Origin of the sequence: uncultured Microbacterium sp., assembly GCF_964244775.1 — a bacterium.
Taxonomy (GTDB): domain Bacteria; phylum Actinomycetota; class Actinomycetes; order Actinomycetales; family Microbacteriaceae; genus Microbacterium.
Window position 1 is genome coordinate 150,065 of record NZ_CAXTJR010000002.1, and the last position, 114,390, is coordinate 264,454.

Below are 114,390 nucleotides of genomic sequence, written 5' to 3' on the forward strand. Positions count from 1 at the left end.
CGCGCCGCGCACGATGGACGGGGCCGATGCCGGGCGGGCGCCTCGACGCCGTCGACCGAGAGCGCCTGCGCGCCGAGCTGGAGGCGCTGCACGATCGCACGCGTGCATCGCACCCCGGTGACATCGAAGGCTGGACGGGGCTCTGGCGCCGCATCGCGGGCCTCGCGCCGGGGTATGACGAGCGCAAGGTGCGCGGAGTCCTCCACACCGACGACGCCGGCGTCGTCCGGGGCGCTCTGGCGTATTCGATCACCCAGAACGATGACGACAACGCGGCCGCCACGCTCACCGTGCTGCACCTGGTCAGCGACGGAGGCGACGCGTATCGCGCGCTTTGGCGGTTCGCGCTCGAACACGATCTGGTCGCGACGGTCACCGCGCCCCTCCGATCCGTCGACGAGCCCCTGCGCTGGATGATCGCCGATCAGCGCGCGGCGCGCGTGACCACCCGCGAGCACCACTGGTTGCGCGTGCTCGATGTCCCGGCCGCGATCGCGGCCCGCACCTATTCGGCTCCGGCCGCGCTCGCGGTCGGGGTTTCGGACCACCTGGGCTTCGCGCACGGCGTCTGGCGCCTCGAACTCCACGACGAGGGCAACGGCACGGCCCAGCCGATCGATGCCGTGGCAGACCTGACCATGTCGGTCAACGAACTCGCCGCGATCCTCTTGGGTGGCGTGCGCGCGAGCACGCTGCACACGGCGGGCCGCATCGAGGGCAGTCGGGATGCTGTCGCCACCCTCGACCGCGCATTCGCGTCGCCCGATACCCCGTACCTGCGCATCTGGTATTGATGCAGCACAGCACTCGGCCGGACAGAGGAAGTCGGGACCGGCGACGAGCGCCGGCCCCGACCTGCAGATCTCTTCCCGGTTAGAGGGTCAGCGCCTTCTGCATGATCGCGGCGTGCTCGGCGGCATGCTTCTTGGGTGAACCGGTCGCGGGCGACGCGGCCGCTGCGCGCGACACCTGGCGGATCGTCCGGCCGTGCAGGTGCTTGACGACCTCGAGAGCGATGAAGGGCCACGCGCCCTGGTTCTCGGGCTCGTCCTGCACCCAGACGAGCTCCGCGTTCGGGTAGCTGTCGAGGACCGTGTTGAGCTCGGTGATCGGGGCCGGGTAGTACTGCTCCATGCGCACGAGCGCCACTTCGGGATTCGGCTTCTTCTCGAGCTCGGCCCGCAGGTCCCAGTGGATCTTGCCGGCATGCAGGAGAACCCGCTTGACCGCCGACTTGTCGAGCGAGCGGCTGTCGTCGAGCACGGGCTCGAACTTGCCCGTCGTGAAGTCCTCGACCGGGCTGGTCGCACCGCGCAGGCGCAGCATCGCCTTCGGCGTGAAGACGATGAGCGGCCGGCGCGGTCGCTGGTAGGCCTGACGACGCAAGAGATGGAAGTACGACGCGGGCGTGGACGGCCGGGCGACGGTCAGGTTGTCCTGCGCGCACATCTGCAGGTAGCGCTCGATGCGCGCCGACGAGTGGTCGGGGCCCTGTCCTTCGTAGCCGTGCGGGAGGAGCAGCACGACGCTCGACTGCTGGCCCCACTTCTGGTCGGCGGCCGAGATGTACTCGTCGATGACCGACTGCGCACCATTCGCGAAGTCTCCGAACTGCGCCTCCCACAGCACGAGGGCGTCGGGACGCTCGACCGAATAGCCGTACTCGAACGCCATCGCCGCGTACTCGCTCAGCAGCGAGTCGTAGACCCAGAACTTGCCCTGGTTCTCGCTGAGGTTGGTCAGCGGGATCCACTCCTGACCGTTAACCCGGTCGTGGAGCACCGAGTGGCGCTGCACGAACGTTCCGCGGCGGGAGTCCTGCCCGGCGAGGCGCACGTTGGTGCCTTCGAGCAGGAGCGATCCGAACGCGAGCAGCTCACCGAACGCCCAGTCGACGTTGCCGTTGCGACTCATGTCCAGGCGCTTCTCCAGCAGCTGCTGCAGCTTCGTGTGGACGGTGAAACCCTCGGGCTTGTTCGTGAAGGCGTCGCCGATCAGCTGGACGACCTCCCTGCCGACACCGGTGGTGTCGGGCTCGCCGGCAGCCGGCTCGACGAGATCCGCGTCGGCGGCCGACACGACCTGCGACGCGCCGGTCTCGGCGGCGTGCGTCTCGGCGAAGGCGATCTCGAGACGATCCTGGAAGTCGCGCTTGGCCTGCTCGTACTCCTCCTCAGTGATGTCACCGCGGCCGACGAGCGACTCGGTGTACAGCCGACGGACCGAGCGCTTGGCCTCGATCAGGTTTGTCATGAGCGGCTGCGTCATCGACGGGTCATCGCCCTCGTTGTGGCCGCGGCGGCGGTAGCACACAAGGTCGATCACGATGTCGCGGTGGAAGCGCTCGCGATACGCGAACGCCACCTGCGAGACGCGTACAACGGCCTCCGGGTCGTCGCCGTTCACGTGCAGGATCGGCGCCTGAATGGTCTTGGCGACATCCGTCGAGTACACGGAGGAGCGAGCATCCCCCGGCACCGTGGTGAACCCCACCTGGTTGTTGACGACGACGTGGATCGTGCCACCCGTGCGGTAGCCGCGCAGCTGCGACATCTGCAGCGTCTCGACGACGACGCCCTGGCCGGCGAAGGCCGCGTCGCCGTGGACGAGGATCGGCAGCCACGAGAAGCTGCCGACGGGGCGGCGGTCCTGCTTCGCGCGGACGATGCCCTCCAGCACGCCGTCGACGGTCTCGAGGTGCGAGGGGTTGGCCGCCAGGAGGATCGGCAGCTCTTCGCCGCGGTCGTCCACGAACGTGCCCTCGGTGCCGAGGTGGTATTTGACGTCGCCCGAGCCGCTCTTTGACCCGACGGCCACCGAGCCCTCGAACTCGCGGAACACCTGGCCGTAGGTCTTGCCGGCGATGTTGGTCAGCACGTTGAGGCGGCCGCGGTGGGCCATGCCGATCGCGGCGCCCTCGAGGCCTGCCTGCGCCGCGCCCTGGAGGATCTCGTCCAGGAGCGGGATCAGCGACTCGCCGCCCTCGAGGCTGAAGCGCTTCTGCCCGACGTACTTGGTCTGCAGGAACGTCTCGAAGGCCTCACCCTCGTTGAGCTTGCTCAGGATGCGCAGCTGCTCGTCGTGGCCGGGCTTCTGGTACTTCACCTCGATGTTGTCCTGGAACCAGCGGCGCTGCTCCGGGTCTTGGATGTGCATGTACTCGATGCCGATCGTGCGGCAGTACGAGTCGCGGAGCACGCCGATGACGTCGCGGAGCTTCATCTGGCGCTTGCCGCCGAAGCCGCCCGTCACGAACTCGCGATCGAGGTCCCAGAAGGTCAGCCCGTGCTCCTCGATCTCGAGGTCGGGGTGGGTGCGCTGCTGGTACTGCAGCGGATCGATGTCGGCCATCAGGTGGCCGCGCACGCGGAACGAGTTGATGAACTCCTGCACGCGAGCGGTCTTGTCCACGCGCTCGGCGAGGTCGACGTTGATGTCGGAGGCCCAGTGAATGGGCGCGTACGGGATGCGCAGCGCGGCGAAGATCGATTCATAGAAGCCGCGCTGCCCGATGAGCAGTTCGTGCACCTTCTTGAGGAATTCGCCGGAACCAGCACCCTGGATGACGCGGTGGTCGTAGGTGCTGGTGAGCGTGATCGTCTTGCCGATGGCCAGCTCGTTGAGCGTCTTCGCGCTCGCGCCCTGGAACTCGGCGGGGTACTCGAGGGCGCCTGCCCCGACGATGCAGCCCTGCCCCTTCATGAGGCGTGGAACGGAATGCACCGTGCCGATGCCGCCGGGGTTCGTGAGCGAGATCGTCGTGCCCTGGAAGTCGGCGGCGGTGAGCTTGTTGGTGCGCGCTCGGGTGACCAGATCTTCATACGAAACCAGGAACTCGCCGAACGTGAGGGTGTCGGCCCGCTTGATGCTCGGCACCATGAGCGCGCGCGTGCCGTCGGGCTTGGGCAGGTCGATCGCGATGCCGAGGTTGATGTGCGCGGGCGCGACGACTGACGGCTTGCCGTCGACCTCGGCGTAGAACACGTTCTGGCTCGGGAACTCCTTGAGCGCCTGGATGATCGCCCAGCCGATGAGGTGCGTGAAGCTGACCTTGCCGCCGCGCGTGCGCGACATGTGGTTGTTGATCACGATGCGGTTGTCGATCATGAGTTTCGCAGGCACCGTGCGAACGCTCGTGGCGGTCGGAACGGTCAGCGACTCGTCCATGTTGGCCGCGAGGGTCTTCGTCGTTCCGCGGAGCGGCGTGACGATGTCCTGTTCGCTGCTCGCTTCGCGGGCCGGCGCGTTCGCGGGCGCCTGAGCCGGGATCGGCGCGGGCGCGGCGGGCTTGGCTGTGGTCCGGGCGACCGGCTGCGACCCGATGACGGGGATCGGCGCGGTCACCGGGTGCGCGGGGGATGCCGGGGGCCTGGCCTGCGGCGGAGCGACCGGCGCTGGTGGGGCAGCGGGCGCGGGCGCTGCGACTGCCGCTGGCGCGGCGGGAGCGCCGGATGCCTCTTCCACGTCGACGGGGTGGTAAGCCTCGAGGATCGGCCACCAGGCCTTGTCCACGGAGTTCTTGTCGGACTTGAACTGTTCGTAGAGTTCATCGACGAGCCATTCATTGGCCCCGAACTCTCCCTCGCTCGAAGTCCCGATGCCCGTCAGCTGGCTCGACACGCCGGATCGCCTGCTTTCATCGATGATGATTCTGGAGAAGCACGCGGGGTGTGGGTGCGACCCACGCGCACAACTGTTAAGCCTAACCCCAGTGTGACAGGCCGTCCTCGCTCGCGCAGTCCGCCCCCGCCGTCGATGGCGAATGGTTACCTTAGAAATGTGGAGTTCTACGCAGACCAGCCGGCCCTCGACCTGACCTATTCCGACGTGTTCCTCGTGCCGAGGCGGTCGGCGGTCACGAGCAGGCTGGATGTCGACCTCTCGCCGAGCGACGGCACGACCGCCCGCATCCCGCTCGTCTCGGCCAACATGAACTCCGTCACCGGTCCTCGACTGGCGGCCACCCTGGCGCGCCGCGGCGGCCTCGGAGTGCTCCCGCAGGACATGCCGCTGCAGGAGCTGGACGCCGCGATCCGGTGGGTCAAGGACCAGCCCGTGCCGTGGGACACCCCCGTGATCCTTCCCCCCGAGGCGACCGTCGCCGAGGCGGCGCGCCTGCTGCCGGCCAGCGAAGGCCACGGCATCGTCATCGCGGAGGCCGGTGCCGGCCCGCTGTCGATCGACGACGTCCAGGGCATCGTGCCGGCCTCGCGCCTCGGCACCGCGCTGCCGGACGCGCGCCTGGGCGATCTGGCGCGAGGGCGCACGGCGTCGATCGACGCCGACGACGTCGAGAGCGCGCGGCACGCGTTCGACCTGATCGTGGGGGCAGAGGCCGACACGGTGTGCGTCCTGCACCACGGATTAGTGATCGGCACGCTCTCGCGACGCAGCGCCCTGCGCACCACGCTGTACCGCCCCGCGGTCGACGCGTCGGGTCGCCTGATCGTGGCCGCAGCGGTCGGCATCAACGGGGATGTGGAGGCCAAGGCCCGCGCGCTGGCCGCGGCGGGCGTCGACGTGCTGGTGCTCGACACCGCGCACGGACACCAGGAGGGGATGCTGCGCGCACTGCGCGCCGTCTCATCGCTGCAGCTCGGCATCCCCCTCGTGGCGGGCAACATCGTGACCGCCGAGGGTGTGCACGACCTCGTCTCGGCCGGAGCCGACATCCTCAAAGTCGGTGTCGGACCGGGCGCGATGTGCACCACCCGCATGATGACCGCCGTGGGGCGCCCGCAGTTCTCAGCGGTCCTGGAGACCGCTGAGGCTGCCAGGGTGATGGGGGCGCACGTCTGGGCGGACGGCGGTGTGCGCTATCCGCGCGACGTGGCGCTGGCGCTCGCGGCGGGCGCGGCATCCGTCATGATCGGATCCTGGTTCGCCGGCACGATCGAATCTCCCGGCGAACTGCAGGTCGATGCCGCCGGACGGCTCTACAAGGAGTCGTGGGGGATGGCCTCGACCAAGGCCGTTCACGCACGGTTCGGCCGGCTGGATCCCTACGAGCTCGCCCGCAAGGAGCTCTTCGCCGAGGGCATCTCGTCGTCGAAGATCTACCTCGACCCGCTCCGCCCCGGCCTGGAAGACCTCATCGACATGATCACGTCGGGTGTGCGCTCTTCGTTCACTTATGCCGGCGCGGCCACGGTCGCCGAGTTCCATGAACGGGCCCGCGTGGGGCTGCAGTCCGCCGCGGGCTACGAAGAGGGCAAGGCTCTGCCGGTCAGCTGGTGAGGTTCAGCGGCTGAGGTCGACGGCCGCCTCGAGCGCGAGCCACGCTGACAGCTGCACCGACAGGTCGCCCTCCGCGGTGGCCGATCCGCCCACCGCACCCGCGGTCTTCTCTCCGGGTCGAACGGCCACATCCGGCACGTGCGCCTCCAGCCGCCAGTCGGCCGCGAACACGGGGCGGCCGGCGCGCTCGGCACGTCCTGCCCACGCCGCTTCGGCGCCTCGGAGCACGAGCGAGCGGGCGGATGCTGCGGCCCGCCGCGCGTGCGCATCGGGGTGATCCTGCAACGCGCCGGCGGCCCACGCGAGGTAGCGGCAGGTGATGCCGGCGAACAGGCCGCCGTCGCCGCCGCCCGCCGCGGGGAGCACGCCGTCGCGGCCGGGCTCAGCGCACCAGGCGGCGATCGCGTCGATCAGCGCGACGCCGCGCGCGAGGAAGCGCTCTCCGTGGGGTGCGCGCAGGGCGACTTCCAGCTGTGCGGCCAGCGCCACCCCCTGGCAGTACGTGTACAGCTCGGTGCGCGTCGTCCACGACCCCGGCGCACCGATGATGCCGTCGCGGACGAGCCCGGTGACGGGATCGAGAAGTGTCTCGTCGATCCAGTCCGCGAGGGCGGCCGCGACGCCGACGCGGCCGGTGCGGGCCAGGAGGATCGCGGCAGGGCCGTTCGCGGGCGCATTGAACAGGTCGCTGCCCGTCCGCCAGGGGAGGGCGCCGACGGCAGGGTCGATCGCCGACTCCAGACGCCCGGCGATGCGCCGCACCCCGGCAGCGCCGCGGGTGAGCCGCTCGTCGCGCTGCAGCGCCAGCCCGAGCCACGCGATGTCGTCGTAGAACGGGTTGACCCAGCGTCCGAGGTTCCGCGCGCGCAGCCCTCTGGTCAGCACGGCGGGCCGGCGTCGCCGACCGGGGGTCGGGCGATGTTGGGCCGCATCGACGGCGGCGTCGATCAGGTGCGCCTGCCACCAGAAATGCCACCCGGATGCCTCGTCCCACGCTCCGCGGACACCCGGGCGTGCCGGGTGCGCGGCGCGCGACCACGCGAACGGCCCTGCCCGCCGCACGTACGCGCCGAGCACCGCGTACTCTGCGGCGGCCGCGCGAGCGTTCCAGGTCGCCCGATCCGCAGCATCCGTCATGCGATCATCTTCGCGCGCCCTCCGTTCGCGCGCTCGGTGCGTCCAGCATTCGGCGTAAACTCGTCGACACGATGGACGACCCTCCCAGTAGACGCTCGCCCCACTGCCGAACCTCCCGCGAAGGGAGCGATGCGTGATGGAGTACGTCATGCTCGCAGTGGGGCTCCTGCTCATCGTGGGTACCGGTCTGTTCGTGGCGAGCGAATTCGCGCTGGTCAACCTCGATCGCGCGGATCTGGAAGCGCGGCGCGACAAGGGTGAGACGCGTCTGGTGCTCACGATCGCCGCGCTGAAGATCACCTCGACGCACCTTTCCAGCGCCCAGCTCGGCATCACGCTGACGACGCTGCTCACCGGTTACACGATGGAGCCGGCGATCTCGAGTCTGCTTCGGCCGGTGTTCGTCGCCTGGTCGCTGCCGGAGGGGCTCGTTTCGCCCCTCGCGGTGTTCATCGGCATCACGATCGCGACAGTGCTCTCGATGATCCTCGGCGAGCTCGTGCCGAAGAACTTCGCGCTCGCGATGCCGCGGCAGGCGGCGAAAGTCGTCATGCCGTTCCAGGTCGGGTTCACCGCGGTGTTCCGCCCGGCGGTCACGGTCCTCAACGGCAGCGCGAACGGCATCCTCCGCCTCTTCGGCGTCGAGCCGAAGGAGGAGTTGTCCGGCGCCCGCACCGCCGAGGAGCTCTCGAGTCTGGTCCGGCGATCGGCCAGCGCCGGAGTGCTCGAAGAAGCCACCGCATCGCTGCTTGACCGCAGCCTCACCTTCTCGCGACTGAGCGCTGCCGACGTCATGACCCCGCGCCCGAGCGTGCACGCGCTCGCAGCCGACGACAACGCCGACGACGTGATCCAGCTCGCCCGGCGCACCGGCCACAGCAGGTTCCCGGTCTACGGCGACGACATGGACGACATCGTCGGCATCGTGCATCTGAAGGCCGCCGTGAGCGTCCCGCGTGAGCGTCGTGCCGAGGTCCCGGTGGCCGCGCTGGCGACCGAGCCGCTGCGCATGCCCGAAGCGGTGCACCTGGACACCCTGCTCGCAGAGCTGCGCGCCCGTGGCTACCAGATGGGCATCGTGGTCGACGAATACGGCGGCACCGCCGGTGTCGTGACGCTCGAAGACCTGGTCGAGGAGATCGTCGGCGAGGTGCTCGACGAGCACGACCGCCGCCGCGCCGGCATCGTCCGGGCCGGTGACTCGCTCACGATGCCTGGCGACCTCCGCCCCGACGAGATCCTCGACCGCACCGGCATCCGCGTGCCCGAGGGCGATGTCTACGACACCGTCGGCGGCTACCTGATGAGCGTGCTGGAGCGCATCCCGGCCGTGGGCGATGCCGTCGAGATCGCGGACGGCACCCTGACCGTGCAGCGGATGACGGGGCGCCGGGTCGAGCGCGTCATGTTCACGCCCGGCGTGCGCGATGCCGCGACCCTTGCGAGCAACCCCACCGCACCTGCGGCGGGCTCCTCCTCGACGCGGAAGGGAGCACGCGATGAATGACTGGGCGGGAATCGCCTGGCTGGTCGTGCTGCTGGCCTTCAACGCGTTCTTCGTCGGCGCCGAATTCGCCGTCATCTCCGCACGCCGATCGCAGATCGAGCCACTTGCCGAGAAGGGATCGCGGTCGGCCAAGACCGCGCTCTACGCGATGGAGCACGCGACCCGGATGCTCGCGACGAGCCAGCTCGGCATCACGATCTGCTCGCTGCTGATCCTGAATGTGTCCGAGCCGGCGATCCACCACCTTCTCGCAGGTCCGCTCGGCCTGACGGGGCTCGCCGAGACGACGGTCGATGTGATCGCGTTCGTCGTCGCGTTGCTGGTCGTCTCCTACCTCCACGTCGTGTTCGGCGAGATGGTGCCGAAGAACCTCGCGTTCTCGGTGCCCGATCGTGCCGTGCTGATGCTCGCGACGCCCCTCGTCTGGGTGTCGCGGGTGTTCCACCCGGTCATCGTCGCGTTGAACTGGACGGCCAACAGCATCCTGCGACTGTTCCGTGTCGAACCGAAGGATGAGGCGACGTCGACCTTCACGCTCGATGAGGTCGCGACGATCGTGAATCAGTCGCGTATGGAAGGCGTGCTCCACGACTCCGCCGGCACGGTGGTGGCCGCGGTCGAGTTCAGCGACAAGAAGGCGGGCGACATCGCGGTGCCGCTGGCCGAACTGGTCACACTGCCCGAGTCGACGACCCCCGACGAGATCGAGCGGGCGGTCGCGACACACGGGTTCTCGCGGTACGTGATCGTGGATGCCGCGGGTGACCCGGTCGGGTACGTCCACCTGAAGGACGTCCTCCGCTCTGCCGACAGCTCCCGTGCGCACGCGCATGTGGGGCGCCGGATCGCACCCAAGCGCATCCACCAGATGGTTCCCGTGCTCGACACCACCGATCTGGAGGATGCGCTGGCGCTCATGCGCCGCGCGGGTCGCCACCTCGCCCAGGTGCGCGACCACGAGGGCCAGACCATCGCCGTGCTGTTCCTCGAGGACATCATCGAGGAGCTCGTGGGCGAGGTGCAGGATGCGACCCGCCGGGGTCGCCGCTGAGTCCGGTGGCTTTCCTCAGGCGGTGCGGTGCCGGGCCCGCACGTACTGCTTCGGCCAGTACTCGATGTCGTCGCCGAGTTCGGCCGCCGCTCGGAGCGCGAAGTGAGGATCGCGGAGCCATTCGCGCCCAGCCATGATCGCATCGGCCTGGCCCGCCACGAGGATCTGCTCCGCCTGTGCGGCATTCGTGATCAGCCCGACCGCGCTCACCGGCATGCCCGCCTCGCGCACGTGCGCGGCCAGCGCCACCTGATAGCCGGGCCCCACCGTGACGCTCTGGTGGGCGACGAGTCCGCCGCTGGAGATGTCGAAGAAGTCCGCGCCCGCATCGCGTGCCCACCCTGCGACCGTCGCCACCTCTTCGACGGTCAGGCCGCCGTCGGCCCAGTCTGTGGCGGAGAACCGCACGAACAGCGCGGCGTCGGGCGCAGCATCCCGCACCGCCTCGACGATCCGGACGAGGAGCCGGGCGCGGCCACGGAGCGAACCGCCGTACTCGTCGGTGCGGAGATTGCTCAGGGGCGAGAGGAACTCGTGGAGGAGGTACCCGTGCGCGGCGTGGAGCTCGAGCACCTGGAAGCCTGCGGCGACCGCGCGCACGGAGGCGGCGGCGAAGTCGGCCACGACGGCGTCGATGCCGGCTGCATCCAGCGCGACCGGCTCGGCGTAGCCGTCGAACGCGATGGCCGACGGGGCCACCGCGCTCCATCCGCCGGCCTCGGCGGGCACCGAGCCGTGCGTGCCCGAGAACGGCGACCAGGTCGAGGCTTTTCGACCGGCGTGGGCGAGCTGCACGCCCGGCACCGCGCCGCGAGAGCGGATCGCCTCGACGATCGGCTGCCACGCGTCGCGTTGCTCGTCGTTCCAGATCCCGACGTCTTCGAGCGAGATCCGGCCTTCGGGAGACACCGCTGTCGCTTCGGCGATGACGATCCCCGCCCCGCCGGAGGCGAACTGCGCCAGATGCGTGTGGTGCCATTCCTGCGGCATTCCATCCACTGCGCTGTACTGGCACATCGGCGCCACCCACAGCCGGTTGCGCGCGGTGACCCCGCGCACGGTGAGGGGCGAGAAGAGGGTGCTCATGCAAGACTCCAGCGGGGGTTCGGGGTCACGGCCGCTATCGTGGGCCAGTGACCCGACGGTGGACAGCGCAGGACGCGGCTCGCGTCCTGCGTGAGCCAACGGCCGCCGACGACAAGTATTCCCGCGGCGTGGTCGGCATGCGCACCGGATCGCAGACCTACCCGGGGGCGGCGGTGCTCGGGGTCGAGGCCGCCTGGCGCGCGGGCGCCGGCATGGTGCGCTACATCGGCCCCGAGCGGCCGACCTCGCTCGTGCTGGCCCGTCGGCCCGAGACCGTCGCGGTCGATGGACGCGTGCAGGCCTGGGTGCTGGGCTCCGGCACTGATCCGACGGAGCGTACGGACGCCGAAACCGGGGCGCTGCGCGAAGTGCTGGCGGGCTCCGTCCCCGTGGTGGTGGACGCCGGCGCGCTCGAGCTCGCGGTGGGTGCGTCTGCGCCGCTCGTCGTCACACCGCACGGACGCGAGCACGACCGGCTGCGGGCCGCACTGGGGCTGGATGCGGTGCCTTCGGATGCGGACGACGCCGACCGCGAGGCATCCGCCCTCCAGAGCGCATCCGCACTCGGCGCGACCGTGCTCCTGAAGGGCGCCGTGACGATCGTCGCCGCCCCCGACGGCTGGTCGGCGCGCGTCGAGAACGGGACACCGTGGCTCTCGACCGCCGGGACCGGCGACGTGCTGGCCGGCGTGCTCGGAGCCGTGCTGGCCGCCGACGGGGGAGCGGGCGCGCCGCACCGGCTGGGCGAGATCGCCGCCACGGCCGCGTGGCTGCACGGCCGGGCGGGCACGCTCGCGGCGATCGCCGCCGGTCGCTCGGAGTACGAGACGGGCCCGATCACCGCCCTGGACGTCGCCGCTCATCTGCCGTTCGCCGTCGCGGAGGTGCTCGCGGCACGCTGATCCGCTGAGCGCCTTCACAGGCAACCGACACAGTAGCGGCATACGCCGCCCGGTAGAATCGGCGGGTGTCCAAGCGCGCCATCCTGTGGATCGCATTCCTCGTCGTTCATTTCGTCGTGGCAATGCTCGGCTGGTGGTGGCCGAACGCACCCATGGGCGACGTGTACCTCGTCTACGACCCCTGGTCGGCGGCGGCGGTCGCCGGCGGCATAGTAGACGGACACAACGTCGGCATCGTCGGTCTCACGGTGCCATGGGTGTATCCGCAGCTCGCACTGCTGCCCATGGTGCTCGCCAAGGCATTCGCGTGGATCAACGGATACATCGTCGGCTGGGCGATCCTCGTCGCGGTCGTCGATGCGCTCGCGTTCGCGATGCTCGTCGGCAAGGGGCGTTCGAACGGGCGCAACGTCGCCGCGGCGTTCTGGCTCGCGTTCATCCTGCTGCTGGGCCCCGTCCACCTCTACCGGCTCGACGGCTTCACGATGCCGATCGTGCTCGCGGGGTGCCTGTGGCTCGTCGGGCGCCCATGGCTGGGCGCGAGTCTCCTCGCGATCGCGACCTGGATCAAGGTGTGGCCTGCCGCGCTCATCGCCGCCGCGTTCATCGCCGTGCGCCGTCGCCTGGCCATCCTGGGCGGTGTCGTCGCCGTCTCGGCTGTCACCCTGGGCACGGTGATCATCGCCGGCGGCGGTGCCTACGCATTCGGCTTCATCAGCGACCAGACCGGTCGCGGCCTTCAGATCGAGGCGCCGATCAGCACGTTCTACATGTGGCGCGCGGCGCTCATGCTGCCCGACTCGGCCATCAACTACGACCCCGACATGCTCACCTTCCAGGTCACCGGCCCCGGTCTGAACGTCGTGATCGCAATCATGACGCCGCTGCTGGCGCTCGCCGTGCTGTCGGTCGCAGCGCTCGGCGCCTTCAAAGCCTGGCGTCGCGCATCGTTCGTATCGCTGTTCCCGGCCCTCGCCCTCGGCCTCGTGCTCGCGTTCATCGTCTTCAACAAGGTGGGTTCACCACAGTACATCTCGTGGATCGCCGCTCCGCTGGCCGTCGGTCTCGTGATCGACCGGAAGCGCTGGATGAAGCCGGCCTGGCTCGGACTGGGCATCGCGCTCATGACGCAGGCCATCTATCCCCTCGCGTACGGCGGTCTGATGTTGAAGTGGCCCGAGCCCTTCCCGGTGCTGCTGCTGACGATCCGCAACGGGCTGCTCGTCGTGCTCTTCGTCTGGGCCGTCATGCGACTGGTGCGGGTGCCCACACGCGTCCAGGCGATCGCGGCGGCGTCGACGGCGAGCACCGCGCCGGCGGGCATGCCCGTAGCGACGACCCCCGCTCCGGCGAGCGCGCTGGCCTCCGAGCGCGCGTTCGTGGAATCCTGATCGGGGCGCCGCTGTGCTGATCGCGTTCTCGGTCGCCCCGTCGGGCGCAGGTGAGGTCCCCCTCGGTCCGGATGGTTCGGTCCACGACGCCGTCGCGGCCGCCGTGCGCGTGGTCCGCGAATCCGGACTCCCCAATCGCACGACCTCGATGTTCACCGAGGTCGAGGGCGAATGGGACGAGGTCATGGATGTCGTGCGCCGCGCGACCGAGGCGGTCATGCCCTACGGCTCGCGGGTGTCGCTCGTACTCAAGGCCGACATCAGGCCGGGTTTCGCAGGAGAGATCGACGGCAAGATCGCGCGCCTCGAAGGTGCGCTCGGCGAGGCCGAGGAGAACACGCGAAACGGTTGATGCCGCACGCGCTCGCGATGACGGGGCGAACGTATTCAACTTACGTCGAATCGATTCGACAAGAGCGCTCGATCGGGCTATCGTGATCGCGTGACCTCCTCGACTCTCTCGAGGGGCGCGGCGACGTGGGCGCTCCTCTCTCTCGCGATCGGCAGCTTCGGCATCGGCATGACCGAGTTCGTGGTCATGGGTCTGCTGCCGAACATCGCGGGCGATCTGCTCCCCGCGACATTCGCCACGCGCCCCGAGGACGCGATCTCCCAGGCCGGATGGCTGATCAGCGCATACGCCCTCGGCGTGGTGGTCGGCGCGCCCACCATCGCGGCGCTCGTCGCACGGTATCCGCGCCACCGCGTCATGTTCATCCTGGCCCTCGCGCTCACGGTCTTCACCGCTCTCACGTTCCTCGCTCCGTCGTTCGGCTGGGTCGCCGCATCCCGATTCCTCGCGGGCCTTCCGCACGGCGCGTACTTCGGCATCGGCGCGCTCGTGGCCGCGGACGTGCTCGGGCCGGGCAATCGCGCCAAGGGCGTGGCGTTCGTACTCACCGGCCTCACCGTCGCCAACGTGATCGGAGTGCCGGTAGGCACCTTCCTCGGTCAGCAGTTCGGGTGGCGTGCAGCGTTCCTGGTGGTCACGGGCATCTTCGCGCTCGCCGCGGTGGCGATCGCATTCTTCGTTCCGCCGCATGCGGGCGATCCGCTGCGCACGCTCCGGGCGGAGCTCGGCGTCTTCCGGATCGGCCAGGTGTGGCTCACCCTCGGGATCGGGGCCATCGGCTTCGGCGGGTTCTTCGCCGTCTACAGCTACGTGGCGCCGTTGATCACCGAGGTGGCCGGTTCACCGGCGTGGGCTGTGCCGATCATCCTCGTCATCACGGGACTCGGGATGACGGTGGGCAACCTCGTCGGTGGGCATCTGGCCGATGTCGACCTGCGTCGCACCCTGACGTTCGGACTGTTCGTGCTCGCCGTGGTCCTCGCCGGCGTCGCCCTCACCGCGCAGTGGGTGTACGCCCTGGCCGTGCTCATCTTCGCGATCGGATTCGTCTCAGCCGGGATCAGCCCGGCGATCCAGACGCGGCTGATGGAGGTCGCCGGAGACAATCAGTCGATCGCCGCCGCGCTCAACCATTCGGCGTTGAACATGGGCAACAGCGCCGGCGCGTTCCTCGGCGGTGTCGTCATCGCGCTCGGCTGGGGCTTCGTCGCATCGCCGTGGGTCGGCGTCGTGCTCGCGCTGATCGGCGCAGCACTCGTCATCGTCAGCTACGCCGCGCAGGACCGCAGGCAGGCGGCGGCCCGGCTGAAGGTCTCGGTCTGATCCGGCCATGAGCCGGAGGCGCTCACGACTCGAGCAGCCGCCGCAGGTGCGCGCCGACCGCGTGCGTCTCGATGAGGAAGCCGTCGTGCCCGAAGTCGCTCGCGAGCACGACCGCACGGTCGCCGTCGAGGGTGTTCGGGATCGAACGGGCGATCCGGTGCTGCCCGTCGATCGGGAAGAGACGGTCGGTGTCGATCCCGAGCACCAGGGTCGTCGCCGTGACGCCGGCCAGAGCATCCTCCACGCCGCCCCTTCCGCGACCGACGTCGTGCGAGTTCATCGCCTCGACGAGCGTGATGTACGAATTGGCGTCGAAGCGGCGGGTGAACTTGTTGCCGTGGAAGTCGAGGTATGACGTCACGGCGAAGCGGCCGCCGTGCCCGAGGGGGCTGACCCCGGACTGCCAGGAGCGCTGGAAGCGCTGATTCAGCTCGGTGGGCGACCGGTAGTTCAGCAGCGCCATGCGCCGCGCGAGGGCGAGCCCGCGATGCGGGCCGCCGCCGTCGCCCGAATCGTAGTATTCGCCGCCGTGGAAGCGCGGGTCGATATGGATCGCCTCCAGCTGCACGGAATTCAGTGCGATCTGGTCGGCCGTGTTGACGGGAGGCGCCGAGAGCACGCCGACGCGCGCCACGCGATCAGGAGTGCCGATGGCCCACTCGAGGGCGTGCATGCCCCCCATCGAGCCGCCCACGACCGCAGCCCAGACGTCGATCCCGAGCGCGTCGGCCAGGCGGACCTGCGCGGCGACCTGATCGCGGATCGTCAGGTACGGAAAGCGCGAGGCCCACTCGTACCCGGTCGGACCGATGCTCGCCGGACCGGTCGAGCCCTGGCATCCGCCCAGCATGTTCGGCGCGACGACGAACCAGCGGTCGGTGTCGATCGGCGCGCCGGGCCCGACGATGTCGTCCCACCAGCCGGCGGTCGGATGCCCCGGCCCGGCCGGGCCGCGCACGTGACTGTCGCCGGTCAGGGCGTGCAGGATGAGCACCGCGTTGTCGCGCGCGGCGTTGAGCTCACCCCACGTCTCGTACGCGAGACGGTAGCCGGGTAGCTCGCGGCCGCCCTCGGTACGGAATGCGCCGAACCCCGCGAAGAACCGCTCGCCCACGGGATCGCCGTCGCGCCACGCGCCCGTGACGGGCGGCCGGCCCAACAGCAGACGGGCGTCGGCCTCGGTCACCGGTGCCGAGGGCACGGTGTCTTCGGAGGTCTGCCAGTCCATCCCCCCATTGTCGTGGGTCGGATGCTGTAGGCGGGGCGTGTTACGGGGTTCGGCCCGGGGCGCGGAACGGGAGCGTCTCGTAGAGGGCGCCGTGCTGGCCCGCGAAGGCGACCGCGCGTGCGTCGATCGTCTGCACGAAGCGGTGCGAAGCATCGGCATCGTGGGGCACCTGCGCGTCGATCTCGGGGAGGGTGCCCATCGTCTCGTTCGAAATCCAGACCACCCGCCGCCCGATCGCCGCGCCGAGACCGGTGACGAGGTCGGCGAAGCTTCTGCGCTGCCGATCGTCGAGGTAGAGCAGCACGGCGCTGTGGTACACGACGAGGGTCGCTCCGGCAGGAGCATCCGCTGCGACATCCGTCAGCCGTTCGAGCAGGTCGCCCGCGACGATCTCCGGCGGGTCGGCGGCGACGATCGCGGCTGCGCCCCGGAGCCGCGCGACGCGCGTCATGGTGGGGCCCCGGCCAGATGAGTGTCTCGAGCCACGCGATGACCTCGGGGTCGGCCGCGTCGAGCGGGTTCAGATCGATGCCTCGCCGCCACACGACCTCGGGCATTCGCGCAGGGGCCGATGCCGCAGCGTCGAGCGCGCACGCGAGGGTGAACGAGCTCGGGGCATCTTCGGGATCGGTGCGGTCGGGATCGATGCGGAAGGTGCCGGACGGCGTCGAGTACTCGACGCTGTAGCGGTCGGGATACAGGCACAGCCCCGCGGCGGTGCCGACTTCCAGCAGAGCGAGCGGCCCGTCGATCCGCGAGAGAGGGGGCAGCAGTGTCGCGCAGCGGTTCGGCTCGTTGGTCTGCGTCGTGCGACTCATCGCGGTCGCGAGCACCCGATCCCAGTGCGCGAGCAGCCAGTCGCGCCAGCGCGGGTACGGGGCGAGCGGACACCCCTCCCACCGAGCGGCGGCGAAGATCAGATTGGGCTGGTGCTTGGCTCGCGGAAGCGGGCGCAGCAGGTCGAGCACCTCGGCATCCGTGGCGATCCCGGTCGCCCACTCCTCGTAGAGGGGCGAGGTGTCATGCGCCCACCGGCGCCCGAAGTCGTCGTAGACGGCCGCGATCCGCTCTTCCACGGCACCACCCTAGGCCCGCTGGTCCCCGAGCCGGTGTCGGCGCCGAGTCGTACACTCCGGGAATGGACGTGATCGGCTATCTCCTCGACGGCGACCCGGCGATCGCCTGGCAGGTCATGCGCGACCTCACCGATGCCGAGCCCGACGAGATCGCTGCGGTGCGCGCCCGCGTGGCCACCGAAGGGTGGGGTGCGCAACTGCTGGACGCGCAGGCCGACGACGGCCTGTGGGACGGCGGCGTGTACCGCCCGGGGTGGGTGGATGAGGATCGTCCGTTCTACGACGCGTGGAGCGCGACGCATCCGACTCTCGAGATGCTCCGCATCTACGGCGTCGATCCCGCGAGCCCAGCGGTGAGCCGAGCCGTGGCGAGGGTGCGCGACAACGTGCGGTGGAGCAACGCCGGCGAGCCGTACTTCGAGGGCGAGGTCGAGCCGTGCATCAACGGCGGCGCGCTCGCGAACGCCGCGTACTTCGGGCAGGACGGGTCGAAGATCGTCGAGACCCTGCTGAAGACCCGCCTGTCGGACGGCGGGTGGAACTGCTGGGACGAAGACGGCACGAGCCCTTCCTCGTTCCATTCCACGCTCTGCGCCCTCGAAGGACTGTGGGCGTGGGAGAGCGCGACTGCCGAGGGAGCGGATGCTCTCGCCCAGGCACGCCACGCCGGTGAGGAGTACCTGCTCGCACGCCGCCTGATGTTCCGCGCGAGCGACGGCGGTCCCGTCGATCCGCGCTTCCTGCTCACCTCGTTCCCGTCGCGCTGGTACTACGACGTGCTGCGGGCGCTGGACTACTTCCGGCTCGCTCGTCCGGAGCGCGATCCCCGATGTGCGGATGCCGTCGAGCTCGTGCGCGGCAAGATGCTGCCGTTCGGGCTCTGGAAGCTCGAGAACACTCACCAGGGGTCGACCCTGTTCGAGATGGAGGCCGAGCACGAAGGCTTCCCGAGCCGGTGGATCACCCTCCGCGCGCTGCGCGTGCTCAGATGGTGGGACAACCCGAACAGTCTTCCCCCGGCCGGTTGACGGCAACCCTGCGGCGCTAGGGTCGGAGGATGACGACGCCGATCGATCCCACCACGACCCCCGCCTGGGCTGAGCTCGAGGCCCTGCACGCGACCTTCACCCCCGACCTGCGCGGGTGGTTCGACAAGGACTGGGGTCGCGTCGAGCAGCTCTCGTTCCCGCTCGCCGACCTCCACGTCGACCTCTCGAAGAATCTCGTCACCGCCGAGATCCTGAAGGCGCTGGTCGCACTCGCCGAGCAGACCGGGGTGGCCGAGCGCTACGCCGAGATGCTCTCCGGTGTGCATCTGAACACGACGGAGGATCGCGCGGTCCTCCACACCGCCCTGCGGCGGCCGCCCGGTGCCGCCCCCGAACTCGTCGTCGACGGCCAGCACATCGACACCGATGTGCAGGGGGTGCTCGATGCGCTCTCGGCCTTCGCCGACCGTGTCCGCTCCGGCGACTGGCTGGGGGTCACGGGCAAGAAGGTCACGCACGTCGTCGGCATCGGGATCGGGGGGTCCGATCTCGGCCCCGTGATGGTCTACGAGGCGCTCAAGCCGTACGCGAATGCCGGCATCCAGGCGCGCTTCGTCTCCAACATCGACCCGACCGACATCGCCGAGAAGACCGCCGACCTCGACCCCGAGACCACGCTGTTCATCGTCGCCTCCAAAACCTTCACGACCCTCGAGACCCTCACGAACGCGCGCTTGGCCCGCGATTGGCTGTGGGCGGGCTTGACCGCGGGCGGCGCGATCGACGGAACGGATGCCGCCAAGACCGACGCCGTCTCGCACCACTTCGTCGCGGTGTCCACGGCGCTCGACAAGGTCGAGGCATTCGGCATCGACCCCGCGAACGCATTCGGGTTCTGGGACTGGGTGGGCGGCCGATATTCGGTCGACTCGGCGATCGGGCTCTCGCTGGCGATCGCGTTCGGACCCGACGCCTTCCGCGACCTGCTCGCCGGTTTCCACGCTGTCGACGTCCATGTCGCCACGACCCCGCTCGCCCAGAACATGCCCGTGCTGATGGGGCTGCTGAACGTCTGGTACACGAACTTCCTCGGCGCGCAGACGCACGCCGTGCTGCCGTACGCGCAACAGCTCAGTCGCTTCCCGGCCTACCTGCAGCAGCTCACGATGGAATCCAACGGAAAGTCCGTGCGCTGGGACGGCTCGCCGGTCACGACCGACACGGGCGAGGTGTACTGGGGCGAACCGGGCACCAACGGTCAGCACGCGTTCTACCAGCTGATCCACCAGGGCACGCGCGTGATCCCGGCCGATTTCATCGCGTTCGCGAACCCCGCCTACCCGCTCGCCGACGACGGGCGTGACGTGCACGCGCTGTTCCTGGCGAACTTCCTCGCCCAGACCAAGGCGCTCGCGTTCGGCAAGACCGCGGAAGAGGTCGAGGCCGAGGGCACCACCGGAGCGCTGGTGGCTGCGCGCACCTTCTCGGGCAACCGCCCCACGACGTCGATCATCGCCCCGGCGCTGACCCCGTCTGTCCTCGGTCAGCTGATCGCGCTCTACGAGCACATCGTGTTCACGCAGGGCACGATCTGGGGCATCAACTCCTTCGACCAGTGGGGCGTCGAGCTCGGCAAGCAGCTCGCGCTGCAGATCGCGCCGGCGATCGAGGGCGACGGTGCCGGTGATGACGCTCGTGATGCTCTCGTGAAGCAGGATGCCTCGACCCAGGCGCTGATCCAGTACTACCGCGCACACCGCAACGTCTGACCCTTCGCGCGTCATCCACGCCCGCTCACCGGACGCGAGACGCCCTTCGTGTCGTGCACGAAGGGCGTCTCGGGTCAGGCGGGCAATGCGGGTTGCGTCAGGCGCGCGCGGCCTCCGCAACGCGACGGGCGGCGTCCAGCGCCTGCTCGAGGTCGGCCTCGAGGTCGTCGATGTTCTCGAGTCCGACCGAGAGACGCACGAGCCCGGGCGTGACCCCCGAGGTCAGCTGCTGCTCAGGGGTGAGCTGCGAGTGGGTCGTCGAGGCCGGGTGGATCACGAGCGAGCGCACGTCGCCGATGTTGGCGAGGTGGCTGAAGAGGGTCAGGCTGTTGACGAACTCGCGCCCGGCCTCCACTCCGCCCTTCAGCTCGAACGACAGGACGGCGCCGACGCCCTTGGGCGCGTACTGGTTGGCAGTCGCGTACCACGGCGAGGTCGGCAGGCCGGAGTAGTTCACCGACGCGACGTCATCGCGATTCTCGAGCCATTCGGCGATCTCCTGTGCATTCTGCACGTGCCGCTCGATGCGCAGCGACAGGGTCTCGATGCCCTGGATGAGCAGCCATGCGCTGATCGGGGCGATCGCGGCACCGAGGTCGCGCAGCAGCTGCACGCGCGCCTTGATGATGTACGCGAGACCATCGCCGACGGCTGCCGTGTAGCTGGCGCCGTGGTACGACGGGTCGGGGACGGTGAGGCCCGGGAACTTGTCGACGTTCTTCGACCACTCGAACGTGCCGCCGTCGACGATGATGCCGCCGATCGTCGTGCCGTGGCCGCCGAGGAACTTCGTGGCCGAGTGCACGACGATGTCGGCACCGAACTCGAACGGCTTGATCAGGTACGGGGTCGCGATCGTGTTGTCGACGATCAGCGGAACGCCGTTGGTGTGCGCCACGTCGGCGACCTTGCGGATGTCGAGGATGTTGATCTTGGGGTTGCCGATGGTCTCGGCGAAGAACAGCTTGGTGTTGGGGCGCACGGCGGCGGCCCACTCCTCGGCGTCGTCCTGATTCTCGACGAACGTCGTCTCGATGCCGAGCTTGGCGAGCGTGTACTTGAAGAGGTTGTACGTGCCGCCGTAGATCGACGACGACGACACGATGTGGTCGCCGGCCTCGGCGATGTTGAGGACGGCGTAGGTCTCGGCGGCCTGGCCGCTCGCGACCAGCAGGGCGCCGGTTCCGCCTTCGAGCGCCGCGAGGCGCTGCTCGACGACGTCCTGGGTGGGGTTCTGGATGCGCGTGTAGATATTGCCGAATTCAGCGAGCGCGAACAGGTTCGCGGCGTGATCGGCGCTGTCGAACACGTAGGAGGTCGTCTGGTAGATGGGAGTGGCGCGAGCCTTGGTGACCGGATCGGGCGCGGCGCCCGAGTGGATCTGCTTGGTCTCGAAACGCCAGTTCTCGGGGAGTGCCATGGCCGTGCTCCTGCTTCGCTCGGGTGGGACCACGGTTGCGCCGATGCGCCGGGTCTGATTGCGAGCGTAGGTGCGGCATCCTCCGTCGACAACGGACGGGCAATGTTACGTAACACAATCCGGTCGCTGCGCCTGGGTAGCCTTGAGCGGAGACAGCAGGGGGAACACATGGCACGACGAGCGGTGGTGACCGGGGCGAGCTCCGGGATCGGTGAGGCGACGGCGCGTGCGCTGCGGGCGAGCGGCTGGGATGTGGTGGGCGTCGCACGCCGCGCCGACCGGCTGGATGCGTTGCAGGCGGATGCCGGGATCACCGGGTTCGCGGCAGACCTGACCGCGCAGGCCGACGTCGATGCGCTCGCCGTGTGGCTCGCCGAGACCGGACCCGTCCACGCGCTCGTGCAGGTCGCGGGCGGCGCACGCGGCACCGAGCGGGTGGAGGACGGATACGCCGAAGACTGGGAGTGGATGTTCCAGATCAACGTGGTGGCCACCCAGCGGCTCGTCGCGGCTCTGCTTCCGCAGCTGCGCGCGGCCGCAGCATCCGATGGGCATGCCGACACCGTCTTCGTGACCTCCACCGCTGCGCAGACGGCGTATCCGGGCGGCGCGGGGTACAACGCCGCCAAGGCCGGCGAGTCGATGCTCGCCCACGCGCTCCGGCTCGAGCTCGCCGGTGAGCCGATCCGCGTCGTCGAGGTCGCGCCGGGGATGGTGCGGACCGAGGAGTTCACGGTGAACCGGCTCGGCGGAGACGCCGACGCGGCAGACGCGGTCTACAACGGCGTCGAGGCTCCGCTGGTCGCAGCCGACGTGGCCGACGTGATCGCCTACGCGCTGAACTCCCCGGCGCACGTCAACCTCGACCTGATCACGATGCGCCCGGTGGCCCAGTCCGCGCAGCACCTGCTCACCCGCGGACCGCTGCGCGTGCGCCCGCCGCACGTGTGACCGCTCTACGCTGAGGACAGCGAGAGGATGCTGATGACCGAGGTGCTCGAGGGCGCGACGCACGGCGCGCCGGTGCGCGAAACCCTGACCTGGGACGCATTCGGCGCGGCGACGCGCGACATCGCCCGGACTATCGTGGCCGACGGCTTCGAACCGGAGGTCGTCGTGGCGATCGCGCGCGGCGGGCTCCTCCCCGGCGGCGCGATCGCGTACGCGCTCGGTGCGAAGAACTGCGGCGCGCTCAACGTGGAGTTCTACACCGGCGTCGGCGAAGTGCTCGATGCCCCGGAGATTCTTCCGCCGGCCCTGGACATCACCTACCTCGAGGGCAGGCGCGTGCTGCTGGTCGACGATGTCGCCGACAGCGGCCGGACGCTCGCACTCGCCGTCGCGCTGCTGCGCGACGCCGGCGCGGAGGTGCGGTCGGCCACGGTGTACACCAAGCCCGGATCCGTCGCGATGCCCGACTACTCGTGGCGCGAGACGGCGCTGTGGATCGACTTCCCGTGGTCGTCGCGGGGATCGGTCATCGAAGAGGATGCCGCCTGAGGCGATGGCGATGAGTCTGGGCCAACTGGCCGACGCCGGATTGATCGACCCCGAGTGGGCCTTGTCGCTCGCGCCGGTCGGGCCAGACATCGCCGCCGTCGGTGATCGCCTGCGCGCCGAGGTGGCCGCCGGTCGCCACTACCTGCCCGCGGGCGACCTGGTCCTGCGCGCCTTCGCGCGCCCGCGCGACGCCGTCAAGGTGCTCATCGTCGGCCAGGATCCCTATCCGACGCCGGGCCACCCCATCGGGCTCTCGTTCGCCGTCGACCGGCACGTGCGACCGCTGCCGCGCAGCCTCGCGAACATCTACCGGGAGCGTGAGACCGATCTCGGCATCCCACCCGCCTCCCACGGGGACCTGTCGGGCTGGAGCGATCAGGGCGTCATGCTGCTGAACCGCGTGCTCACCGTCGCGCCCGGGGCACCGGCATCCCACCGCGGCTGGGGATGGGAGAAGGTGACCGAGCACGCGATCCGTGAGCTCGTGGCACGCGATCGCCCGCTCGTGGCGATCCTGTGGGGGAGGGATGCGGCGAACCTGCGCCCGCTCCTGGGTGCGACGCCGATCATCGAGTCCGCCCACCCGTCCCCGCTCTCGGCCAGCAGGGGATTCTTCGGCTCGCGGCCGTTCTCGCGCGCGAACGAGCTCCTCGCCGCGCAGGGTGCGGAGCCGGTCGACTGGCGACTGCCGGACTGAGGCTCGCGGAACGTCCCGGACGGCATAGGATTTCGGCATGCTCGAGGAGGAATACGACAAGCGGCGCGTGCTGCCGCGGCACCTCCGCCCTCAGGCCGTCGAAACCCCGTTCGCGTACGAGATCCGCTCGGCGGAGCCGCGTGACATTCCCGACATCCGCGAGATCTACAACTACTACGTCACCAACTCGGTGGTGACTTTCGACGAGAAGAAGTGGAGCCTCGCGCAGTGGCGCGAGAAGTTCGAGCACCTCGCGAAGCTCGGGATGCCGTTCCTGGTCGCCGAGTCTCCGAGCGGGCAGATCCTGGGCTACGCACTCGTCTCTCCGCTGTCCACCAAATCCGCGTACCGGTTCAGTGTGGAGAACTCGATCTACCTCGGGCACGCCGCCGCGGGAAAGGGTCTGGGGCGCGCGCTGCTGGTGGCTCTGATCGCCGCGAGCGAAGCCGCCGGGATCCGCGAGATGGTCGCGATCGTCAGCGACAAAGGCGCCGAGGCATCCATCGCCCTGCACGAGAAGCTCGGATTCGTCGAGGTGGGGAGGATGGGCCGGGTCGGTTACAAGTTCGGCCGCTGGCTCGGCACGATCTCACTGCAGAAGCACCTCAAGCCGGCCAAGAAGCGGGGCCTGTTCGGCCGGTGACCGCTACGACTTCGACGCGGTGCCGCGCACGACGTCGACGAGGTCGAGCCACGGCCCGCTGACATCATCGTCGGCGAGGTCTGCGGCCAGCTCGTCCGGCCCGCACTGCGCGCGGATGCGCCACACGAACCGGTCGGCGCCCCGCGGCTCGCCGGCTAGGGCCACAGCCACAGCCTCCCAGGGGCAGCTGCGGATCAGCGCGATCCACTGCAACGTCTGGTCGGCGGGCGGCGCGGCGCTCCACTCTCGCCGGAGCCCCGCGAATCCGCCGGTGCGGGTCACCGTGACCGTGACGTGCGCGGGCGACGCCGCAGCATCCGCGTCACCCGCGTGCGGTCCTCGAGCGGTCATCTTCGAGCACACCGACTCCGACCCATCCGGCGCGGACGGCGGCGGCCTCCTTCGAGGTCTCACCGTACTCCGCCCCCGCCGCCTTCAGGGTGGCGGCGGCGAACGTCGCGAAATCGGCCGAAGAGGGCAGGTCGCCGGTGAGGGCGCGGTACCAGATGAGCCCCGCCCGCTCCCATGCATGGCCGCCGAGCGCGGACGCGGTCAGGTAGAACGCATGATTCGGGATGCCGGAGTTGATGTGGACGCCGCCGTTGTCGTCGGTCGTCTTCACGTAATGGTCCATGTGCGCCGGCTGGGGGTCGCGCCCGAGCACGTCGTCGTCGTACGCCGTGCCGGGTGCCTTGAGCGAGCGGAGGGCTGTGCCCTGCACCGCCGGGGTGAAGATGCCCGCGCCGATGAGCCAGCTCGCGGCCTCGACGGTCTGCGTGAGTGCGTACTGCTCGACGAGCGCGCCGAACACGTCGGACAGCGACTCGTTCAGCGCGCCGGACTGACCGGAGTAGTCCAGGCCCCCCTCGTGCTCGGTGACCCCGTGGGTGAGCTCGTGCGCGATCACGGTGAGCGAGCCGGTGAAACCGGTGAAGACCTCGCCGTCACCGTCGCCGAACACCATGCGCTCGCCGTTCCAGAACGCGTTGTCGTAGTTGCGCCCGTAGTGGACGGTCGCCTCGAGGGCTCCTCCGGCAGCGTCGATGCCGTTGCGCCCATAGGCCTGGGAGTAGAAGTCGAAGGTGGCGCCCAGGCCGTCGAACGCCTCATCGACCGCTTCGTCGGCGGTCGGCGGATCGTCTTCGCCCCGCACACGGGTGCCCGGCAGGGTCTCGCGGCCCTTCGCGTCGAAGATCGTGCGGTCGGGCGCGGGGGCAGCTTCCGCGACCAGGGTGCCCGGAGCGTCGATCGACAGGCGCAGCCGGGTGCGCGGGGTGTGGTAGTCCCGCGAGGCCGCCAGGGTGGTGCGGGCGGCCTCCGCCGCGTGCGCCCACGTCGGCTCCTGCACGCTGGCGATGCGGGCGAGCAGGTAGGGCGGAACGATCGCGTGCGTCATGGTTCGAGGCTAGCCCGACCCTCCGACTGCGTCAGGGTGATCCGGGGTCGATTGCGGGGATCGACGCGAGCAGCCGGCGGGTGTAGTCGGCCTGCGGCTGCTGCAGCACCCTCGCGGTCGCACCCGCCTCGACAATGTGTCCGTCCTTCATCACGATGACCTCATCGCACAGGTTCTGCACGACGCCGATGTCGTGCGACACCATGACGAGCGTGAGGTTCTCGCGCACCCGGAGCTCGGCGAGCAGCTCGAGGATCTGCGCGCGAACCGTGACATCGAGCGCTGAGAGCGGCTCGTCGCCCACCAGGAGCCGAGGGCGGTGGGCGATCGCCCGCGCGAGCGCGATCCGCTGGCGCTGGCCGCCGGAGAACTCGTGCGGGAAGCGCGTGGCCATGTCGGCTTCCAGGCCCACTTCGTCGAGGACCTGGCGCACCCGCGTGCGCCGATCCCCTTCGATCCCGAGAGCCCAGAGCGGCTCGCCGACGATCCGGCCCACGCTCATCCGCGGGTCCAGCGACGCGTACGGATCCTGGAAGACGATCCCCGTCTGGCGGCGCAGCCAGTGCAGCTGCCGCGCGCCGGCCGCAGCATCCACGGGTCGTCCTTCGAACTCGACGGTTCCTGCCGTCGGTGCATCCAGAGCGAGCAGCAGCCGGATGAGGGTGGATTTGCCCGATCCGGATTCACCGATGATGCCGACAGCCGAACCGGCGCGGACGTCGATGTCGACGTCGTCGAGCGCGGTCGCCACGCGCGCGCGCTCGAACAGCGACTCTTTCGGGAGCGCGAATCTGCGCGTGAGTGCGCGCCCGCGCAGGAGGATCTCGGGCTGGGGGTCGATCATCCGATGCCTCCCGGTCGCCAGAGGGTGGCGGTGGCATCACGCAGCAGGCCTTGCGTGACCGGTGAGACGGGCGTGCTCAGCAGCTGCGCGACGGGTCCGGCTTCGACCACGCGACCATCCTCGAGCACGACGCCGTAGGTGGCGATCTGCGAGAGCACGGCCAGGTCGTGCGTGATGAACACGAGTCCCATGCCGTCGTCCTCCACGAGCGTGCGCAGAAGCTCGAGCACCTCGGCCTGGATCGTGACATCCAGCGCGGTGGTCGGCTCGTCCGCGATCAGCAGCCGCGGCCGGCACGCCAGCGCCATCGCGATCGCAACGCGCTGGCGCTGCCCACCGGAGAGCTGATGCGGGTAGCGGTCGACGATGCGCTGCGGATCGGGAAGGGCGACGCGGGATGCCTCGGCGACGGCGCGGGCGAGCGCTTCGCGTTTGGGCACCTTCTCGTGGATCCTGATCGACTCGGCGATCTGGCGTCCCACGGTGCGGATCGGGTTCAGCGCCGTGCGCGGCTCCTGGAAGACGATGCCGATCTCATCGCCGCGCAGCTCGGCGAGCTCGCGATCGGCGAGGCCGATCAGCTCGCGACCGTCCCACCGCACGCTTCCTCCGGCGCTCGCGCCGTCGGGCAGCAGGCCCAGGATCGCGAGCGCGGTGAGCGACTTGCCCGATCCTGACTCGCCGATCAGCCCGACGCGTGCACCATCGGGCACGTCGAACGACACGCCGTCGACAACCCGGCGCCCGGCGATGTCGACGGTGAGGCCCTGCACTTCGAGGCTCACGAGATGACCCCTGGAACGTGCCGGATCGAGCCGCGTGGGGGATGCAGGGGGTCGGTGCCGTGCGACAGGGTGGGATCGGTCGCTTCGCGCAGCGCGTCGCCCAGGAGGTTCAGCCCGAGTACCGTCACCGTGATGGTCAGGCCCGGCCAGACCACCGACAGTGGGTACACCGCGATGTAGCGCTGCAGATCGGCCAGCAGAAGGCCCCACGACGGTTCGGTCACAGAGGCGCCGAACCCGAGATACGACAGGCCCGCCTCGGCCAGCACCGCGACGGCCATGCCCCACGACAGCTGGACGATGAACACGGGCGCGACGTTGGGCATGAGGTGGCGCCAGAGGTTCTGCGCGGATGTGAGACCCGACGCGCGGCCCGCGAGGACGAAGTCGGTCTGCAGCACGCGGCGCAGCTCGGGGCGGGTGACGCGGGCGATGTTCACGCCGAATCCGATGCCCACCGCCCAGATGACGACCCACAGTGACCCGCCGAACAGGGCCGAGATCATCATCGCGATGATCAGCACGGGGAAGGCGATCAGGATGTCGACGAACACGGCGACCGATTCCCGCACCCACCGCGTGCTCAGCGCTCCGAGCGCCGCGAGCGCGACGCCGATCACCGTGGCGATGGTTCCCGCGCCGACCGCGACGATGATCGTCGTGCGCGAACCGGCCATCAGGAGGCTCAACAGATCGCGCCCCGAACCGTCGGTCCCGAGCAGGTGCGGCCAGCCCGGGAGGGCCCAACGGCCGGGGATGTCGGTCTTCTGCGGGTCGAACGGCGTCCACACGAGCGACACGATCGCGGTGACGATCACCGCGGCCACCACGATGAGGCCGAAACGTCCGGTCGACAGCGACCAGAGGCGCGCGAGCCAAGAGGAGCGCCGGAGGGAGCGGGCTGCACCTGTCTCGATGGCCGGATCTGTCACGACGTCTCCCTCTGACGGGGGTCAAGGGCACGATGCAGGAGGTCGACGGCGAACCCGACCACGAGCACGAATCCGGTCAGCAGCAGCAGCTCGCCCTGCACTTTCGGCAGATCGCGTGCGCCGACGTCGGCGACCAGCATCCTCCCGATGCCCGGCAGTGTGAACAGTTGCTCGATCACCACGGCTCCCACGACGATGCCGGCGACCTGCAGGCCCAGCACCGTGATGACCGAGAGGGCGACGTTGGGCAGGCCGTGGCGGATCAAGGCCGTGTTGCGGGTGAGACCCTTGGCTGCGGCTGTGCGGACGTAGTCCTGGCCGATCGCCTGCAGCGTTGCGCTGCGCACGAACCGCATGAGCATCGCGCCCTCCACGATCCCGATCGTGAGGGCGGGAAGCACAAGGGAGCGGAAAGCCGCGGCGGGGTCGGCCCATCCGTCACGCGGGAAGCCCTGCGCCGGCAGCCAGCCGAGCCATACCGCGAAGACGACGACGAGCATCATGCCGGCCCAGACGACCGGCACGGCCGCCAGCGCCTGCGAGCCGACGCTCAGGGCCGTTCCGTCGCCGCGCCCGCGGCGCACCGCCGACAGCACGCCCAACGGAACGCTGAACACCACCGCGATGATCAGCGCCATGATCCCGAGCGGGATGCTGACCTGCGCCTTCTGCGCCAGCTCGGCGCCGACCGACGAACCGGTCACGAGCGACGTGCCCAGGTCGCCGCGGAGCACTCCGCCCATCCATTCCAGGTACTGGAGCGGAAGGGGGCGGTCGAGCCCCAGACTCTCCCGGATCGCCGCGACCTGTGCGGGCGTGCCCTGAGTGCCGGCGATCAGCTGCGCGACATCGCCGGGCAGCACCCGCAGCGAGAGGAAGATGAGCACGCTGGCCACGATCAGCCCCACCAGCAGCAGGGCAGCCCGTGTCAACGTGTAGCGGAGCACTCCGGCGACGTTCCTAGTCGGTCGATGCGGTCACGCCGGCGAGATTGATCCGCGAGTTGATCGAATCCACCGGGAATCCGTTCACCGTCGAGTTCACGGCCGTGATGGTCGCGCCGTTGTAGAGCCAGTCCGCGGCGGCATCCTCCGATACGATGCGGGCAGCCTGCGCGAGCAGGTCGGCCGACTTGGCCGGGTCGACCTCCGCGAGTGCCTGCGCGTAGAGGGACTGGACCTGGGGGTTGTCGTAGCCGAAGTAGTAGTCCGGGTTCGCGAAGTTGCCGAAGTCGCGCGGCTCGACGTGCAGCACGAAGCTCAGGTCGTAGTCGTGGTTGGTGTAGACGTCCTGCAGCCAGGTGCTGAATTCGACCGAGTCGACGGTGAGGTCGACACCGATGGCGTTGAAGTCCGAGACGAGCACCTGCGGAACGGTCGTGCCGTAGAAGGAGGGGATGGTGAGGGTCAGCGCGAGATTGCTCACGCCGGCCTTGGCCAGCAGGGCTTTCGCCTGATCGGGATCGTACGAGACGACGTCCGAGAGATCCTCGTAGCCCGGGTCGAGCTCGGGAATCGGCCCGTAGAGCGTTTGGCCGGCTCCGATCGCCGTCACCAGGTCGTCGTGATTGATCGCGAGGCGCAGGGCCTGGCGCACGCGCACGTCGTTCAGCGGCGCGCGCTGGTTGTTGAACGCGAGCGTTCCCTTGTCGGTCGTCTTCCCGGTGGTCAGCGCGAAGCCCTGCTGGCCGTCCAGCTGCGAGGCGAGGTTGGGGTCGACCGCGGTCAGGACGTCGAGACTGCCGTCGAGGGCGGCGTTGACGCCGGCGGTGAAGTCGGGGATGTAGTCGAACACGACGCCTGCCACTCCGGCCTTCTTCCCCCAGTACGCGTCGTTGCGCGCGAACTCGATGCTGTCGCCCTGGGTCCACTTCACGAGTGTGAAGGGTCCGGTGCCGTTCTCGGCGACCTTCAGGTCGGTGGTGTCTCCGGTCTTGAACACGAGCCCCGCCGGGCCCGTGAGGGTGAAGAGGAAGTTCTGGTCGGGAGCGGCGAGTGTGACGACGACCTTGTCGGTGCCGTCGGCGGCGATCGAGGTGACGCCGGCGAAGGCGTCGTGCCCGATCACTGTCTTGTCGTCCTTGACCTGGGCGAGCGAGTGCACGACGTCATCGACGGTGAGGTCGGTGCCGTCGTGGAACTTCACGCCCTGCGCGAGCGTGAACGTGTACGTCAGGCCGTCATCCGAGACCGTGTCGTCGGTGGCCAGCGCGGGCGCGATCTCGTTGTCCTGCGTGCGGGTGACCAGGCCCTGGTAGATGTTGTCGATCAGCACCTGCTCGAGCGCGGCACCGCTCGTGTGGCGGATGTCGAGGTTCGTCGGCTCCAGCACGAGCCCCACGGTGATCTTGGCGTCCGGATCGGCTGCGCCGGTGCCGCTGGCGGAAGGCGCCGCGCCGCCGGAGCAGGCCGAGAGGAGCAGCGCGCCGGCGGCGAGCATCGCTGCGGCGGTGAGGGCGGTACGGCGGAACATGGGGAATCCTTTCGCAGGGCCGCGGTGTCGCGGTTCGGGCCGCGATGCCGCACCGTAGTGCTGAACCACGATGCCGGGGAATCGACGAGTCGGGTGCGAGAGACAAGCCTAGGGTCGCGGCGAGGGTGAAGCGCCGTGCGTTACCGCGAACGACGCCGAAGTGTTAGGCGTTCGCGAGCGCCTCGCGAAGGCGGCGGCCGAGCTGCACGGGCTGCTCCTCCTGTACGTTGTGCCCCGACGACATCAGTTCGACGGATGCTGCGGGCATCCGTCGCGCGAACTCTTCGGCGTCCGCCTCCGTGACGTAACCGCGGTCGCCGCGGATGAGGGTCGTGGGCGCGGTGGCGCCGGCGAGGTCGTCCCACCCGGACTCGCCGAGGACTGCCGATACGGCATCCGCCGGCGCGGCGCCCTCCGGTGCCGTCGCCGCGGCCGCGGCCATCGCGGCCGCGAGATGGGCGAAATGATGCTTCCACTCCACGCGCCCGTCCGGCCGCACGCGGGAGTTGAGGTACACGCCGCGCTCCGCTGCCGCGCGGGATCCCCCGAGCCCGAAGGCGAGGGCGCGGTCGACGAGCTCATCGCGCGAGGCCCAGTCCGTCGGCCCGGCGAAGAAGTCGCGGATCTGCGTCGGCCCCGCCGAGGGGTCGACCCCCGGCGTGATGTCGATGACGACCAGCTCGCGCACGAGGTCGGGCCGGGCGGCCGCGACCGCCGCGGCGGTCAGCCCGCCCAGCGACTGTCCGACCAGCAGCTGCGGAGCATCCGTCCACTCCTGCATCGCCGCCACGACATCGGGGGCGAGCACCCGTGCGACATACGCATAGTCGTCGCGCCACGACGAGTCGCCGTGGCCGGCCAGATCGATCGCGAGGGCGGGCAGGCCGAGCGCGAGGATCGTCGTGTCCCACGTGTGGGCGTTCAGCCCTGCGCCGTGGAGGAATGTGACGACCGGGAGCGCGCCTGGGGCACTGTCTTGCGGGGTGTAGCGCAGCGCGCTGAGCGTGCGGCCGTCGGGGAGGCTGAGGTTCAGGCGCTCCGTGCGGGGGAGGGGCCCTGCGATGCCCGCGTCCGCGGCCTGGCCCCCGAGGAACGAGAACTCGTCGAAATCGGTGTCTGTCACGCATCCATTCTGGCGCTCCGGTAAACCCCCGGGCACAGCCGCGGCCCGGCTGGCTAGGCTGGAGGCATGACGGAAGAACGCCGCGTGCACCTCTCCCGCTCCGCACCGGAGTCGTACAAGGCCCTCGAAGCGTTCTCCAAGACGGTCGGTGCGCTCGCCACCGCACACGGCATCGACGATCGGCTCAAGGAGCTCATCCAGATCCATGCGTCGCAGCTGAACGGCTGTGCGTACTGCGTGCGCATCCACGTCGATCGGGCGGTTGCGGCGGGTGTCGGCGTCGATGACATCACGCAGCTGCCCACGTGGCGCGAGTCGGGTGTGTTCACCGATCGCGAGCGCGCGGCCCTCGAACTGACCGAGTCGTTCACCTTCATCCACGACGACGGCATCCCCGACGAGGTGTACGACCATGTCGGCGGCATCCTGAGCGAGGAGGAGTACGTGGCCCTGAGCTGGATCCTCGTGTCGATCAACGCGTTCAACCGGGTCGCGATCGCGGGGCGGTATCCGGTACCGCCGCGACCGTGAGCTGCGGGTGAGGCGGAATGCACAGGTTAGGCAATCCTTTGTGAGGGTATACTGACTTCGTCATGACCACATCCCTCGAGCTCACGTCCACCGAGCACAACGCCAGCGCCTGCCGCGCATCGCGCCACACCCGGGTGCAGCATCTGATCACCGCAGACGAGACCTCGCTGTCCGACCTCGAGGTGCTGCTGGCGACGCTGCCGATGTGTTCGACCGGACGGGTCTTCATCGAGATCCCGGATGCCTCGTGGCAGACCCAGCTCGACATTCCGGCGCGCATGACCGTCACGTGGCTGGATCGCGCGGTCCGCTCGGGTGCCCCCGGCACCAGCCGGGGCTGCGTGCCCGGTGAGGCGCTGTCGCGTGCGGTGACCGCATGGGCGGACGAGATGCTCTGCGGCGACCCCGACCACACCGATGGCCACTCCGCCGGCACGGGCACAGGCACGCGCATCTTCCTCCTGGGGGGCTACCTCGGCACCGCCGACATCGTCGATCACCTGACCGACCGACTCGGGATCGCGGCAGAGGGCATCCACACGCCCGAGCGATTCGGCCTGTCGACCGCGCGGTGAGCTGCGCTTCGCACTAATCTCGGGGCCATGAGCGCCCCTACGACCTCCGTCGAAACCCCCCGGCTCGTCGATCCGCGCGATCTGCGGCTTCCGACGTGGATCATCGTCTGGCTGACCATCTCGGCCATCATCCAGACCTACGACGCCTGCTACGTGCTGCTGGGCCCGCTCTCCCACGCGGGCGGACCGCTCGCCGGGATGTGGCCGGGTCACGTCTTCTACTCGAGCTTCGACCACCGCTATGCCGGCTTCGACGCGTTCGGCAGTGCGCAGAGCTGGGCGAACCTGCTCGAGGTGATCGTCATCGTCTGGGCGCTGACGAAGGCCAAGCGCTTCTCCGGCGTCGTGCTCGCGCTGATCGTGACGACCGCGACCTTCTGGAAGACCGTGATCTACTTCCTGGTCGAAGCATCCAGCGGACTGGAGATGACGCGTCAGTCGCTGGAGAGCGGCAACCTCGTCGGGTTCCTGATGGTCGCGATCCTGCCCAACCTGTTCTGGATCGTCATCCCGCTCGCGGTCGTGATCGTGCTCGGCCGCCAGGTGCACCGGGTGGGGACGGCTCAGGCTCCGCGCGGGACGTAATTGCCGTCGGCCAAGCCCGCCTCGATCTCGAAGCGGTTGCGCAGAGCGTCGCGGCCGGCGAGCCGGTACAGCACCGGCATCAGGAAGCCGTAGCGGCGCCACTGCCGCATGTGGGTGGCCTCGTGGCGCAGGAGTGCGTCGGTCACCGGAGCATCGCCGGTCAGGAAGCATCCTCCCGCGCATACGCCGCCGCGCGGGAACGCCCAGCTCGGCATCCCGCGGAACACCCACATGCCCGCGCGCCGCTCGACGCGACCCGTGCTCCAGATCGACCCCCACACCCAGCCGACCGCGGTGCCGTACCAGTACCCGACGAGACTGATCTGCGAGTCGAGCAGGAAGGCGGGGATGAAGCGGTCGAGTCTTCGGCCGCGGTCGACGGCGCGCTCGGCCGCCTCGCGCCAGTCGGCGGGCGGGGTCGGGATCGGGCTCATGCGAGCGCCCCGACGATGCGCAGGATCGTACCGAGGTCTTCGACCGCCGCCTCCGACGACGACGGCGAGAACTCCGCCAGCGACGCGCCGGCGAGGGGCAGGCGAGCCCGGACCGCGCGGATCGCCGCGACGACCTGGGCGGGCGTGGCGCCGAACGGCACGGGGTGAGTGAGGCCGCTCACTTCGCCTGGGTCGAGCACGTCGAGGTCGACGTGGATGTAGACGCGGGCGGCGCCGGTGCGGGCGACCGCGTCGGCGAGGATTTCGGGATCGGCCAGCTCGGCGACGGAGATGACGCGGATGCCGGTCGCATCGACGTACAACTCCTCTTCGAGTTCCATCTCGCGAGTCCCCGTCAGGATCACGCGATCGGGCGTGATCGTGCCGGGCGCCAGCCTCATGCCGTCCACTCCGTCGCCGAGGATCGAACGCAGCACCATGCCGTGGAAGGCTCCCGATGACGAGGTGTCGGGAGTGTTCAGGTCGACGTGGGCGCCCATCCAGATGACCGCGAGGTCGGGCCCCGCGACCGCGGCCACGCCGGCCAGCGCCACGCCGCAGTCTCCGCCGACCACGAGCGCGGGGCCCTCACCCGAGGCGATCGACTGCTCGATGGCGGCGCGCACCCGCGTGAGCGAGCTCAGGCGCCGGACGCCCGTCCCCAGGCTCTCGCCCGCCTCGGCGGGGACCTCCAGGACCGTGGTCGTGGAGCGCGGCAGGTCTTCGGCGATCGCGAGTGCACCGTCGATCAGCTGCATCGCGCGCGCCGACGATGATCCCTGCCACTGCGGGGCGACGACGAAACGGGTCATGCGCTCATCCTGCCGCACTCGGGTCTACGGGCGATGTGTCCGGTGTGCGCGCACGGCGAACACGACGCCGCCCGTACGACGACGAAGCGGGCGCCCTCGACTTGGAGGACGCCCGCTGTCGCATCGCTGTTACGGCGTGTAAGGCGCCGTCGGGGCGTTGATCGCGGCCTGCGAAGTGGTCGATCCGACCTTGAGGGCGGCCAGCCGCGCCTCGACCTCGGTCAGCTCGCCGAGGTCGTCGAGGCTGTTGAACTGCGCATCCAGGCTCGACGCGGCCAGTTCCTGCTTTCCGGCGGCGAGGGCCTCCTGGCGGCGGATCTTGTCTTCGAACCGGCCGAGTTCGCTCGTCGGGTCCATGACGTCGATCGACTTGACCGCATCGACGACCTTGTTCTGCGCCTCGGCGGTCTTGGCGCGTGCAAGCAGCTCGGCCCGCTTCGACTTCAGCTGCTCGAGCTTGGCCTTCATGCCGTTCAGGCCGTCTTTGAGCTGATCGACGACCTGGGTCTGCGCGGCGATCTGCGGAGCGGTGGCCTTGGCCTGGTTCTCCTCGCTGATCTGGCGCTGCAGCGCGATCTTGGCGAGGTTGTCGAACTTGTCGGCGTCGGCGGTGCTGCCGCTCGCGCGCAGCTCGTCGGCCTTGCGGCTGGCGGCGATGGCCTTGTTGCCCCACTCCGCCGCCGCCTGGACGTCTTCGGCGTTGTCGCGCTCGAGCAGCCGCAGGTTGCCGATCGTCTCGGCGATCGCCGACTCAGCGTCGACGATGTTGTTGGTGAAGTCGCGGACGAGCTGGTCGAGCATCTTCTCCGGGTCTTCCGCGGAGTCGAGCATCGAGTTGATGTTCGCCTTCATGAGGGTCGAGATGCGGCCGAAGATGGATTGCTTTGCCATCGGGGTTCCTTCCTATCGAGAGGTATGGGGCGTCGTGAAAGTCGTGAAAGATGTGGTGGTCGCGTGCGCAGTCGCGGGCGTCAGAATCTGCCTCCTCCGCGGCGGCCGCGCGTGCCGCCGCCACCGAAGCTGCCGGGGCTCAAGCGAGGGCCGCCGCTCGAGCGGGATCCGCCGCCGAGCATGCCGCCCGCCGAGCCCGCGGATGAGCGACCGCCGCCCCCGCCGAGCATCGAGTTGATGACGATCCCGCCGAGCACCGCGCCGAGCATCCCGCCGCCACCCCCGCCGCCACCGTTGGACGCGCCGCCGAGCATGCCGCCCGCGCCGGGACTCTGGAACGACCCGACGTCGGTCTGCGCGTACTGGATGGCCTGGCCGGCCAGCTGGTTCGCCCGCTGCGCCTCCTGCAGGGCCTGCGCGGGGTCGGTCGCCTGCAGCTGCTGGGCCTGCACGAGCGAAGCGCCGGCTTCGGCCAGGCGCGTCCGGGCCTGCGCGCCGACCGCGCCACGGCGGGCAGTGATGTAATCCTCGGCGGCCGATACCTGCGCCTGCGCCTGCATGATCGTCTGGCCGAGCATCTGCTGGGTGCGCTGGGCCTGGGCCGCAGCATCCCGCACTCCCTGCACGACGCCGTCGATCTGCGCATTGGCGGCCTCGAGCGACTGCAGGATCGCGAGCGGCCGGGTGGCGGTGCCGGCGAGGCCCGCCTTGGCGGCGTCGACCTGCGCGCGGGTCGCGGCGATGGTCGCCGCCACCCGGCCGTCGGGATCGGGCAGCGCGGCTGCTGCGGCCATGTCGCCCTCGAGCTCGGTCACGAGGGCGGCGGCGTTTCGTTCGCCCTCCTCGAGGTCGCTCCCGAGCTTGTCGATCGCCTGCTCCAGGAGCCCTGCCTGGGCGACGGACTCCTCTGCGGCACGGATGCTGACGGCCGCAGCCCCGCCGTCGCCGGCCGTGATCGCGGTCTGCGCCTGAGCGAGCTGAGCGTCGGCGAAGGCGATGCGCTCACGCGCCTGCGAGGGGTTGTCGGCCACCGTGGAGAGCGCCTCGGGCGCGTAGCGTGCCGAGAGTTCGGCGAGGTGCGCCGCGGCCACCTCGAGTGCGGTGAAGGCGGCCGTGCGCTGCTGCTGGACGCGTGCGAGAGCCTCAGGAGCGTTCTTCTCGAGTTGGCGGAGCTCATCGAATGCCGCAGCCTTCTCATCGAGTGAGGCGTTCGCCTGCTCGCAGAGCTGCAGTATCTGGATGTTCCACGCGCGCGTCTGCTGATCGGTGTCCTTCTCGGAGTCGTCGAGCTGCTGCTTGAGCGTGAACGCCTGGTTCAGGTTGCCCTTGGCGGCGGCGAGCGCCTTCTCGAAGTCGGCTGCCGCGGCATCCCCGAATTGGGCGCTCGCGAAGCCCAGCTCCTGCTCGCTCGTCTTGATCGCATCGTCGGTGTCGACGAGCGCCGATGACGCGCGTCGGGCCAGCTCCTGCGTGTCGAGCTGGTCGAGCGATGACGCGGGACCGCCAGCACCCCGGGCGACCGCGGGGGTCTTGCGGCGCCTGCGCACGATCAGCCAGACGACGATGCCGACGACGACGAGGATCACCAGGATCACGACGATCGCGACCGGGAAGCCGCCGGCGCCTGCGGAACCGCCTAACGCGGATTGGAAGCCGTCGGCGGCTGTCGTGGCCGCACCGGCGTAGTCGCCGGCACGCAGCGGCGCCACGATGGTGGCCTCGACGGCATCCAGCTGATCCGCCGACATCGGCCCGCTCGTGTCGGCGGAGATGTAGTACTGCCGCCCGTCTGTCGACACGGCCAGGACGTACTGCTTGGTGCCGAGACCGTTGCTCTGGGCGACCTCATCCGCCCATTGCTGGCTGCTGGAGGGGTTGGTGAATTGGTCGACGTACACGACGTACAGGTCGACGCCCGTCGAGGAGTACAACTCCGACATGCGCGCGTCGACCGATGCCTCCTGCGACGCGTCGAGCACGCCGGCCTGATCGAGGACGTGTCCCGACCCCAGCGTGACCGGGTCGGTCGCCCACGCGGCACCGGGCGCGGCCACCAGCCCGATCGCGAGGGCCGCCGCGGCCGCCACTGCCCAACCCGCGCGCATGGATCCCCTCCTCGACGCAGAGAATCCTGCCTCGCTCCGAGTCTATTCACGCGGTCGCCCGCGGGCATAGGCCGAGTCGCTTCGGCGCGCCCGGCGGCGGGTCGTCCGGGGGCGCCGACACACGCCGCCTACGCTGGCCGTCCGGGAGGACACATGGACGATCGCTATGGCACTGATGTGCTCGCGGCCGGGTGGCGCGAATCGCGGCGGCGCGAGATGCCGAAAATCGAGGCGAGCCGTGGCACGGTCGTGGAGGTCGCCGACGACGGCTTCTGCGGCGCGGTGACCGAGCTGTCGTCGGGACTCGTGGAGCTCGAAGACCGGGTCGGGCGCCGCAGGCTCTTCCCGCTGGGGCCCGGCTTCCTCGTCGATGGGGTCGACGTCGTCTTGGTCGCACCCCCCGCACCCGCTCTTGCGACGACCCCCGCGCGGACCGCTTCGGGGTCGTTCGCCCCCGTGGACGAGCGAGCGCGAGTCGCCCGCGCGAGCAGGATCTGGGTCGAGGGCAAGCACGACGCCGAACTCATCGAGAAGGTGTGGGGCGACGACCTGCGCGCCGAGGGCGTGGTCGTGGAGTTCCTGCAGGGCGTCGACGTGCTGGACGCGGCGCTCGCCGGCGACCCGCCGTCGGCGGAGCGCCGCTACGGGGTGCTCGTGGACCACCTCGTGCCCGGCTCGAAGGAGACCCGGATCGCGCAGGCCGTGGCCGCCGGACCCCACGGCCGATTCGTGCGCATCGTCGGGCACCCCTACATCGATGTGTGGCAGTGCGTCACGCCGAAGGCGGTGGGGATCGCGCGATGGCCCGAGGTTCCGCGCGGCATCGAGTTCAAGGTCGGGGTGTGCCGCGCCCTCGGCTGGCCCTCTGAGACACCGGCCGACCTCGGCAGGGCGTGGCAGCGCATCCTCGCGTCGGTGTCGTCGTATCGCGATCTCGAGCCTGCGCTGCTGGGCAGGGTCGAGGAGCTCATCGACTTCGTGACGTGAGCAGCACCCTCACCCCCTCAGCTCGCTGGGTAGCCTGGGGAGGTGTCCACGCCCCGTCCCTTCCGCGATCGTCCCGTGTCGTTCGTCCGCCGGAGCGGGCGGATGACCGACGGCCAGGAGCGGGCGTGGGAAGACCTCTCCGCCCGCTACGTGCTGAAAGTGCCGAGGGATGCTGCGGTCACGAGCATCGCGCCGGGGGCCGTGATCGACCCGGCGCACGTATGGGGCCGCAGCGCTCGGCTCATCGCCGAGATCGGCTCGGGCCAGGGCCACGCGATCGTGCATGCGGCGTCCACGCGCCCGGATGACGACTTCCTCGCGATCGAGGTGTTCACAGCCGGGCTCGCCCGGACGATGCTCGAGGCCGACCGCGCGGAGGCGCGCAATCTCCGTCTCGTCGAGGCCAATGCGCCCGAGGTGCTCCAGCACCTGCTGCCCCCGGCATCGCTTCACGAACTGTGGGTCTTCTTCCCCGACCCGTGGCACAAGAACAAGCACAACAAGCGCCGCCTGGTGACCGCGGAGTTCGCCGCGCTCGCCGCCCGGAGTCTCACCGACGGGGGAGTGCTGCGGCTCGCGACAGACTGGGAGGACTACGCCAGGCAGATGCGCGATGTCCTCGATGAGGCTGCCGGGTTCATGCGCGACTTCGAGGGCGAGTGGGCGCCGCGCTTCGACGGTCGGGTGCTGACGGCATTCGAGCGCAAGGGAGCGCACGCGGGTCGCAGCATCCGCGACCTCTCCTACCGTCGTGATCCCTCGGCGGTGCGCGGCATCTGACGCCCACGACACCGTCGCGGGGCCGGAGGGCGGTTATGCTGGAGCGTCGCCGACACGGAGGGTGCCAGTGACCACGCAACCACAGCACGACCTCGACACCGCTCCGCGCCCGCGCAGCGGTGACGCGGCCGTCTCTGGAATGCTCTCGCGCGTGCGCCGTGCCGCGCACGGGGTCCACACCATGCTCGTCGCCCTCCCGACGCCGCATCGCGATGTCGAGCCGATCGCCCGCGGCGCCATTTCGAAGGTGCTGCTGCTGTGGGCCGGCGGCCGCGCGATCAACCTGGCGCTGCTCGGGATCTTCTACCAGATCGCTCGCGTGAGCGGGTGGGGATTCGGGCCCGACCAGAACCCCGTCACGACCTTCCTCAACTTCCTCTCCGACTGGGACGGCGCCCGCTACGGGCGCATCGCGCAGATCGGCTACCCGCCGTCGCTGCCGATGAATGTCGCCGGTGTCATCCAGCCCAACGACTGGGCGTTCCTGCCGGTCTTCCCGGCGCTCGAGCGCCTGCTGTCCGACCTGCTCGGGATCCCGTGGCAAGTCGCGGGCGTCGCGATCAGCATCGCGGCGAGCGCGGGCGCCACCGTGCTGCTGTACATCCTGTTGCGGAAGGTCACCAGCGCTCACGCGTCGTGGTGGGCCGTGGTGCTCTTCACCCTCAGCCCGCTGTCGTTCATCTTCGTCCTCGCCTACGCGGAGACGCTCTACCTCTTCATGCTGTTCGGGATGCTGATCCTCGCCGTCGATCGCAGATACTGGTGGATCGCCCCGATCGGGCTGGTTGCGGCGTTCACCAGACCCGGGGTGCTCGCCGTCTCGCTCGGGCTCGGCATCCTGTTCGTAGTCCGGTACGTCCGCAGGCACATCGATCCGTTCCCCCGCCGCCAGATGACGGGCTTGATCGTCTCGGGCCTCGTGATGGCGATCGCAGGCCTGGCCTGGCAGTACATCGCCGAAGCGGTCACCGGAACAGCGCACGCGTACGTGCGCACCGAGACGGCGTGGTGGATCCCGTTCATCGGCCCCGGCGACTTCATTCCGATGACTCCGTGGTTCCGGCTGTTCGGCACCTATCTCGGGTTCCTGGGCGTCCTGTTCGTACTCGCGCTCATGATCGGTTTCGTGCTGTGGATGCGCTCGCCCCAGATCCGCCGCCTCGGGCTCGAGATCGTCGCGTACGCGGCGAGCTACGGGCTGTACCTGTTCGCTGTCTTCCTGCCGCAGCAGAGCGTTTTCCGGCTCCTGCTCCCGCTCGCGCCGCTGCTCGCCGACGAACGGCTCTCGAGCACTCCCATCAGGCGCCGTCTGGGCGTCGCGATCTGCCTCGTGGGTCAGGTCGTCGGCATCCTGCTGCTGTGGACCATCGGCTGGCCGTAACGGGTCCCATCCCCTCCGGCCGTCTCGGGACGGGGCATCCGCGATGATATCCTCGGTCGGTACGCCTCCGTAGCTCAGGGGATAGAGCGTTGGTTTCCGGTACCAAAGGTCGCTGGTTCGATTCCAGTCGGGGGCACCAGTCGGGACAAGGGATCGCGGGTCTTCAGGACTCGCGATCCTTTCCATATCGATCGAGCGGCATGTCGGTCTGCGACTGCATTGCGTAGTAGCGGGACCTTTATTTCGGTTTAGCATTGCAAGAGTGAATTAACTCGACCACATCTCCTCAGCCGAGCTCGCACTCGTGGCGATCGCCCAGGCCGACACGGACGCTGAGGGCAACTCCGTCGCCCTCAGCAGGTTCATGATCCGGTCGGAGTCGGTCGCCTCGTCGAAGACCGGGTGTGGATGGCGTCGGACCTGCTCGGAGAGCTGGATGAGCTCGACCGACGCATCCAAGAATCGATGCGCTGACAGGTGCATGAGCTGCGTGGCCGGGCACCAGTCGGGGGAAGGGATCGCGGGTCTTCAGGACTCGTGATCCTTTGTCACTCCAAGAGGGTGATGTTGAACTGGCGTTCTTGCCGCCCTCCCCGCTACGTACAACACTGAGCCTGTCACGGGCACGCTTGCCGAGCCTGCGAGCGAAGACGCCGGATCACTGCAGTCCACGAGGGGTGGGAGTTCACCAATGACCGTTTCGCAGGAGAAGACGAAGGCGATCAAGCCGGGGGAATCGCCGAATGCGTTCACCGGTCTGAGCGACCGCAATCAGCTCAACCCCATGTTCGCTCGCGCCGGAGAGGCCACCGATTTCGCGACCGATCGGTTGCCGGCGGGCGAGTCGCTCGGCGAGACCGCGTACCAGATCGTCCACGACGAGGCGATGCTCGACGGAAACTCGCGACTCAACCTCGCGACCTTCGTCGGCACCTGGATGGACCCGCACGCCGACAAGCTGTACTCCGAAACTGCCGACAAGAACATGGTCGACAAGGATGAGTACCCGCAGACCGCGGCCATCGAGACCCGTTGCTGGACGATGCTGGCGAACCTCTGGAACGCGCCCGACGCCTCGAAGTCGATCGGCACTTCGACCATCGGCTCGTCCGAGGCCTGCATGCTCGGCGGCCTCGCCCTCAAGCGTCGATGGCAACTCGCACGCAAGGCCGCCGGCCTCTCGACCGAGAAGCCCAACCTCATCCTCTCCAGCGCTGTGCAGGTGTGCTGGGAGAAGTTCTGCAACTACTTCGACGTGGAGGCGCGCTACGTTCCGATCACCGACGAGCACCGGGTGCTGGACGGATTCGAGCTGGACACCTACGTCGACGAGAACACGATCGGCGTCGTCGCGATCATGGGCGTCACCTACACCGGCATGTACGAGCCCGTCACCGAGATCGCCGCCGCGCTGGACAAGATTCAGGCCGATACGGGCCTCGACGTCAAGATCCACATCGACGGTGCATCCGGCGGCATGATCGCACCGTTCCTGCAGCCCGACCTGGAGTGGGACTTCCGTGTCGATCGCGTCGTATCGATCAGTACGTCCGCGCACAAGTACGGCCTGGTCTACCCCGGACTCGGCTGGGTGGTCTGGAAGACCGTCGATGATCTCCCCAAGGAGCTCGTCTTCGACGTGACCTACCTCGGCGGTCACATGCCCTCGTTCGCCCTGAACTTCTCGCGGCCCGGCGCGCAGGTGCTGCTGCAGTACTACCTGTTCATCCGCCTCGGCTGGGACGGGTACTACAAGGTGCAGAAGGCTTCGCAGGACGTCGCTCTGTATCTCTCCGGCGAGATCGGGAAGATGGATGCCTTCGACCTGTGGAACGACGGCAGCGACATCCCCGTGTTCGCCTGGCAGCTGACCAAAGGCCACACCGACAAATGGAATCTGTACCATCTGTCGGAGCGACTCCGCCTCAAGGGCTGGCTCATCCCGGCTTACCCGATGCCGGACAACATCTCCGACCTGACCGTGCAGCGCATCGTCGTGCGCAACGGCCTGAGCCGCAACCTCGCAGAGTCGTTGATCTCGGACATCCGGGAGGCCGTCGACTACCTCGACCTCCTCGAGTCTGCCATGCCGATCGAGGGCCTGAAGACCTCGTTCACCCACTGAGCGGGTACAGACGTCAGAGCCAGTGCCGCCGACGGAAGACGACGTAAAGGGTGATGCTCGTGGCCGCCATCAGCGCGAGTGCGAACGGATACCCGAGAACCCAGTCCAGCTCGGGCATATACGTGAAGTTCATTCCGTAGATGGTGCCGACCAGCGTGGGTCCGAAGAGGATCGCGGCCCATCCCGAGATCTTCTTGACCTGTTCGTTCTGAATCAGAGCGGTCTCGGTATGGCGCTGGCTGACCAGGGTCGCGTTGACGGTGAGGGCGTTCTCCAGGATGGACCGGAACGCGGTGATCCGGTCGGTGATCCGAAGAGCGTGATCGTGAACGTCGCGCAATGACCGCTGCAACTCGATCTCGACCTTGTACTTGTCGGCGCCTCGGCGCAGTCCCTCGAGCATCGCAGCGAGAGGGTACGTCGCACGCTGCAGCGCGATGACTTCCCTGGACAGTTCGTAGATCCGCTGCGAGAGGGATGCATCTCCTCCGCCGAAGAGGACATCCTCGATCTCATCGATGTCGTTCTCGACTCCGAGGCACACCGGCTGATACTCATCGACGACCTCATCGAGGATCGCGTAGAGCACCGCCTCCGGGCCGAGGGCGAGGAGGTCGGGCTGAGATTCGAGCCGCCGGCGGACGCGCCCCAGGTCAGGAGACTCGGCGTGCCTGATGGTCACGACGAAATTCGGGCCGACGAAGACGTGCAGTTCCCCGAACTCGACCGTCTCGGTGTCATCGATGTAACGTGCCGGTCTGAGCACGGTGAACAGGATGTTGCCGTAGCGCTCCAGTTTCGACCGCTGATGCCCGGAGAGCGCATCCTCGACGGCGAGGGGGTGCAGGGCGAACTCCGCCGCGACCTGCCGGATCTCCTCGGGTGTGGGACGAAAGAGGCCGATCCAGGCCATCCCGTCCCGTTCACTCATGTATTCGAAGGTCTCCTCCAAGCTGGAGGGGTTCTGGATCCGGTGCCCGCACACATACACGGCGTTGTCGACGATCGGCATCTATTTTCCGCAGACTCCGTAGAAACCGGGGTCCTCGGTGGGAACCTCCGTCGTGCTCACCCCGCTATCGGATCGAGTGTGGTGCGGAGCGATCTGGCTGCGGGGTACGGTCCCGACGCACGGAATCGCGAGCAGATCACCCGCACGGATGTCAGCGGGAAGCTTGAGGTCGGTGTGGGTTCCCGGCTCGCTCTCCGCGAGCATCCGCACCTTCTTCCGGCGCTCGGTGGTGGTTCTGCCGATGATCCTTGCGGCACTGACGATCGGCTGGCAGAGGCTCAGGGCTGCATCGATCCAGATGTCGGGCTTCTGCAGGACGCCGAGATGATCGATGAACTCCACACGGGCGACCACGACACTCACGAATTCCTGACGGCTCGCTTCCTCGCGGTGTGCCGTGCCGGCCTCGCCGATGCGCACCAGCGGTGTGCGCCCGCCGCGAGCGGCGGCGGCGAGCGACACACCGTGGAAGAGGATGTCGTCAAGGGTGTGCTGGGTACCGGCCGGCCAGAACGAGCTTTCGAGCAGGTGAGGATCGGAGAGGCGGCTGCTGGCGATGGTGTGAAGGACGGTCATGATTTCGAGCTCCTGGTGACGGAAAGTGACGGAGGGGACTGGGCACGCGCGCACGCTCGTGCGCGCGTGCGCAGTCACGCGTTTTCGGTGGGTTCTCCTCGGCGCAGGTCGACCGAGTGCGGACGGATCTCGTGGAGACTGACCATCCCGGCGCAAGGGATGGCCAGGAGGTCTCCTTCGGCCAGGTCGGCGGGAACCCACGCCGGACCCCGTCCGCGTGGCATACCGCTGCCCGCTCCGGCGAGGATCACCACGGGGTTCGGGGCCGCGGTCGAGATCCTGCCCAGCAGCCTGGTTTCGTCCCAGAACGCGGAGACCGAAGCCATGTCGGCATCGATCAGGACGACCCGCTCACCGTCGTCGCTGTCGAACACGCCGCTGACTCTCGCCACCACGACCGATGCATCGCGTCGGAGGGCGGACTTGATGTGCGAACCGGGCACCAGCGCATCAGCCGTGTGCACGCAGGGTGTCTCGCACAACTCGACCAGGCGCCGTAGGGAGACTCCCGCGATGATGACATCGCTCGTGGTCACCTGGGTGTATTCCGGCCACACGCTGGGGCGGAACGGATCGGGGATGCTGCGTCGCAGCGTCGGGAGGATCGCGGTCAAGGTCATGTCAGGACCTGCGACTTTTCGAGCGGTCGGACGATAAAGGGGGCTCCGGTCTAAGGGAGGATGTTCGTGTCATGGATCCAGTTCTAATCCCGCCGGGCGCCGCTGTCTCCGCACCTAACGGAACCCATGCAGGCAGGTGTCATACTCGTTCCGTCGAGCAAGTCGCCCCTTGTTCCGCCGCCAGTGAGAGTGTGAGGCCGGATGTCTGAGTCGTCTTTAGAGCGGTATGCGACCGAAGATCCGCTCAGTCGCAGACAACGCGCGCGCCGGTGGCTGCTGGAAGGGCTCGTCGACAGCAAGGGCACGCACCAGGGTCCGCACGCGCGGACGACCGAGCGAACCCACTCCTGGTGGCAGGTCATGTGTCTGACGGGTGTGGACTACTTCTCCACCCTCGGTTACCAGCCGGCGATCGCAGCCCTGGCCGCCGGACTCCTCTCGCCATTGGCCACGATCGTCCTGGTACTCCTCACGCTTTTCGGCGCTCTGCCCGTGTACCGGCGAGTGGCGCGCGAGAGTTTCAAAGGGTCGGGCTCGATCGCGATGCTCGAGCACCTGCTGCCCTGGTGGGCGGGCAAGGTGTTCGTGCTGGTCCTGCTCGGATTCGCCGCAACCGACTTCATGATCACGATCACTCTGTCGGCAGCGGATGCGACTGCCCACGCGGTCGAGAACCCGTTCGCTCCGGAGTGGTTCAGCGGCAGCGAGGTGCCCCTCACGCTGATGCTCATCACTCTGCTGGCGCTGGTCTTCCTCCGCGGGTTCCGCGAAGCAATCGGGATCGCGGTCGTCTTGGTCGCTGTCTTCCTCACGCTGAATCTCGTGGTCATCCTCGTCTCCTTCGCGCACTTGGGAGACAACCCGATGGTCGTGACCGACTGGTGGACCGCGCTGAATACGCAGTACTCGAGCCCGTGGATGATGATCGCCGTCGCGCTGATCGTCTTCCCCAAACTGGCGCTCGGGCTCTCCGGATTCGAAACGGGTGTCGCAGTGATGCCCCAGATCACCGGTGCCCCGACGGATCGAGCAGACGAGCCCGTGGGAAGGATTCGCCGCGCAGGCCGCCTGCTGACGACCGCCGCGATCATCATGAGCGTTTTCCTGATCACCTCGAGCATCGTCACGACCCTTCTGATCCCGCAGCAGGAGTTTCAGCCGGGCGGAAGCGCCAACGGCCGAGCCCTGGCGTACCTCGCGCATGAATATCTCGGCGACGGGTTCGGCACCGTTTACGACATCAGCACGATCTGCATCCTCTGGTTCGCAGGGGCCTCGGCAATGGCCGGGCTGCTGAACCTGGTCCCGCGATATCTGCCTCGCTACGGGATGGCTCCGCAATGGGCGGCTGCTGTCCGGCCGCTCGTCCTGGTCTTCACGGCGATCGCCTTCCTGATCACGATCATCTTCAATGCGGACGTGGATGCTCAGGGCGGCGCCTACGCGACCGGTGTGCTGGTGTTGATCACCTCCGCATCTGTCGCGGTCACGATGTCCGCGCTGCGCAAGAAGCAGCGCAAGCGCACCTTCGGTTTCGGGTTCATCGCTCTGGTGTTCCTGTACACGACTGTGCTCAACGTGATCGAGCGACCCGACGGCATCCGCATCGCCCTGCTCTTCATCATCGGCATCCTCGTCATCTCCGCGATCTCTCGTGTCGTCCGGTCGTTCCAGATCCGGGCCACCACTGTCACGTTCGATCAGACGGCGCTCGGGTTCATCAACGACGACGCCGAACTCGGTGAGATCCGCATCGTCGCCAACGAACCCGACGATGGAAGTCCCGAGGAATACAAGGCGAAGAACGATGCCGAACGCCTGTACTCCCACATCCCGGGCACCGCGAAGATCACCTTCCTCGAAGTGCACCCCACCGACTCGTCCGAGTTCGAAGAAGAACTTCTCGTCACCGGAGTGGAGAAGTTCGGGTACCGAGTCCTGGTCGTCAACAGTGCCAATATCCCGAACACCCTTGCGGCTGTTCTGCTGGAGATCCGCGACCTGACCGGAGTGATCCCCAGCGCCTATTTCGAGTGGACGGAAGGCAACCCCATCTCCAACATGGCCAAGTACCTGTTCTTCGGCTCGGGTGAGGTCGCACCCGTGACCAGAGAGGTCCTTCGCGAGGCCGAACGAAATGCGAAGCGGCGGCCGACCATCCACGTCAGCTGACCCGAGCGTGTGGCTTGCGTTAGCTTCGGCGGCTTCGCCGTATGCATTTCGTTAGGACGTAGTTCTCGCCGTGCGCGGGAGTGTTTGATCGGGAGTTGCGCCTAGCTGGTGCGCGGGTCCGTGTGGAACCGCAGTCCGCCCGATCGGAGTTTCCTGTGCTTGACATCGTCTACGTGCTGGGCGTCATCGTCCTGTTCGTGATCGTTGGCGTCGTGGCGAAGGCGGTGGAGAAGCTGTGATCGTCTTTGAAGCGATTTCTGCCGTCCTTGCGCTCGCGGCCATCGTCTATCTCGTGTTCGCTCTCGTGAAGCCTGAGAAGTTCTGATGGAGTGGGTTATCGGAATCGCCGCCCTGCTCACGGTCGCTGTCGTCCTCGGGCTCCTCTACCGGCCCTTCGGCGATTACATGGCGTGGGTTTACACCTCACGCAAAGACTGGAAGGTCGAACGGGGCCTGTACCGAGTGATCGGGGTCGACCCGAAGTCGGAGCAGACGTGGCAGGCATATCTGCGCGGCGTCCTGATGTTCTCGGTCGTCGGTGTCGTCCTCGTCTACCTCCTGCAGCGCACCCAGCAGTGGCTGCCCTACTCCCTGGGCCTTTCCGCCCCGAGCGAGCACTTGTCGTTCAACACCGCCGTCTCGTTCGTGACCAACACCAACTGGCAGTCGTACTCGCCGGAGCAGACGCTCGGCTACACGGTGCAGTTCGCTGGTCTGGCCGTGCAGAACTTCGTTTCCGCTGCCGTCGGCATCGCTGTCGCGATCGCGCTCGTTCGCGGATTCGCCTACCGGCGGTCCGGCACGATCGGAAACTTCTGGGTCGACCTGGTTCGCGGCTCGCTGCGTATCCTGCTCCCGATCTCGGTGATCAGCGCCATCGTGCTGATCATCGGCGGCGTGATCCAGAACTTCAACGGATTCACCGACATCACCACGCTCTCCGGCGCCGCCCAGTCGATCCCCGGTGGTCCGGTCGCGTCCCAGGAGGCGATCAAGCTCTTCGGAACGAACGGTGGCGGATTCTTCAACGCCAACTCGGCCCACCCGTTCGAGAACCCGACAGGCTGGACGAACCTGTTGGAGATCATCCTCATGCTCCTCATCCCCTTCACGCTGCCGCGCACGTTCGGCAAGATCGTGGGAGACAACCGCCAGGGCTACGCGATCCTCGCGGCGATGAGCATCCTCTTCCTGGTGTCTTTCGCCGCCATCACCGCCTTCGAGCTCGCGGGCAATGGCACCGCGCCGATGCTCGCCGGCGGGGCCATGGAAGGCAAGGAGACCCGTTACGGAATCGCCGGCTCCACCCTGTTCGGCACCACGAGCACACTGACCTCCACGGGTGCGGTGAACTCGATGTTCGATTCGTACACCGCGCTGGGTGGGATGATGCCGATGCTGAACATGATGCTCGGCGAGCTCGCACCGGGTGGCGTGGGCAGCGGCCTCTACGGGATCCTGGTGATCGCGGTCATCGCCGTCTTCATCGCCGGACTGCTCGTCGGCCGCACGCCGGAGTACTTGGGAAAGAAGATCGGTCCGCGGGAGATCAAGCTCGCCAGCCTCTACATCCTGGTCACGCCGTCACTCGCGCTGATCGGTGTCGCGCTCAGCTTCGCGATTCCCGGGGTGCGTGAGGACGTCTCGACGACATCCATCTGGAACCCGGGCGTGCACGGCTTCTCCGAGGTCCTCTACGCGTTCACCTCCGCGGCGAACAACAACGGTTCGGCGTTCGCAGGGATCACGGCCAACACTCCGTGGCTGAACACCGCGTTGGGTGTCGTGATGCTCTTCGGCCGGTTCATCCCGATCGTGCTGGTCGTGGCTCTGGCCGGGTCGCTGGCCCAGCAGGACAAGGTCCCGACCACGGTCGGAACCCTGCCCACCCACCGTCCGATGTTCATCGGACTGCTGATCGGCGTGATCCTCATCGTCGCCGCGCTCACCTATTTCCCTGTTCTCGCGCTGGGTCCCCTGGCGGAAGGTCTGATGTAACCCATGTCCACTCTCACTCACACTCCTGCACCGGCAGCGTCACCCGCTCCCGCCCGTCGCGGAGGATTCACCTGGGCGCAGGTCTGGGCATCCCTTCCGGGCGCGTTCAGAAAGCTGAACCCGCGCGATCAGTGGCACAACCCGGTCATGTTCCTGGTATGGGTCGGCGCGGTCCTCACGACGGCTCTGGCCATCGCCGAGCCGTTCATGGGCGGACCGACTGAATCCGGCGGTGCCGCGGTGCCCGCCTCGTTCACGTGGATCATCGCGGCGTGGCTCTGGCTGACGGTGCTGTTCGCGAACATCGCCGAATCCGTGGCCGAGGGCCGCGGCAAGGCGCAGGCAGACACGCTGCGCAAGACCCGCACCTCGACGACGGCGCACCGGCTCGCCGGATATGACCCCGCCACCGATCAGGGTGCGCAAACGGCGCCGGTGGAGGACGTCGCTTCGTCGGAGCTGCGCCTCGGCGACATGGTCGTCGTGACGGCGGGGGAGCTGGTTCCCGGTGACGGTGACATCGTCTGGGGCATCGCCTCGGTCGATGAATCGGCGATCACCGGAGAGTCCGCGCCCGTGATCCGGGAATCCGGGGGCGACCGTTCGGCGGTCACCGGCGGTACTCGGGTGCTGTCGGACCGGATCATCGTGCAGATCACGTCCAAGCCGGGTGAGACGTTCGTCGACCGGATGATCGCTCTGGTCGAGGGTGCAAGCCGACAGAAGACACCCAACGAGATCGCGCTGAACATCCTGCTCGCGTCGCTGTCGATCATCTTCGTCGTCGTCGCGCTGATCCTGAACCCCGCAGCCTCGTACGCCGCCAGCCCGGTGAGCATCACCGTCCTGGTGGCTCTGCTGGTCTGCCTCATCCCGACCACCATCGGCGCTCTGCTCAGCGCGATCGGTATCGCCGGCATGGACCGACTCGTGCAGCGCAACGTGCTCGCCATGTCGGGCCGGGCGGTCGAGGCGGCTGGTGACGTGACGACGCTGCTGCTGGACAAGACGGGCACGATCACCTACGGCAACCGTCGTGCGTCGGCGTTCGTGCGTCTCACAGGCGTTACCGAGCAGGATCTCGTTCGCGCGGCCGCGTTGTCGTCGCTGGCCGATCCCACTCCGGAGGGCAAGTCGATCGTCGAACTCGCCGCCGAAGAGGGAGTGGACGTCGGTACCACGGCGGCGGGCGAGATCGTGCCGTTCACCGCGCAGACCCGCATGTCGGGCCTGGACCTCCCGGATGGCAGCCAGATCCGCAAGGGCGCCGGTACCGCGGTCATCGGCTGGCTCGAAGCAGACGGGAAGCGCCTTGCCAGCAGCCTGCTCGCCGAGCTCGAAGAGCACACCGAGAGCGTCTCGCAATCCGGCGGCACCCCCCTCGTCGTCGCCACCAAGGCGCCGAATGGAGAGGGTCGGATCCTCGGTATCGTCCACCTGAAGGACATCGTCAAGGACGGTCTCACCGAGCGGTTCGCGGAACTCCGGTCGATGGGCATCCGCACGGTGATGATCACCGGCGACAACCCCCTGACTGCGGCGGCGATCGCGAAAGAGGCCGGCGTCGATGACTTCCTCGCCGAAGCCACCCCGGAGGACAAGCTCGCCTACATCCGCAAGGAGCAGGAGGGCGGCAACCTGGTCGCGATGACCGGTGACGGCACCAACGACGCACCTGCGCTCGCTCAGGCCGACGTCGGGGTCGCGATGAACTCGGGCACCTCGGCCGCGAAAGAGGCCGGCAACATGGTCGACCTCGACTCCGACCCGACGAAGCTGATCGACATCGTTCGGATCGGCAAGCAGCTGCTGATCACCCGTGGAGCACTCACCACCTTCTCCATCGCCAACGACATCGCGAAGTACTTCGCGATCATCCCGGCGATGTTCATGGGAGTGTTCCCGGGCCTGGGCGTACTGAACGTCATGGGGCTGCACTCGCCCGCCTCGGCCGTGCTGTCCGCGGTGATCTTCAACGCGATCATCATCGTCATCCTCATTCCGCTCGCGCTGCGCGGTGTCAGATACCGGCCCGCGAATGCGTCGCAGATCCTCGGCCGCAACCTGACGGTCTACGGCCTCGGCGGGCTCGTCGCGCCCTTCATCGGGATATGGCTGATCGACCTTCTCGTACGCCTCATCCCCGGCTTCTGACGCAGAACCGGCAAAGGAGTCATTGACATGAACACATCCACTCGCTCGACCGGTCGCACCCTCTGGGTCGCGATCCGCGCCATCGCCGTCTTCACCGTCCTGATCGGCGGGGTCTACACGTTCGCCATCACCGGCATCGGCCAGCTGATCATGCCCGCCCAGGCGAACGGGTCGCTGGTCACCAACGCGGACGGCGAGGTCGTCGGCTCCGCGCTGATCGGCCAGGCCTTCTCCGACGCGGACGGCAACCCGCTTCCGCAGTACTTCCAACCGCGGCCTTCCGCCGCCGGTGACGGGTACGACGGCGCGAACTCCTACGGCTCGAACTACGGCCCGGAGAACGAAGACCTGATCGCCGCGATCACCGAGCGCAAGACGCAGATCGCCGAGTTCGACGGGGTGGCGGAGGATGAGATCCCGGCCGACGCGGTCACCGCCTCAGGGTCGGGCCTGGATCCGCACATCAGCCCCGAGTACGCAGCCATCCAGGTGGCACGCGTCGCGGAAGCCCGTGGTCTTTCCGCCGACGAGGTCCGCGATCTCGTCGCGGCGCACACCCAGGGTCGCGATGTCGGATACCTCGGCGAACCCACCGTCAACGTCCTGCAACTGAACCTCGCTCTGGACGAGCTGGACGGCTGACGTGCACGCACGGGGACGGCTGCGGGTGCTTCTCGGGGCCGCCCCCGGCGTAGGCAAGACCTACACGATGCTCGAGGAGGGCAAGCGCCTCCTCAGCGAAGGCAAAGACGTGGTGGTCGCGGTCGTGGAGACCCACGGCCGCGCCGCCACGTCGGCGATGACCGCGGGGCTCGAGATCGTTCCGCGCAGCACCGTCGGGCATCGCGGCGTCGAACTGACCGAGATGGACCTCCATGCGGTCCTCGCCCGCAGACCCGACATCGCACTCGTGGACGAACTCGCCCACACGAACGCCCCCGGCTCGCGCAACGAAAAGCGCTGGCAAGACGTCGAGGAGCTGCTGGATGCCGGCATCCACGTCATCTCCACCGTCAACATCCAGCACATCGAGTCGCTCAACGACGTCGTCGAGCAGATCACCGGCGTCCCCCAGCGAGAGACCATCCCCGACCAGATCCTCCGTGGCGCCGACCAGGTCGAGGTCATCGACCTCGCCCCCCAAGCACTCCGCGACCGGCTCGCCGGTGGCGTGGTCTACCCCGCCGAGCGGATCGACGCCGCCCTGTCGAACTACTTCCGACTCGGAAACCTCACGGCTCTGCGCGAACTCGCGCTGCTCTGGCTCGCCGACGAGGTCGACTCCGCGCTCAAGAACTATCGCGCTGAACACGGCATCGACAGCAAATGGGAAGCCCGAGAACGAGTCGTCGTCACCCTCACCGGCGGCGCCGAAGGAGAGACGCTGCTGCGGCGTGGCGCGCGGATCGCCGCGCGCTCCTCCGGAGGTCAACTGCTCGCCGTGCACGTCACGAGTCAAGACGGACTCCGCTCGACCAACCCCGCCGCCCTCGCACAGCAGCGGGCCCTCGTGGAGAAGCTCGGCGGCAGCTACCACCAGATCGTGGGCGACGACATCCCCACCGCGCTGGTGGAATTCGCTCGGTCCGTGAATGCCACCCAATTGGTCCTCGGCGTCAGCCGCCGCAGCCGCCTGTCGGCCCTGGTGACCGGACCCGGGATCGGGGCGACGATCATCCGCGAGTCGGGTGACATCGACGTCCACATCGTCACACACGCCGCGGCAGGAGGCCGGTTCGCGCTCCCCACCGTCGGGGGCGCCCTCACGCTTCGCCGGCGGATCGCGGGGTTCGTGCTCGCCCTGGCCGGCGGACCGCTGCTGACGTGGATGCTGGTGAGTCTCCGCAGCGACGAGTCGATCACCAGCGACGTACTCGCCTACCAGCTGCTGGTCGTCGTGGTGTCTCTCGTCGGCGGTATCTGGCCGGCGCTGTTCGCCGCCGTGCTCTCCGGGCTCACCCTGGACTATCTCTTCATCGAGCCGTACTACACGGTCACCATCAGCGACCCCCTGCACCTGCTCGCCCTCGCCCTGTATGTCGTCATCGCCATCCTCGTCAGCGTCATCGTCGACCGCGCGGCGCGAAAGACCCGCGCAGCCCGCCGTGCGGTCGCTGAGTCGGAGATGCTGCAGACCATCGCGGGCAGCGTTCTGCGCGGGGAGGGCGCGGTGCAGGCCCTCCTCGACCGCACTCGCGAGGCCTTCGGACTCGCCGGGGTCCGCCTCGTCGGGCGCGGCGGCGAGGTGCTGGCGCACAGCGGAGAGCCCCTGCCCGACGACAGGCACACCGCATTCCCCATCAGCGACAAAGCGCAGCTCGAGCTGCACGGCAACGATCTGAAAGCATCCGAACGGAAGCTGCTCGCAGTGGTCGTCGCTCAACTGGGGGCCGCTTTGGACCACAGCGATCTCCAATTGGCCGCCAGCGAGGTCGAGCCGCTCGCCGCCTCGGAGCGGGTGCGCAGCGCGCTGCTGTCCGCGCTCAGCCACGATCTGCGGCGACCGCTGGCCGCGGCGACGGCTGCGGTCAGCGGCCTGCGCGCGGCGCGAGGATCACTGAGCGAACACGACAGCGAAGAACTTCTCGCCACCGCCGATGAGAGCCTCGACGTTCTCGCCAGCCTGGTGAACGATCTGCTGGATGTCAGCCGGCTCCAGGCCGGCGTGCTGGCGATCACGACATCGCCCGTCGACCCTGCCGACACGATCGTCCCGGCCCTGGACGAACTCCACCTCGGACCCGACCAGGTCGAGATCGACTTCCCCTCGACCCTTCCGCTGGCCTCGGCCGATCCCGTCCTGCTGCAGCGCGTGATCGTCAATCTCCTCGCGAACGCGGTACGTCACTCACCCGACCAGAGCCGGGTCCGCATCACGACCAGCGCGTTCGGGAACGCCGTGGAGATCCGCGTGATCGATCGTGGTCCCGGCATCCCTGCCGAAAGACGAGACGATGTGTTCGTGCCCTTCCAACGCCTCGGCGACACCGACAACACCACCGGACTGGGGCTCGGCCTCGCTCTGTCGAAGGGCTTCGTCGAGGGGATGGGAGGCACTCTCACCCCGGAGGACACTCCCGGTGGGGGGCTCACCATGGTCGTCTCCCTGCCCGTCGCAGAGGTCGACCGCACGTGGGGGAGCAGTGCGGAAAACGGACGGCCATGAAGATACTGATCGCCGATGACGACCCGCAGATCCTGAGGGCACTGCGAATCACCCTGACCGCGAAAGGGTACGAGATCCTCACTGCGGTTGACGGGGCTCAGGCCATCGCGGCGGCGATCGATCACCACCCAGACGTGTTCCTTCTCGATCTCGGGATGCCGGAACTCGACGGCATCGAAGTCATCCACGCCGTTCGAGGCTGGTCGGAAGCGCCGATCCTCGTGGTCTCAGGCCGCACGGGCGCGGCAGACAAGGTGGAAGCGCTGGATGCCGGTGCCGACGACTACGTCACCAAACCGTTCTCCGTCGAAGAGCTGCTCGCCCGCATCCGCGCCCTCACCCGGCGGCTTCCCCAACAGGACGCCGACCCGATCATCTCGTTCGGGGACGTCTCGGTCGACCTCGCAGCCCGCAGCGTCGTCAAGAAGGTGGATGGCGAGACCACCCACGTCCGATTGACACCGACCGAGTGGCAGGTGCTGGAGCTGCTCATCCGCAATCCCGGGCGACTCGTCACGCGCCAAACGCTGCTCACCAGCATCTGGGGATCCGAACACGTCACCGACACCGGATACCTGCGCCTGTACATGTCTCAGCTGCGCAAGAAGCTCGAACCCGATCCCGGCAACCCTCGTTTCCTGGTCACCGAAGCGGGCATGGGCTACCGGATGCAGCTGGGGAGCTAGTGGTGGAACGCCGGGATGATCAGGTAGATCCCGTAGACGGTCGCGGAGATCCCCACGGCGTAGAACACCCATGCGCCGATCGTCGCGGGCACCGGCCGAGCTGAGGTGCGCGGTGCGGCGACGGCGTCCGGACCGTCGGGGTCGGCCCCGTCCGGCATCCGGATGTCGGGTGCTCCCACGGCCAGGAGCCGTGTGGCGAGCGCGAACGAGGCGACGATCACCACCGTGGCGATGAGGCTCGCGACGAAGACGAGGCCGATCGAGGCCCAGTCGACGCCGAGCCACTGTCCGCTGCCGGATGCTGTGTGTACGTGCATCGTGATCACCGTGCCTTTCCGGCCGAAGCCGCGGGGGTGGGAGCGGGCTCGTCTTCGGGATCGTCATTGACGTTCGACGAGGTCACGGGCTTGCGCCGCGCCAGGTAGAAGAACAGGAGGCTGACGGCCACACCGACGACCGCGACGATGATCAGACCCAGCGTGCTCGAGCCGCCGATCCAGGCCGCGAGCCCCCCGACCACGGCGGCAGCGGGCATCGTGAACACCCATCCGGTCGCGATGCGCCCCACCATGGGCCACCGCACCGACGCGAGGCGCTTGCCGAGCCCGGCGCCCACCACGGCGCCCGAGGTGACCTGCGTGGTCGAGAGCGGGAAGCCGAGGCTCGAGGAGGTGAGGATGGTCGCGGCCGAACTCGTCTCGGCCGCGAAGCCCTGCGGAGCCTTGATGTCGGTGATGCGCTTGCCGACGGTGCGCATGATCCGCCACCCCCCGAGATAGGTGCCGAGCGCGATGGCCAGCCCCGAGGCCACGATCACCCAGACCTGCGGGCCGGTGCCCGCCTCCTGGTAGCCGGCGACGATCAGGGTGAGCGTGATGACGCCCATCGTCTTCTGCGCGTCGTTGGTGCCGTGGGCGAGCGAGACGAGCGAGGCCGACACCGTCTGGCCGCGCCGGAACGCCGTGGTGGAACCGGCGACGGTGGCCATCTTGGTGATGCGATACACGAGGAAGGTCGCGACCAGCGCGATGAAGGCGGCGATGAACGGGGAGAGGAGTGCCGGGAGGATGATCTTCGAGACCACGCCGCCCCAGTTCACGACGTCGAATCCGGCACCGATGATCGCGGCGCCGACGAGTCCGCCGAACAGCGCGTGGGTCGAGCTCGACGGAAGACCCAGCCACCAGGTGCCGAGATTCCAGATGATCGCCCCGACGACGCCGGCGAAGATCATCGACACCGATATCTCGGGAAGACCGGCGCTGTCGTTATTGAGGATGCCGTCCGAGACGGTCTTGGCGACCGCGGTGGACAGGAACGCCCCCACGAGGTTGAGCACTGCGGAGATCAGGACCGCGACCTTGGGCTTGAGGGCTCCCGTCGCCACGGACGTCGCCATCGCGTTGGCGGTGTCGTGGAAGCCGTTGGTGAAGTCGAAGAAGATGGATGCCGCGATCACGAGCACCACGGGGAAGAGCATTTCCACAGGCTTGCCTCCGTCAGATCGATTGACCCGGACCGGCGAGAGTCCCGCTGAAACGCTAGATCGACCGACGGCGGTGACGGCAGGGGTTCAGGCGAAAGTTCACTCAACGGCTACCTTCTGGGTCGGTGTCGAGGCCGCGCGAGGAACGGCTGCGGGCGATCATGGCTCGCCAATGGTGCGCCATTGGCAGGCATGACCGTCCGCCCTGCGTAGGCTCGGCCCATGACCACTCCGGTATCCGGGCGTGCGCGTGCGAGGTGGCTCCTTCCCACGCTGAGCGGATACCAGCGGGGCTGGATCGGCCCCGATCTGCTCGCGGGACTGTCGGCGGGGGCCGTCGTCATCCCGCAGGCGATGGCCTACGCCACGATCGCGGACCTCCCGCCCGAGCTCGGGCTGTACACGTGCATCGTGCCCATGCTGGTGTACGCGTTCCTAGGCGGCTCGCGGGCCATGAGCGTGTCGACCACCTCGACGATAGCCACTCTGACCGCCACGACGATGGTGACCGCCGGCATCGCCGCGGGGTCCGACGACGTGCTCGGCTCGGTCGTCACCCTGACGCTGCTCGTCGGTACCATCCTGCTGGGGTTGCGCCTGCTCAGGCTCGGCGCACTCGTCGAGAACATCAGCTCACCGACGATCCTCGGCATCCAGATCGGGGTGGGCGCGACGGTCGCGGTCGGCCAGTTGCCCAAGCTCCTCGGCGTGGACTCGGAATACTCCGGGCACGGCTTCATCCGATCCTTCGTCGCGGTCGGGGAGGCGCTCCCGAGCCTCAACCCGACCACGGTCGCGCTGTCGGTCGCGTCGATCCTCGTGCTCTACGGGCTCACACGATTCGCGCCGCGGTGGCCGTCCGCACTCATCGTCGTCGTGGGCGGCATCCTGCTCGCGGCATTCACCGGCATCCAGGCGGCGGGGGTCGCGCTCATCGCCCCGATCCCGCAAGGACTGCCGGCGATCCATCTTCCCGACCTCTCGCACATCGCGGTGCTGTTCCCCGGCGCCCTGGGCATCGCGGTGATGGCGTTCCTGGAGAGCATCGGCGTCTCGCGCGCACTTCGCCGTCTCGACGAACCGCAGATCGACAGCAATCAGGAGCTGCTCGCGATATCGGCCGCGAGCATCGTCGGCTCGTTCTTCGCGACGCTCCCCGCAGCCGGAGGGTTCTCGCAGAGCGCGGTGAACCAGAACTCCGGTGCCCGCAGCCAGGTCTCGGCGTTCACGACCGTCGCGCTGGCGGTGCTGGTGGCGCTCTTCCTCGGCCCGGTGCTGTCGCTCCTGCCGCAGGCGACCCTCGCGGCGCTCGTCTTCGTCGCCGTGGTGGGCCTGATCAAGATCGGCGACCTCGTGCGCCTCGCCCGGATCAGTCCCCGCGACTTCTGGATTGCCACGGTGACCGCGCTGATCGGCCTGACCGCGGGACTCCTCCCCGCTGTCGCGGCCGGCGTGGTCATCACCCTGGTGCTCGTGCTGCGCGAGCTCAACGTCCCGAAGCTCGACGTGCCCGCGCGCACCGACCACGCGATCGTCGTGCACATCGGACGAGGGCTCTACACGGCCAACGCACTCGAGAACGAGCGCGCAATCCTCGATCTCGCCGAGTCGCAGCAGCCGCCGATCCACGCGGTGGTGCTCGATCTCGAGCGTATGGAATCGGTGGGCATCACCGTCCTGGACGTGCTCGCCGACCTCGATCGCGAACTCGCCGGGCGATCGATCACGCTGCACATCGCTCGGCTTCCGGAGGGCGCTCTGCGCATCGCGGAAAGATACCCGTGGTACCGGAAGATTCAGGCGCAGGGCCGCACGCATCCGACCGGCGAAGATGGCTTGGCGGCAGCATCCGAGCCCCCGATCTGACCCGCCCACAGCCCGTGCCGCAAGATGGTCATCGGGTGCGGTCCGACACGCCGATCCGGCGTGCGAGGATACTTCGGTGCAACGCGTCGTGACCGCCGAACTCGACCTCGAACTGGGGTCGTCCGTCGACCTCATCTTCTCGATCACGGCGGCGCAGCCGGTGCCCCTCTCTAGCGAGACCCTGACCTTCACGCAAGGCGACCGTGAGTACACCCCGACCGAGATCGTCGACCAGTCCGGAAGCCGCCTGCACCGCCTGACGGGCGAGGCAGGGCTGCTCGAGGTCAGGTACGAGGCGACCGTCGAGGGCGTCGCGACCACCACCCGCACGAGCGATCTCGAGGCGATCACCTACCTTCGCCCGAGCCGCTACTGCCAGTCCGACGAGGTGTTCTCGCAGGCGCGGCGTCAGTTCCGCGGCCTTCACGGCGACGATCTCATCTCGGCGGTCACCGAGTTCGTCTCGACGAGCGTCACCTATACGCCCGGGTTGAGCCTCGGCACCGACAGCGCGGTCACCACTCTGATGACCGGACAGGGCGTCTGCCGCGATTACGCACACGTCGTCATCGCGCTCCTGCGAGCCATGGATATGCCGGCCCGCTACGCCGCGTGCTTCGCGCCGGGGCTGCAGCCCATGGACTTCCACGCCGTCGCCGAGGCCTACCACGACGGCGCCTGGTACGTCATCGACGCGACCCGGCTGGCCGACCGCCGCTCGCTCGTGCGGATCGCGACGGGGCGGGATGCCTCGGACTGCGCGTTCCTGACCTACCACGGCGGGCACGTCGGGCTCTCGCGCATGCGCGTGGACGCCTGGACCATGCCCGAATCGGCATCGGCTGACGGCATGGCCGGCGAGCAGGCGAGCGCGGAGGACGACCACCTCGCGCTGGTGCAGATCGCGTGACCCGCGGGCGGTCGGATGCGCCGAACTAGACTGGTGCGGCTATGGATCCCGAAGACCTCGCCGCCGCCCTGCTCGCCGTCGTCACCCCGCTCGTCGAGGCTCGACGCGAGGGATCGAGCGCGGGGCTGACAGCATCCGACCTGCCCCTCGACCGCCCCAAAAACCGCGACCACGGCGACTGGGCATCCAACGCCGCGCTCAAGCTCGCGAAGATCGCCGGAGCGAACCCGCGTGAACTGGCCGCCGAGATCGCCGAGGGTCTGCGCGCCGTCGACGGTGTGGCGAGCGTAGAGGTCGCCGGACCGGGGTTCATCAACATCCGACTGGATGCTGCGGCCGCCGGTGCTCTGGCCAAGACCATCGTCGAGTCAGGCGCCGCCTTCGGATCCAACGAGAGCCAGCGCGGAAACACGATCAACGTCGAGTTCGTCAGCGCCAACCCGACCGGTCCGCTCCACATCGGCCACACCCGCTGGGCCGCCCTGGGCGACTCGATCGCGCGTCTGCTGCTGGCCAGTGGCGCGACCGTCGCGCGCGAGTTCTACATCAATGACGCCGGGGTGCAGATGGAGCGGTTCGGCCGTTCGGTCCTGGCCGCTGCGAAGGGCGAGCCGGGGCCGGAGGACGGCTACGCCGGTGCCTACATCGACGAGCTCGGCCGTCGTGTGCTCGAGGCCGACCCCGCGCTGCTCGACCTCGACCTCGACGCACAGGTCGAGACCGCGCGCGAGCTCGCCTACCGGTTCCAGCTCGGCGAGATCCAGGCATCCCTCGCCGCGTTCAACGTCGCCTTCGACGTGTGGTTCTCGGAGCGGGTGCTGCACGCCGCGGGTGCAGACGGCGCACCCAGCCTCGTCGACGAGGCCGTCGAGCGGCTGCGCGCGCAGGGGCATGTCTTCCAGGACGAGGGCGCGGTGTGGGTGCGCACGACTGACTTCGGAGATGACAAGGATCGGGTCATCCGTCGCTCCAACGGCGAGTACACGTACTTCGCCGCCGACGCGGCGTACTACCTCAACAAGGGCGACCGCGGGTTCGCGCACAAGATCTATCTCCTCGGCGCCGATCACCACGGCTACGTCCATCGGTTGAAGGCACTCGCCGGAGCCGCGGGCGAAGACCCCGAGAAGGACATCGAAGTGCTGATCGGCCAGCTCGTGTCGATCAACGGCGCGCGGCTGAGCAAGCGCGCAGGCAACATCATCGAGATGGACGACCTGCGCGAGTGGCTCGGCACCGATGCGCTCCGCTACTCCCTCGGTCGCTATCCGGCGGACTCGCCCCTCACGCTCGACCCCGAGCTGTTGCGCAAGCGCACGAACGACAACCCGGTCTTCTACGTCCAGTACGCGCACGCGCGCACCCACAACGTCGCGCGCAATGCCGCGGCATCCGGAGTCGACCGCTCGGAATTCGCTCCTCAGCTGCTCGATCACGAAACGGAATCAGCGCTGCTCGGTGCGCTGCAGGAGTTCCCGCGCACCGTCGCGTTCGCCGCTGAGGTGCGCGAGCCGCACCGGATCGCGCGCTACCTGGAAGAGCTCGCCGGGCTGTACCACCGCTGGTACGACAACTGCCGCGTGATCCCGCTCGGCGACGACCCCATCGAGTCGGTGCACCGCACCCGGCTGTGGCTCAACGACGCCACCGGCCAGGTTCTGCGCAACGGCCTCGACCTGCTCGGCGTGAGCGCTCCCGAACGGATGTGACATGACCGACATGCAACCCACGCAGCCGCTGCCCGATGCGGGAGCGCAGTGGGTGCTGTCGAGCGCCGTGGCGCCCGAGCGCCGCCGCCGTCGCGCGTGGCCGTGGATCGTCGCGATCGTTCTGGTCGTCGTCCTCGCGGCCGCCGCGTGGTTCGCCGGCGAGTGGATCGCACGCGACCTCGTGACCAAGACCATCCGCCAGCAGGTGATCACGAGCCTCGCGCTTCCGGCGGATCAGCCGATCGACGTGGCGATCGCGGGCGCCGTGCTGCCCCAGCTGATCGGCGGCCACCTCGATGACGTCACCGTCGCATCGGACGACGTCCCGCTCGGGCAGCTCACCGGCGACGTCACGGTCCACGCGGAGGGCATCGGCCTGAGCGAGCCGCCCACGGCGAAGACGGCGACGGCGACCGTCTCGCTCGACTCGGCGCAGCTGCAGTCCCTGCTCGCGAACACGGGGACGATCTCGATCGACTCGTTCGAGCTGGCAGAGCCGAATGTCACGGCCGGCACCACCCTCAGCGTGCTCGGGCTCCAGCTGCCGGTCGCCGTGGCCCTGACACCGAGCGCCGCGAACGGCGAGCTCGTACTCACCCCGGCATCCGTCCAGGTCGCCGGAGCCGAGCTGAGTGCGGCCGATGTGCGCAGCCGCTTCGGCGGCGTGGCCGACTCGGTGCTGCGCGGCTGGAACATCTGCGTCGCGCAGTATCTGCCGGTCGGCTTGACCCTGACCAGCGTTGCAGTGCAGGGCGACCTGCTCGTGGCCGGCCTCGATGTCGACCCGGCGACCGCGACCGACGCCGCGCTGAGCGAGAAGGGCACGTGCGCCTGAGTCCGGCGAAGCACCCACGGGGTTCGCGTGCGCGCGCGGATCGGGGCCCGGCAGCAGGGTGCCCTAGACTGGAATGACTGCCCGGCGCGTGAGCACACCGGCCCTGTCACCCCGCAGATCCCGGGCGAACCCCGGAAGACGCCGCGCCGAAGCATCCACCGATTGGTCCTACCGTGTCTGCCGCTACGCCCGCCTCTGGCTCGATCCCTTCGTGGCTCGTCGAGCCGGCCGACGCGAACGGCCTCGTCGAGAGCGTCTGGCCGGCATCCGCTGAGCGCGACGACGACGGGGTGATCCGCATCGCCGGCGTCGCGGTGACCGCACTCCGCGAACGCTTCGGCACCCCCCTCTACGTCCTGGACGAAGAAGAAGTGCGCGCGCACGCCCGCGCGGCGCTGGCCGCATTCCGCTCGGCGACCGCGGCGCACGGCGTCGGAGCGCGTGTCTACTACGCGGGCAAGGCGTTCCTGTCCACGGAGGTCGTGCGCTGGGTGACGGAGGAGGGCCTCGCGGTCGACGTGTGCTCCGAGGGCGAACTCGCCGTCGCGCTCGCCGCGGGCGCCGAGCCCGGGTACATCGGCTTCCACGGCAACAACAAGAGCGTCCGCGAGCTCGAGCGCGCCGTCGATGTGGGCATCGGCTCGATCGTCATCGACAGCCACGACGAGATCGACCGACTCGAGGCGATCATGCGCAGGCGACGTGCCGACGATCCGCAGGCATCGCAGTCGGTGCTCGTGCGCGTCGTCAGCGGCGTGCACGCCGAGACCCACGACTTCCTCGCGACCGCGCACGAAGACCAGAAATTCGGTTTCGCACTGCGGGATGCCGGGGCCGCCGTCGCCCGGATCCGCACGATCCCGGGCCTCGTCTTCCTGGGCCTGCACTGCCACATCGGTTCGCAGATCTTCGGCACGTCGGGTTTCGCGGAGTCCGCCGCCCGGGTCGTCGAGCTTCATGCCGCTCTTCTGGCGGGCGGGGCCGTGCCGGTGATGAACCTCGGCGGTGGATTCGGCATCGCGTACACCGCCGCCGATGACCCGACCCCGATCGAAGAGCTCGCCGCCGGCATCGTCGACGCCGTCGCCCGCGAGTGCGCTGAGCGCAGCATCCCGATCCCGAACCTCGCCTTCGAGCCGGGGCGTGCGATCGTCGGCCGGGCCGGCGTGACGCTGTACGAGGTGGGCACCGTCAAGCCGGTCCAGGTCTCGGAGGCTCTCACCCGCACGTACGTGAGCGTCGACGGGGGTATGAGCGACAACGTGCGGCCGGCGCTGTACGGAGCGCAGTACTCCGCGCGCATCGCGTCGCGCGTGAGCGATGCCTCACCCGCGCTGGCGCGCGTCGTGGGGCGGCACTGCGAATCGGGCGACATCGTCGTGGACGCCGAGTACCTGCCCGGCGACGTCGCGGCCGGAGACCTGCTCGCGGTGCCCGCGACCGGCGCCTACTGCTTCTCGCTCGCGAGCAACTACAACTACGTGCCCCGCCCGGCGGTCGTCGCCGTGCGCGGGGGAGCGGCGCGCGTCATCGTGCGCGCCGAGTCGATCTCGGATCTGCTGGCCCGCGACGCGGGCGCATCCGGGGAGGAGAGCAATGTGCCTGTACTGAGCGAGCGGAGCGAGTCGAAGTGACGGATTATCGCCGCCTCCGAGTGGCTCTGCTGGGCGCGGGAGCTGTCGGCTCCCAGGTCGCCGCGCTGCTGCTGCGCCACGGATCCGAGCTGGCCGACCGTGCCGGAGCAGCGCTGGAACTGGTCGGCATCGCCGTGCGCGACCTCGACGCGCCCCGCGAGACGGATCTGCCGCGCGAGCTGTTCACGACCGACGCCGAGTCGCTCATCATGGGCGCCGATATCGTGATCGAGCTGATGGGCGGCATCGAGCCGGCCCGCACGTACCTGCTGCAGGCGATCAACTCCGGCGCGGACGTCGTCACGGCCAACAAGGCCCTGCTCGCCACCCATGGCACCGAGATCTTCGACGCCGCCGACCAGGTCGGTGCGCAGGTCTACTACGAGGCCGCCGCCGCGGGGGCGATCCCGATCATCCGCCCGCTGCGCGACTCGCTCGCCGGCGACCGAGTGCAGCGGATCATGGGCATCGTCAACGGCACGACGAACTACATCCTCGATCGGATGGACACCGAAGGCGCCGATCTGGCCGACGTCCTGGCGGAAGCTCAGACGCTCGGGTACGCCGAGTCCGACCCGACTGCCGACATCGAAGGCTACGACGCCGCGCAGAAGGCGGCGATCCTCGCGAGCCTCGCCTTCCACACCACCGTCCCGCTGTCCGCGGTGCACCGCGAGGGCATCACGGCCATCGACGCTTCGATGATCGAGGCCGCGCGGCGCGCCGGTTACGTCATCAAGCTGCTGGCGGTGTGCGAGCGGCTGTCGGACGAACCGGATGCCGGGCCATCCGGTGAAGCGATCTCGGTGCGCGTGTATCCCGCGCTCATCAGCCGCAGCCACCCGCTCGCGAGCGTCCACGGCGCGAACAACGCCGTGTTCGTGCAGGCCGAGGCGGCAGGCAACCTCATGTTCTACGGCGCGGGTGCGGGCGGGGTCCAGACGGCATCGGCCGTCCTGGGCGACATCGTCTCGGCCGCCCGCCGCCACATCGCCGGCGGCGTCGGAGTGGGCGAATCCACTCGCGCCAACCTGCCGATCGCGCCGGTCGGACGCGTCACCACGCGCTACCAGATCACCCTCGAGGTCGATGACCGGCCCGGCGTGCTCGCCACGGTGGCAGGCACCCTCAGCGAGGGTCGCGTCTCGATCGCGACCGTCGAGCAGACCATCGTCGACGATGCGGTCGACGGCAGCGTCGGTGTCGCGCGACTGGTGATCGGAACCCACAGAGCCCGTGAGCAGGACCTCAGCGAGACCGTCGACCGGCTCGCCGCAAGCGGCGTCGTCGAGCGCGTCGTCTCGGTCCTGCGCGTAGAAGGAGACTGACATGGCACACGTCTGGCGCGGAGTCCTCCGCGAGTACGCGGATCGACTGGGAGTGACGGATGCTTCGACCGTCGTGACCCTCGGCGAGGGCGGCACGCCGCTCGTGCCGGCACCGGCACTGTCGCGCATGACCGGCGCCGACGTGTGGGTCAAGTTCGAGGGCATGAACCCGACCGGCTCGTTCAAGGACCGTGGCATGACCGTCGCGCTCTCACGCGCTGTCGAGCACGGCGCGAAGGCCGTCATCTGCGCGTCGACGGGCAACACGTCCGCCTCGGCGGCGGCCTACGCGGCGCACGCGGGCATCACGGCGGCCGTACTCGTCCCCGAGGGCAAGATCGCGATGGGCAAGCTCAGCCAGGCCGTGATCCACAACGGTCAGCTCATCCAGATCCGCGGCAACTTCGACGACTGCCTCGAGATCGCCCGAGAGCTTGCCGCGCACTACCCGGTCCACCTGGTCAACTCGGTCAACCCCGACCGCATCGAGGGCCAGAAGACGGCCGCCTACGAGGTCGTCGAGGTGCTCGGAGACGCTCCGGACTTCCACTTCATCCCAGTGGGCAACGCGGGCAACTACACCGCGTACTCGCGCGGCTACCGCGAGGAGGCCGCCCGCGGTGCCGCCACGCGCGTGCCGCGGATGTTCGGGTTCCAGGCCGAGGGCAGCGCACCGCTCGTGCGCGGCGAGGTCGTGCGCCACCCCGAGACGGTGGCCAGCGCCATCCGGATCGGCAACCCCGCTTCATGGGAGCAGGCCATCGAGGCCCGTGACGCAACCGACGGCTGGTTCGGTGCGATCGACGACGCGCGCATCCTCGCCGCCCAGAAGCTGCTCGCCGGAGAGGTGGGCATCTTCGTCGAGCCCGCGTCGGCGATCAGCGTCGCCGGGCTCCTCGACCGCGCCGAGGCCGGCATCGTGCCCGCCGGCGCCCGGGTGGTGCTCACCGTCACCGGTCACGGACTCAAGGATCCGCAGTGGGCGCTCCGCAACGCCGACGGCAGCGAGATCACCCCCACCGTGGTCGACGCCACGACCTCCGAGGTCGCTTCGGTGCTGGGGCTGGTACCCGCGGTGGAGCCCGCGTGAGCGCATCCGAGCCGACGCCCACGCCCATCGGGCGCACGGTCGCGGTTCGGGTCCCGGCGACCAGCGCCAACCTCGGCCCCGGCTTCGACACGCTGGGCCTCGCGCTGAGCGTGTACGACGAGCTGCTGGTCACCACCCTCGATGACGATCGCGTCGAGATCGAGGTGACGGGGCAGGGAGCGAATGCTGTTCCCCTCGATGCGTCGCACCTCGTGGTGCGGTCGATGGCGCACGCGTTCGCCTCGGTCGGGCGCCGCATGCCCGGCGTGCGGCTGCAGGCGCGCAACGTCATCCCGCACGGTCGCGGTCTCGGTTCGTCGGGAGCCGCGGTGGTCTCGGGTCTGCTCGCCGCGAAGGGGCTGCTCGAAATCGACGGGGCCGGTAGTGGGGACGGGGGCCTGGTGATCGGCGACGAGGCGCTGCTGCGGCTCGCGACCGAACTCGAGGGGCACCCCGACAACGTCGCGCCCGCCCTCTTCGGCGGGCTCACGATCGCGTGGATGGACGAGACCGGCCCCCAGCACAAGAAGCTGCTCGTGCACCGCGGTGTCTCGCCGGTCGTCTTCGTCCCCGAGTCCACGATGTCCACGAGCGTCGCGCGCAGCCTGCAACCCCTGCAGGTGCCCCGCGAGGATGCCGTCTTCAACGTCTCGCGCTCCGCGCTGCTGATCGCCGCGCTCATCCAGAGTCCGGAACTGCTGCTGGCCGCCACGGGCGACCGCCTGCACCAGGACTACCGCGCGCAGGCCATGCCCGAGACGGACCGGCTGGTGCGGACGCTCCGTGCAGCGGGCTTCGCCGCGGTGGTCTCCGGAGCCGGCCCCAGCGTGCTCGTTCTCGCGGACGGACCCGGTCGGCGCCTGCAGGCGGCCGAGGTCGCAGCATCCGTCACCGACACCCCGTGGGATGCGCTCATGCTGGCCGTCGACTTCAAGGGTGGTACAGTGAAGGAGTACGCGGAGGGTTCCACCTAACACGTGAATCTGGCCTCCGTCGCAAATCTGCGAAAGCACCGCATCACCTCCACCCGCTGACTCTCTTCGAGTGACCATCCGGTCCCTGAGCGCGTCGAATAGCGATGTGGGCTGGGTTCGTCCTGTACGGGCCGGATGCGGTCGTGCACATCCACACGTTTCACAAGGGAGAACTCGTGGAGTCCATCTCCGAGATCAACGCTGTCGACGCCCAGGCGGAAGGGCACGTTGACGCGCCCCAGTCCGCAGAGGGCGCCGCGCAGTCCGACGACACCAATGCCGTCACCACCGAAAGCACCGACACCGCTGCTGGTGAGCCCGAGGCCACCGCGGCCGAAGAGCCCGCTGCGGCTGAGGAGCCGGCTGCAGAGCCCGCTGCGGCTGAAGAGCCGGCTGCCGAACTGCCCGTCGAGGCGCAGCCCGAGGTCGCTGCCGAGGCTCCGGCCGACGCTCCGGTCGATGCGGCCCCCGCCGCCGTCGAGGCGCCGGTCGAACCTGCACCGGCCACCGCGCCGCGCAAGCGTGCCCCGCGCCGGGCCAAGAGCACGGATGCCGCCGCGAAGGCCGCACCCGAAGCCGTCGCCGAGGCGCCGGCCGCCGAAGCCGCATCTATCGAGGCGCCGGCCGCCGAAGCCGCACCCATAGAGGCCGCACCGGTCGAGGCAGCACCCACCGAGGCGCCAGCCGCCGAGGCACCTGAGGCCGAGGCATCCGCCGCGGTTGAGGTGCCCGTCGAGACAGCCTCACCCGAGGTCACCGCACCCGAGGTCATCGCGTCCGAGGTCGCGCCTGTGCCCGACGCGGAGACTTCCGACGCGCCGGCCACCGCCGACGACGCGTCCGAGGGCGACAGCGCCTCGGAGGGCGACGCTAACCCGGACGCCGCCGAAGGCGACACTGCCGAGGGCACGTCCGCTCGCAGCCGCAGCCGGAGCCGCAATCGCAACCGCCGCAACGGCCAGACCGCGCAGACCGGCCAGGGCGCGCAGCCCCAGAATGGCGCCCAGAACGGCAACCAGAACCAGCCGCAGCAGGCCGCCGACTCCGACGAAGACACTGCACCGGCCGCAGGCCGCGGTCGCCAGCCGCGCAACGCCCCCCGCGAGAACAACGCCCGCGAGAACGCAGCCAAGCGCCGCGGTCAGCAGAATGGCGACGAGTTCGAGACCGAGATCAACGAGGACGACGTCCTCATCCCGATCGCCGGCATCCTCGACGTGCTAGACAACTACGCGTTCGTCCGCACGAGCGGCTACCTGCCCGGCACGAGCGACGTCTACGTCTCGCTCGGTCAGGTGAAGAAGTACAACCTCCGCAAGGGCGACGCCGTCGTCGGTGCGATCAAGCAGCCCCGCGAGGGCGAGCAGTCCAGCCGTCAGAAGTACAACGCGCTGGTCAAGGTCGACTCGGTCAACGGCCTGTCCGTCGAGGATGCTGCGACCCGCGTCGAGTTCGGCAAGCTGACGCCGCTCTACCCGCAAGACCGCCTGCGTCTCGAGACCGCCCCCGAGAAGCTGACCCAGCGCATCATCGACCTGGTCGCACCGATCGGCAAGGGCCAGCGCGGCCTCATCGTCGCGCCCCCGAAGGCCGGCAAGACCATCGTGCTCCAGCAGATCGCCAACGCGATCGCGACGAACAACCCCGAGGTTCACCTCATGGTCGTCCTGGTCGACGAGCGGCCCGAAGAGGTCACCGACATGCAGCGCACCGTCAAGGGCGAGGTCATCGCCTCGACCTTCGACCGCCCGGCGGAAGACCACACCACGGTCGCCGAGCTGGCGATCGAGCGAGCCAAGCGCCTCGTCGAGCTCGGCCGCGACGTCGTCGTGCTGCTGGACTCGATCACCCGCCTCGGCCGTGCGTACAACATCACGGCACCCACCTCGGGCCGCGTGCTCACCGGCGGGGTCGACGCATCCGCGCTGTACCCGCCCAAGCGCTTCTTCGGCGCTGCGCGCAACATCGAGAACGGCGGATCGCTCACGATCCTGGCCACGGCGCTCGTGGAGACCGGGTCCAAGATGGACGAGGTCATCTTCGAGGAGTTCAAGGGCACCGGCAACAGCGAGCTGCGCCTGTCGCGCCAGCTCGCCGACAAGCGCATCTTCCCGGCCGTCGACGTGAACGCGTCGAGCACCCGCCGCGAAGAGATGCTGCTCTCGGCCGACGAGGTCAAGATCACCTGGAAGCTGCGTCGTGCCCTTGCGGGCCTCGACCCCCAGCAGGCGCTCGAGGTCGTGCTCGGCAAGCTCAAGGAGACCTCGTCCAACGTCGAGTTCCTCGTGCAGATGCAGAAGTCGATCCCGACGCCCGCCGCTGGAAGCAGCCACGGGCACGAGAACAACATCCGCTGATCCCCGGCGGGAGCCACCCATCGTGTCCGACTCCGGCATGTTCGAATCCGTCCGCGGGCTGATCGAAGAGCACAAAGCCGTCCAGGAGGAGCTCTCCGATCCTGCGGTGCACGCCGACGCGGCGCGCGCGAAGCGCGTGAACCGCCGGTATGCCGAGCTGTCGCGCATCGTGGCCGCGAACGACGCATGGGTGACAGCATCCGATGATCTCGAGGCAGCCCGCGAGCTCGCTCGCGAAGACGAGGCGTTCGCCGAAGAGATCCCCGGGCTCGAGGAGCGCGTGACGACGACGCAGGAGCGTCTGCGGCGCCTGCTGATTCCGCGCGACCCCGACGACGCCCGTGACGTGATCATGGAGATCAAGGGCGGCGAGGGGGGCGCCGAGAGCGCCCTGTTCGCGGCCGATCTGCTGCGGATGTACCTGCAGTACGCCGCCTCGAAGGGCTGGAAGACCGAGCTCCTGGAGCGCACCGAGTCGGATCTCGGCGGCTACAAGGACGTGCAGGTCGCGATCAAGGGTTCATCGACCGACCCCGCGCAGGGCGTGTGGGCCCACCTCAAGTACGAGGGCGGCGTGCACCGCGTACAGCGCGTGCCGGCGACCGAGTCGCAGGGGCGGATCCACACCTCGACGACCGGCGTGCTCGTCTTTCCGGAGGTAGACGAGCCCGACGAGGTCGAGATCAACCCGAACGACCTCAAGATCGACGTGTTCCGCTCGTCCGGTCCGGGTGGCCAGTCGGTCAACACGACCGACTCGGCGGTGCGTATCACGCACGTGCCGACCGGGATCGTGGTGTCGATGCAGAACGAGAAGTCGCAGCTGCAGAACCGCGAGGCGGGCATGCGAGTACTCCGTGCCCGACTGCTGGCCAAACAGCAGGAGGAGCGGGATGCGGTGGCCTCCGACGCCCGCAGATCGCAGATCCGCGGCATGGACCGCTCCGAGCGCATCCGCACCTACAACTTCCCCGAGAATCGCATCGCCGATCACCGCACCGGGTACAAGTCGTACAACCTCGACCAGGTGATGGACGGCGCTCTCGAGCCGATCATCGAGTCGTGCATCGCCGCCGATGAGGAAGCGCGCCTCGCGGCGCTCAGCGCCGACGCCTGACCCCGCGCTGCCTCGCCGCACCGCCGCGACCGCGACACATCACTTCGCCGCTGAGACACACGTCGCGGCGTGATGTCTCGACGCGCGAGTGGTTTCTCAGTGCCGCATGAGGCCGCGAGCGCCGCGCGGGCGGCCGCTAGGCTCCACACGTGATCACGTTCCTCATCCGCGCCGCCATCTTCGTCGTTTCGGCGGCGCTCGGTCTCATCGCCGCCGACCTGATCCTGCCGGGCTTCCACATCGACTGGAGCGACTGGTGGGGGTTCGTCCTGGCCGTCGTGATCTTCGCCGTCATCCAGAGCGTGCTCGCGCCGTGGGTCTTCAAGGTGACCCGTCGCCATGCCCCGGCGATGCTCGGCGGCATCGGCATCATCTCGACGTTCGTCGCGATCGTCATCGTCGTGCTGATCCCGGGCGCCGGCATCGGCATCTCGGACGCGCTCGCCTGGGTGCTGGCCCCTGTGGTCGTGTGGATCGTGACGGCCCTGGCGACGTGGCTGCTGCCGCCCCTGTTCATCAAGAAGAAGGTCGAGCAGGCGCGGGCCTGAGATCGGGCGTCAGATCGTGTACTCGGGCGCCGTGAGCAGCGCCCGAGTATCGAGACCCTCGCGCCGGTTGCGCGGCTTGGCCGGAACACCGACGAGGATGCTGTCGGCCGGCGCGTCCCGCGTCACCACCGCGTTGGCACCGATCAGGGTGTCCGACCCGATCCTGATCGGCCCCAGCACCTTGGCACCCGCCCCGACGGCCACGCGGTCGCCGAGCGTCGGGTGGCGCTTGCCGCCCTCGCGCTGGCGACCGCCGAGCGTGACGCCGTGGTACAGCATGACGTCATCACCCACCTCGGCGGTCTCGCCGATCACCACGCCCATACCGTGGTCGATGAAGAACCTCCGCCCGATCGTCGCACCGGGGTGGATCTCGATGCCGGTCAGCCAGCGCGTGATCTGCGACCCGGCGCGCGCGACAAAACGGAAGCCGCGCACCCACAGCGCGTGCCACACGCGGTGCGCCCAGATGGCGTGCAACCCCGGGTACAGCAGCGCCAGCTCGATCGACGAGCGCGCCGCGGGATCGCGCAGCTTCGCCGCCGCGATGTCTTCGCGGATGCCGGAGAAGGCGCGCGCGATGCCCACGACCGCTCAGTCCTCGCGCAGGTGCTCGTAGAGCGCGGTGCTGAGGTAGCGCTCGCCGGCCGACGGCACGATGACGACGATGTTCTTGCCCGCGTTCTCGGGGCGTGCGGCCACCTGCAGCGCAGCCCAGATCGCGGCGCCGCTGGACATGCCCACGAGGATGCCCTCGTCGGTGGCGACCTGGCGGGCGACGCGGATGGTGTCGTCGAACTCGACGGCGATGACCTCGTCGAGGATGCTGCGGTCGAGGATCGCGGGGACGAAGTTCGGTCCGATGCCCTGGATCTTGTGCGGGCCGGGGTGGCCTTCGCTCAGGACCGGGGAGTCCTTGGGCTCGACGGCGATGATCTGTACGTCCGGGTTGCGCTCCTTGAGCACCTGACCCACGCCGGTGATGGTGCCGCCGGTGCCGACGCCGGCGATGAAGATGTCGACCTTGCCGTCGGTGTCTCGCCAGATCTCCTCCGCCGTGGTCTTGCGGTGGATCGCGGGGTTGGCTTCGTTCTCGAACTGCCGCGCCCAGATCGCGCCCGGCGTATCGGCGACGATCTGCTTCGCGATGCTGACGGCTTCGGCCATCCCCTTGGTGGGGTCGGTCAGCACGAGCTCGGCGCCGAACGCCTTGAGCAGCAGGCGCCGCTCCTTCGACATGGAGGCGGGCATCGTCAGGATCACCTTGTAGCCGCGCGCGGCCCCGACCATCGCCAGCGCGATGCCCGTGTTGCCGCTCGTGGACTCGACGATCGTGCCGCCGGGCTTCAGCTCGCCCGAGGCCTCCGCCGCGTCGACGATGGCGATGCCGAGGCGGTCCTTCACGCTCGAGACCGGGTTGTAGAACTCGAGCTTGGCGAGCACGGTGGCGCCGAGCCCCTCGGTGACACGGTTGAGCCGGACGAGGGGAGTGTTGCCGAACGCGCTGGTGATGTCGGAGTGGATGCCGGACATGGGGCGGGCCTTTCGGGAGTCGGGCTGCAGGACGCCGGTCCAGCCTAGCGAGTGGGCGCCTGGCCGGGGCTGTATGACCGCCGGCCCACGGCCTCGCGGGTAGGCTGGACGCCGCCCACACGATTACGACGCGCCAGGGCCCCCGATAGCTCACACCGTGATCCCCGCCACCCCGACTCCTTCATCGTCTCGCGTTCCGCTACGCGATGCCCTCCGGCGCGCGACCGAGCGGTTGGCGACCGCCGGCGTGCAGGATCCTCAGGTCGACGCCGAACTGCTCGCCGCGCACGTGCTCGGCGTCCGTCGCGGCGCGGTGCGGGCCGGCGTCGTCCGCGGCGACCTCATCGACGCGGCGCAGGCCGCGCGCCTGGAGGCGCTGGTGGATCGCCGGGCGACGCGCGAGCCGCTCCAGCACCTCACCGGCATCGCACCGTTCCGCCACCTCGAGCTGCGGGTGGGGCCCGGGGTCTTCGTGCCGCGGCCCGAGACCGAGATCGTCGCGCAGTACGCCATCGATGCACTCGCGGTCGCCGCATCCCCCTCTCCTATCGCCGTCGATCTGGGTACGGGGAGCGGCGCGATCGCCCTCGCCCTGGCGACCGAGGTGCCGCACGCCCGTGTCTTCGCCGCCGAGAATTCGGTCGAGGCGTTCGTGTGGACCAAGGAGAACTTCGCCGAGGTCGCCGCAGACAACGCCCGTCTCGCCTTCATCGACATCGAGCGCGCCTTCCCCGAGCTGGACGGCACGGTATCGGTGGTCGTCTCGAATCCCCCGTATGTTCCGGATGCTGCCATCCCGCGTGATCCGGAAGTGCGGCTCTTCGACCCGCCCGCAGCGCTCTACGGGGGCGCTGACGGGCTGGATGTCGTGCGCGTGGTCAGCCGGGTGGGCCTGCGCCTCGCCCACCCCGGCGGTCTGCTCGTGATCGAGCACGGCGAATGGCAGGGCGCGCAGATCCGCGAGATCCTCGCCGCCGACGGCTGGCGTGCCGCCGCGACCCACCCCGATCTGACCATGCGCGACCGCGCGACCACTGCTCTGCATCCGTAGGCCCCTGCATCCGTGAAGGCCCCGGACGCCCCCGACGTAGACTGAGGCGGTTATGTCTCCCGTATTCGACTGCCGTGACGAGGCGCAGCTGCTGCCCGGAATGCGGCAGGCGCGTCAGGCGATCGGACGAGGCGATCTGGTGGTCCTCCCCACCGACACGGTCTACGGCATCGCTGCCGACGCGTTCAACCCGCGTGCGGTGCAGGCGCTCCTGGACGCGAAGGGCCGCGGTCGCCAGTCGCCGCCCCCCGTGCTCGTCGCGGGGATCACCACGCTGCGGGCGCTCGTGGCCGAGGTTCCCGAGCCGGTCGAACGGCTCATCGAGGCGTTCTGGCCGGGCGGCCTCACAATCGTGCTGCCCGCACAGCCCTCCCTTTCGTGGGACCTGGGTGACACTCACGGCACCGTGGCGGTGCGCATGCCCGACCACCGCATCACCCTCGAGCTTCTGGAAGACACCGGGCCCCTCGCGGTCTCCAGCGCCAATCTCACCGGCAAGGCGGCAGCGGTGCGGGTGAGTGACGCGCAGGACATGCTGGGCGAGTCGGTGGCGGTCTACCTCGACGGCGGTCCGTCCCGCAGCGGCGTGGCCTCGACCATCATCGACGCGACGGAGCTGGTCGGAGATGTCTCCGGTCCGATCGTGCGGGTGCTCCGCGAGGGCGGGATCAGCCGCGCCGCGCTCGGCGAGATCCTCGGCGACCTGCTCGAGCCCGATCCCCGAATCCGCGCCGCCGCCGACGACGACGAATCTCAGGCGAGCGCAGCCGCGGAGCAGACCGTCGAGGGTGCGCCCGAGTGAAGCAGTACGTCTTCACGATCCTGCTGACCGCGACGATCACCCTCGTCCTGTCGTGGGCCGTCTGGCAGCTGAGCCTGAAGTACAAGCTGTACCCGGGCATCCGCGAGCGCGACGTGCACAAGACGCCGACCCCGCGGCTCGGCGGGATCGCGATGTTCCTCGCCGTGGTGGCCGCGTTCGCTGTCTCGTCGCGCAACGAGTACTTCTCGATCTTCTGGGAAGAGCCGGCCGCGGTGCTCTCGATCCTGGTGGCGACCCTCATCATCGTCGCGATCGGCGTCGCCGACGACCTGTGGGACCTCGACTGGATGATCAAGCTCGCCGCGCAGTTCATCGCCGCCGGGATCGTCGCCTGGTTCGGCGGCCTGCAGATCTATTACCTCCCGATCGGCGGGTACACCGGGTTCTCCAGCGGAGTGGGCATCGCGATCACCGTGCTGTCGATCGTGGTCGTGATGAACGCCGTCAACTTCATCGACGGCCTGGACGGTCTCGTCGCCGGCGTGTGCCTGATCGCGAACGGCATCTTCTTCGCCTACTCGTACCTTCTCGTGCGCGACACGGGCTCGAGCACGTACTTCAACCTGTCGTCGTTCATCGCGGCCGTCCTCGTCGGCGCCTGCCTCGGCTTCCTGCCGTTGAACTGGAGTCCGGCCAAGCTCTTCATGGGCGACTCGGGTGCGCTGATGCTGGGCCTGCTCATGGCATGTTCGGCGATCGCCATCACGGGGCAGTTCCCGCCCGCGGTGCTCGACCCGAATCAGATCGGCCGGTCGCAGCTGGTGGGTGCCTTCATCCCGATCCTGCTGCCCATCGTCGTGGTGCTCCTCCCGCTGCTGGACTTCGGGCTCGCTGTGCTGCGCCGCGTGCGCGCCGGCAAGTCGCCGTTCTCACCCGATCGCAAGCACCTCCATCACCGGATGCTCGACATGGGCCACTCCGATCGCACCTCGGTGCTGATCTTCTACGCGTGGGCCGCGGTGATCGGTCTGTCCGTGCTGCTGATGTACCTGGGCACGCGGGAGGACTGGTTCGGACAGTATTGGATCGGCGTCGTCTTCGGCATCGTCGGCGCGGCGGCCTGTCTCGTCGTGACGCTGCTGCCTGCCAGATCCGCGCCCCACGCACCCGCCGACCCGGCTCTGAAGGAGTCCATATGAGCGCCACCCACTCGCCGGCTGACACGCCCCCCGGCAAGCCCTCGGGACCAGTGCGGATCTCGAGCACACCCATCCTCCGGACGACTCTCGTGTGGTCCGCGGTCGTCACCGGCGCGCTGGCGGTCGTCGGCGCGATCGTGGGCTTCCTCGTTGCCGGCCCGAACGGTCTGTGGAGCGCCCTGGCGGGCGTGGTGATGGCGGCGGTGTTCCTGGCGATCACCGGCGCGAGCATCCTGATCGCCAACCGCTGGTACGGAGATCCTCTCTATGTCCCGGTGTTCTTCGGGATCGTGCTGGGCGGGTGGATCCTCAAGTTCGTCGTGTTCATCGTCGTGCTGCTCGTGCTGCGCGGACAGCCGTGGGTCGCGCCCACCGTCTTCTTCGTCGCGGTCGTGGTGAGCATCCTCGCCTCCCTCGTCGTGGACGTGGTCGTGCTCACCCGGATGCGGGTTCCCCACGTCAGTGACATCTCGCTGCCGACCCAGGCCCCTGAGGATGAGGCCCCGATCTCTCGACGTCGAGACATCGAGGGGGCCTGAACGGATTTTCGGGAGCCGCGAGTTTGCTAGTGTAGTCATGCGCCCGTCTGCTCACCCTGAGCGATTGCGGATTGACTTTCATCGACCATCGTCGCATCGGTTAACGCCGGAGCCCCGAAGCTGGAGCCAGCGCTGTTTACTCAAGCCGCGAGCCTGATCGCCATTGCCGCCGAATCGGACGACAGCGGATTCCACGCGCCGTCCATCACGGAATTCTTCCCTGACGCCGTCTTCTTCGAGGGCACCTGGTTCGAGATGACCAGGATCAATCTGATCCAGGTCATCGCCACCATCGCTCTCGTGGTGATCTTCTGGCTCGGTACCCGCCGCATGCGGATCGTTCCCGGTAGGTTCCAGAGCCTCGTCGAGATGGGACTGGACTTCGTCCGCGTCAACATCGCGCACGACCTGCTCGGCAAGAAGGACGGCGACCGCTTCCTGCCGATCATCACCACGATGTTCTTCATGATCCTGTTCATGAACCTGACCGGCGTCATCCCGTTCATGAACATCGCCGGGACGAGCGTGATCGCCGTGCCGCTGCTGCTGGCGGTCGTGTCGTACGTGACGTTCATCTATGCCGGCATCAAGAAGAGCCCGGGCAATTTCTTCAAGAACTCGCTGATGCCGCCAGGGCTGCCGTGGTTCCTGTACATCTTGATCATCCCGCTCGAGTTCCTCTCGACGTTCATCATCCGGCCCGTCACGCTCACGCTGCGACTGCTGATGAACATGATCGTCGGGCACCTCATGCTCGTGCTGTTCTTCGCCGCGACGCAGTTCTTCATCTTCGGCCTGGGCGGCTTCTGGACGCTGCTGGGCATCGGATCGCTCGCCTTCGGCTTCGCCTTCACTCTGTTCGAAATCCTGGTGGCCGTCCTCCAGGCATATGTCTTTGCAATCCTGACAGCGGTCTACATCCAGCTCGCTGTCGCAGAAGAGCACTAGCGGGCCGGCGTCAGCCGCCCACAACGAAAGGAAAAATCCCGTGGATGCAACTACGGTTCTCGCTGAGGTCACCGGCAGCATTGCGACCGTCGGATACGGTCTCGCCGCCATCGGTCCGGCTATCGGCGTCGGCATCGTCGTCGGCAAGACGATCGAGGGCGTGGCCCGCCAGCCCGAGCTCGCCGGCCGCCTCCAGGTGCTGATGTTCATCGGTATCGCCTTCACCGAGGCGCTCGCGTTCATCGGCATCGCCACCGGCTTCATCTTCGGTTACGCCTGATCCGCCACCTTCGAGTTAAGGAGACGGGATGCTGAACGCTCTTGTCACATTCGCCGCCGAAGAAGGCGAGGCGGCGCCGAACCCGCTATTGCCTGCGATCTACGACATCGTCTGGTCGCTGGTGTGCTTCATCGTCATCCTCTTCATCTTCTGGCGGGTCGCCCTGCCGCGCATGAAGAAGCTGCTCGACGAGCGTTCGGCGGCCATCGAGGGCAACATCGCGAAGGCCGATGAGGCGCAGCGCAAGGCCGAGGCCGCGCTCGAGGAGTACACCGCCCAGCTCGCCGAGGCGCGCAAGGAGGCCGGCCAGATCCGCGAGGCCGCCCGTGAGGACGGCAAGAAGATCGTCGCCGAGGCGAAGGATGCCGCGACCGCCGAGGCTTCGCGCCTGACGGCGACCGCGCACACGCAGATCGAGGCCGAGCGCCAGACCGCTCTCGTCTCGCTCCGCAGCGAGGTCGGCACCCTGGCGCTCGACCTGGCAGGCGGCGTGATCGGCGAGACGCTCTCCGACGACAAGAAGGCTCAGGCCGTCGTCGACCGGTTCTTGGCTGAACTCGAGGCATCCGAGACAGCAGCGGCACAGAAGGCGTCGAACTGATGGGAAGCGCGACCACTCAGGCGCGAGCGGCAGCGGCGACGGTGCTCGACGCCGCCCCGGCCGTCGATCTCCAGGTCGCCGGCGAGCTGTTCGCCGCCGGACGCGCCATCGGAGATTCGACGCACCTGAGCGGCGCGCTCGCCGACTCGGCTGCACCGGCGGCCCTGCGCGTGCAGGTGGTGGCCGACATCTTCGGCGCCGCCGTGACGCCCACCGCCCTGTCGCTGCTGACGGTCATCGTCGAGCAGCGCTGGTCATCGGCATCCGATCTGGTCCAGGGGATCAACGAGGTCGCCATGCGCGCCGCGGCGATCGCCTCGCCCGACGCCGACGTCGAGGGCGAGCTGTTCCAATTCTCCCGCACCGTCGCGGGCAATGCCGAGCTCGAACTCGCGCTCGGCAGCCGCCGGGGCGACTCCGCCGCGAAGGGCGCTCTGGTCGAGACGCTCCTGAACGGCCGCGCGAGCGAGGCGACGATCCTCATCGTCAGCTCGATCGTGCGCCAGACCGGCGAGCGACGCGTGCGTCAGCTGCTCGCGTGGGCGATGCAGTCCGTCGCAGATCAGCGCGATCGCACCGTCGCCACGGTCGTCTCCGCCGCCCCGCTCAGCGCTGCGCAGGTCGAGCGCCTGAGCGCTGCCCTCGCGAAGAAGTACGGCACGCGGGTGTCGCTGAACTCCGTGATCGACCCCACCGTCGTCGGAGGCCTGCGCGTGCAGATCGCCGACGACGTGATCGACGCGAGCGTCTCATCGCGCCTCGCCGACCTCCGCCAGCGACTGGCGGGCTGACCCAGACTTCCCGCCCCGCAGGGGCGGAGTATTCGGGGCCTCGTCCCCACCGAACGAAGGAAGACAATGGCAGAACTATCGATCAGCCCCGACGTCATCCGTGACGCGCTGAAGGATTTCGTCGCCGCCTACGAGCCCACGGGGCCCGCGGCCACGGAGGTCGGCACGGTCATCGACGCGGCCGACGGCATCGCCCATGTCGAGGGACTCCCCGGAGTCATGGCGAACGAGCTCGTCAACTTCGCCGACGGCACCCAGGGCCTCGCCCTGAACCTCGACGAGCACGAGATCGGCGTCGTCGTCCTCGGCGAGTTCTCCGGGATCGAGGCAGGTCAGGAGGTCACCCGCACGGGTGAGGTCCTCTCCGTCGCCGTCGGCGACGGCTACCTCGGCCGCGTGGTCGACCCGCTCGGCAACCCCATCGACGGGCTCGGCCCGGTCGCGACCGAAGGCCGCCGCGCCCTCGAACTGCAGGCGCCCGGCGTCATGCAGCGCAAGTCCGTGCACGAGCCACTGCAGACCGGCATCAAGGCGATCGACGCCATGATCCCCGTCGGCCGCGGCCAGCGCCAGCTGATCATCGGCGACCGCCAGACCGGCAAGACCGCGATCGCGATCGACACGATCATCAACCAGAAGTCCAACTGGGAATCCGGCGACGTCCAGAAGCAGGTCCGCTGCATCTACGTCGCGATCGGCCAGAAGGGCTCGACGATCGCGGCCGTGAAGGGCGCACTCGAAGACGCAGGGGCGCTGGAGTACACGACGATCGTCGCGGCACCGGCATCCGATCCCGCGGGCTTCAAGTACCTCGCCCCCTACACCGGTTCGGCCATCGGGCAGCACTGGATGTATGACGGCAAGCACGTCCTGATCATCTTCGACGACCTGACCAAGCAGGCCGAGGCCTACCGCGCCGTATCTCTACTGCTGCGCCGCCCGCCGGGCCGCGAGGCGTACCCCGGCGACGTCTTCTACCTGCACTCCCGTCTGCTGGAGCGCTGCGCGAAGCTGTCCGACGAGCTCGGCGCCGGGTCCATGACGGGTCTGCCGATCATCGAGACCAAGGCCAACGACGTGTCGGCGTACATCCCGACCAACGTGATCTCGATCACCGACGGCCAGATCTTCCTGCAGTCCGACCTGTTCAACTCCAACCAGCGTCCCGCTGTCGACGTCGGCATCTCGGTGTCGCGCGTCGGTGGCGACGCGCAGGTGAAGTCGATCAAGAAGGTCTCGGGCACGTTGAAGCTCGAGCTGGCCCAGTACCGCTCGCTCGAGGCGTTCGCGATGTTCGCGAGCGACCTGGATGCCGCATCCCGCCGTCAGCTCTCGCGCGGCGCGCGCCTGACCGAGCTGCTCAAGCAGCCGCAGTACTCGCCGTACCCGGTCGAGGAGCAGGTCGTCTCGATCTGGGCCGGCACCAACGGCAAGCTCGACACGATCGAGGTCGAGGACGTGCTGCGCTTCGAGCGCGAGCTGCTGGACTACCTGCGCCGCAACACCACGATCCTCGACACGCTGCGCGACACGAACGTGCTCGACGACGACACCGCCGCCGAGCTCGCCAAGAAGACCGACGAGTTCGTCCTGGAGTTCCGCGCGGGCGAGGGTCAGCCGATCGACGCTCCCGGTCGCGAAGAGGTCGCTGCGGCCGATGCCGGCGACGTCAACCAGGAGAAGATCGTCAAGGGCCGCCGCTAGGCGCTCGGAGACCACACACCATGGGCGCACAACTGCGGGTCTACAAGCAGAAGATCAACACTGCTCAGACGACCAAGAAGATCACGAAGGCGATGGAGCTCATCGCCGCGTCGCGAATCCAGAAGGCGATGGCGCGCGTGCGCGCGTCGTCTCCGTTCGCGCGCGCCGTGACCCGCGCGGTCTCGGCGGTCGCCACCCACTCGAACGTCGAGCACCCGCTCACCCGCGAGCGCGAGGTCATCCACCGTTCGGCCGTCGTGATCTTCGCCTCCGACCGGGGCCTGGCCGGCGCGTTCAACTCGCAGATCATGCGCGAGGGCCTGGAGCTGTCCGAACTCCTGCGTTCGCAGGGCAAGGAGATCACGTTCTACCTGGTCGGCCGCAAGGCGGTGGGGTACTTCCAGTTCCGCCGCATGCCGAGCGCCGCCGAGTGGACGGGCGACACCGACACGCCGCACTTCCGCACCGCCGAGGAGATCGCCGACGTCCTGCTGGACGCGTACGACCGCGGTGGGCAGGACGGCGGCGTCGACGAGATCCACCTCGTGTACAACCGCTTCGTCAGCATGATGACGCAGTCGCCCGAGCAGGTGCGCCTCCTCCCGCTGGAGGTCGTCGAGGCTGCGGCCGACACGTCGGCGCAGGTGTACCCGCTGTACGAGTTCGAACCGGATGCCGAGACCGTCCTGGACGCGTTGCTCCCGGTGTACATCCAGAGCCGGGTGTTCAACGCGCTCCTGCAGTCGTCCGCCGCGAAGCACGCCGCGACGCAGAAGGCCATGAAGTCGGCCAGCGACAACGCCGACAAGCTCATCACCGACTACACGCGCCTGCGCAACAACGCGCGCCAGGCCGAGATCACACAGCAGATCGCCGAGATCGTCGGCGGCGCCGACGCGCTCTCGTCGGGCAAATAGACCTCAACCGAAAGACAGAACAATGACTCTCATCGCTCCCGCTGAGACGACCCAGACCCCTGGCGTCGTCGGCCGCGTGGCCCGCGTCACCGGTCCGGTCGTCGACATCGAGTTCCCGCACGACTCGATCCCCGACATCTACAACGCCCTGAAGACGACGATCACGATCGACGGCGAGTCGAACGAGATCACGCTCGAGGTCGCCCAGCACCTGGGTGACGACCTCGTCCGGGCCATCTCGCTCAAGCCGACCGACGGCATGGTCCGCGGCCAGGAGGTGCGCGACACCGGCGCGCAGATCACCGTGCCCGTCGGCGACGTCACCAAGGGCAAGGTGTTCAACGTCATCGGCGAGGTCCTCAACGCCGAGCCCGGCGAGAAGATCGAGATCACCGAGCGCTGGCCGATCCACCGCAAGGCGCCGAACTTCGACCAGCTCGAGTCGAAGACCCAGATGTTCGAGACCGGCATCAAGGTCATCGACCTGCTGACCCCCTACGTGCTCGGCGGAAAGATCGGCCTGTTCGGCGGCGCCGGTGTCGGCAAGACCGTGCTCATCCAGGAGATGATCCAGCGCGTCGCGCAGGACCACGGTGGAGTGTCGGTGTTCGCCGGTGTCGGCGAGCGCACCCGTGAGGGCAACGACCTCATCCACGAGATGGAGGAGGCGGGCGTCTTCGACAAGACCGCGCTCGTGTTCGGCCAGATGGACGAGCCGCCGGGAACGCGTCTGCGCGTGGCGCTTTCCGCCCTGACGATGGCGGAGTACTTCCGCGACGTGCAGAAGCAGGACGTGCTGCTGTTCATCGACAACATCTTCCGCTTCACGCAGGCCGGCTCCGAGGTCTCGACGCTGCTCGGCCGCATGCCCTCGGCCGTGGGTTACCAGCCGAACCTCGCCGACGAGATGGGTGTGCTCCAGGAGCGCATCACCTCGACGCGTGGTCACTCGATCACGTCGCTGCAGGCGATCTACGTCCCCGCCGACGACTACACCGACCCGGCTCCGGCGACCACGTTCGCTCACCTGGACGCGACGACCGAGCTCTCGCGAGAGATCGCGTCGAAGGGTCTGTACCCGGCCGTCGACCCGCTCACCTCCACGAGCCGCATCCTCGACCCGCGGTACATCGGCGCCGACCACTACCGGGTCGCGACGAACGTCAAGCAGATCCTGCAGAAGAACAAGGAACTCCAGGAGATCATCGCGATCCTGGGTGTCGACGAGCTGTCCGAAGAAGACAAGATCGTCGTCTCGCGCGCGCGCCGCATCCAGCAGTTCCTCTCGCAGAACACCTACATGGCCAAGAAGTTCACCGGTGTCGAGGGCTCCACGGTCCCGATCAAGGAGACGATCGAGTCGTTCGACGCGATCGTCAAGGGCGACTTCGACCACGTGGCCGAGCAGGCCTTCTTCAACGTCGGCGGCATCGGCGACGTTGAAGAGAAGTGGGCGCAGATCCAGAAGGAGAACGGCTGACATGCCGATCAACGTGAGCCTGGTCTCGGCCGACGCCGAGGTCTGGACGGGCGAGGCATCCCTCGTGGTCGCCAAGACCGTCGAGGGCGAGATCGGCCTCATGGCCGGTCACGAGCCGATCCTGGCGATCCTCGCCGAGGGACAGGTGCGCATCACACGCCCCGACGGCACGAAGATCCTCGCGAACGCCCAGGACGGCTTCCTGTCGATGGAGAACGACGATCTGACGATCGTCGCCGGCAACGCCGCACTCGTCGCCTGACCGCAATCGAGCGCGAGAAACCACATCCGGGTCGAGACATCACGCCGCGCGCGGTGTCTCGACGGTGATGTGGTTTCTCGCTTTCCCGCCATGCTGATCCTGCTCCCACCCTCCGAGACGAAGCGCGTCGGCGGAACGCGCGCTCCGCTCGCCCTCGCCGGTTTGGCGCTGCCCGCGCTGACGCCGCAGCGCGAAGCGGTCATCGATGCGCTCGTGGCCCTCTCTTCCGATGAAGACCACGCCGCGCGGGTGCTCAAGCTCGGTTCGACGCAGCGCCACGAGGTCGCCGCGAACGCGCGGCTGCGCGACTCGGCGACCATGCCGGCGGTCGATCGCTACACCGGGGTGCTGTACGACGCTCTGGATGCCGCATCCCTCGACGCCTCGGGTCGCCGCTGGCTCGCCCATCACGTCATGATCCACTCCGCCCCGTTCGGGCCGATCGGGGCGATGGACCGCATCCCGACCTATCGGCTCGGAGCGTCGGCGGCCGTCCCCGGCATCCCCGCCCTGCGGAAGGTGTGGGCGGATGCTGTCACCACCGCCTTCGCCGCCGCTTTCGCCACCGCGCAGGCGGACTTCGTGCTCGACCTGCGCTCAGAGGCGTATGTCGGGCTCGGCCCCCTTCCGCCGTCCGTGCGCTCCGCCTACGTGCGGGTGGTGTCGGAGTCGGCCGACGGAGTCGCCCGGGCCCTGAATCACTTCAACAAGCACGCCAAGGGAGCCCTCGTCCGCCGGTTGGCCGTGGAGCGCCCGCGCATCGGATCGCTCGCCGGGCTCCTGCGCTGGGCGGACGCCGCCGGTATCATCCTGCGGCCCGGCGTTCGGGGCGAGCTCGACCTCGTCGTCTGACGCTTCCGCGGGTCAGCGGCGGGTGTTCGCCGCGGTGCGCTCGGTGTTCTCGGCGATCGCGATCAGCGCGACGACCGCTTCGATGAGGAAGCGGAGCACCACGACCGCCAGGAAGGTCACGATCGGCACGATGATGATCGTCGCGACCAGGAGTGAGATTCCCGCGCCCGGGTTGTACCAGAGCGCGGCGATCCCGCCGATGATGCCCTGCACGAAGTACACGATGAACCCGATCGCGATCGCGATCAGGCCGATCAGGTAGAACACGCTCGCAAGGCGCCGGGTGATGAACGTGCGGAACGAGAGGTCGAACAGCGCAGTGAAGAACCCGCGACCGATGTCGGCCGCATCCGCGCCGCGCACCGTGGGAACGCCGGTGTCGTCGGGATGCGTCGCCGCATCGTAGGGAACGGATGCCGGCTCGCGGGCGGCATCTGCCGCAGGCTGGGCGGGAACAGGGGGAACGGGCGGGACGGGGGGAGTGGTGTCGCTCATCGGAGAGCCCTTCGATCGGAGTCGCGGTCTGTCGTCAGGCTAGCGAAACGTCGCGTATCGGCGCGTTACGACGCGTCGGCTGACAGCGAGGCTCCGGGCTCGCTAGCATGTGGTGTCGGCGCATGCGCGATCGATTCTCTGCCACTCGTCTCATGAAGGGGACGCATATGTATTCCGATAACCCCGCGGCGCTCGCCGCGCTCGCTATCTTCTACGTGTTCGCGTTCATCTTCGCGATCGCCGGTTACATCATCTTCTCGTGGTTCCTGATGCGGATCTTCGACAAGGCCGGCGTCCAGGGCAAGTGGCGTGCCTGGGTGCCGATCTACAACACCCTCATCTTCGTCAAACTCGGTGACCTGAGCCCGTGGTGGCTGCTGGTGCTGTGGGGCGGCGCGATCGTGCTCGGCTGGGTGCCGGTCATTGGCTCGCTCATCGGGGTCGCGGCGTTCGTCTACACGCTCCTTGCCGCATGGCGCGTGGGTCTGAAGCTGCAGAAGGAGGCCGTCTGGCTGATCCTGTACTTCTTCCTGTCGCTCGTCTGGTTCGGCATCAATGCGTTCGACAAGTCGCGTTGGAACACCGCCATCCCGGCATCGCCGTGGGCCACCAACTTCCTGGCCGACAAGACGGTGTGGCAGGGCGTTCCCGTTCAGACGCCCGCGGGAGGCTACCCGGCCAATCCCGTCACCCAGCCCGCCCCGGGCGCCTACCCGCCGCCGCCGGCCGGCTACACACCGCCGGCGCCCCCGGCAGGTGCTCCGGTTCCGCCGCCGGCAGCTCCTCCGGTGACGCCGCCCGCCGCGACGCCGCCGACCACCCCGCCCGCCGCGCCCGAGCCGCCCGCGGCTCCGCCGGTGGACCCGGACGCACCGCGCGTCTGACCTCGCAGCACAACGAGCCCCTCGCTTCGGCGGGGGGCTCGTTCGCGTCGGCGGCTGCGACACCTTGGGCAGCCCGCCACCGGTCCGGCGCCACGGGCGTGCGGCGGGCCGTCTACTAGGATGTGAGCACGCCGTGCGCTGCCGAGCGCGCGGAAACCAGGCGTGAGCGGGAGGATGAGGGCGTGCCCGAAGTGTCCACCCGATCCCGGATCGTAACGACCGGCAACGGCGAGATCGAACTGCGCTGGGCGGAGGCGACCGACACCGGTCGCCGTCGCGAGGCCAATCAGGATGCCGTGCTCGCCGAGTATCCCCTCTTCGTCGTCGCCGATGGCATGGGCGGTCACATCGGCGGCGAGATCGCGAGCGCCAGCACCGTCGATCGGCTCCGCCCCGTCGCGATCGCCGGGAACGTCACCGCCAAAGCGATCGAGAAGGCGCTCTCGCGCGCGGTGAAAGACATCGCCTCGCATCCCGAGACGACCGACGACGGCACCGGCACCACCGTGACCGGCGTGTACCTCGACGTCACCGGCACGGTGCCGAACTGGGTGACCCTGAACATCGGCGACTCGCGGGTGTATCTCTCGCGAGACGACTCGATCGTGCAGATCACCACCGACCACTCGGTCGTCCAAGAGCTCATGGCCGCCGGTCGCTTGAGTCCGGAAGAGGCGGAGAACCACCCGTACGGCAACGTCATCACGCGCGCGGTCGGGCCGAGCGACGGCGTCACGCCCGATTATGTGCGCCTCGACGTGTTCGACGGCGACCGGTTCGTGATCTGCTCGGACGGTCTGACCAAAGAGCTGACCGATTACGGCATCCAGCACTTCCTCGGCGAGCACGAAGATCCCGCCGAAGCGGTCGAGGCCATGCTCGATGCGGCGCTCGAGAACGGCGGTCGCGACAATGTCACGATCATCGTGCTGAACGCCCGGGTTCGCGGGGCGGCTGCCGCGGCATCCGAGTTCGATCAGGATGCCGCGATCACGGCGCCGATCGCGGTTCAGGCGCCCTCCCCAGCCTCCGACTGACGCGCGCCTGTCCACCGTGTGCGCGGAGGCCCGCGCGCGCGCCGTCACGGATCGCTTGACTGGACGGATGCTGTCGCATCGACCTCCTCCGCCGGTTCACCGCGCGTCGAGCCCCCGGCTCTCGACCGCGGATGCCGAGCCGCTCGTGCTCCCCGCGGCCTGGGTGCCGCCGAGCCGCGGCGGCATCCCGCTGCTCGCTTCGCTCGTTCCCGTGCTGGGCGCGGTCGCGCTGTGGCTGGTCACCGGATCGATCCTTTCGCTGTGGCTCGCACTCCTCGGCCCGCTCATCGCAGTGGCGACAATGCTGGACGCCGCGCGCGGCGCGCGCCGCGACAGACGCCGGGCCGCGCGCGACGCGGAGACCGCGCGCGATCGGATCGCCGCCGCCGTGCGGAAGCGACATATGGACGAGCGAGCGCGCCTGCAGGCGACGCATCCGGATGCCGCGACATTGGCGACGCGGGATGACGAGGTCTGGCGGGCCGTTCCGGCCAGGGCCGAGCTGTTGGTCGTCGGATCGGGCGCTCGGGTGAGCGAAGTGCGCGTGACCGGGGGCGACGGCGATGAGGCGTCGGCCGCGCTGCGCAGGCGAGCGGCGACCCTGGACGGCGCGCCGGTCACCGTACCGCTCATGGCAGGCGTCGCCGTGGTGGGGCGAGCGCCGCTCGGACCGGCGGTCGTGAGGGCGCTCGTCGTGCAGCTGTGCTCGGCGCTGCCGCCGGGGCGCCTGCGAATCGTCGGACCGCTCGTCGGCGAGAACGCCTGGGCCGAGGAGTTGCCGCACCGCCGCGGCAGCGAAGGCATCGCGCTCGCGCTGACAGGCCCGGACGAGACGGCGCCGCCGGACGCCGACATCGTGATCGCGCACGCGCGGGTCCCCGTTCCGGCCCGGTGCGAGGCGGTTTTGACCGTGACCTCGCCCGCGCAGGCGCGACTGGACTACGGCGGCGAGATGGTCGCGCTGGAGGTGGAGGCGATCGGAACGGTGCAGGCGGCGCAGATCGCGCGATCCCTCTCGCAGCGGGCGGTCGCCGTGCTCGGCGACGAGGGCGAGGCGTCCGGGGCCGTTCTCCTCGGTCCGCTGCTGGCGACAGCGTCCGACGACCGGCACGAGAAACGCGAGGGGTTGCCGGCCGTCGTCGCCACCCGCGCCGGCCGGCCCGTGACGGTCGACCTCGTTGCGGACGGTCCGCATGCGGTCGTCGCCGGAGTCACCGGGTCGGGCAAGAGCGAACTGCTCATCACCTGGATCCTCGCGCTGTGCGCGGCGCACTCCACCGCCGAAGTCAATTTCCTCCTCGCCGATTTCAAAGGCGGCACCGCGTTCGATGCTCTCGCGGCGATGCCGCATGTCACGGGAGTCATCACCGATCTCGACGGCTCCGGGGCACGCCGAGCCCTCGAGAGTCTGCGCGCCGAAGTGCGCTGGCGCGAGGGCGAGCTTGCTCGGGTGGGTGCCCGCGACATCCGCGATCCGCGGGTGCAGCTCCCACGGCTGGTGATCGTCGTCGACGAGTTCGCAGCCCTGCTGGGCGCGCATCCCGAGCTGCAGGCGGTGTTCACCGACGTCGCAGCCCGCGGTCGCGCGCTGGGTATGCACCTGATCCTCGGCACACAGCGCGTGGCGGGCGTGATCCGCGAGGCGCTGCTCACGAACTGCCCGTTGCGGCTGAGTCTGCGCGTGATCGACGAGGCGGACAGCAGGGCGGTCGTGGGCACCGCCGAGGCCGCGCGCCTGCCCGGTGGCCCGGACGGGCGCGGGCACGCGCTCGTGCGGCGCGGGGGCGACCCGGCACCGCAATCGGTGCGCGTCGCCCTGAGCACGCCGCACGACGTCGCAGCGGTGTGCGAGCGGAGCACCGGCCCTCGTCCCCGTCGCCCCTGGCTGCCCGATCTGCCGGCGACCCTGCCCCTCACCGAACTGCTCGGCCCGGGCGCGCCCGAGGGCATCGTGCTCGGGCTCGTCGACGAACCCGAGCGTCAGCGCCAGCACCCGGCGATCCTCGCCCCGCACGACCGCGGTCTGCTCGTGATCGGCGGTGCCGGGACGGGCAAGTCCTCGGTGCTGCGGGTGATCGGGGCACAGTCCACCGGCGTCGTCAGCGTCCGCAGCTTCGGCGAGGAGGCGTGGGACACCGTCGCACGGCTGGCCGAGCATCCCGCACCGTATGGAACCGTCGTCACCATCGACGATCTCGACGCGCTCGCCGCGCGGCTGCCCCAGGAGTACGCGCACGTCCTGCTGGAGCGCATCGAGCAGCTGATCCGCGGTGCGGGGGATGCGGGGGTGCTCGTCGCCGTCACGGCACGACGGCTCTCCGGAGCCGTGGGCCGCGTCGTCGAGCTTCTCCCGCGTCGCGCTCTGCTGGCCATGCCGTCGCGCGCCGACTACATCGGCGTGGGGGGAGACCCGACGCACTACCTGCAGGACGCCGCGCCCGGCCGCGGGCGTCTTGACGGGCAGGCGATCCAGTTCGCGTGGTGCCCGCCGCTCGAGGCGCCGGCAGACGTGCCGGAGGTCGCGGGCTGGATGCCGGCGGCCAGGCTGACCGGGTTCGTGGCGCGTCGATCGGCCGTCACCCGGTCGGTGCTGGCGCGGTGGGAGGCCGCCGGCGCCGCGATCGTCCGGGTGGACGAATCGCCGCAGCTGGAAGATACGGCGACCGCGGAGGGAAGGCGGGTCGTGGTGGGGGAGCCGGACGAATGGCAGCGCCACTGGGGACTTCTGGCGGGCATCAGGGGCGAGCACGACCTCGTGATCGACGCGGCATGCGCCCAGGAGTATCGCATCGTCGCAGGGGAGCGCGAGCTGCCGCCGTATTGCGAGCCGGGGAGGCGGCGCGCGTGGCTGCGGCACGAGGACGCCCCGGCGGAGCGCATCGTGCTTCCGACCTGACCGTGCTCCGACCTGACCGTGCTCCGTAGGCGACTGTGGCCGTCGACGCGGCTCCGTTCAGGCGAGGACTTCGACGAGGGATGCCGCGTCCAGGCCGTGCGCCGCAGCCACACCCGCGTTGACCACCGCGCCGCCCGACGTGTTGAGTCCGGCCGCCAGCGCAGCATCCGCCCGCAGCGCGTCTTTCCACCCGTGTCGCGCGATCTGGCGGATGTACGGCAGCGTCGCGTTCGTCAGCGCGGAGGTCGATGTGTTCGGCACGGCGCCGGGCATGTTCGCCACGCAGTAGAAAACGCTGCCGTGCACGGGAAACGTGGGATCGGCGTGCGTCGTCGGGTGGGTGTCTTCGAAGCATCCGCCCTGGTCCACGGCGATGTCGACCAGGACGCTGCCCGGCCGCATCCGCGCCACCATGTCGTTCGTGACGAGTTTCGGCGCCTTCGCCCCGGGGATGAGCACCGATCCGACGACGAGATCCGAGGTGACGACGGCACGATCCAGGTCGAGCGGATGGGAGGCGGCCGTCTTGATCCGGCCCTGGAAATGGTCGTCCAGATAGCGCAGGCGCTGGATGTTGGTGTCGAACACGGTCACGTCGGCCCCGAGGCCCACCGCGATGACTGCGGCGTTCGCACCCGCGACCCCTCCGCCGATCACGGTGACCTGTGCGGGACGGGTGCCGGGTACGCCGGACATCAGCAGGCCCAGCCCGCCGGCCGACCGCATCAGGGTGGCGGCTCCGACCGTGGGCGCCAGGCGCCCCGCAACTTCGCTCATGGGGGCGAGCAGCGGCAGGCCTCCGCCGGCGAGCTGGACGGTCTCGTAGGCGATAGCGGTCACGCCGTCAGCGACCAGTCGGTCGGTGAGCGGCTGATCGGCCGCCAGGTGCAGGTAGGTGAAGAGGACGAGGTCGTCGCGGAAGTATCCATACTCGCTCGCGATGGGCTCCTTCACTTTGAGCAGGAGCTCCGCGCGCGCCCACACGTCGGCCGGATCATCGAGGAGTACGGCGCCCGCCGCCTCGTATTCCGCATCCGACATGGATGAACCAGCGCCCGCGCCGCGCTGCACGAACACCTCGTGACCTGCGCGCGCGAGGTCGTGTACTCCGGAGGGGGTCAGGGCCACGCGGTACTCGTTGTTCTTGACCTCGGTGGGTACGCAGATCCTCATCGCCCGATCCTTTCCGCTCGTTGTGCGAGCGCCTTCAGAAAGCGGGGCGGATCGCCCCGACATCCGCGCCGCCGCCGGAAACCGACAGCGGAAGCAGCTTCATCGCGTCGGCGACGTCGGAGGCCGTGAGTGCGCCGGCTCGCTCGAGCAAACGCAGGGCAACTGCGGTCGTCGCCCGGCCGCTGCCGTCGAGCATCTTCAGGGCGAGCGTCGTGCCGTCGGGGGCCACCATCACCATGACACCCTCCGCGCCGCCCTTGGCGAAGACGCCGAGCCGCTCGATCACGATCGAGTCCGCGCGGCCAGGGCCGTCGATCGTCCACGGGTTCTCGCGGACGGCGCGCACGAGTGCACCGGCGCTGCGGTGCAGCGCGAACGGCGAGGTCTCCGACGCGGTGCCGATGCGGTGGATCGCGCGGGCGAGCCCCGCGAGGCTCGTGGTGTGCACGGGTGCGCCGCACCCGTCGATCGCCGTGGCGATCACCTTCTCGCCGGTGAGCCGTTCGACCAGTTCGCGGATCTGCACCTGCAGGGGATGCTCGGGTTCGAGGTAGGTCGCAGCATCCCACCCGTTCGTGACGCACGTCAGGAGCATCGCCGCGTGCTTGCCCGAACAGTTCATACGCACGCGTGCAGGCGCCAGGTGCTCTCGGACGAGCTCGTCACGGGTATCGGCGTCGCCCGGCCATGCCGGCGGGCACCGGAGCGCCTCCTCGGTGAGGCCGGCGGCATCGAGGATGTCGCGCACCACGCCGACGTGGCGGTCGGTGCCGGAGTGGCTCGCGGTCGCGAGTGCGAGTCGTTCGCCCTCGAGCGGAGCGCCGGAGATCAGGCACGCGAGGGCCTGGAGAGGCTTGAGACTCGATCGCGGCAGGATCGGAGAGGCGGTGTCGCCCAGCTGCGTGGCGACCGTGCCGTCCGGGTGGAGGACGATCGCGGAACCCGCATGACGGGATTCGACGAAGCCGCTGCGCTCCACGACGGCCAGCTCCACGGCATCGGCGACGGTGAAGGTCTGCGGCACGACGCCAGCCTAGCCCCGAGCCGCCCGAGCCCCGCGTTGCGCTCGCATGTCAGACTGGCGTCATGTTCGGCGAGCACAGCTATGCGCTGCACACCGCGTGGACCGGGGATCGCGGCACCGGAACGAGCGGCTACCGCGACTACGACCGCGCGGTGACGATCACGATCGACGGCAAGCCGCCGCTCGAGGCATCCGCCGACAAGCCGTTCCGCGGCGACGCGAGCCGCTGGAACCCCGAAGACCTCCTGCTCGCCGCGCTCAGCGAATGCCACCTGTTGTCATACCTCCACGCGTGCGTGCAGGCGGGCGTGGTCGTCGTCGGCTACGAGGACGACGCGACGGGGACGATGGTCGAAGACGGCAGGGGCGGCGGCGCGTTCCGCGAGGTCGTGCTGCGGCCGGTCGTCACCGTCGCCGAGGAGACGATGGTGGATGCAGCGACCGCCGCCCACGCGCAGGCGCGCGAGTGGTGCTTCATCGCGAACTCGGTGAACTTCCCCGTCCACCACGAGCCGGTCATCCGGGTCGTAGGCGAAGCCGTCTAACGCCGCTCGTGCGGGAGCACCTGCCTGATCCGCTCGATGGGGGTGCTGGCGGGGGCCTCGTTGTAGGTGCCGGCGAGCTCCTGGCCCGACAGGCCATGGATGGCATCCATGATGTCGTCGGTCGCGAGCCGTCGCGCTCGGCCCGAACCGGCCGAGCCGTGGTGCGAGAGGTGGAGCGGCTCTCCGAAGCGCACCGTGATCCGCGCGTTCAGCGACGGCATCCTGGCGCCCACCGGCATCGCCTCATCCGTCCCGATCAATCCGACCGGCACGACGGGCGCGCCCGTCTGCAGGGCGAGGAAGGCCACTCCGGTGCGCCCCTTGTAGAGACGTCCGTCGAGCGAGCGCGTTCCCTCGGGATAGAGCGCCACGGCGTTGCCCGCTTCGAGAAGCATGCGCTGCTGATCGAGGGCGTCCAGCGCGGCCTGGCCGGCACCGCGCTGCACGGGCACCGCGCCGATCGCGGTGAAGAATTCGCGGGATGCCCACCCTGACGCCCCGGTTCCGTCGAAGTAGCTCGACTTGGCCAGGAAGTGCACGGGACGAGGGGAGGCGATCGGGATGGCGATCGAATCGATGAACGACAGGTGGTTGCTCGCAAAGATGACCGCACCCGAGCGAGGGACGTTGGGCTTGCCCTCGACCTTCGGACGGTAGATCAGACGCGCCAGGGGAGCGAGCACGAAGCGGCCGAGAGCATACGTCGCACCCATCCGCTGGGCGGCGGGAGCAGCGGAGGCTTCGGCTTCTTCGGGATCGGGATTCTCCTCGGAAGTCACCCGTCGAGGGTACTCTGCTTCCCATTCCGCCCCGCGTATGGCCGGCTCCCAGCAAGGACAGAGGAAATGTACGCGAGTATGGAGCTTCCCCTTCGCAGCCCAGTGCTTATCTGATGAGGTCCGTCGTGCGCATTCGTCCCATCGTCACTCTCTCCGTCGTCGCTGCCGCAGCGGCGCTCGTGCTGTCCGGATGCACCGCATCCAGCACGCCCGCCGCGTCGGAGAGCCCCTCCGCCACCACGGCGACCGACCTGTGTTCGGCGGCCGCGCCGACCGGCGCCGCCTCCGAGGCAGTCAAGGTCGACGGCGCGTTCGGCACCGACTCGACGGCGAGCTTCACCTCGCCGCTGGACATCGCGTCCTTGCAGCGCACCGTGGTCACAGAGGGATCCGGTGACCCGATTCAGTCCGGTGACTACATCAGTTTTGCTCTGACCGGATACGACGCGTCGACCGGCGCCAAGCTCGGATCTCAGGGATACACGCCCGGCGAGCTCGCCCCCGCGGAGGTAACCACAGGCACCGTGCTGTCTCAGATCGTCGGTTGCGCCGCGCCCGGAACCCGCATAGTCGCCGTCGCCCCCGGCACCGACGCCTCCACACCCGGCACGGTGTACGTCGTCGATGTGCTCTCGGTCATGCCTTTGGCCGCGACCGGCGAGCCCCAGGCCCCCACCGCGGGCTTCCCGACCGTGACGCTAGATTCCACGGGCGCGCCCACCGTCGCTCTGCCGCAGGGGGATATCCCGACGTCCTTCGAGAAGGCGACACTCAAGAAGGGTGACGGTCCGGTCGTGGGTGTCGGAGACACCGTGATCGTGCAGTATTACGGCTATTCGTGGAACAACGACAAGATGTTCGACCAGTCCTGGGGCAAGCAGGTGTTCTCGTTCACCGTCGGCACGGGTGTGGTGCAGGGCTTCTCGGATGCCGTGACGGGCGAGACCGTGGGCTCACAGGTGATCGCGGTGCTGCCGCCTTCCGCCGCGTATGGCGACGGCGCCATCAACGACTCGGACCTCAAGGGTCAGACGCTCATCTTCGTCGTCGACATCCTCGGCGTGCAGCACGCTCCCGCGCAGTAGAGCCGGCCGCCGCGACGCGGCGCATGCAGTCACTAACATGACTGCATGCGCCGCGTCATAGTTCTGGGTTCCACGGGCTCCATCGGCACCCAGGCGCTCGACGTCATCCGCGCCAACCCCCGCCGCTTCGACATCGTCGGGCTCTCGGCGTTCACGAGCCGTGAGGTGATGGCGGCGCAGGCCGCCGAGTTCCAGGTCGAAGACACGGCGATCGGCGCCGTCGAAGCCGAGCAGCTCGTCCGGGATGTCGAGGCCGATGTGGTGCTCAACGGCATCACGGGCTCGGTCGGCCTCGGCCCGACCCTCGCGGCCCTCGAGTGCGGGCGGACGCTGGCACTCGCGAACAAGGAGTCGCTCATCGTCGGCGGCGAGCTCGTCACGGCGATCGCGTGGCCCGGGCAGATCGTGCCCGTCGACTCGGAGCATTCGGCGATCGCGCAGGCGCTGCGATCGGGCGAGAAGTCGGAGGTGCGCCGGCTCGTGCTGACCGCCTCGGGCGGCCCGTTCCGCGGGCGCTCGCGCGAATCGCTGAGTGCCGTCACACCCGCCGAAGCGCTCGCGCACCCCACGTGGGACATGGGCCGCGTCGTCACGACCAACTCCGCGACGCTCGTCAACAAGGGCCTCGAGGTGATCGAAGCGCACCTCCTGTTCGGCGTCGACTACGAAGACATCGACGTCGTCGTGCACCCCCAGTCGATCGTGCACTCGATGGTCGAGTTCATCGATGGCTCGACGATCGCCCAGGCCTCGCCGCCCGACATGCGGCTGCCGATCTCGCTGGGGCTGGACTGGCCCCACCGCATCGGCGGAGTGGGACGCCCGCTGGATTGGACGACGGCGACGTCGTGGACCTTCGAGCCCCTCGACCAGAAGGCCTTTCCCGCCGTCCGGCTCGCCAAGAGCGTCGGCCGCGCCGGCGCCACCTACCCGGCCGTCTTCAACGCGGCCAACGAGCAGGCTGTCGACGCGTTCCACGACGGTCGGCTCGCCTTCACCGGCATCGTCGAAACGATCGAGCGTGTCGTCGACGCGCACGAGCCGCCCGGAAAGCTCACGCGCGAATCGCTGTTCGCTGCGGAGGAATGGGCCCGCGCCGCCGCGGAGCGCGCGATCGCAGCATCCGATCGCTAGCGGCTCTCAGTAGATCGGCCGCAGGGGGTCGGACGCCGGCGTCTCGTTCTCGGGGTAGGGCACGGGCCAGTGCGGCTCGGGCACCGGCCACCCCGCGGCGCGGAGCGCTCGGCGCGACAGTTCACGCGCCGAGTACGGCGTGCGGATGCCGCGGATGTCGCGGTAGTCCTGGTGCCCAGGCCCCGCCCAGAGGATGGCGTCGCCTTCGCCGACGAGGGCGACGGCCTCGATGATGGCGCGCTCGGGGGGCGAGTACTCGTGGATCTCGGCGTCGGGGCGAGCACGCCGCGCACCCTCGATGAGGGTCGCCCTGATCGAGTCGGGGTCCTCGAAGCGGGGGTGGTGATCGGTGATGACGAGGATGTCGCTGCCCTCGACGCCCGTACGCCCCATGTCGTGCCGCTTGGTCGCGTCGCGGTCGCCGTCGGCGCCGAACAGCATGACCACCCGCCCGGGAGTCACGCGCCGGACCGCGGCGAGCGTCTTCTCGAACGCGTCGGGGGAGTGTCCGAAGTCGACGTACACGGCGGGGCCGTGGTCACCGGACACGCGCTCGGTGCGGCCGGGTAGGTAGGCCTCGATCGCGCCGTCGCGCGCGAGCGTTGCGGCGATCACGTCCCACGCGTAACCCGCCTCGAGCATCATGACGATCGCGAGAGCCGCGTTGGCGGCCATGTGCTGACCGATCACGGGCACGATCGTCGTCAGGGAGCGACCGTCTGTGGAGGTGAGGGTGAACTCCGTGCCGGTCTGCCGCTCGGCGACGATCTCGACCGACCAATCCGCAGCGGCCGCCGCCGCCGGATCCACCGCGATCGCCGGCGCCCCCACCGTGACGTAGGGGATCTCGCACCGTGCGACCACATCGGCGCCGGAGGCGGAATCGAGCGAGATGACGGCGCGCTTTGCCCGGTCGGGGCGGAAGAGCGGAAGCTTCGCCTCGAAGTAGTCCTCCATGTCGGCATAGTCGTCGAGGTGGTCGTGGGTGAGGTTGGTGAAGGCCGCCACGTCGAACACGATCCCGTCGACGCGGCGCCGACTGAGCGCCTGGGCGCTCACCTCGATCGCGACCGCCTCGACGCCGCGCTCGCGCATGAGCGCCAGCAGGGCGTGCATCTCGGATGCCTCCGGCGTCGTCAGCCGCGACACGATGACCTGCCCGGCGATGTGCCGCTCGGCGGTCGAGGAGAGGCCGGAGGTCACGCCGATCTGCGTCAGGATGCCCTCCAGGAGATGCGAGACGCTCGTCTTGCCGTTGGTGCCGGTCGTGCCGAACAGGAGCGGGAGATCATCGCCCGGCCCGGTGCCGAAGATCCACGCGGAGAGCTCGCCGAGGACGCCGCGGGGGTCTTCCACGACGAGGATCGGGATGCCGGCATCGGCCGCGATGTCGGCTCCAGCCGCGTCCGTGACGATCGCGACGGCGCCTTTCTCGGCGGCGGCTGCGCCGAACTCCGCGCCGTGGCGATTGGCGCCGCGGATGGCGACGAACACCTCGCCCGCGCGGAGGTCGGCTGTCGCCAGGGTGACCCCGGTGACGGAGCGCCCGGCGGTGTCGCCGCGCACCTCACGCGCGAAGCGCGCGGCGAGCTCATCGAGCGCCCGGACGGGCGGAGCGTCGGGCCGCAGCACGGGCGGGAGGTTCGAGGGGGCATCGGTCGGCATGGCCCATCCATCCTCTCATCCGGCGGTCGCGGCGTCCGGCGCTCGCCGCGGAGCGCCGTCCCCGTCGAGGAGAAGCGGATGCTGCGCCGACGGTTCGGCGAACTCAAAGGCAACCCCGAGTACGGTGAGCCTGTGACCGTCGTCGCCTACATCATCGGCATCCTCCTCATGGTCGTGGGGCTGGCTGTGTCGATCGCGCTGCACGAGCTGGGTCACCTCTTCCCGGCCAAGAAGTTCGGCGTGCGTGTCGGCCAGTACATGATCGGCTTCGGCCCCACGCTGTGGTCGCGAAGGATCGGCTCGACGCAGTACGGGTTCAAGGCCATCCCGCTCGGCGGCTACATCTCGATGGCCGGCATGTACCCTCCGTCGCCCAAGGAGCTCGCCGCCGCAGGCGCGGGCGCCGCATCGGGGCGTGCGGGCGGTGGCTTCTTCGCGACCATGGTGCAGGACGCGCGTGTCGTCAACGACGAGACCCTCATCGCCGGCGAAGAGACGGGCGTGTTCTACAAGCTGCCGGTATGGAAGCGCGTCGTGATCATGCTCGGCGGGCCCTTCATGAACCTGCTGTTCGCGATCGTGCTGTTCGCGATCCTGTTCAGTGGCATCGGAGTGCAGACCGCGACGACGACCATCGCGAGCCTCAGCGCGTGCGTGATCCCCGCCGACGCGGGGCGCACCGATTGCATCGCCGGCGACCCCACGGCGCCGGCCGCCGCGGCGGGCATCCTCCCCGGCGACACCATCCTCTCGATCGACGGCACCGCGGTCTCGACGTTCGACGAGGCATCCGCGATCATCAAGGCTTCTCCGGGGCGCACGCTCAGCGTCCAACTCGAGCGCTCCGGGGCCGAGATGACGCTCTCCGTCACACCGCTCCTGGCCACCCGACCGATGACCGATTCGATGGGTCAGCCGGTGCTGGACGCCGACGGCACACCGCAGACCGTAGACGTCGGCTTCGTCGGCATCCTGCCGCAGTCCGCGCTGGTGCCGCAGCCGATCTGGGCAGGCCCGCAGGCCGCGTTCCAGAACGTCGGTGCGGTCGCGGGGGTCATCTGGCAGCTCCCCGTCAAGGTGTACGACACGGCGGCGACGCTCATCACCGGCGGCCAGCGCGACCCGAACGGACCGCTCAGCGTGGTCGGGGCAGGACTCATCGCGGGTGAGGTCGCAGCATCCGATGCCCCGATCCTGAATCGGGTGTCGGGATTCCTGGGCCTGCTCGCGTCGCTGAACATCGCGCTGTTCGTCTTCAACCTCATTCCGCTGCTGCCCCTGGACGGCGGGCACGTCGTCGTCGCCCTGTGGGACGGGATCAAGCGCACGTGGGCGAAGCTCTTCCGTCGCCCTCCGCCGAAGCCGGTCGATGCCACCAAGCTCGTCCCGGTGACGTTCGTCGTCGTGATCCTGCTGATCGGGATGGGCGCGATCCTGATCCTCGCCGACCTGATCAACCCGGTCTCACTCCTCAGCCCGTAGCCGCGGCATCCCGCCGTCGCGTGAGGGTGCATTGCGGGAACCGAGGGTGCATTGCGGGAACCGAGGGTGCATTGCGGGAATCGAGGGTCAGGCGTCGACCGGAGTCAGGGCGTGCGTGACGAGACGCTCGAGGGTGGTCATGCCATCGCGCGACAGGATCGACTCGAGGTGGCCCTGCACCGATGCGAACCCTGGGCCACGCAGGGCGTAGACGTCTCCGGACTCATCGGCCGCGACCTCCGCGACGCCGACCCGCGTCGTCCCCGCCGGGACCCGCGCGGTGAACGTGTTGTAGAACCCGATCGAGGCGGGCACATCGAACACGTCCACCGTGCGCTGCAGCCCCTGGTGGGGCGCGGCGAGGGGAGCGAGCTCGATGCCCAGCGAGTCGGCGAGGATCTGATGGCTCAGGCACACCGCGAGCAGGGGCCGGCCTGCCTCGCGGCGCTGCGACACGATCTGGCGCATCCGTCGCATCCGAGCGCTGCCGACCTCGCGAGGGTCGCCGGGGCCGGGGCCGCACACGACCAGTTCGGCGTCATCGATCTGCTCGTCGGCCACCTCGTTCCACGGCACGATCGCGACCTTCAGACCGAGGTGGCGCAGCTGATGCGCGAGCATCGTCGTGAAGCGGTCTTCGGCGTCGACCACGATGGCGCTGCGGCCCTCGAGCGGGCCGCCGGCCTCGGCATCCTGCGGATTCAGCCAGAACGCCGCCAGCCGCGCGTTGCGCGACTCGAGCAGGGCGGCGATCGCCGGATCGTCGGCGAGGCGACCCGAGGGTGCCGGCGCGTCGGGATCGGCCGCCGACGAGGCAGCACCTGCGGCATCGCGCGCGACCGCACCGATCGCGCCGAGCACACCGGCGGCCTTGCCGTGCGTCTCGCCGACCTCGCCGTACGGATCTGAGTGGCGCACGAGCGTGGCGCCCACCGGCACGCGCAGCCGGCCGTCCTGAAGGTAGGCCGTACGGATCAGGATGGGGGCGTCGAGGTCGTGCGTGGGACCATCCGAGCCGGCGGCGGGGGTGAACAGCGCCGCCACCCCGGAGTAGTAGCCGCGCGGGGTTTTCTCATGGCGCGCGATCACGGTGCAGGCGTTCTGCATGGGCGACCCGGTCACGGTCGGCGCGAACATCGTCTCGCGGAGGATGTCGCGCGGGTCGAGCCGGCTGCGCCCGCGCAGCACATACTCGGTGTGGGTCAGGCGCGACATCTCTTTCAGACGCGGCCCGGTGATGCGGCCGCCGTCGGAGCAGACGGCGCTCATCATCTTGAGCTCTTCGTCGACGACCATGAACAGCTCTTCGGTCTCCTTCGTCGACTCGAGGAACTCGGTGAGCGTCTCGACGGTTGCGCCCCCCGCGGGATGGCGGAAAGTGCCCGAGATCGGGTTCATGCTCACGACGCCCCCGCGCGCACTGACGTGCGCCTCGGGGCTCGCGCCGACCGCGACGTGGCCAGGCGTCACGACCGCGAACGTCCAGTAGGCACCGCGTTCGTGCTCGAGCAGAGCCCGGAACCAGGTCAGCGCCGTGACGCGCTCGTCGGCGTCGACCGCCGCCACGAAGTCGCGCCGGATGACGAAATTCGCCCCCTCGCCGCGGCCGATCTCGTCGGCGATGACGCGACGCACGATGTCGGCGTACTCGTCGTCCTCGATGTCGAAGGCGGCATCCCGCAGGGCGATCGGCGCGCTCGGCAGCTGCGCGAACGCCTCGCTGCGGCTGATCGCCTCGTGCCGGTCGACGACGAGGCACCGCAGCGGCGCGCCGTCGTCGTGGCAGACGAAGCCGCGCTCGCGCACCTGCCGATACGGCACGAGCGCGAACACCTCGCGGCGTTCACCCGCAGCATCCGTCAGCGGGATGTCGGCGAGCAGGTCGACGTCCACCACCTCGCCCGTGAGGATCTCGACGGTGTCGTGATCGCGGGCGATGAGGGCGAACGGCGCGTCGCCGGAGGCGAGTTCGCGGAGGGAGAGCGGGGCGGTCATCGTCGGTCTTTCGTCGTGGGGCGGTCGCCCACAAGCGAAGAAGACCGCCCGGAAGCGGTCTGTTGCGTACGAACACACACCGCGTTATGCGCAGTGCCACCAGGTGCGGTTCGCGGACATGGGGCCGAACCTACCACACGCCTCGTCCGGTTCGCCCGCCTCCTCGCTCGTCCGGCGGCGTAGGCTGGATGCTGTGCCAGCAGTGAATCTCGGGATGCCCAAGGTTGCCGAAGTCCTCGCCCCCCGACGCAAGTCCCGGCAGATCCGTGTGGGCAAGGTGCTGGTCGGCGGCGACGCTCCGGTGAGCGTGCAGTCGATGTGCACCACCCCCACGACCAACATCAACGCCACGCTTCAGCAGATCGCGGAGCTGACCGCATCCGGCTGCGAGATCGTCCGTGTCGCGGTGCCGTCGCAGGACGACGCCGATGTGCTGCACATCATCGCCAAGAAGAGCCAGATCCCGGTGATCGCCGACATCCACTTCCAGCCGAAGTACGTCTTCCAGGCGATCGACGCCGGCTGTGCGGCCGTGCGGGTCAACCCGGGGAACATCCGCAAGTTCGACGATCAAGTCGGCGCGATCGCGCGGGCTGCGAAGGATGCCGGTGTGTCGCTGCGGATCGGTGTGAACGCCGGATCGCTGGACCCCCGTCTGCTGCAGAAGTACGGCAAGGCGACGCCCGAGGCTCTCGCCGAGAGCGCGCGGTGGGAGGCCAGCCTCTTCGAGGAGCACGACTTCCACGATTTCAAGATCTCGGTCAAGCACAACGATCCCGTCATCATGGTGAAGGCCTACCGCCTGCTCGCCGAGATGGGCGACTGGCCGCTGCACCTCGGCGTGACCGAGGCCGGCCCCGCCTTCCAGGGCACGATCAAGAGCGCCACGGCGTTCGGCATCCTGCTCTCGGAGGGCATCGGCGACACGATCCGCGTGTCGCTGTCTGCGCCCCCGGCCGAAGAGGTCAAGGTCGGGCTGCAGATCCTGCAGTCGCTGAACCTGCGCGAGCGCAAGCTCGAGATCGTCTCGTGCCCGTCGTGCGGACGCGCGCAAGTGGACGTCTACTCGCTGGCCGACAACGTCACCGAGGGACTCAAGGACGTCACGGTGCCCCTGCGCGTGGCCGTCATGGGCTGTGTCGTGAACGGCCCGGGAGAGGCGCGCGAGGCCGATCTCGGCGTCGCGTCCGGCAACGGCAAGGGGCAGATCTTCGTGAAGGGCCAGGTCGTGAAGACCGTGCCCGAGTCCGAGATCGTCGCGACCCTCATCGAAGAGGCGCGTCGCATCGCCGACGAGATGGGTCCGGACGCCGCCATCGGCACGGCCCAGGTCGTCACGGCCTGACGCGAGTCGCTCCTTCGGAAAGCGCGGGCTCTTCGGCGGGCTCGAGCGTCACGGTGCCCGCGGCGATGTCGGCTGAGACGAGCCGCAGCCGCACGGTCGACCCCGCGGGTGCATCCAGTCCCGCGACCTTCGCCGAGACGGGCGGGTCGGTGAGTTCTACCCGTGCGGCGCCTGCGCGGTGTGCGATGACGACGCCGTCGAAGACCTCCCCCTCGTGGCCGGTCATGAGAGCGGCCTCGACGCGGTCGATGGTCCCTGCATCCAACCGGCCTGCCCGTGCGTCGCTGCGGCCCATGATGCGGGGCAGCTGAGCCAGGCTCTCGCGCGCCCACGCCGGAACAGGATGCTCGTTCGCAAGCGCCTCGCAGATCACGAGCGACCAGCGGTCGACGAGCCGGCGCAGCGGCGCCGTCGTGTGCGCGTAGGGTGCGGCGATCGCGCTCTGCACCGGATCGGCCGGCGATTCGCCGTCGAACGCGACGTAGCCGGCGCCGCGGAACAGGCTCGCAGCGGCCTCGAGGATCGCGAGCGTCGCCGGCGCGCCGCGATCAAGGCCCCGCAGGTAGTCGCCGTAGGACGTGTCGGCGCGCCAGGGGTCGCCGAGGGCGACCGTCTGCGCGCGGAACGCGACGACATCGTCGCGTGCGGCCACCGGCATGGTGCGCAGGATGCCGATCCCGCCCCGCAGCATGATCTCTGCGGCGGCCATGCCGGTCAGGAGTGAGACCTGCGAGTTCCAGTCCTCCACGGGCGACGATGCCTCGCGCTCGAGCCGATACCGGCCGGCAGCCTCGACGACGCGCGTCTCGGCGAGGTTCAGGCTCGCGCCGCCGCGCTCCGACTCGCGCTCGGCGCGGAGTGGGCCGAACCACGCGAGCCCCATGAGGGTGGGTGGCGCGGTGCCGGTGTCGACGGCAACCTGTGCGTCGACGTACGTCCACTGAGCGCGTGACCGGATCACCGCGCGGCGGATCGTCGTCTTCACCGGCCGGGCGCCGTCGTCGAGCACGAACCGCCACACGTACGCCCGGCGGTCGCGGCCGGGCAGGAGCGAGGCGGCGTCCTCGCTGATCGCGACCGGATGCAGGGGGATGCGGCCGTCGGCCGCGTACAGGGTCTGGCCGCGGACGCGTGCCTCGGCGTCGAGTCCGCCGCCCGGCCGGACGAAGGCGGGAACATCCGCGATCGCGTAATGCAGCACGGCACCGGTCGCGGTGCGCTCGAGGTGCATCGCCTGATCGAGATCGGTGGAACCGGCAGGGTCGATCGTCAGGAACTCGATGTCGCGCAGATCGTCGAGTCCGCTTACTGCGGGATCGACGCTCACCGTGCGCGCGGCCGCCTGCGCCTCTGTCTCGGCCTCCGGCGGGAAGTCGCCCGGAAGCTCGAGCTGTCGGCGGAGATCGGCCAGTGCGGCATCCAGCGCACCGTCGGTGTCCGCACGGACGATGCGGGGGCGGCGAGCAGGCACCCGCTCAGTGTAAGCAGGCGGCGTGCGGCGGGATGCGACCGATCAGTCGACGAGGTAGCTGAGCGAGAGCCAGTTCTCACGGCTCAGCGTGGCAGCCGATTCCGCGTCACCGGCGCGCGCGGCCGAGATGATCGCCGCGTGCTGTGCGACCGAGTCGCGCGCGCCGAACGACGCGAATCGCAGACGCTCGACGCGGCGGAGCAGCGGAGTAGTGATCTCGAGGACCTCGGCGACCATGGGGTTTCGGCCGGCACGCACGAACACGTCGTGGAACCGATCGTCTTCGCGGAGGGCCGCTTCGGTATCGCCGTCGGCGACGGCGCGCTCGAGCGCGCCGTTCGCGTGCGCCAGCTCGGCGAGGTCGCTGTCCGACAGCCGCGGGACGGCCAGGCGCGCGGCGAGCTCGTGCATGGATGCCGCGACCTGCTGTGCGCTGACGGTCGACGCGGCATCGAACGGCGCGACCGTCGTCGAGCGGCCCGGCCGGGAAACGACGAGCCCCGCCCGCTCGAGCCGGAGGAGCGCCTCGCGGATCGGCGTGCGGCTCACTCCGAGCCAGGATTCGATCTCGGCGTCGCGCAGGCGCTCGCCGGGAGCGAGGGTGCCGTCCACGATCGCGTCGCGCAGCGAGACGTAGACGTTGTCGCGCAGCAGCTCGCGGTGGGGGACGCGCGCAGCGGACGGGATGGGCATCGTGCTCCTCGAGGTTCTGCACCCAGACTATCCGTCATCCGTTTTCCGCATGCAATATCCGAAATATCACGATACGATTTCGCCGACGAGACCGCTCAATGAAAAGGACGAACATGGCCATCACCGACTTCGAGCGCTACCCCCTCACGTTCGGCCCGAGCCCGATCCAGCACCTGCCCCGGCTCACGCAGCACCTCGGCGGGGGGCAGGTGTGGGCCAAGCGCGAAGACGTCAACAGCGGTCTCGCCTTCGGCGGCAACAAGATGCGCAAGCTCGAATACCTCGTGCCGGATGCTCTGGCTCAGGGTGCCGACACGCTCGTGTCGATCGGCGGCTACCAGTCCAACCACACGCGCCAGGTGGCAGCCGTCGCCGCGAAGCTGGGTCTGAAGGCGCGCCTCGTGCAGGAGAACTGGGTCGACTGGCCGGATCCGCTGAGCGACCGCGTGGGCAACATCCAGCTCTCGCGGATCATGGGCGCGAAGGTCACCCTCGATTCGGCCGGTTTCGACATCGGCATCCGCTCCAGCTGGCAGCAGGCGATCGATGAGGTGATCGCGGAGGGCGGCAAGCCCTACCCGATCCCCGCGGGCGCGTCCGAGCACCCGCTCGGGGGGCTGGGCTTCGCGAACTGGGCGTACGAGGTGGCGGAGCAGGAGCGAGAGCTCGGGGTCTTCTTCGACACGATCATCGTGTGCACCGTGACCGGATCCACCCACGCGGGGATGATCGCCGGCTTCGCCGGCCAGGACCGCCCGCGCCGCGTGATCGGCATCGACGCGTCGGCGACGATCGAGAAGACCCGCGACCAGGTCGAGCGCATCGCCCGGCACACCGCCGAGCTGATCGGGCTCGGACGCGACCTGCGTGACGACGAGATCACGATCCTCGAGGGGTGGGCGGGCGATCTCTACGGCATCCCGGTCGAGAGCACGCTCGACGCGATCCGTCTCGGCGGCTCGCTCGAGGCGATGATCACCGACCCCGTCTACGAGGGCAAGTCGCTGGCGGGCCTCATCGATCTGGTGCGCTCGCGCGATATTCCGGCCACCAGCAACGTGCTGTACGCGCACCTCGGCGGCCAGCTCGCCCTGAACGCCTACAGCGGCCTGTTCCGCTGAACGCGACCAGGCCGAGCGGCCGGGACGGGGCGCCGATGCGCCGCGACTCTAGACTGAGTCCTCATGCCGAGCCGCACTCTGAGCAACGAGTTCACCCTTGCCGTGCCCGCCAGGACCGTGTTCGACCATGTGGCCGATCCGCACAGCTATGTCGGGCTCTCGCCGCTGGTCATCGGTGTCAGCGACGTAGTCGAGAGCCGCGAGGGATTCCGGTTCACGGCGGTGGAACGCGTACCGATCGTCGGAAGCTGGACCCTCGACAATCCGCTGCGCGTGACGCTGCTCGCCGAGCTCGGTGCGGGCGGCGCGTTCGCCCTCCACGGCGAGGTCGACAGTCCCGGCGCCATCCACGTGTGGTACCGGTACGACATCTTTCCGCAGGGCGACGGATGCCGGGTCCTCGATACGGTGACGCTTCGCACTCCGTTCGGCCTCACGCGGTTCGCGGCCTCGCGCACTCGCAACGTGCAGCTCGCCCGTCCGGGAGTGCTCGCCCAACGGCTGGTCGGTACCGGGTCGGGGAGCTGAACGGCGTTATATCACCGGTGGCATTGCGGTATCCCGGGTGCGGCTCGACGTGCGCGGGCGTCGTGGCGCGGCATCCGTAGACTTGACCCTCGTGGTCACCCGTCTCTCGCACTTCTTCCTCCGCACGCTCCGTGAGGACCCGGCCGACGCCGAGGTCGCCTCGCACCGCTGGCTCGTCCGCGCGGGATACATCCGCCGTCAGGCGCCGGGCATCTTCGCGTGGCTGCCGCTCGGCCTGCGCGTGAAGGGCAAGATCGAGACGATCATCCGCGAGGAGATGGCGAACGCCGGCGCGTATGAAGTGCATTTTCCCGCGCTCCTGCCCCGCGAACCCTACGAGGTCACGGGCCGCTGGGAGGAGTACGGCGACGGCATCTTCCGCCTGAAAGACCGCAAGGATGCCGACTACCTGCTGGCCCCGACGCACGAAGAGGTCTTCACGCTGCTCGTGAAAGACCTCTACAACTCGTACAAAGACCTGCCCCTGTCGATCTACCAGATCCAGGACAAGTACCGCGACGAGGCCCGGCCGCGCGCCGGTCTCCTGCGCGGTCGTGAGTTCACGATGAAGGACGCTTACTCGTTCGACTACACGGACGAGGGCCTGAATGCCTCGTACCTGCGTCAGCGCGACGCGTACGAGCGCATCTTCCAGCGCCTCGGTCTCGAGTACGTGATCGTGCAGGCCGATGCCGGCGCCATGGGCGGTTCGCGCTCGGAGGAGTTCCTGCACCCCACACCGATCGGCGAAGACACCTTCGTGCGATCCGACGGCGGCTACGCCGCCAACGTCGAGGCGTTCACGACCGTCGCCCCCGACGCGATCGGGTTCGACGGTCTGCCCGAGCCGGTGATCTTCGACTCGCCCAACACGCCGACCATCCAGACGCTCGTCGATCACTCGAATGCAGTGTTGGAGGGCGCCTACACTGCGGCAGACACGCTCAAGAACGTCGTGCTCGCCCTCACCCACCTCGACGGCACCCGTGAGCTCGTCATCGTGGGCCTGCCCGGCGACCGTGACGTCGATGACAAGCGTGTCGAGGTCGCCTTCGCCCCCGCCGAGGTGGAGCCCGCGACAGCCGAGGACTTCGAACGCCACCCTCTCCTCGTGAAGGGCTATATCGGGCCCTGGTCCGAGACCGGAGCGGTCCTCGGAGAAGAATCGGCCACCGGCATCCGCTACGTCCTGGACCCGCGCGTGGTCGACGGCAGCGCCTGGATCACCGGCGCGAACATCGACCAGAAGCACGTGCACTCGCTCGTCGCCGGGCGCGACTTCACCGCCGACGGGTACGTCGAGGTATCGACCGTGCGCGCGGGGGATCCCGCGCCCGATGGCTCGGGGCCGGTCGAGCTCGCGCGCGGCATGGAGATCGGGCATGTGTTCCAGCTCGGTCGGAAGTATGCCGAGGCGCTCGGGCTCAAGGTGCTCGACGAGAACGGCAAGCTCGTCACCGTCACGATGGGCTCGTACGGCATCGGGGTGACCCGCATCCTCGCGATCATCGCCGAGCTCAACAACGACGAGAAGGGCCTCATCTGGCCCGAGTCGGTCGCGCCGTTCGACGTGCACGTCGTGGCGGCGGGGCGGGATGCTGTCGTCTTCGACGTGGCCGAGACGCTGTCGGCCGACCTCGAGGCGGAGGGGCTCGACGTGCTCTTCGACGATCGCCCCAAAGTCTCGCCGGGCGTGAAATTCGGCGACGCCGAGATCGTCGGGGTGCCGAAGATCGTGATCGTGGGCCGTGCGGCCGCCGACGGGCAGGTCGAGCTCTGGGACCGCCGTACCGGCGACCGCGAGGTCGTGGCCGTCGCCGACGTCGTGGAGCGTCTGCGCGCCCGCTGACCTCGGGAACAGCATCCCTCCGACGCGGGAGATGCTGGCCTACCTCAGCAGCTGATCTTTCCGTGGTTCATGATGTCGTCATCGGGCGTGTCTTTGGTGACGAGCGCCTTGAGCATGCCCGCTGCCATGGCGACCTTGCCCTTGGACGGCTCCCAGAACTCGGTCTCGACGGGCGTCACTTTGAGCAGCGCGATGCCGGGGGTCTGAAGGCCCTCCTCGAACCAGATGTCGAGCGACGGCGAGTAGAGCTCCTTCATCTTGGCCTCGTCGTGCACGACGCTGGCGCGACCCGCGACGGAGACGTAGCGCATGCCTTTCGCGTCGCAGTACGACAGGCCGATGTCGCGATGAGCCTTCGCCTCCTCGACCTTGTCGGTGTCTTCGGAGGTGAAGAACCAGATGTCGCCGTTGTCGTCCATCTGGCGGGTGCTCATCGGACGGCTGACGAGATTTCCCTCGTCGTCCTGGGTGGTGAGCATCGTGAAGTCGATGTCTTCGACGAGCTCCTTCACGCGGGCGAGCGCGTCTGTTCCGGTCAGTTCAGTCATGACTCAAGCGTGTCTGCGCCACTTGGCGTTCGGCAGGGGATTGACAACCCCGCGCGATGTCTTTCGAACTCAGAGCCGGGCGAACCGGGCCCGGAAGAAGCAGAACACGCCGTATGCGATCAGTCCGACGCAGAGCGAGCCGGGTCAGAGCTCGCTGCGCTCCGATGCCCGCCGGTGGTGCAGGACGAAGGCCGCACCGATGCCCAGCAGCACTCCTGCGGCCACGAGATATCCGGGATCGAACCCGCCTCCGGTCGCCGGCAGGGTGCCGTTGTCGGGATTCGATGAGGAAGGCTCCGCGCTCGCCGGCGACGTGACGCTCGGGGCGGGGGAGATCTCCACCTCCATCACTATTGCCGATCCTCTATCCGGCACGGGGTCGGCGGCCTGGGCGGGGGAGGTGTCGGACAGCCCCCAGGCGGCCAGTGCGGTGGTACCAGCGATGACGGCGATCAGTACTCGTGCCGTCGTGCTCGCATCGCGCCGGAGCGAGAGTCGCGTCGGCGCCGCGGCAGCCGCCGCAAGGCTGGGTTCTGCGTCGACCTCGTCGCCCTCCGAATGGCGCGCCTCGGCCCGCGCCTCGGCGCGCGCCACTTCCACGAGGCGTGCGGTCTTGGCCTGTGTGCGGCGGCGCTGCCAGAGGTACCAGGCGAAGAGCCCGCCGGCCAGGGCGAGGGCGACCAGCTGTGGCCACGGCGGCGCGGCGACGACGGCGTGAGCCGACGCGGTCGGGGCCGCACCCGTGTCGAGATCGGCAGTGACGGCGACGGGTGCCGCATCGATCTGCACGTCGTACCAGAGCAATGGTGCCGCCGATGAGACGTGGACGGTTCCACTGCGCGTCTCGCCGGGGGCGATGTCGATGATCTCCTCGCCAGAGCGCTGGGCGGCGGCGATGCCGAAGGGTCCGGCGACGGAGATGACGGGCTGGGTGCACACGCGGGTGTTGCCGGTGTTGGTGAGGTCGTAGGCGATATCGACCTCGCCCGATTCGAAGGGGTTCACCGATCCGGTGTACGACCCCGATATCGCGGTGGACAGCTCTGCGCGAAGCTCGCCCGAGACGCGTGTCATGACGCGGAACCCGACCCTGGATTCCACGCCGACCGTACCCCCGCCGGGGGAGACGATGCTCGCGGCCACACCTGCGGGGTGATCGCCCGGTGTCGCGTCCTGGGGGATCGCGATGGTGAAGGGCACGTTCTGCGAATCACCCGCCGGCACGGTTACCGACGCAGGAAGCGAGATCCAGGTTCCGGCATCCGTCGAGGCACGGTCGGAGGGCAGCATGTTGAATCGGCCCTTGTCCGTGAAGTATCCGTCGGCCGCCGTGAGGCGGAACTCGATCTCCTCGTCTCCGTAGTTGGAGACCACGAGATGCTCCGAGCGCTCGACGCCCGGGTCGCCCGCCCACTCGATCCAAGCGCGTCCGTCGGCGCCGGTCGCGTCGGCGGGGCGCACCGCCCAGGTGACCCTCGCCGCACCACTCTCGGACGGGGATGGCGCGGGGGCGGCGGATGCCGGCACCAGGGGCTGCGCGTACACCGCCGGAGCGGGGGTGATCGATCCGAAGAGAACGGATGCGGCCAGTGCAGCGGCGGCCGCGTAAGACGTGAAGGAATTCATGAAAAGGCCAGACTTCGGGGCGTACGCCGAGACGAGGCGGTGGGGAGCGGGGAGTGCCCGCTCCCCACCGCGGAGAGGCTATTCGAACAACGAGAGCGTCAGAACCGAGGTGTACGAGCCGGGCTCGACATCCGCGGGGACCTTCAGCTTCAGGTCGGCGTTCGCGCTCCAGGTGCCGCCGACGGCTGCGGCAGAGTCGGCGAGGAACAACAGTTCCTGGTCCTTGAGACCGGGGCCGCCGTCGAGAGAACCGTCGACGTCGCCACCGACCGAGACGGCGGGGTCGCCATCACCGATGATCACCGCGGGGGCCCAGCCGAGGTGGTCGGCGCCGATCGAAGAAGCCGAACCCGTCTGGGTGAAGTCGCTCGCGGAGCCCATCAGAGACCATGAGGTCGCGGCCGCGGTGCGGGTGTCGGTCACGGTGACGGTCGGAAGGGTGCCGGTGAACTGGCGCACCAGGTCGGTGGAGCCGTTCTCGGTGAGCGAGGTGGACGTGGTGTCGACCGAGAGCGCGAGCACGCCGGGCTCGGCGATCTCCTGGATGTCGACCTTGACGTCGACTGCGGCGTCGCCCGGGTTCTCATCCGCGGCGACCGCGGCAGTTCCCGCCGAGACGAGAAGGGCTGCCCCGAATGCGATGACGCTGTAGCGCAGCGCGTGTGAGGTGTTCATGTCTGAGTTTCTCCTTTGATGGGTATCTCGCCCCGGGAGGGGGCGGGACGGAAGGGGGTGGTCGCCCGGGGCCCGCGACGATGCGCGGACCCCGGACGGGCTGTGCGTCAGGACGCGGGGTAGGCCGCGGTCTTGGTCATCGTGACGGCAGTGCCGCCGACGATTCCCGTGACGGCGACGGTCGCGGAGCCCGCGCCGATCGTGGCGGCACGTGAGTTGAACGAGACGCTCGCGGACTTACCAGGCTTGACCGCAGTGAACGTCTTGGATCCGTATTCGGTCTGAATGGTGATGTCCACCGGAATGGCCTCGTTGTTGGTCGCAACGACCGAGACGTACTTCTTTCCCGCGAGGGTGCGCGTAGTCGCGGACGAGGGGACGTTGAACTGCTCGACGGCGAACTCGATCGACACCGGCTCGCTTGCGCGGCTGCCCAAAGCCTGCACGAGCGCGAGCTCGTGAGCACCGGCGAGGCCGTCGGTCATCTCGAATTCCCACGTGCCGTCCGCGGCCACAACGGCCTCCGCGTCACCCAGGCCGTTGAGACGGACCTCGGCGCCCGGGAAGCCGGTGCCCGCGAATCGCACCGACGGGGTGCCGGCGGGGAGTGTCCCCTTCGGCGACTCGTCGACCGTGAAGCCGCTCAGGTCAGCGCGTTGAGTCAGCCACTCGTCCGGCGTCGTCGGGCGGTTGATGATGCGCGTCTCGCCGACGCAGCCGTTCCACCCGTTGCGGGCGGCGTTATCCACCCAGTCCGAACCGATGATCCACGGCATGTCGGCCATACCAGCCTGGCCGACGACGTCGTTCGCGTTGCGGAGCACGGGGGCGCCGTCCACGTACATCGTGGTGGTCGCCGTCGCGGGGTCATTCACGACGGCCACGTGCGACCAGGCGCCGACCATGATCTCGCCCGACCAGTTCACTCGGTCGCCCTTGGTGGTGTCGGCGGGAAGGCTGGTGAACTGGAACTCGCGGAGGTTCGAGATGCCCAGGGCCGTCGGCGAGGCGGTCCAGTCCCAGCGAGTCTCCGGCGCACCCATCAGCGAGCGGTTGCCGCTGCGAGTGAGGAATTTCGACCACTGGTTGCTGCTCGCCGACCAGTCCGCGCCCATCTTGACGAAGGTCTCGATGGTGTAGCCATTGGTGAGGTCGGCGTTGTTGACCGCTGCATCGGGCGCTGTCGTGAGGTAGCTGTAGCGCGAGCCCGACGAGTTGGCGAAGCACGCCGCAGCGCCGTCGGACGAGAAGCCATGGACGTTGGTCTTCTCGACGGTGACGTCATCCCACGTCGCGCCGACAGCGTTCGTCTGTGCGGGGTCGACGCGGGTCAGGTCGTTATCTCCCGCGATGTCCTCGACGACGGCGTCGGCGCCCAGGACGCCGTCGTTCTTGTTGAAGCGCCAATGGGCGAGCGTTCCCTCGGCCTCGACGAAGTCGAGCTCGTTGCCCGGCAGTTCCGTCGAGATCGCGTCCGGACCCTCGAAGCCATCCAGAAGGATGTCGCGCGCCGCCTGCGAGAGTGAGGGCTCATCGGCCGTGCCCGCGGTGAACGAGGGATCGAACGAAGCGAATCGCTCCTCGAAGTCCATCGGGATGGTGAATCGGCGGTTGGGCTGGTCCAGAAGCGGCTGGTCGTAGGACGTGAGCGACTCTCGCGGCTTGAAGGTGACCCACGGCGAGCCGGTCTCCATCGAGAGGGTGTTGTTGCTCAGGTCGAACTGGATCAGCCCCAAGTAGCCGTTGCCACCCTCGTACGCCATCTGGTAGTCGATGACGATCTGCGCGACGTCGTGGCCGAAGTCGTTCTTCTTGACCTGACGGCTGTGTCCGTGGAAGTGGCCGTTGAGGGTCAGGAACACCTGGTCGTTGCTCCGGATGAGCTTGTCCCACATCCGCTCGCTGTCGCCGGTCTCGATCGGCGTCACCTGGTCGGGGGCGATGTTGATGAGCGAGTGCGTCGTCAAGATGGTCGGAAGGTTCGGGTTCGCGTCGAGCACGCTCTGGGCCCACGCGAGCGTGGCGTCCGACGAGTTCCAGGTCAAAGCGAGCACCAGGTACTTCTGGCCCTCTGCCTCGAACACGTGGTACTGACTCATCCCGGTCGGGTCGCTCCCGCGGTAGGTCGGCTGTCCGTTGGCACGAGCCGGACCGAACCACCGGTTGAAGGGCTCGGTGGCCGGGTCCAGCGCGGTGTCCAGCACGTTGCTGTTGCTCACGTCGTGGTTGCCCGGAGCGGTGGAGTACGCCAGCGGCGCAGCCTCGAGCGTCTTCATCGCGTTGTCGGCCGCTACCCATTCACGCTCCACTCCGGCGCGATCGACGATGTCGCCGAGCTGCGTGACGAAGGGAATGCGCAGCTCATCCTTGTTCTCGGCCAGCCATTTGGTCTGCACGGCATAGGGGTCGGTGCCGTAGCGGGGCACGAACTGGTCGGATGAGTAGCGCGAGTAGAACTGCGTGTCAGGCAGGACGGCGAGCGTGAAACGCGACGCCAGGTCTTCCGCAGGCGCGGCCGTGGCCGTAGAGGCGGTTCCGGCGGCGAGCAGGCCTGCGGCGAGGCCGACCGTCGTTCCTACGGCAGCGCAACGACGTACAAGACGTCGCATCGGGTGTGATGTGGGGGTGGCCACAGTTCTCCTTCTCGGGATGGGTGAGGAGCCTCGCCGTGTGGGCGAAATGGTGAGGCTCGGGCCATCCGAGATTGGTTTGCCGGGTTAACAAAAGGGTGTCACATTGGGCTTGGAGAGGTAACGCACACGTCAATGATTGGAAAATCACGCAAAGTTCATAGCTTGGCGAACCGAGCCCGGAAAAAGCAGAACACGCCGTAGGCGATGAGGCCCACGCCGACCGCGCCCGTCAGCCAGGGGCCGTAGGGGAGTGCGAGCATCGCCTCGATGGCAGCATCCAGTCCCCCGGCCGCATTCGGGTCGACCGTGACCGCGGCGACGAGCAGCAGGATTCCGACGATGACCAGAGCGATGCCCTTGGCGATGAAACCGACGATCCCCAGTGCCTTGACGCTCGGCCCGACGCCGCGCGAAGGTATCGACATCTTCTTCTCGAAACTGCGCATCACGCCCATGACGATGAATGAGATGCCGCCGATGCCGACCCCGAGCCCGATGAGTCCGAGCACGATCGAGCCGCCCGGGATCGCGAGCACCCCGCGGCTGGCGTTGTCGGTGGCCTCTTCGCTGTCGACGCGCGCGCCGAGGGCGACGGATGCTGCGATCAGGCCGAGTGCGATGAACACCACCGCTTGACCCCACTCCGACACGCGCCGGCCCCATTTCGATCCCTCGCGCTTGGCGGTGTCCACCACATCGTCGGACCGGCCGCCGGACGCTTCGCGCACCAGGACCCCCTCGAGGAGGTGCCAGACCCCCAGCGCCCACAGCGCGATCGCGAGCACCCACAGCAGCAAGAATCCGAAGGGCGCGCCGGCGATGGCCTTCAGCGCCCCCGACTGGTCGCTTTCTCCCTGGCCGCCCAGCGCGACGACCAGCACGATCACCCCGATGAGGACGTGGACGACGCCGTTCGCGGCATACCCCGCCCGAGCCGCCATCTCGAATGCACGGCTGGACTCGGCCGAGTGGGCCGCGCCCTTGGCGGAACGTTTGGCGTCGTCGAGTCGTGACACGGCACAACAGTAGGTTGTCGATCGTCTGTGGGCGGGGGGCTTGACGCCATTGCGCACAGGCCCGACTCAGTGTCCATCGGGTAACGTAGGGGGGATGCCGGTGGGTAGGACGCACCGGCGAGAGCTGAATATGGAGGGCCACTGTGGACATCGATCTCGGATTGCTGAGGACGGTCGAGCGCGAGAAGGAGATCCCCTTCGACGAACTCGTCCGCATCATCGAGCAGGCCATTCTGACGGCGTACGGCCGGCACACCTCCTCCACGGGCGAACTCCCCGAGGGCGCTCGCGCGATGATCGACCAGAAGACCGGGCACGTCGCCGTTTTCGTGCCGCTTCTCGATGACGACGGCGCCATCATCGGCGAGGAGGAGACCACACCCGACGACTTCGGGCGCATCGCCGCCTTCGCGGCGAAGCAGGTCATCAGCCAGCGCCTGCGCGACATCGCCGACGACGCCGTGCTG

At 69.0% G+C, this 114,390-nt stretch carries 103 protein-coding genes, 1 tRNA gene and 1 pseudogene (2 of these 105 only partly in view); 65 read left to right on the forward strand and 40 right to left on the reverse strand.

Going from position 1 to position 114,390, the window contains the following annotated elements; translation table 11 throughout:
* Positions 1-794 carry the 3' portion of a GNAT family N-acetyltransferase gene (locus ACFE6Z_RS05910; protein ID WP_375384785.1) on the forward strand. Its footprint begins 505 nt before the window's first position, so only the last 794 of its 1,299 coding nucleotides appear in the window; its start codon lies beyond the left edge, outside the window; it ends in the stop codon at positions 792-794.
* Between the two features lie 79 nt (positions 795-873).
* Here ACFE6Z_RS05910 and ACFE6Z_RS05915 read toward each other — a convergent pair whose 3' ends face one another.
* Entirely contained in the window at positions 874-4,620 is a 3,747-nt protein-coding gene (locus tag ACFE6Z_RS05915) for a multifunctional oxoglutarate decarboxylase/oxoglutarate dehydrogenase thiamine pyrophosphate-binding subunit/dihydrolipoyllysine-residue succinyltransferase subunit (protein ID WP_375384786.1), read from the reverse strand.
* Between the two features lie 135 nt (positions 4,621-4,755).
* On the opposite strand from ACFE6Z_RS05915, the gene ACFE6Z_RS05920 reads away from it, so the two are divergent.
* Complete coding sequence (locus tag ACFE6Z_RS05920) at positions 4,756-6,237, forward strand: GuaB1 family IMP dehydrogenase-related protein (RefSeq protein ID WP_375384787.1); 1,482 nt, start codon at positions 4,756-4,758, stop codon at positions 6,235-6,237.
* A gap of 3 nt (positions 6,238-6,240) precedes the next feature.
* Here ACFE6Z_RS05920 and ACFE6Z_RS05925 read toward each other — a convergent pair whose 3' ends face one another.
* Positions 6,241-7,374 carry a glycoside hydrolase family 76 protein gene (locus ACFE6Z_RS05925; protein WP_375384788.1) on the reverse strand — a complete coding sequence of 378 codons (1,134 nt, stop codon included), beginning with the start codon at positions 7,372-7,374 and terminating at the stop codon, positions 6,241-6,243.
* Between the two features lie 136 nt (positions 7,375-7,510).
* Between ACFE6Z_RS05925 and ACFE6Z_RS05930 the strand changes: the two genes are divergently transcribed.
* Together ACFE6Z_RS05930 and ACFE6Z_RS05935 are read left to right on the forward strand one after the other, a co-directional pair.
* On the forward strand, positions 7,511-8,881 hold the full coding sequence (locus ACFE6Z_RS05930; protein WP_375384996.1) for a hemolysin family protein: 1,371 nt from the start codon (positions 7,511-7,513) through the stop codon (positions 8,879-8,881).
* On the forward strand, positions 8,874-9,932 hold the full coding sequence (locus ACFE6Z_RS05935; protein ID WP_375384789.1) for a hemolysin family protein: 1,059 nt from the start codon (positions 8,874-8,876) through the stop codon (positions 9,930-9,932). The genes ACFE6Z_RS05930 and ACFE6Z_RS05935 overlap by 8 nt, the downstream gene beginning before the upstream one ends.
* A gap of 15 nt (positions 9,933-9,947) precedes the next feature.
* Here the strand turns inward: ACFE6Z_RS05935 and ACFE6Z_RS05940 are convergent, their stop codons facing one another.
* Positions 9,948-11,018, reverse strand: coding sequence for an NADH:flavin oxidoreductase/NADH oxidase (locus ACFE6Z_RS05940; protein WP_375384790.1), 1,071 nt, complete (start codon positions 11,016-11,018; stop codon positions 9,948-9,950).
* Between the two features lie 47 nt (positions 11,019-11,065).
* Here ACFE6Z_RS05940 and ACFE6Z_RS05945 point away from each other — a divergent pair, with 47 nt between their 5' ends.
* The 4 genes from ACFE6Z_RS05945 (at position 11,066) to ACFE6Z_RS05960 (ending at position 14,986) form a co-directional block, all read left to right on the forward strand.
* The gene (locus tag ACFE6Z_RS05945) at positions 11,066-11,920 is read left to right on the forward strand and encodes an NAD(P)H-hydrate dehydratase (protein ID WP_375384791.1); all 855 of its coding nucleotides are present in this window, start codon (positions 11,066-11,068) and stop codon (positions 11,918-11,920) included.
* Between the two features lie 65 nt (positions 11,921-11,985).
* A complete protein-coding gene (locus tag ACFE6Z_RS05950) occupies positions 11,986-13,311 on the forward strand; it encodes a glycosyltransferase 87 family protein (RefSeq protein WP_375384792.1) in 1,326 nt (441 codons plus the stop codon).
* 13 nt (positions 13,312-13,324) lie between these two features.
* Positions 13,325-13,663: an MTH1187 family thiamine-binding protein gene (locus tag ACFE6Z_RS05955; protein ID WP_375384793.1), complete on the forward strand. Its 339-nt coding sequence runs from the start codon at positions 13,325-13,327 to the stop codon at positions 13,661-13,663.
* A gap of 90 nt (positions 13,664-13,753) precedes the next feature.
* Positions 13,754-14,986, forward strand: coding sequence for an MFS transporter (locus ACFE6Z_RS05960; protein WP_375384794.1), 1,233 nt, complete (start codon positions 13,754-13,756; stop codon positions 14,984-14,986).
* Positions 14,987-15,008: 22 nt separating this feature from the next.
* Here the strand turns inward: ACFE6Z_RS05960 and ACFE6Z_RS05965 are convergent, their stop codons facing one another.
* The 3 genes and pseudogenes from ACFE6Z_RS05965 to ACFE6Z_RS05975 all read right to left on the reverse strand — a co-directional run.
* Entirely contained in the window at positions 15,009-16,214 is a 1,206-nt protein-coding gene (locus ACFE6Z_RS05965; RefSeq protein WP_375384795.1) for a homoserine O-acetyltransferase, read from the reverse strand.
* A 40-nt stretch (positions 16,215-16,254) separates the two neighbouring features.
* Positions 16,255-16,665: a DUF2332 family protein gene (locus ACFE6Z_RS05970; protein ID WP_375384796.1), complete on the reverse strand. Its 411-nt coding sequence runs from the start codon at positions 16,663-16,665 to the stop codon at positions 16,255-16,257.
* Between the two features lie 58 nt (positions 16,666-16,723).
* Positions 16,724-17,290: pseudogene (locus ACFE6Z_RS05975) on the reverse strand (DUF2332 family protein); the annotation flags it as partial.
* A 62-nt stretch (positions 17,291-17,352) separates the two neighbouring features.
* On the opposite strand from ACFE6Z_RS05975, the gene ACFE6Z_RS05980 reads away from it, so the two are divergent.
* Both ACFE6Z_RS05980 and pgi read left to right on the forward strand, forming a co-directional pair.
* On the forward strand, positions 17,353-18,318 hold the full coding sequence (locus tag ACFE6Z_RS05980) for a hypothetical protein (RefSeq protein WP_375384797.1): 966 nt from the start codon (positions 17,353-17,355) through the stop codon (positions 18,316-18,318).
* A 29-nt stretch (positions 18,319-18,347) separates the two neighbouring features.
* Complete coding sequence (pgi, locus tag ACFE6Z_RS05985) at positions 18,348-20,048, forward strand: glucose-6-phosphate isomerase (RefSeq protein WP_375384798.1); 1,701 nt, start codon at positions 18,348-18,350, stop codon at positions 20,046-20,048.
* Positions 20,049-20,145: 97 nt separating this feature from the next.
* On the opposite strand, the gene ACFE6Z_RS05990 is transcribed toward pgi, so the two are convergent.
* The gene (locus ACFE6Z_RS05990) at positions 20,146-21,468 is read right to left on the reverse strand and encodes a bifunctional o-acetylhomoserine/o-acetylserine sulfhydrylase (RefSeq protein WP_375384799.1); all 1,323 of its coding nucleotides are present in this window, start codon (positions 21,466-21,468) and stop codon (positions 20,146-20,148) included.
* A gap of 168 nt (positions 21,469-21,636) precedes the next feature.
* Here ACFE6Z_RS05990 and ACFE6Z_RS05995 point away from each other — a divergent pair, with 168 nt between their 5' ends.
* From ACFE6Z_RS05995 to ACFE6Z_RS06010, 4 genes are read left to right on the forward strand one after another with little or no spacing between them, the layout of a single operon-like run.
* A complete protein-coding gene (locus tag ACFE6Z_RS05995; protein ID WP_375384800.1) occupies positions 21,637-22,419 on the forward strand; it encodes an SDR family oxidoreductase in 783 nt (260 codons plus the stop codon).
* A 27-nt stretch (positions 22,420-22,446) separates the two neighbouring features.
* On the forward strand, positions 22,447-22,968 hold the full coding sequence (locus ACFE6Z_RS06000) for a phosphoribosyltransferase (RefSeq protein ID WP_375384801.1): 522 nt from the start codon (positions 22,447-22,449) through the stop codon (positions 22,966-22,968).
* 4 nt (positions 22,969-22,972) lie between these two features.
* Entirely contained in the window at positions 22,973-23,665 is a 693-nt protein-coding gene (locus ACFE6Z_RS06005; protein ID WP_375384802.1) for a uracil-DNA glycosylase, read from the forward strand.
* 37 nt (positions 23,666-23,702) lie between these two features.
* Positions 23,703-24,308 carry a GNAT family N-acetyltransferase gene (locus ACFE6Z_RS06010; protein ID WP_375384803.1) on the forward strand — a complete coding sequence of 202 codons (606 nt, stop codon included), beginning with the start codon at positions 23,703-23,705 and terminating at the stop codon, positions 24,306-24,308.
* A 3-nt stretch (positions 24,309-24,311) separates the two neighbouring features.
* Here the strand turns inward: ACFE6Z_RS06010 and ACFE6Z_RS06015 are convergent, their stop codons facing one another.
* The 8 genes from ACFE6Z_RS06015 to ACFE6Z_RS06050 all read right to left on the reverse strand — a co-directional run bounded on the left by ACFE6Z_RS06015 (position 24,312) and on the right by ACFE6Z_RS06050 (position 31,860).
* Complete coding sequence (locus ACFE6Z_RS06015) at positions 24,312-24,659, reverse strand: protealysin inhibitor emfourin (RefSeq protein ID WP_375384804.1); 348 nt, start codon at positions 24,657-24,659, stop codon at positions 24,312-24,314.
* Positions 24,631-25,704 carry a M4 family metallopeptidase gene (locus ACFE6Z_RS06020; protein ID WP_375384805.1) on the reverse strand — a complete coding sequence of 358 codons (1,074 nt, stop codon included), beginning with the start codon at positions 25,702-25,704 and terminating at the stop codon, positions 24,631-24,633. Before ACFE6Z_RS06020 ends, ACFE6Z_RS06015 begins: the two co-directional genes overlap by 29 nt.
* 31 nt (positions 25,705-25,735) lie before the next feature.
* Complete coding sequence (locus tag ACFE6Z_RS06025; RefSeq protein WP_375384806.1) at positions 25,736-26,548, reverse strand: ATP-binding cassette domain-containing protein; 813 nt, start codon at positions 26,546-26,548, stop codon at positions 25,736-25,738.
* Entirely contained in the window at positions 26,545-27,333 is a 789-nt protein-coding gene (locus tag ACFE6Z_RS06030; protein WP_375384807.1) for an ABC transporter ATP-binding protein, read from the reverse strand. Before ACFE6Z_RS06030 ends, ACFE6Z_RS06025 begins: the two co-directional genes overlap by 4 nt.
* Complete coding sequence (locus ACFE6Z_RS06035) at positions 27,330-28,250, reverse strand: ABC transporter permease (RefSeq protein ID WP_375384997.1); 921 nt, start codon at positions 28,248-28,250, stop codon at positions 27,330-27,332. Before ACFE6Z_RS06035 ends, ACFE6Z_RS06030 begins: the two co-directional genes overlap by 4 nt.
* 11 nt (positions 28,251-28,261) lie before the next feature.
* Entirely contained in the window at positions 28,262-29,212 is a 951-nt protein-coding gene (locus ACFE6Z_RS06040; RefSeq protein WP_375384808.1) for an ABC transporter permease, read from the reverse strand.
* Positions 29,213-29,225: 13 nt separating this feature from the next.
* Complete coding sequence (locus tag ACFE6Z_RS06045) at positions 29,226-30,737, reverse strand: ABC transporter substrate-binding protein (protein WP_375384809.1); 1,512 nt, start codon at positions 30,735-30,737, stop codon at positions 29,226-29,228.
* 163 nt (positions 30,738-30,900) lie between these two features.
* On the reverse strand, positions 30,901-31,860 hold the full coding sequence (locus ACFE6Z_RS06050) for an alpha/beta fold hydrolase (protein WP_375384810.1): 960 nt from the start codon (positions 31,858-31,860) through the stop codon (positions 30,901-30,903).
* Between the two features lie 66 nt (positions 31,861-31,926).
* Here ACFE6Z_RS06050 and ACFE6Z_RS06055 point away from each other — a divergent pair, with 66 nt between their 5' ends.
* The 3 genes from ACFE6Z_RS06055 to ACFE6Z_RS06065 all read left to right on the forward strand — a co-directional run bounded on the left by ACFE6Z_RS06055 (position 31,927) and on the right by ACFE6Z_RS06065 (position 33,551).
* A complete protein-coding gene (locus ACFE6Z_RS06055; RefSeq protein ID WP_375384811.1) occupies positions 31,927-32,391 on the forward strand; it encodes a carboxymuconolactone decarboxylase family protein in 465 nt (154 codons plus the stop codon).
* A 62-nt stretch (positions 32,392-32,453) separates the two neighbouring features.
* On the forward strand, positions 32,454-32,966 hold the full coding sequence (locus ACFE6Z_RS06060) for an SIP domain-containing protein (protein WP_375384812.1): 513 nt from the start codon (positions 32,454-32,456) through the stop codon (positions 32,964-32,966).
* Positions 32,967-32,993: 27 nt separating this feature from the next.
* Positions 32,994-33,551 (forward strand): hypothetical protein, encoded by a 558-nt coding sequence (locus tag ACFE6Z_RS06065; RefSeq protein WP_375384813.1) that lies wholly within the window; start codon positions 32,994-32,996, stop codon positions 33,549-33,551.
* Here the strand turns inward: ACFE6Z_RS06065 and ACFE6Z_RS06070 are convergent.
* The 4 genes from ACFE6Z_RS06070 to ACFE6Z_RS06085 form a co-directional block, all read right to left on the reverse strand.
* Complete coding sequence (locus tag ACFE6Z_RS06070; RefSeq protein ID WP_375384814.1) at positions 33,530-33,985, reverse strand: Fe-S oxidoreductase; 456 nt, start codon at positions 33,983-33,985, stop codon at positions 33,530-33,532. The two genes, ACFE6Z_RS06065 and ACFE6Z_RS06070, sit on opposite strands and share 22 nt — an antisense overlap.
* Positions 33,982-34,797 carry an arginase family protein gene (locus ACFE6Z_RS06075; RefSeq protein WP_375384815.1) on the reverse strand — a complete coding sequence of 272 codons (816 nt, stop codon included), beginning with the start codon at positions 34,795-34,797 and terminating at the stop codon, positions 33,982-33,984. The genes ACFE6Z_RS06070 and ACFE6Z_RS06075 overlap by 4 nt, the downstream gene beginning before the upstream one ends.
* Before the next feature lie 129 nt (positions 34,798-34,926).
* Positions 34,927-35,688: a PspA/IM30 family protein gene (locus ACFE6Z_RS06080; protein ID WP_375384816.1), complete on the reverse strand. Its 762-nt coding sequence runs from the start codon at positions 35,686-35,688 to the stop codon at positions 34,927-34,929.
* Between the two features lie 80 nt (positions 35,689-35,768).
* Complete coding sequence (locus ACFE6Z_RS06085; RefSeq protein ID WP_375384817.1) at positions 35,769-37,793, reverse strand: TPM domain-containing protein; 2,025 nt, start codon at positions 37,791-37,793, stop codon at positions 35,769-35,771.
* A 153-nt stretch (positions 37,794-37,946) separates the two neighbouring features.
* On the opposite strand from ACFE6Z_RS06085, the gene ACFE6Z_RS06090 reads away from it, so the two are divergent.
* From ACFE6Z_RS06090 to ACFE6Z_RS06105, 4 genes are all read left to right on the forward strand, one after another.
* Positions 37,947-38,780: a DUF3097 family protein gene (locus ACFE6Z_RS06090; protein ID WP_375384818.1), complete on the forward strand. Its 834-nt coding sequence runs from the start codon at positions 37,947-37,949 to the stop codon at positions 38,778-38,780.
* Positions 38,781-38,882: 102 nt separating this feature from the next.
* Positions 38,883-39,560, forward strand: a complete 678-nt coding sequence (gene trmB / locus ACFE6Z_RS06095) for a tRNA (guanosine(46)-N7)-methyltransferase TrmB (protein ID WP_375384998.1) — start codon at positions 38,883-38,885, stop codon at positions 39,558-39,560.
* A 67-nt stretch (positions 39,561-39,627) separates the two neighbouring features.
* Positions 39,628-40,941 carry a hypothetical protein gene (locus ACFE6Z_RS06100; protein ID WP_375384819.1) on the forward strand — a complete coding sequence of 438 codons (1,314 nt, stop codon included), beginning with the start codon at positions 39,628-39,630 and terminating at the stop codon, positions 40,939-40,941.
* Positions 40,942-41,004: 63 nt separating this feature from the next.
* Positions 41,005-41,080 (forward strand) — tRNA-Arg (locus tag ACFE6Z_RS06105).
* 128 nt (positions 41,081-41,208) lie between these two features.
* Here ACFE6Z_RS06105 and ACFE6Z_RS06110 read toward each other — a convergent pair.
* Positions 41,209-41,424, reverse strand: a complete 216-nt coding sequence (locus ACFE6Z_RS06110; protein WP_375384820.1) for a hypothetical protein — start codon at positions 41,422-41,424, stop codon at positions 41,209-41,211.
* 301 nt (positions 41,425-41,725) lie between these two features.
* On the opposite strand from ACFE6Z_RS06110, the gene ACFE6Z_RS06115 reads away from it, so the two are divergent.
* A complete protein-coding gene (locus tag ACFE6Z_RS06115) occupies positions 41,726-43,066 on the forward strand; it encodes a glutamate decarboxylase (RefSeq protein WP_375384999.1) in 1,341 nt (446 codons plus the stop codon).
* A gap of 13 nt (positions 43,067-43,079) precedes the next feature.
* Here the strand turns inward: ACFE6Z_RS06115 and corA are convergent, their stop codons facing one another.
* The 3 genes from corA to ACFE6Z_RS06130 form a co-directional block, all read right to left on the reverse strand.
* The gene (gene corA / locus ACFE6Z_RS06120; RefSeq protein WP_375384821.1) at positions 43,080-44,078 is read right to left on the reverse strand and encodes a magnesium/cobalt transporter CorA; all 999 of its coding nucleotides are present in this window, start codon (positions 44,076-44,078) and stop codon (positions 43,080-43,082) included.
* Positions 44,079-44,654: a hypothetical protein gene (locus ACFE6Z_RS06125; protein WP_375384822.1), complete on the reverse strand. Its 576-nt coding sequence runs from the start codon at positions 44,652-44,654 to the stop codon at positions 44,079-44,081.
* A 74-nt stretch (positions 44,655-44,728) separates the two neighbouring features.
* The gene (locus tag ACFE6Z_RS06130; RefSeq protein WP_375384823.1) at positions 44,729-45,274 is read right to left on the reverse strand and encodes a hypothetical protein; all 546 of its coding nucleotides are present in this window, start codon (positions 45,272-45,274) and stop codon (positions 44,729-44,731) included.
* Positions 45,275-45,475: 201 nt separating this feature from the next.
* Between ACFE6Z_RS06130 and ACFE6Z_RS06135 the strand changes: the two genes are divergently transcribed.
* The 7 genes from ACFE6Z_RS06135 (at position 45,476) to ACFE6Z_RS06165 (ending at position 55,450) form a co-directional block, all read left to right on the forward strand.
* Positions 45,476-47,446: an amino acid transporter gene (locus ACFE6Z_RS06135; protein ID WP_375384824.1), complete on the forward strand. Its 1,971-nt coding sequence runs from the start codon at positions 45,476-45,478 to the stop codon at positions 47,444-47,446.
* 235 nt (positions 47,447-47,681) lie between these two features.
* On the forward strand, positions 47,682-47,771 hold the full coding sequence (gene kdpF / locus ACFE6Z_RS06140; RefSeq protein ID WP_375384825.1) for a K(+)-transporting ATPase subunit F: 90 nt from the start codon (positions 47,682-47,684) through the stop codon (positions 47,769-47,771).
* Entirely contained in the window at positions 47,771-49,444 is a 1,674-nt protein-coding gene (gene kdpA / locus ACFE6Z_RS06145; RefSeq protein WP_375384826.1) for a potassium-transporting ATPase subunit KdpA, read from the forward strand. The genes kdpF and kdpA overlap by 1 nt, the downstream gene beginning before the upstream one ends.
* 3 nt (positions 49,445-49,447) lie before the next feature.
* A complete protein-coding gene (gene kdpB, locus ACFE6Z_RS06150) occupies positions 49,448-51,598 on the forward strand; it encodes a potassium-transporting ATPase subunit KdpB (protein ID WP_375384827.1) in 2,151 nt (716 codons plus the stop codon).
* Positions 51,599-51,625: 27 nt separating this feature from the next.
* Positions 51,626-52,240 carry a K(+)-transporting ATPase subunit C gene (gene kdpC, locus ACFE6Z_RS06155; protein ID WP_375384828.1) on the forward strand — a complete coding sequence of 205 codons (615 nt, stop codon included), beginning with the start codon at positions 51,626-51,628 and terminating at the stop codon, positions 52,238-52,240.
* Between the two features lie 67 nt (positions 52,241-52,307).
* Complete coding sequence (locus tag ACFE6Z_RS06160) at positions 52,308-54,764, forward strand: ATP-binding protein (protein WP_375385000.1); 2,457 nt, start codon at positions 52,308-52,310, stop codon at positions 54,762-54,764.
* The gene (locus tag ACFE6Z_RS06165) at positions 54,761-55,450 is read left to right on the forward strand and encodes a response regulator transcription factor (protein WP_375384829.1); all 690 of its coding nucleotides are present in this window, start codon (positions 54,761-54,763) and stop codon (positions 55,448-55,450) included. The genes ACFE6Z_RS06160 and ACFE6Z_RS06165 overlap by 4 nt, the downstream gene beginning before the upstream one ends.
* On the opposite strand, the gene ACFE6Z_RS06170 is transcribed toward ACFE6Z_RS06165, so the two are convergent.
* On the reverse strand, positions 55,447-55,767 hold the full coding sequence (locus ACFE6Z_RS06170) for a hypothetical protein (RefSeq protein WP_375384830.1): 321 nt from the start codon (positions 55,765-55,767) through the stop codon (positions 55,447-55,449). The two genes, ACFE6Z_RS06165 and ACFE6Z_RS06170, sit on opposite strands and share 4 nt — an antisense overlap.
* A 5-nt stretch (positions 55,768-55,772) precedes the next feature.
* Positions 55,773-56,936 (reverse strand): anion permease, encoded by a 1,164-nt coding sequence (locus ACFE6Z_RS06175; protein ID WP_375384831.1) that lies wholly within the window; start codon positions 56,934-56,936, stop codon positions 55,773-55,775.
* Positions 56,937-57,158: 222 nt separating this feature from the next.
* Here ACFE6Z_RS06175 and ACFE6Z_RS06180 point away from each other — a divergent pair, with 222 nt between their 5' ends.
* From ACFE6Z_RS06180 to ACFE6Z_RS06230, 11 genes are all read left to right on the forward strand, one after another.
* On the forward strand, positions 57,159-58,802 hold the full coding sequence (locus ACFE6Z_RS06180; protein ID WP_375384832.1) for a SulP family inorganic anion transporter: 1,644 nt from the start codon (positions 57,159-57,161) through the stop codon (positions 58,800-58,802).
* A gap of 76 nt (positions 58,803-58,878) precedes the next feature.
* Positions 58,879-59,712, forward strand: a complete 834-nt coding sequence (locus ACFE6Z_RS06185) for a transglutaminase family protein (protein ID WP_375384833.1) — start codon at positions 58,879-58,881, stop codon at positions 59,710-59,712.
* Positions 59,713-59,753: 41 nt separating this feature from the next.
* Entirely contained in the window at positions 59,754-61,421 is a 1,668-nt protein-coding gene (argS, locus tag ACFE6Z_RS06190) for an arginine--tRNA ligase (protein WP_375384834.1), read from the forward strand.
* A 1-nt stretch (position 61,422) separates the two neighbouring features.
* Complete coding sequence (locus ACFE6Z_RS06195) at positions 61,423-62,256, forward strand: DUF2993 domain-containing protein (protein WP_375384835.1); 834 nt, start codon at positions 61,423-61,425, stop codon at positions 62,254-62,256.
* A 173-nt stretch (positions 62,257-62,429) separates the two neighbouring features.
* Entirely contained in the window at positions 62,430-63,890 is a 1,461-nt protein-coding gene (gene lysA / locus ACFE6Z_RS06200) for a diaminopimelate decarboxylase (RefSeq protein ID WP_375384836.1), read from the forward strand.
* Positions 63,887-65,218, forward strand: coding sequence for a homoserine dehydrogenase (locus tag ACFE6Z_RS06205; RefSeq protein ID WP_375384837.1), 1,332 nt, complete (start codon positions 63,887-63,889; stop codon positions 65,216-65,218). The genes lysA and ACFE6Z_RS06205 overlap by 4 nt, the downstream gene beginning before the upstream one ends.
* Position 65,219: 1 nt before the next feature.
* Positions 65,220-66,308 (forward strand): threonine synthase, encoded by a 1,089-nt coding sequence (gene thrC, locus ACFE6Z_RS06210; protein WP_375384838.1) that lies wholly within the window; start codon positions 65,220-65,222, stop codon positions 66,306-66,308.
* Positions 66,305-67,282, forward strand: coding sequence for a homoserine kinase (gene thrB, locus ACFE6Z_RS06215; RefSeq protein ID WP_375384839.1), 978 nt, complete (start codon positions 66,305-66,307; stop codon positions 67,280-67,282). Before thrC ends, thrB begins: the two co-directional genes overlap by 4 nt.
* A 176-nt stretch (positions 67,283-67,458) precedes the next feature.
* Entirely contained in the window at positions 67,459-69,639 is a 2,181-nt protein-coding gene (rho, locus tag ACFE6Z_RS06220; protein WP_375385001.1) for a transcription termination factor Rho, read from the forward strand.
* A 37-nt stretch (positions 69,640-69,676) separates the two neighbouring features.
* Complete coding sequence (prfA, locus tag ACFE6Z_RS06225; RefSeq protein ID WP_375385002.1) at positions 69,677-70,756, forward strand: peptide chain release factor 1; 1,080 nt, start codon at positions 69,677-69,679, stop codon at positions 70,754-70,756.
* A gap of 149 nt (positions 70,757-70,905) precedes the next feature.
* Positions 70,906-71,304, forward strand: a complete 399-nt coding sequence (locus tag ACFE6Z_RS06230; protein ID WP_375384840.1) for a hypothetical protein — start codon at positions 70,906-70,908, stop codon at positions 71,302-71,304.
* A 9-nt stretch (positions 71,305-71,313) separates the two neighbouring features.
* Here ACFE6Z_RS06230 and epsC read toward each other — a convergent pair whose 3' ends face one another.
* Together epsC and cysK are read right to left on the reverse strand one after the other, a co-directional pair.
* A complete protein-coding gene (gene epsC / locus ACFE6Z_RS06235) occupies positions 71,314-71,892 on the reverse strand; it encodes a serine O-acetyltransferase EpsC (protein ID WP_375384841.1) in 579 nt (192 codons plus the stop codon).
* Positions 71,893-71,898: 6 nt separating this feature from the next.
* On the reverse strand, positions 71,899-72,837 hold the full coding sequence (gene cysK / locus ACFE6Z_RS06240) for a cysteine synthase A (RefSeq protein WP_375384842.1): 939 nt from the start codon (positions 72,835-72,837) through the stop codon (positions 71,899-71,901).
* A gap of 157 nt (positions 72,838-72,994) precedes the next feature.
* On the opposite strand from cysK, the gene prmC reads away from it, so the two are divergent.
* From prmC to ACFE6Z_RS06305, 13 genes are all read left to right on the forward strand, one after another.
* Positions 72,995-73,888: a peptide chain release factor N(5)-glutamine methyltransferase gene (prmC, locus tag ACFE6Z_RS06245; protein ID WP_375384843.1), complete on the forward strand. Its 894-nt coding sequence runs from the start codon at positions 72,995-72,997 to the stop codon at positions 73,886-73,888.
* Positions 73,889-73,940: 52 nt separating this feature from the next.
* Positions 73,941-74,690, forward strand: a complete 750-nt coding sequence (locus tag ACFE6Z_RS06250; RefSeq protein ID WP_375384844.1) for an L-threonylcarbamoyladenylate synthase — start codon at positions 73,941-73,943, stop codon at positions 74,688-74,690.
* Positions 74,687-75,850 (forward strand): MraY family glycosyltransferase, encoded by a 1,164-nt coding sequence (locus ACFE6Z_RS06255; RefSeq protein ID WP_375384845.1) that lies wholly within the window; start codon positions 74,687-74,689, stop codon positions 75,848-75,850. Before ACFE6Z_RS06250 ends, ACFE6Z_RS06255 begins: the two co-directional genes overlap by 4 nt.
* Complete coding sequence (locus ACFE6Z_RS06260) at positions 75,847-76,389, forward strand: hypothetical protein (RefSeq protein ID WP_375384846.1); 543 nt, start codon at positions 75,847-75,849, stop codon at positions 76,387-76,389. Before ACFE6Z_RS06255 ends, ACFE6Z_RS06260 begins: the two co-directional genes overlap by 4 nt.
* A 132-nt stretch (positions 76,390-76,521) precedes the next feature.
* A complete protein-coding gene (atpB, locus tag ACFE6Z_RS06265) occupies positions 76,522-77,337 on the forward strand; it encodes a F0F1 ATP synthase subunit A (RefSeq protein ID WP_375385003.1) in 816 nt (271 codons plus the stop codon).
* Between the two features lie 40 nt (positions 77,338-77,377).
* Entirely contained in the window at positions 77,378-77,617 is a 240-nt protein-coding gene (gene atpE, locus ACFE6Z_RS06270; protein ID WP_375384847.1) for a F0F1 ATP synthase subunit C, read from the forward strand.
* Between the two features lie 28 nt (positions 77,618-77,645).
* Positions 77,646-78,218, forward strand: coding sequence for a F0F1 ATP synthase subunit B (locus tag ACFE6Z_RS06275; RefSeq protein WP_375384848.1), 573 nt, complete (start codon positions 77,646-77,648; stop codon positions 78,216-78,218).
* Entirely contained in the window at positions 78,218-79,009 is a 792-nt protein-coding gene (locus ACFE6Z_RS06280; RefSeq protein ID WP_375384849.1) for a F0F1 ATP synthase subunit delta, read from the forward strand. The genes ACFE6Z_RS06275 and ACFE6Z_RS06280 overlap by 1 nt, the downstream gene beginning before the upstream one ends.
* A gap of 66 nt (positions 79,010-79,075) precedes the next feature.
* Entirely contained in the window at positions 79,076-80,713 is a 1,638-nt protein-coding gene (gene atpA, locus ACFE6Z_RS06285) for a F0F1 ATP synthase subunit alpha (protein ID WP_375384850.1), read from the forward strand.
* A 20-nt stretch (positions 80,714-80,733) separates the two neighbouring features.
* Positions 80,734-81,630 (forward strand): F0F1 ATP synthase subunit gamma, encoded by an 897-nt coding sequence (locus tag ACFE6Z_RS06290; protein WP_375384851.1) that lies wholly within the window; start codon positions 80,734-80,736, stop codon positions 81,628-81,630.
* A gap of 22 nt (positions 81,631-81,652) precedes the next feature.
* Positions 81,653-83,110, forward strand: coding sequence for a F0F1 ATP synthase subunit beta (atpD, locus tag ACFE6Z_RS06295; RefSeq protein WP_375384852.1), 1,458 nt, complete (start codon positions 81,653-81,655; stop codon positions 83,108-83,110).
* Between the two features lies 1 nt (position 83,111).
* Positions 83,112-83,372, forward strand: coding sequence for a F0F1 ATP synthase subunit epsilon (locus ACFE6Z_RS06300; protein ID WP_375384853.1), 261 nt, complete (start codon positions 83,112-83,114; stop codon positions 83,370-83,372).
* A 90-nt stretch (positions 83,373-83,462) separates the two neighbouring features.
* Positions 83,463-84,224: a YaaA family protein gene (locus tag ACFE6Z_RS06305; RefSeq protein ID WP_375384854.1), complete on the forward strand. Its 762-nt coding sequence runs from the start codon at positions 83,463-83,465 to the stop codon at positions 84,222-84,224.
* Positions 84,225-84,236: 12 nt separating this feature from the next.
* Here the strand turns inward: ACFE6Z_RS06305 and ACFE6Z_RS06310 are convergent, their stop codons facing one another.
* Entirely contained in the window at positions 84,237-84,719 is a 483-nt protein-coding gene (locus tag ACFE6Z_RS06310) for a DUF4282 domain-containing protein (protein WP_375384855.1), read from the reverse strand.
* Positions 84,720-84,886: 167 nt separating this feature from the next.
* Here ACFE6Z_RS06310 and ACFE6Z_RS06315 point away from each other — a divergent pair, with 167 nt between their 5' ends.
* From ACFE6Z_RS06315 to ACFE6Z_RS06325, 3 genes are all read left to right on the forward strand, one after another.
* Complete coding sequence (locus ACFE6Z_RS06315; protein ID WP_375384856.1) at positions 84,887-85,603, forward strand: DUF5684 domain-containing protein; 717 nt, start codon at positions 84,887-84,889, stop codon at positions 85,601-85,603.
* Between the two features lie 182 nt (positions 85,604-85,785).
* The gene (locus ACFE6Z_RS06320; RefSeq protein WP_375384857.1) at positions 85,786-86,640 is read left to right on the forward strand and encodes a PP2C family protein-serine/threonine phosphatase; all 855 of its coding nucleotides are present in this window, start codon (positions 85,786-85,788) and stop codon (positions 86,638-86,640) included.
* 67 nt (positions 86,641-86,707) lie between these two features.
* Positions 86,708-89,536 carry an FtsK/SpoIIIE domain-containing protein gene (locus ACFE6Z_RS06325; protein ID WP_375384858.1) on the forward strand — a complete coding sequence of 943 codons (2,829 nt, stop codon included), beginning with the start codon at positions 86,708-86,710 and terminating at the stop codon, positions 89,534-89,536.
* Between the two features lie 57 nt (positions 89,537-89,593).
* Here ACFE6Z_RS06325 and ald read toward each other — a convergent pair whose 3' ends face one another.
* Positions 89,594-90,709, reverse strand: a complete 1,116-nt coding sequence (gene ald, locus ACFE6Z_RS06330; protein WP_375384859.1) for an alanine dehydrogenase — start codon at positions 90,707-90,709, stop codon at positions 89,594-89,596.
* 34 nt (positions 90,710-90,743) lie between these two features.
* Complete coding sequence (locus ACFE6Z_RS06335) at positions 90,744-91,733, reverse strand: asparaginase (RefSeq protein WP_375384860.1); 990 nt, start codon at positions 91,731-91,733, stop codon at positions 90,744-90,746.
* A gap of 62 nt (positions 91,734-91,795) precedes the next feature.
* Between ACFE6Z_RS06335 and ACFE6Z_RS06340 the strand changes: the two genes are divergently transcribed.
* Positions 91,796-92,278: an OsmC family protein gene (locus ACFE6Z_RS06340; RefSeq protein WP_375384861.1), complete on the forward strand. Its 483-nt coding sequence runs from the start codon at positions 91,796-91,798 to the stop codon at positions 92,276-92,278.
* Here ACFE6Z_RS06340 and ACFE6Z_RS06345 read toward each other — a convergent pair.
* Positions 92,275-92,991 (reverse strand): lysophospholipid acyltransferase family protein, encoded by a 717-nt coding sequence (locus ACFE6Z_RS06345; RefSeq protein WP_375385004.1) that lies wholly within the window; start codon positions 92,989-92,991, stop codon positions 92,275-92,277. The two genes, ACFE6Z_RS06340 and ACFE6Z_RS06345, sit on opposite strands and share 4 nt — an antisense overlap.
* A 191-nt stretch (positions 92,992-93,182) precedes the next feature.
* Here ACFE6Z_RS06345 and ACFE6Z_RS06350 point away from each other — a divergent pair, with 191 nt between their 5' ends.
* Positions 93,183-94,142 carry an FKBP-type peptidyl-prolyl cis-trans isomerase gene (locus tag ACFE6Z_RS06350; protein WP_375384862.1) on the forward strand — a complete coding sequence of 320 codons (960 nt, stop codon included), beginning with the start codon at positions 93,183-93,185 and terminating at the stop codon, positions 94,140-94,142.
* A 45-nt stretch (positions 94,143-94,187) separates the two neighbouring features.
* Entirely contained in the window at positions 94,188-95,276 is a 1,089-nt protein-coding gene (dxr, locus tag ACFE6Z_RS06355) for a 1-deoxy-D-xylulose-5-phosphate reductoisomerase (RefSeq protein WP_375384863.1), read from the forward strand.
* A 6-nt stretch (positions 95,277-95,282) separates the two neighbouring features.
* On the opposite strand, the gene ACFE6Z_RS06360 is transcribed toward dxr, so the two are convergent.
* The gene (locus ACFE6Z_RS06360) at positions 95,283-96,941 is read right to left on the reverse strand and encodes a Mur ligase family protein (RefSeq protein ID WP_375384864.1); all 1,659 of its coding nucleotides are present in this window, start codon (positions 96,939-96,941) and stop codon (positions 95,283-95,285) included.
* A 132-nt stretch (positions 96,942-97,073) separates the two neighbouring features.
* Between ACFE6Z_RS06360 and ACFE6Z_RS06365 the strand changes: the two genes are divergently transcribed.
* Complete coding sequence (locus ACFE6Z_RS06365) at positions 97,074-98,423, forward strand: RIP metalloprotease (protein ID WP_375385005.1); 1,350 nt, start codon at positions 97,074-97,076, stop codon at positions 98,421-98,423.
* Positions 98,424-98,510: 87 nt separating this feature from the next.
* Here ACFE6Z_RS06365 and ACFE6Z_RS06370 read toward each other — a convergent pair whose 3' ends face one another.
* Entirely contained in the window at positions 98,511-100,418 is a 1,908-nt protein-coding gene (locus ACFE6Z_RS06370; RefSeq protein WP_375384865.1) for a chorismate-binding protein, read from the reverse strand.
* 193 nt (positions 100,419-100,611) lie between these two features.
* On the opposite strand from ACFE6Z_RS06370, the gene ispG reads away from it, so the two are divergent.
* On the forward strand, positions 100,612-101,763 hold the full coding sequence (ispG, locus tag ACFE6Z_RS06375; protein ID WP_375384866.1) for a flavodoxin-dependent (E)-4-hydroxy-3-methylbut-2-enyl-diphosphate synthase: 1,152 nt from the start codon (positions 100,612-100,614) through the stop codon (positions 101,761-101,763).
* Here ispG and ACFE6Z_RS06380 read toward each other — a convergent pair.
* Complete coding sequence (locus ACFE6Z_RS06380) at positions 101,753-103,234, reverse strand: RNB domain-containing ribonuclease (RefSeq protein ID WP_375384867.1); 1,482 nt, start codon at positions 103,232-103,234, stop codon at positions 101,753-101,755. The genes ispG and ACFE6Z_RS06380 overlap by 11 nt on opposite strands.
* 42 nt (positions 103,235-103,276) lie before the next feature.
* Positions 103,277-103,927 (reverse strand): GntR family transcriptional regulator, encoded by a 651-nt coding sequence (locus ACFE6Z_RS06385; RefSeq protein ID WP_375384868.1) that lies wholly within the window; start codon positions 103,925-103,927, stop codon positions 103,277-103,279.
* Positions 103,928-104,040: 113 nt separating this feature from the next.
* Between ACFE6Z_RS06385 and ACFE6Z_RS06390 the strand changes: the two genes are divergently transcribed.
* The 3 genes from ACFE6Z_RS06390 to ACFE6Z_RS06400 all read left to right on the forward strand — a co-directional run bounded on the left by ACFE6Z_RS06390 (position 104,041) and on the right by ACFE6Z_RS06400 (position 107,425).
* Entirely contained in the window at positions 104,041-105,048 is a 1,008-nt protein-coding gene (locus tag ACFE6Z_RS06390) for a 1-aminocyclopropane-1-carboxylate deaminase (protein WP_375384869.1), read from the forward strand.
* 63 nt (positions 105,049-105,111) lie between these two features.
* Positions 105,112-105,576 (forward strand): SRPBCC family protein, encoded by a 465-nt coding sequence (locus ACFE6Z_RS06395; RefSeq protein ID WP_375384870.1) that lies wholly within the window; start codon positions 105,112-105,114, stop codon positions 105,574-105,576.
* Between the two features lie 91 nt (positions 105,577-105,667).
* Positions 105,668-107,425, forward strand: a complete 1,758-nt coding sequence (locus ACFE6Z_RS06400; RefSeq protein WP_375384871.1) for a proline--tRNA ligase — start codon at positions 105,668-105,670, stop codon at positions 107,423-107,425.
* 44 nt (positions 107,426-107,469) lie between these two features.
* On the opposite strand, the gene ACFE6Z_RS06405 is transcribed toward ACFE6Z_RS06400, so the two are convergent.
* From ACFE6Z_RS06405 to ACFE6Z_RS06425, 5 genes are all read right to left on the reverse strand, one after another.
* Positions 107,470-107,973, reverse strand: coding sequence for a pyridoxamine 5'-phosphate oxidase family protein (locus ACFE6Z_RS06405; protein WP_375384872.1), 504 nt, complete (start codon positions 107,971-107,973; stop codon positions 107,470-107,472).
* Between the two features lie 144 nt (positions 107,974-108,117).
* Positions 108,118-109,599, reverse strand: coding sequence for a hypothetical protein (locus ACFE6Z_RS06410; protein ID WP_375384873.1), 1,482 nt, complete (start codon positions 109,597-109,599; stop codon positions 108,118-108,120).
* 78 nt (positions 109,600-109,677) lie between these two features.
* Positions 109,678-110,274 (reverse strand): hypothetical protein, encoded by a 597-nt coding sequence (locus ACFE6Z_RS06415; protein ID WP_375384874.1) that lies wholly within the window; start codon positions 110,272-110,274, stop codon positions 109,678-109,680.
* 107 nt (positions 110,275-110,381) lie between these two features.
* Positions 110,382-112,907 (reverse strand): LamG-like jellyroll fold domain-containing protein, encoded by a 2,526-nt coding sequence (locus tag ACFE6Z_RS06420; protein ID WP_375384875.1) that lies wholly within the window; start codon positions 112,905-112,907, stop codon positions 110,382-110,384.
* 155 nt (positions 112,908-113,062) lie between these two features.
* Positions 113,063-113,923 carry a DUF1206 domain-containing protein gene (locus ACFE6Z_RS06425; RefSeq protein ID WP_375384876.1) on the reverse strand — a complete coding sequence of 287 codons (861 nt, stop codon included), beginning with the start codon at positions 113,921-113,923 and terminating at the stop codon, positions 113,063-113,065.
* 143 nt (positions 113,924-114,066) lie between these two features.
* On the opposite strand from ACFE6Z_RS06425, the gene nusA reads away from it, so the two are divergent.
* Positions 114,067-114,390, forward strand: the start of a protein-coding gene (gene nusA, locus ACFE6Z_RS06430; protein ID WP_375384877.1) for a transcription termination factor NusA. 666 nt of this gene lie beyond the right edge of the window; the window shows 324 of its 990 coding nt (coding positions 1-324); the start codon lies at positions 114,067-114,069; its stop codon lies off the right edge, out of view.

What these genes read in the sequence shown, in the direction of transcription:
- ACFE6Z_RS05920 (WP_375384787.1), top strand. Translation starts at nt 4,756, where the DNA reads ATGGCGAATGGTTACCTTAGAAATGTGGAGTTCTACGCAGACCAGCCG.
- ACFE6Z_RS05925 (WP_375384788.1), bottom strand. Translation starts at nt 7,374, where the DNA reads ATGACGGATGCTGCGGATCGGGCGACCTGGAACGCTCGCGCGGCCGCC.
- ACFE6Z_RS05930 (WP_375384996.1), top strand. Translation starts at nt 7,511, where the DNA reads ATGGAGTACGTCATGCTCGCAGTGGGGCTCCTGCTCATCGTGGGTACC.
- ACFE6Z_RS05935 (WP_375384789.1), top strand. Translation starts at nt 8,874, where the DNA reads ATGAATGACTGGGCGGGAATCGCCTGGCTGGTCGTGCTGCTGGCCTTC.
- ACFE6Z_RS05940 (WP_375384790.1), bottom strand. Translation starts at nt 11,018, where the DNA reads ATGAGCACCCTCTTCTCGCCCCTCACCGTGCGCGGGGTCACCGCGCGC.
- ACFE6Z_RS05965 (WP_375384795.1), bottom strand. Translation starts at nt 16,214, where the DNA reads ATGGACTGGCAGACCTCCGAAGACACCGTGCCCTCGGCACCGGTGACC.
- ACFE6Z_RS05970 (WP_375384796.1), bottom strand. Translation starts at nt 16,665, where the DNA reads ATGACGCGCGTCGCGCGGCTCCGGGGCGCAGCCGCGATCGTCGCCGCC.
- ACFE6Z_RS05980 (WP_375384797.1), top strand. Translation starts at nt 17,353, where the DNA reads ATGGACGTGATCGGCTATCTCCTCGACGGCGACCCGGCGATCGCCTGG.
- pgi (WP_375384798.1), top strand. Translation starts at nt 18,348, where the DNA reads ATGACGACGCCGATCGATCCCACCACGACCCCCGCCTGGGCTGAGCTC.
- ACFE6Z_RS05990 (WP_375384799.1), bottom strand. Translation starts at nt 21,468, where the DNA reads ATGGCACTCCCCGAGAACTGGCGTTTCGAGACCAAGCAGATCCACTCG.
- ACFE6Z_RS05995 (WP_375384800.1), top strand. Translation starts at nt 21,637, where the DNA reads ATGGCACGACGAGCGGTGGTGACCGGGGCGAGCTCCGGGATCGGTGAG.
- ACFE6Z_RS06000 (WP_375384801.1), top strand. Translation starts at nt 22,447, where the DNA reads ATGCTGATGACCGAGGTGCTCGAGGGCGCGACGCACGGCGCGCCGGTG.
- ACFE6Z_RS06005 (WP_375384802.1), top strand. Translation starts at nt 22,973, where the DNA reads ATGGCGATGAGTCTGGGCCAACTGGCCGACGCCGGATTGATCGACCCC.
- ACFE6Z_RS06010 (WP_375384803.1), top strand. Translation starts at nt 23,703, where the DNA reads ATGCTCGAGGAGGAATACGACAAGCGGCGCGTGCTGCCGCGGCACCTC.
- ACFE6Z_RS06015 (WP_375384804.1), bottom strand. Translation starts at nt 24,659, where the DNA reads ATGACCGCTCGAGGACCGCACGCGGGTGACGCGGATGCTGCGGCGTCG.
- ACFE6Z_RS06020 (WP_375384805.1), bottom strand. Translation starts at nt 25,704, where the DNA reads ATGACGCACGCGATCGTTCCGCCCTACCTGCTCGCCCGCATCGCCAGC.
- ACFE6Z_RS06025 (WP_375384806.1), bottom strand. Translation starts at nt 26,548, where the DNA reads ATGATCGACCCCCAGCCCGAGATCCTCCTGCGCGGGCGCGCACTCACG.
- ACFE6Z_RS06045 (WP_375384809.1), bottom strand. Translation starts at nt 30,737, where the DNA reads ATGTTCCGCCGTACCGCCCTCACCGCCGCAGCGATGCTCGCCGCCGGC.
- ACFE6Z_RS06055 (WP_375384811.1), top strand. Translation starts at nt 31,927, where the DNA reads ATGACGGAAGAACGCCGCGTGCACCTCTCCCGCTCCGCACCGGAGTCG.
- ACFE6Z_RS06060 (WP_375384812.1), top strand. Translation starts at nt 32,454, where the DNA reads ATGACCACATCCCTCGAGCTCACGTCCACCGAGCACAACGCCAGCGCC.
- ACFE6Z_RS06065 (WP_375384813.1), top strand. Translation starts at nt 32,994, where the DNA reads ATGAGCGCCCCTACGACCTCCGTCGAAACCCCCCGGCTCGTCGATCCG.
- ACFE6Z_RS06070 (WP_375384814.1), bottom strand. Translation starts at nt 33,985, where the DNA reads ATGAGCCCGATCCCGACCCCGCCCGCCGACTGGCGCGAGGCGGCCGAG.
- ACFE6Z_RS06075 (WP_375384815.1), bottom strand. Translation starts at nt 34,797, where the DNA reads ATGACCCGTTTCGTCGTCGCCCCGCAGTGGCAGGGATCATCGTCGGCG.
- ACFE6Z_RS06080 (WP_375384816.1), bottom strand. Translation starts at nt 35,688, where the DNA reads ATGGCAAAGCAATCCATCTTCGGCCGCATCTCGACCCTCATGAAGGCG.
- ACFE6Z_RS06085 (WP_375384817.1), bottom strand. Translation starts at nt 37,793, where the DNA reads ATGCGCGCGGGTTGGGCAGTGGCGGCCGCGGCGGCCCTCGCGATCGGG.
- ACFE6Z_RS06090 (WP_375384818.1), top strand. Translation starts at nt 37,947, where the DNA reads ATGGACGATCGCTATGGCACTGATGTGCTCGCGGCCGGGTGGCGCGAA.
- trmB (WP_375384998.1), top strand. Translation starts at nt 38,883, where the DNA reads ATGACCGACGGCCAGGAGCGGGCGTGGGAAGACCTCTCCGCCCGCTAC.
- ACFE6Z_RS06110 (WP_375384820.1), bottom strand. Translation starts at nt 41,424, where the DNA reads ATGCACCTGTCAGCGCATCGATTCTTGGATGCGTCGGTCGAGCTCATC.
- ACFE6Z_RS06115 (WP_375384999.1), top strand. Translation starts at nt 41,726, where the DNA reads ATGTTCGCTCGCGCCGGAGAGGCCACCGATTTCGCGACCGATCGGTTG.
- corA (WP_375384821.1), bottom strand. Translation starts at nt 44,078, where the DNA reads ATGCCGATCGTCGACAACGCCGTGTATGTGTGCGGGCACCGGATCCAG.
- ACFE6Z_RS06125 (WP_375384822.1), bottom strand. Translation starts at nt 44,654, where the DNA reads ATGACCGTCCTTCACACCATCGCCAGCAGCCGCCTCTCCGATCCTCAC.
- ACFE6Z_RS06130 (WP_375384823.1), bottom strand. Translation starts at nt 45,274, where the DNA reads ATGACCTTGACCGCGATCCTCCCGACGCTGCGACGCAGCATCCCCGAT.
- ACFE6Z_RS06135 (WP_375384824.1), top strand. Translation starts at nt 45,476, where the DNA reads ATGTCTGAGTCGTCTTTAGAGCGGTATGCGACCGAAGATCCGCTCAGT.
- kdpA (WP_375384826.1), top strand. Translation starts at nt 47,771, where the DNA reads ATGGAGTGGGTTATCGGAATCGCCGCCCTGCTCACGGTCGCTGTCGTC.
- kdpB (WP_375384827.1), top strand. Translation starts at nt 49,448, where the DNA reads ATGTCCACTCTCACTCACACTCCTGCACCGGCAGCGTCACCCGCTCCC.
- kdpC (WP_375384828.1), top strand. Translation starts at nt 51,626, where the DNA reads ATGAACACATCCACTCGCTCGACCGGTCGCACCCTCTGGGTCGCGATC.
- ACFE6Z_RS06160 (WP_375385000.1), top strand. Translation starts at nt 52,308, where the DNA reads ATGCTCGAGGAGGGCAAGCGCCTCCTCAGCGAAGGCAAAGACGTGGTG.
- ACFE6Z_RS06165 (WP_375384829.1), top strand. Translation starts at nt 54,761, where the DNA reads ATGAAGATACTGATCGCCGATGACGACCCGCAGATCCTGAGGGCACTG.
- ACFE6Z_RS06170 (WP_375384830.1), bottom strand. Translation starts at nt 55,767, where the DNA reads ATGCACGTACACACAGCATCCGGCAGCGGACAGTGGCTCGGCGTCGAC.
- ACFE6Z_RS06180 (WP_375384832.1), top strand. Translation starts at nt 57,159, where the DNA reads ATGACCACTCCGGTATCCGGGCGTGCGCGTGCGAGGTGGCTCCTTCCC.
- argS (WP_375384834.1), top strand. Translation starts at nt 59,754, where the DNA reads ATGGATCCCGAAGACCTCGCCGCCGCCCTGCTCGCCGTCGTCACCCCG.
- ACFE6Z_RS06195 (WP_375384835.1), top strand. Translation starts at nt 61,423, where the DNA reads ATGACCGACATGCAACCCACGCAGCCGCTGCCCGATGCGGGAGCGCAG.
- thrC (WP_375384838.1), top strand. Translation starts at nt 65,220, where the DNA reads ATGGCACACGTCTGGCGCGGAGTCCTCCGCGAGTACGCGGATCGACTG.
- prfA (WP_375385002.1), top strand. Translation starts at nt 69,677, where the DNA reads ATGTTCGAATCCGTCCGCGGGCTGATCGAAGAGCACAAAGCCGTCCAG.
- cysK (WP_375384842.1), bottom strand. Translation starts at nt 72,837, where the DNA reads ATGTCCGGCATCCACTCCGACATCACCAGCGCGTTCGGCAACACTCCC.
- ACFE6Z_RS06250 (WP_375384844.1), top strand. Translation starts at nt 73,941, where the DNA reads ATGTCTCCCGTATTCGACTGCCGTGACGAGGCGCAGCTGCTGCCCGGA.
- ACFE6Z_RS06260 (WP_375384846.1), top strand. Translation starts at nt 75,847, where the DNA reads ATGAGCGCCACCCACTCGCCGGCTGACACGCCCCCCGGCAAGCCCTCG.
- ACFE6Z_RS06275 (WP_375384848.1), top strand. Translation starts at nt 77,646, where the DNA reads ATGCTGAACGCTCTTGTCACATTCGCCGCCGAAGAAGGCGAGGCGGCG.
- ACFE6Z_RS06280 (WP_375384849.1), top strand. Translation starts at nt 78,218, where the DNA reads ATGGGAAGCGCGACCACTCAGGCGCGAGCGGCAGCGGCGACGGTGCTC.
- atpA (WP_375384850.1), top strand. Translation starts at nt 79,076, where the DNA reads ATGGCAGAACTATCGATCAGCCCCGACGTCATCCGTGACGCGCTGAAG.
- ACFE6Z_RS06290 (WP_375384851.1), top strand. Translation starts at nt 80,734, where the DNA reads ATGGGCGCACAACTGCGGGTCTACAAGCAGAAGATCAACACTGCTCAG.
- atpD (WP_375384852.1), top strand. Translation starts at nt 81,653, where the DNA reads ATGACTCTCATCGCTCCCGCTGAGACGACCCAGACCCCTGGCGTCGTC.
- ACFE6Z_RS06300 (WP_375384853.1), top strand. Translation starts at nt 83,112, where the DNA reads ATGCCGATCAACGTGAGCCTGGTCTCGGCCGACGCCGAGGTCTGGACG.
- ACFE6Z_RS06305 (WP_375384854.1), top strand. Translation starts at nt 83,463, where the DNA reads ATGCTGATCCTGCTCCCACCCTCCGAGACGAAGCGCGTCGGCGGAACG.
- ACFE6Z_RS06310 (WP_375384855.1), bottom strand. Translation starts at nt 84,719, where the DNA reads ATGAGCGACACCACTCCCCCCGTCCCGCCCGTTCCCCCTGTTCCCGCC.
- ACFE6Z_RS06315 (WP_375384856.1), top strand. Translation starts at nt 84,887, where the DNA reads ATGTATTCCGATAACCCCGCGGCGCTCGCCGCGCTCGCTATCTTCTAC.
- ACFE6Z_RS06325 (WP_375384858.1), top strand. Translation starts at nt 86,708, where the DNA reads ATGCTGTCGCATCGACCTCCTCCGCCGGTTCACCGCGCGTCGAGCCCC.
- ald (WP_375384859.1), bottom strand. Translation starts at nt 90,709, where the DNA reads ATGAGGATCTGCGTACCCACCGAGGTCAAGAACAACGAGTACCGCGTG.
- ACFE6Z_RS06340 (WP_375384861.1), top strand. Translation starts at nt 91,796, where the DNA reads ATGTTCGGCGAGCACAGCTATGCGCTGCACACCGCGTGGACCGGGGAT.
- ACFE6Z_RS06345 (WP_375385004.1), bottom strand. Translation starts at nt 92,991, where the DNA reads ATGGGTGCGACGTATGCTCTCGGCCGCTTCGTGCTCGCTCCCCTGGCG.
- dxr (WP_375384863.1), top strand. Translation starts at nt 94,188, where the DNA reads ATGCGCCGCGTCATAGTTCTGGGTTCCACGGGCTCCATCGGCACCCAG.
- ACFE6Z_RS06360 (WP_375384864.1), bottom strand. Translation starts at nt 96,941, where the DNA reads ATGCCGACCGATGCCCCCTCGAACCTCCCGCCCGTGCTGCGGCCCGAC.
- ACFE6Z_RS06370 (WP_375384865.1), bottom strand. Translation starts at nt 100,418, where the DNA reads ATGACCGCCCCGCTCTCCCTCCGCGAACTCGCCTCCGGCGACGCGCCG.
- ACFE6Z_RS06385 (WP_375384868.1), bottom strand. Translation starts at nt 103,927, where the DNA reads ATGCCCATCCCGTCCGCTGCGCGCGTCCCCCACCGCGAGCTGCTGCGC.
- ACFE6Z_RS06390 (WP_375384869.1), top strand. Translation starts at nt 104,041, where the DNA reads ATGGCCATCACCGACTTCGAGCGCTACCCCCTCACGTTCGGCCCGAGC.
- ACFE6Z_RS06395 (WP_375384870.1), top strand. Translation starts at nt 105,112, where the DNA reads ATGCCGAGCCGCACTCTGAGCAACGAGTTCACCCTTGCCGTGCCCGCC.
- ACFE6Z_RS06405 (WP_375384872.1), bottom strand. Translation starts at nt 107,973, where the DNA reads ATGACTGAACTGACCGGAACAGACGCGCTCGCCCGCGTGAAGGAGCTC.
- ACFE6Z_RS06410 (WP_375384873.1), bottom strand. Translation starts at nt 109,599, where the DNA reads ATGAATTCCTTCACGTCTTACGCGGCCGCCGCTGCACTGGCCGCATCC.
- ACFE6Z_RS06415 (WP_375384874.1), bottom strand. Translation starts at nt 110,274, where the DNA reads ATGAACACCTCACACGCGCTGCGCTACAGCGTCATCGCATTCGGGGCA.